The sequence below is a fragment of the Verrucomicrobiia bacterium genome (genome assembly GCA_035629175.1).
GTDB lineage: Bacteria > Verrucomicrobiota > Verrucomicrobiia > Limisphaerales > DASXHY01 > DASXHY01.
The window spans coordinates 1-84,826 of sequence record DASPIL010000048.1; the positions used below are offsets into that span (position 1 = coordinate 1).

Annotated in this window: 78 protein-coding genes; 31 read left to right on the forward strand and 47 right to left on the reverse strand. The window is 57.8% G+C overall.

The window, feature by feature from the left end; translation table 11 throughout:
* Positions 1-99 precede the first annotated feature (99 nt).
* The 16 genes from VEH04_08120 to VEH04_08195 all read right to left on the reverse strand — a co-directional run bounded on the left by VEH04_08120 (position 100) and on the right by VEH04_08195 (position 17,829).
* Complete coding sequence (locus VEH04_08120; GenBank protein HYG22731.1) at positions 100-291, reverse strand: hypothetical protein; 192 nt, start codon at positions 289-291, stop codon at positions 100-102.
* The gene (locus VEH04_08125; protein ID HYG22732.1) at positions 291-695 is read right to left on the reverse strand and encodes a hypothetical protein; all 405 of its coding nucleotides are present in this window, start codon (positions 693-695) and stop codon (positions 291-293) included. The genes VEH04_08120 and VEH04_08125 overlap by 1 nt, the downstream gene beginning before the upstream one ends.
* Entirely contained in the window at positions 692-1,069 is a 378-nt protein-coding gene (locus VEH04_08130; GenBank protein HYG22733.1) for a hypothetical protein, read from the reverse strand. Before VEH04_08130 ends, VEH04_08125 begins: the two co-directional genes overlap by 4 nt.
* 13 nt (positions 1,070-1,082) lie before the next feature.
* Entirely contained in the window at positions 1,083-3,374 is a 2,292-nt protein-coding gene (locus VEH04_08135; GenBank protein ID HYG22734.1) for a head maturation protease, ClpP-related, read from the reverse strand.
* On the reverse strand, positions 3,371-4,858 hold the full coding sequence (locus tag VEH04_08140; protein HYG22735.1) for a phage portal protein: 1,488 nt from the start codon (positions 4,856-4,858) through the stop codon (positions 3,371-3,373). Before VEH04_08140 ends, VEH04_08135 begins: the two co-directional genes overlap by 4 nt.
* A complete protein-coding gene (locus tag VEH04_08145; protein ID HYG22736.1) occupies positions 4,855-5,286 on the reverse strand; it encodes a hypothetical protein in 432 nt (143 codons plus the stop codon). Before VEH04_08145 ends, VEH04_08140 begins: the two co-directional genes overlap by 4 nt.
* Before the next feature lie 323 nt (positions 5,287-5,609).
* A complete protein-coding gene (locus VEH04_08150; protein ID HYG22737.1) occupies positions 5,610-7,463 on the reverse strand; it encodes a phage terminase large subunit family protein in 1,854 nt (617 codons plus the stop codon).
* Between the two features lie 160 nt (positions 7,464-7,623).
* A complete protein-coding gene (locus VEH04_08155) occupies positions 7,624-8,010 on the reverse strand; it encodes a hypothetical protein (protein HYG22738.1) in 387 nt (128 codons plus the stop codon).
* Entirely contained in the window at positions 8,000-8,617 is a 618-nt protein-coding gene (locus tag VEH04_08160; protein ID HYG22739.1) for a hypothetical protein, read from the reverse strand. Before VEH04_08160 ends, VEH04_08155 begins: the two co-directional genes overlap by 11 nt.
* 388 nt (positions 8,618-9,005) lie before the next feature.
* Entirely contained in the window at positions 9,006-11,114 is a 2,109-nt protein-coding gene (locus VEH04_08165) for an AAA family ATPase (protein HYG22740.1), read from the reverse strand.
* Positions 11,080-11,502 (reverse strand): VRR-NUC domain-containing protein, encoded by a 423-nt coding sequence (locus VEH04_08170; protein HYG22741.1) that lies wholly within the window; start codon positions 11,500-11,502, stop codon positions 11,080-11,082. The genes VEH04_08165 and VEH04_08170 overlap by 35 nt, the downstream gene beginning before the upstream one ends.
* On the reverse strand, positions 11,499-13,094 hold the full coding sequence (locus tag VEH04_08175; GenBank protein ID HYG22742.1) for a DEAD/DEAH box helicase: 1,596 nt from the start codon (positions 13,092-13,094) through the stop codon (positions 11,499-11,501). The genes VEH04_08170 and VEH04_08175 overlap by 4 nt, the downstream gene beginning before the upstream one ends.
* Positions 13,091-14,674 (reverse strand): DNA cytosine methyltransferase, encoded by a 1,584-nt coding sequence (locus VEH04_08180; protein HYG22743.1) that lies wholly within the window; start codon positions 14,672-14,674, stop codon positions 13,091-13,093. The genes VEH04_08175 and VEH04_08180 overlap by 4 nt, the downstream gene beginning before the upstream one ends.
* Complete coding sequence (locus VEH04_08185) at positions 14,671-15,096, reverse strand: helix-turn-helix domain-containing protein (GenBank protein ID HYG22744.1); 426 nt, start codon at positions 15,094-15,096, stop codon at positions 14,671-14,673. The genes VEH04_08180 and VEH04_08185 overlap by 4 nt, the downstream gene beginning before the upstream one ends.
* Position 15,097: 1 nt before the next feature.
* Positions 15,098-15,304 carry a hypothetical protein gene (locus VEH04_08190; GenBank protein ID HYG22745.1) on the reverse strand — a complete coding sequence of 69 codons (207 nt, stop codon included), beginning with the start codon at positions 15,302-15,304 and terminating at the stop codon, positions 15,098-15,100.
* Positions 15,301-17,829, reverse strand: coding sequence for a DNA methyltransferase (locus tag VEH04_08195; protein HYG22746.1), 2,529 nt, complete (start codon positions 17,827-17,829; stop codon positions 15,301-15,303). The genes VEH04_08190 and VEH04_08195 overlap by 4 nt, the downstream gene beginning before the upstream one ends.
* Positions 17,830-17,915: 86 nt before the next feature.
* Between VEH04_08195 and VEH04_08200 the strand changes: the two genes are divergently transcribed.
* On the forward strand, positions 17,916-18,146 hold the full coding sequence (locus VEH04_08200; protein HYG22747.1) for a hypothetical protein: 231 nt from the start codon (positions 17,916-17,918) through the stop codon (positions 18,144-18,146).
* Positions 18,147-18,201: 55 nt separating this feature from the next.
* Here VEH04_08200 and VEH04_08205 read toward each other — a convergent pair whose 3' ends face one another.
* The 11 genes from VEH04_08205 to VEH04_08255 form a co-directional block, all read right to left on the reverse strand.
* Positions 18,202-18,696 carry a hypothetical protein gene (locus VEH04_08205; protein ID HYG22748.1) on the reverse strand — a complete coding sequence of 165 codons (495 nt, stop codon included), beginning with the start codon at positions 18,694-18,696 and terminating at the stop codon, positions 18,202-18,204.
* 12 nt (positions 18,697-18,708) lie between these two features.
* Positions 18,709-19,767 (reverse strand): hypothetical protein, encoded by a 1,059-nt coding sequence (locus tag VEH04_08210; protein ID HYG22749.1) that lies wholly within the window; start codon positions 19,765-19,767, stop codon positions 18,709-18,711.
* On the reverse strand, positions 19,764-20,594 hold the full coding sequence (locus VEH04_08215) for a hypothetical protein (GenBank protein ID HYG22750.1): 831 nt from the start codon (positions 20,592-20,594) through the stop codon (positions 19,764-19,766). The genes VEH04_08210 and VEH04_08215 overlap by 4 nt, the downstream gene beginning before the upstream one ends.
* Positions 20,591-21,457, reverse strand: a complete 867-nt coding sequence (locus tag VEH04_08220; protein HYG22751.1) for a hypothetical protein — start codon at positions 21,455-21,457, stop codon at positions 20,591-20,593. Before VEH04_08220 ends, VEH04_08215 begins: the two co-directional genes overlap by 4 nt.
* A 55-nt stretch (positions 21,458-21,512) precedes the next feature.
* Positions 21,513-21,731 (reverse strand): hypothetical protein, encoded by a 219-nt coding sequence (locus VEH04_08225; protein ID HYG22752.1) that lies wholly within the window; start codon positions 21,729-21,731, stop codon positions 21,513-21,515.
* Positions 21,721-22,728, reverse strand: coding sequence for a radical SAM protein (locus tag VEH04_08230; GenBank protein ID HYG22753.1), 1,008 nt, complete (start codon positions 22,726-22,728; stop codon positions 21,721-21,723). The genes VEH04_08225 and VEH04_08230 overlap by 11 nt, the downstream gene beginning before the upstream one ends.
* Entirely contained in the window at positions 22,718-23,029 is a 312-nt protein-coding gene (locus VEH04_08235; GenBank protein ID HYG22754.1) for a hypothetical protein, read from the reverse strand. The genes VEH04_08230 and VEH04_08235 overlap by 11 nt, the downstream gene beginning before the upstream one ends.
* The gene (locus VEH04_08240; protein HYG22755.1) at positions 23,019-23,222 is read right to left on the reverse strand and encodes a hypothetical protein; all 204 of its coding nucleotides are present in this window, start codon (positions 23,220-23,222) and stop codon (positions 23,019-23,021) included. The genes VEH04_08235 and VEH04_08240 overlap by 11 nt, the downstream gene beginning before the upstream one ends.
* Positions 23,219-23,428: a hypothetical protein gene (locus tag VEH04_08245; GenBank protein ID HYG22756.1), complete on the reverse strand. Its 210-nt coding sequence runs from the start codon at positions 23,426-23,428 to the stop codon at positions 23,219-23,221. Before VEH04_08245 ends, VEH04_08240 begins: the two co-directional genes overlap by 4 nt.
* Positions 23,429-23,675: 247 nt before the next feature.
* On the reverse strand, positions 23,676-23,993 hold the full coding sequence (locus tag VEH04_08250; protein HYG22757.1) for a hypothetical protein: 318 nt from the start codon (positions 23,991-23,993) through the stop codon (positions 23,676-23,678).
* A 55-nt stretch (positions 23,994-24,048) separates the two neighbouring features.
* Positions 24,049-24,282, reverse strand: coding sequence for a hypothetical protein (locus VEH04_08255; GenBank protein HYG22758.1), 234 nt, complete (start codon positions 24,280-24,282; stop codon positions 24,049-24,051).
* Between the two features lie 656 nt (positions 24,283-24,938).
* Here VEH04_08255 and VEH04_08260 point away from each other — a divergent pair.
* On the forward strand, positions 24,939-25,463 hold the full coding sequence (locus VEH04_08260) for a hypothetical protein (GenBank protein ID HYG22759.1): 525 nt from the start codon (positions 24,939-24,941) through the stop codon (positions 25,461-25,463).
* Entirely contained in the window at positions 25,460-26,131 is a 672-nt protein-coding gene (locus tag VEH04_08265; protein ID HYG22760.1) for a hypothetical protein, read from the forward strand. The genes VEH04_08260 and VEH04_08265 overlap by 4 nt, the downstream gene beginning before the upstream one ends.
* A 122-nt stretch (positions 26,132-26,253) precedes the next feature.
* Here VEH04_08265 and VEH04_08270 read toward each other — a convergent pair whose 3' ends face one another.
* A complete protein-coding gene (locus tag VEH04_08270; protein ID HYG22761.1) occupies positions 26,254-27,069 on the reverse strand; it encodes an adenylyltransferase/cytidyltransferase family protein in 816 nt (271 codons plus the stop codon).
* On the reverse strand, positions 27,066-27,857 hold the full coding sequence (locus VEH04_08275) for a hypothetical protein (protein ID HYG22762.1): 792 nt from the start codon (positions 27,855-27,857) through the stop codon (positions 27,066-27,068). The genes VEH04_08270 and VEH04_08275 overlap by 4 nt, the downstream gene beginning before the upstream one ends.
* Before the next feature lie 266 nt (positions 27,858-28,123).
* Between VEH04_08275 and purH the strand changes: the two genes are divergently transcribed.
* The gene (gene purH / locus VEH04_08280; GenBank protein HYG22763.1) at positions 28,124-29,680 is read left to right on the forward strand and encodes a bifunctional phosphoribosylaminoimidazolecarboxamide formyltransferase/IMP cyclohydrolase; all 1,557 of its coding nucleotides are present in this window, start codon (positions 28,124-28,126) and stop codon (positions 29,678-29,680) included.
* A 19-nt stretch (positions 29,681-29,699) separates the two neighbouring features.
* Here purH and VEH04_08285 read toward each other — a convergent pair whose 3' ends face one another.
* The 11 genes from VEH04_08285 to VEH04_08335 all read right to left on the reverse strand — a co-directional run bounded on the left by VEH04_08285 (position 29,700) and on the right by VEH04_08335 (position 39,551).
* On the reverse strand, positions 29,700-30,089 hold the full coding sequence (locus tag VEH04_08285; protein ID HYG22764.1) for an FHA domain-containing protein: 390 nt from the start codon (positions 30,087-30,089) through the stop codon (positions 29,700-29,702).
* Positions 30,089-30,700: a polysaccharide biosynthesis/export family protein gene (locus tag VEH04_08290; GenBank protein HYG22765.1), complete on the reverse strand. Its 612-nt coding sequence runs from the start codon at positions 30,698-30,700 to the stop codon at positions 30,089-30,091. The genes VEH04_08285 and VEH04_08290 overlap by 1 nt, the downstream gene beginning before the upstream one ends.
* A gap of 30 nt (positions 30,701-30,730) precedes the next feature.
* Entirely contained in the window at positions 30,731-32,890 is a 2,160-nt protein-coding gene (locus tag VEH04_08295) for a polysaccharide biosynthesis tyrosine autokinase (GenBank protein HYG22766.1), read from the reverse strand.
* 62 nt (positions 32,891-32,952) lie between these two features.
* A complete protein-coding gene (locus VEH04_08300) occupies positions 32,953-34,191 on the reverse strand; it encodes an outer membrane beta-barrel protein (protein ID HYG22767.1) in 1,239 nt (412 codons plus the stop codon).
* Between the two features lie 264 nt (positions 34,192-34,455).
* Complete coding sequence (locus VEH04_08305) at positions 34,456-35,217, reverse strand: LysM peptidoglycan-binding domain-containing protein (protein HYG22768.1); 762 nt, start codon at positions 35,215-35,217, stop codon at positions 34,456-34,458.
* A 57-nt stretch (positions 35,218-35,274) separates the two neighbouring features.
* Entirely contained in the window at positions 35,275-36,048 is a 774-nt protein-coding gene (locus tag VEH04_08310; protein HYG22769.1) for a hypothetical protein, read from the reverse strand.
* Between the two features lie 142 nt (positions 36,049-36,190).
* The gene (locus VEH04_08315; GenBank protein HYG22770.1) at positions 36,191-36,637 is read right to left on the reverse strand and encodes a hypothetical protein; all 447 of its coding nucleotides are present in this window, start codon (positions 36,635-36,637) and stop codon (positions 36,191-36,193) included.
* Positions 36,638-36,688: 51 nt separating this feature from the next.
* A complete protein-coding gene (locus VEH04_08320) occupies positions 36,689-37,579 on the reverse strand; it encodes a bifunctional 5,10-methylenetetrahydrofolate dehydrogenase/5,10-methenyltetrahydrofolate cyclohydrolase (protein HYG22771.1) in 891 nt (296 codons plus the stop codon).
* Complete coding sequence (locus tag VEH04_08325) at positions 37,579-38,586, reverse strand: SH3 domain-containing protein (GenBank protein HYG22772.1); 1,008 nt, start codon at positions 38,584-38,586, stop codon at positions 37,579-37,581. Before VEH04_08325 ends, VEH04_08320 begins: the two co-directional genes overlap by 1 nt.
* Before the next feature lie 9 nt (positions 38,587-38,595).
* Positions 38,596-39,300, reverse strand: coding sequence for a pseudouridine synthase (locus VEH04_08330; protein ID HYG22773.1), 705 nt, complete (start codon positions 39,298-39,300; stop codon positions 38,596-38,598).
* Between the two features lie 95 nt (positions 39,301-39,395).
* Entirely contained in the window at positions 39,396-39,551 is a 156-nt protein-coding gene (locus VEH04_08335) for a small basic protein (GenBank protein ID HYG22774.1), read from the reverse strand.
* 216 nt (positions 39,552-39,767) lie between these two features.
* Here VEH04_08335 and VEH04_08340 point away from each other — a divergent pair, with 216 nt between their 5' ends.
* From VEH04_08340 to VEH04_08380, 9 genes are all read left to right on the forward strand, one after another.
* Positions 39,768-40,757: a hypothetical protein gene (locus VEH04_08340; protein ID HYG22775.1), complete on the forward strand. Its 990-nt coding sequence runs from the start codon at positions 39,768-39,770 to the stop codon at positions 40,755-40,757.
* Between the two features lie 28 nt (positions 40,758-40,785).
* Positions 40,786-41,382, forward strand: a complete 597-nt coding sequence (locus VEH04_08345) for a MotA/TolQ/ExbB proton channel family protein (GenBank protein ID HYG22776.1) — start codon at positions 40,786-40,788, stop codon at positions 41,380-41,382.
* A 2-nt stretch (positions 41,383-41,384) separates the two neighbouring features.
* On the forward strand, positions 41,385-41,810 hold the full coding sequence (locus tag VEH04_08350; GenBank protein ID HYG22777.1) for a biopolymer transporter ExbD: 426 nt from the start codon (positions 41,385-41,387) through the stop codon (positions 41,808-41,810).
* Between the two features lie 82 nt (positions 41,811-41,892).
* Positions 41,893-42,831: an energy-coupling factor ABC transporter permease gene (locus VEH04_08355; GenBank protein HYG22778.1), complete on the forward strand. Its 939-nt coding sequence runs from the start codon at positions 41,893-41,895 to the stop codon at positions 42,829-42,831.
* Positions 42,828-43,442 carry an energy-coupling factor transporter transmembrane component T gene (locus tag VEH04_08360; GenBank protein HYG22779.1) on the forward strand — a complete coding sequence of 205 codons (615 nt, stop codon included), beginning with the start codon at positions 42,828-42,830 and terminating at the stop codon, positions 43,440-43,442. The genes VEH04_08355 and VEH04_08360 overlap by 4 nt, the downstream gene beginning before the upstream one ends.
* A complete protein-coding gene (locus VEH04_08365; protein ID HYG22780.1) occupies positions 43,433-44,188 on the forward strand; it encodes an ATP-binding cassette domain-containing protein in 756 nt (251 codons plus the stop codon). The genes VEH04_08360 and VEH04_08365 overlap by 10 nt, the downstream gene beginning before the upstream one ends.
* Before the next feature lie 65 nt (positions 44,189-44,253).
* Entirely contained in the window at positions 44,254-45,282 is a 1,029-nt protein-coding gene (locus VEH04_08370; protein HYG22781.1) for an exosortase/archaeosortase family protein, read from the forward strand.
* Positions 45,279-46,016 (forward strand): hypothetical protein, encoded by a 738-nt coding sequence (locus tag VEH04_08375; GenBank protein HYG22782.1) that lies wholly within the window; start codon positions 45,279-45,281, stop codon positions 46,014-46,016. The genes VEH04_08370 and VEH04_08375 overlap by 4 nt, the downstream gene beginning before the upstream one ends.
* A 65-nt stretch (positions 46,017-46,081) precedes the next feature.
* Positions 46,082-47,473 (forward strand): sugar transferase, encoded by a 1,392-nt coding sequence (locus VEH04_08380; GenBank protein HYG22783.1) that lies wholly within the window; start codon positions 46,082-46,084, stop codon positions 47,471-47,473.
* Between the two features lie 20 nt (positions 47,474-47,493).
* Here VEH04_08380 and VEH04_08385 read toward each other — a convergent pair whose 3' ends face one another.
* Positions 47,494-49,575: a PAS domain S-box protein gene (locus tag VEH04_08385; protein HYG22784.1), complete on the reverse strand. Its 2,082-nt coding sequence runs from the start codon at positions 49,573-49,575 to the stop codon at positions 47,494-47,496.
* A gap of 205 nt (positions 49,576-49,780) precedes the next feature.
* On the opposite strand from VEH04_08385, the gene tyrS reads away from it, so the two are divergent.
* The gene (tyrS, locus tag VEH04_08390; GenBank protein ID HYG22785.1) at positions 49,781-51,058 is read left to right on the forward strand and encodes a tyrosine--tRNA ligase; all 1,278 of its coding nucleotides are present in this window, start codon (positions 49,781-49,783) and stop codon (positions 51,056-51,058) included.
* A 26-nt stretch (positions 51,059-51,084) separates the two neighbouring features.
* Here tyrS and VEH04_08395 read toward each other — a convergent pair whose 3' ends face one another.
* Positions 51,085-52,341, reverse strand: a complete 1,257-nt coding sequence (locus VEH04_08395) for an oligogalacturonate lyase family protein (GenBank protein HYG22786.1) — start codon at positions 52,339-52,341, stop codon at positions 51,085-51,087.
* A 220-nt stretch (positions 52,342-52,561) separates the two neighbouring features.
* Here VEH04_08395 and VEH04_08400 point away from each other — a divergent pair, with 220 nt between their 5' ends.
* The gene (locus VEH04_08400) at positions 52,562-53,698 is read left to right on the forward strand and encodes a glycoside hydrolase family 88 protein (GenBank protein ID HYG22787.1); all 1,137 of its coding nucleotides are present in this window, start codon (positions 52,562-52,564) and stop codon (positions 53,696-53,698) included.
* 10 nt (positions 53,699-53,708) lie between these two features.
* Here the strand turns inward: VEH04_08400 and VEH04_08405 are convergent, their stop codons facing one another.
* A complete protein-coding gene (locus tag VEH04_08405; protein ID HYG22788.1) occupies positions 53,709-53,906 on the reverse strand; it encodes a hypothetical protein in 198 nt (65 codons plus the stop codon).
* Between the two features lie 275 nt (positions 53,907-54,181).
* On the opposite strand from VEH04_08405, the gene VEH04_08410 reads away from it, so the two are divergent.
* The 16 genes from VEH04_08410 to VEH04_08485 all read left to right on the forward strand — a co-directional run bounded on the left by VEH04_08410 (position 54,182) and on the right by VEH04_08485 (position 69,656).
* Positions 54,182-54,721, forward strand: coding sequence for a TraR/DksA C4-type zinc finger protein (locus VEH04_08410; protein HYG22789.1), 540 nt, complete (start codon positions 54,182-54,184; stop codon positions 54,719-54,721).
* A 63-nt stretch (positions 54,722-54,784) separates the two neighbouring features.
* Positions 54,785-55,285: a DUF1003 domain-containing protein gene (locus tag VEH04_08415; GenBank protein ID HYG22790.1), complete on the forward strand. Its 501-nt coding sequence runs from the start codon at positions 54,785-54,787 to the stop codon at positions 55,283-55,285.
* A 201-nt stretch (positions 55,286-55,486) separates the two neighbouring features.
* Positions 55,487-56,047, forward strand: a complete 561-nt coding sequence (locus VEH04_08420) for a hypothetical protein (GenBank protein ID HYG22791.1) — start codon at positions 55,487-55,489, stop codon at positions 56,045-56,047.
* A gap of 67 nt (positions 56,048-56,114) precedes the next feature.
* Positions 56,115-57,872, forward strand: a complete 1,758-nt coding sequence (locus VEH04_08425; GenBank protein HYG22792.1) for a GspE/PulE family protein — start codon at positions 56,115-56,117, stop codon at positions 57,870-57,872.
* Between the two features lie 3 nt (positions 57,873-57,875).
* Positions 57,876-59,135: a type II secretion system F family protein gene (locus VEH04_08430; GenBank protein ID HYG22793.1), complete on the forward strand. Its 1,260-nt coding sequence runs from the start codon at positions 57,876-57,878 to the stop codon at positions 59,133-59,135.
* 16 nt (positions 59,136-59,151) lie between these two features.
* Entirely contained in the window at positions 59,152-59,598 is a 447-nt protein-coding gene (gene gspG / locus VEH04_08435) for a type II secretion system major pseudopilin GspG (protein HYG22794.1), read from the forward strand.
* A 5-nt stretch (positions 59,599-59,603) separates the two neighbouring features.
* On the forward strand, positions 59,604-60,173 hold the full coding sequence (locus VEH04_08440; GenBank protein ID HYG22795.1) for a GspH/FimT family pseudopilin: 570 nt from the start codon (positions 59,604-59,606) through the stop codon (positions 60,171-60,173).
* Complete coding sequence (locus tag VEH04_08445) at positions 60,148-60,588, forward strand: type II secretion system protein (GenBank protein ID HYG22796.1); 441 nt, start codon at positions 60,148-60,150, stop codon at positions 60,586-60,588. Before VEH04_08440 ends, VEH04_08445 begins: the two co-directional genes overlap by 26 nt.
* Positions 60,585-61,301, forward strand: coding sequence for a GspJ family type II secretion system protein (locus VEH04_08450; GenBank protein HYG22797.1), 717 nt, complete (start codon positions 60,585-60,587; stop codon positions 61,299-61,301). The genes VEH04_08445 and VEH04_08450 overlap by 4 nt, the downstream gene beginning before the upstream one ends.
* On the forward strand, positions 61,298-62,665 hold the full coding sequence (locus tag VEH04_08455) for a hypothetical protein (GenBank protein HYG22798.1): 1,368 nt from the start codon (positions 61,298-61,300) through the stop codon (positions 62,663-62,665). The genes VEH04_08450 and VEH04_08455 overlap by 4 nt, the downstream gene beginning before the upstream one ends.
* A gap of 31 nt (positions 62,666-62,696) precedes the next feature.
* Positions 62,697-64,148, forward strand: coding sequence for a hypothetical protein (locus VEH04_08460; protein HYG22799.1), 1,452 nt, complete (start codon positions 62,697-62,699; stop codon positions 64,146-64,148).
* Positions 64,135-64,668, forward strand: coding sequence for a hypothetical protein (locus tag VEH04_08465; GenBank protein ID HYG22800.1), 534 nt, complete (start codon positions 64,135-64,137; stop codon positions 64,666-64,668). Before VEH04_08460 ends, VEH04_08465 begins: the two co-directional genes overlap by 14 nt.
* A complete protein-coding gene (locus VEH04_08470; protein HYG22801.1) occupies positions 64,665-65,564 on the forward strand; it encodes a hypothetical protein in 900 nt (299 codons plus the stop codon). The genes VEH04_08465 and VEH04_08470 overlap by 4 nt, the downstream gene beginning before the upstream one ends.
* A gap of 4 nt (positions 65,565-65,568) precedes the next feature.
* Complete coding sequence (locus tag VEH04_08475) at positions 65,569-66,882, forward strand: secretin N-terminal domain-containing protein (GenBank protein ID HYG22802.1); 1,314 nt, start codon at positions 65,569-65,571, stop codon at positions 66,880-66,882.
* A 31-nt stretch (positions 66,883-66,913) separates the two neighbouring features.
* On the forward strand, positions 66,914-68,101 hold the full coding sequence (locus VEH04_08480; GenBank protein HYG22803.1) for a hypothetical protein: 1,188 nt from the start codon (positions 66,914-66,916) through the stop codon (positions 68,099-68,101).
* Between the two features lie 16 nt (positions 68,102-68,117).
* On the forward strand, positions 68,118-69,656 hold the full coding sequence (locus tag VEH04_08485) for an ATP-binding protein (protein HYG22804.1): 1,539 nt from the start codon (positions 68,118-68,120) through the stop codon (positions 69,654-69,656).
* Positions 69,657-69,728: 72 nt separating this feature from the next.
* Here VEH04_08485 and VEH04_08490 read toward each other — a convergent pair whose 3' ends face one another.
* The 4 genes from VEH04_08490 to VEH04_08505 all read right to left on the reverse strand — a co-directional run bounded on the left by VEH04_08490 (position 69,729) and on the right by VEH04_08505 (position 84,748).
* Entirely contained in the window at positions 69,729-71,150 is a 1,422-nt protein-coding gene (locus VEH04_08490; protein HYG22805.1) for an ISKra4 family transposase, read from the reverse strand.
* 108 nt (positions 71,151-71,258) lie between these two features.
* A complete protein-coding gene (locus VEH04_08495; protein HYG22806.1) occupies positions 71,259-74,864 on the reverse strand; it encodes a hypothetical protein in 3,606 nt (1,201 codons plus the stop codon).
* Between the two features lies 1 nt (position 74,865).
* Positions 74,866-78,462, reverse strand: coding sequence for a hypothetical protein (locus VEH04_08500; protein HYG22807.1), 3,597 nt, complete (start codon positions 78,460-78,462; stop codon positions 74,866-74,868).
* A gap of 7 nt (positions 78,463-78,469) precedes the next feature.
* Entirely contained in the window at positions 78,470-84,748 is a 6,279-nt protein-coding gene (locus VEH04_08505; GenBank protein HYG22808.1) for a LamG domain-containing protein, read from the reverse strand.
* Positions 84,749-84,826: the final 78 nt, after the last annotated feature.

The following is an 84,826-nucleotide window of genomic DNA, read 5'->3' on the forward strand; positions in this document are numbered from 1 at the left end:
CCTACGGCTCCAGGGACTCCGTTCCACCGAAGGGGGTGGTTTCGAAAGGGTTGAAAGATGACACAGAGATGAAAACAAAACCGGCAGGCACAGTGATTTCTAATTGTCACTGAAGTGAAGAATAATTGTCATTGAACATCCCATTCTGGTTCCGACCATCTTGGGATCGTTGGTAACCTCCTGAGCATAGCCGCCGACCTCGATTGCACCGGGTTGCAGTGTCATCAGGTCATTGTGGCCAACGGCGAGGACGTCGGCGGCTTGCTCGTCGATGGAGGACGCGACAGACATCAGATGCCAGGCTTGTTGCTGTAGCGAATCGTGTTGGTCGCGGCGATCGATCCGCCTACGGAGTAGTGGTCTAGCCGCAAGTAACCCAACCCGCCCACATTGAGATTTGTCACTGCTGCGCGACCCGGAGTAGTGGACGTATCGAACGTGATAACGAACGTGTTCGTTGTGAAGTTGGATCCATCCACCGAGGTTCCGAACCGTGCGACAATGTTTGTCGCAGAGCTCAACCATTGGATCGTGACGTTGCTCTGATTGCCGACATACAAGACCTGGTTTGTCACCGGCCCACCCGAACCGCCTGCCACGTTCTGAACGGTCAACATCTTCGCGTCATACGCATTCGCCGTCAGCGCCATCGCACTCACGGCCAGAATGCCCGGCATTGATTTCAATTTCTTCACTTCTTGCCTTTCTTTTTGTTTGGGGTTTCAGGGCCGGAGTTTTCCGGTTGAGATTGCTTTTCCTTGGCTTCCTTGGCCTGAGCTTCGGCATCAGCCTTCGCTTTAGCTTCCGCTTCTTCGGCGGACTTCACGCGCGCTTCGGCTTGTGCCACGGTGATAAAACGAAGCGTTTTCTTCGCGGGAACTTCTTCGAGCAACGATACGCTTTCGAACTCGTTATTGGTCCGGCTCCGGGCGAGTGTTTTGAACTTATCGATCTGAACGGTCGGCTTCACGTCGCGGCCGCAGATGAGTTCGTCTTTGCCGGTCTTTCGACTTCTACCGATGAGAATAAATGAGCGCATTGGAAAGAAGCCGGGTGTTTGGCTGTCCACCCGGCACAGGGGGTTAACCGTTGGTGATGCGCTTCGCGGCAGCGGCTTCTCCGGCATTGAAGCCGTAGTTCACCTCCACGATTTCGCGCTCCTCATCCTGGTCAGCATCGCCCCAATAGCGATATTCGAACGCGACGCCGGTGGTTGGATCGACAACAACATCGTAGCTGACCAACTGCCGACGAACGCCAGGCCCGGGCGCAATGGGTGATGTGGCGACCAGAGCAGCAGATGGCAGGACCGCCAAGCCAACGAGGTTCTCAGAGTTGTTCGGGAACCGTGGGCTGTGATAGATATCGAAACGATCGACCCGGCCCGTCGAGCCTTCACGCAGCGTCGATTCACTTCCGGACTTGTCGGCGTTCTTCAGGGATGGATCCTTTTTCAGGTTCGTGTGATAGCTCGTCAGCAAGACCAACGACCGACTTGTGTCCGGCCAGTCTGAATCGTCACAGCTTCCGCCGATGTCGATTACATCATCGGAGTCGAAAGCGTCGGCCTGCTCCAGCTTCACTGTTGCGCCGTAGGTCGCGAGCGTGAACACGCCGAGAACGTCCAGCCAGACATCCAGCGCCAACTGCTCTGCCTTAAGCTCCATCAACCGCATCGTGTTGAAGTAAGGCTGGCGAGAAAGCAGGTGACTGTAGAAGTTGAACGGCTGGTATTTACGTTTGTTGATCGTCACGTCCTTGTCGAGCGTGCTGGTGCTGGTGTCGAACTGGTATCCTGTCCCATCGGAGAAGTCCTTGCTCGTCGTGGTAAACAACGGGTAGTAGGGCACCGCGATCTTGTTGGTTCCCTCGAGCGGGACATTGTTGAATCGCGTGCTGAAGATGCTCAGCGGAAGAATCCGGCGCTTGAAGGCGCGCATTCCGTCCGAAAGGATGACATTGCGCTGCAGGTCCGAGCTGATGGTGTTTGCGGCGAGTGCTTCCCTGATCTTGTTGCGGTTTTTCGTGATCATTGCGTTGATCGCGACCGCATTCTTCTGCATCGCTTTGACATCCGGATCATTGCCGGCGAGCAGTGAAAGGATCGGCTTCCGCATCTGCGCCAATCCAGCTTCGATGTCCTTCACGCTGGCGCTTTCCTCTGAGATTTCGATCGCGACAGGTTCTGCTGGCTCCGGACGGACGGGGTTCTGCCCGAGCGCCGCGAGAACCGCGCTGTCCTTCACTTCTCCAGACTCAGACAAAATCGCTGGAAGGGCCTTTTCCGCCTGCGCCTGGGTGATTTTGTTTGCAGCCACAAGCGCAGCCAGTTGCTTGTCAGCTTCGGCGCGCTTATTCACCTTCGCCATCTCAGCGTTGATTCCCTTCTGAATCTCGGCAGTGATGTCGATTGTGGTAGCCGGAGCTGCCGCGGCAGGTGCCGCCGGAGCCGAGGCCTGAGGTTTGCCTTTTCCGATCATCGTGACCAACTGCTCGTCGGTCAGGCTGTCGTTCGTTTCAACGCCCCACGATTTCAGCAGGGCGAGCATTTGGTTTCGGTTCATAACTATGTCTGTTTTTTTGTTTGCCCCGCCTTTAGGGGCGGAATTCGGATCAGCCGCAGCGGCAGGCAGGTGTTTGGTTTGTCCAGCGGCAGCAAGAATGAGAGAACGGCACGCGAGCGGGATGCGCTTGAAGGCCTTAGCCTCCATGCCGGAAAAATCGAGAGCGTCGAGAGCCGCAGATTCGTCGTTGACCTCGTCAGCGAGCCCCCACTCAACAGCCTCTTCGCCCGTCAGCCAGGTTTCCTCCTTCATCGCAGAGCGGATCTGCTTGTCGGTTCGCTTGGTGCGCTCGGTGTAGGCTGCGACAAGAACGTCGCCATGCTTTTCGAGCATGTCCGCCGACTTGTTGATCAGCTCGGCATACTTGCGCATGTCATCCGCGTCGCCAGAGCACCCCTCAACCCAGCTCCACGGATTGTGAATCATCCAAAGGGCAGACTTCGGAGAGATGACCTTTGCGGCCGCGAGAGGGAAATAGGAGGCGATCGAAAGCGCATAGCCGTCGATTCTGCAGGTGACGTCGCCTTTTCGCCGGGAGATGGCGTTGAAAATGGCGAGTCCTTCGTTGACCGATCCTCCCTGGCTGTTGATTCCGACGTTAACCCTTGTTCCCACGGGGACTTTATTGAGAGCATCCGTGAAGTCCTTTCCGGTAATACCGTCGTCCGACCAAAACGAGCGCCCAATTGGCCCGTGGATCAGAATCTCAGCGTCCTTGTCATCTGTCGCCGCGTTGAAAACGACCGAATACTTTCCGGCTGAAGATTTCACTCCGGCGGCATCGGCAAAAATGGGAAAATTCGTCTTCATGCGGGCTGCAAATCCTCCTGGCGCTGCTTTTCGGTCTCTGCGGCCATCTGCGCCTTCATCGACTCAGCGATTGCGCGACGAATGCGATCAGGCGTAAGCCCGTATTTCTTGGCCGTGATGTCGATGACCTGCTCTTCGCGTCCGCGCTGGTCGATTTGCTTCCGCCAGCTCTGGTTGCGCGGCAGATAGATGTCCTTCAGCGTCGTCGCACCTGATTCCAGCTCGGCAATCATCGCCGCGGAGTTCCGGCCGACGTCCACGTTCGGCGCGCGCGGCGGCAAAACTTCGATTCGGGTCCAGTCGAACGGTGCATCGGCAACGCGCACGTCGGAGAATCGTGCGGTGCCCATCGCGAACAGGTAAACTTCGAACGAAGCGCGAGCGAACGTCGCGAAACGCGAACGGAAATAGTTCGTTGCAAGATCGAGCTCGGAACGCGCAACTGTGCCTTGCAGTGACCACGGGAAAACCAGAAGCTTCGAGACTCCTACGCCGGCGCAAATCAGCGAGGCCATGTAATCCCACAGCCACTGTGTTGCCGCCGACGGGCTTTCGTTCTTCAACTGCAAAATCTTCTCGCCAGATTTGACGGCAACACTCTTCGGACCGAGCACGCGCTTGATGAACTCGTAACGCTGGCTGTCGATGGAATCGGTCGGCGCCGTTTGTGTCGGAAGAAATCTGTTTTGCCGAGCCTGCTGCGGACTGAAAGAGCCCGTCGCGTTTTCCCAGATGTTCGTGATCTGCGCGTTGTCCTTCGCCTTCTGCATTTCGAACATGCAGAGGTCGTTCCAGTCGTGCAGGAGATTCATCACCGGCGTCAGCTTCGGAAGCCCTCGGTATTGATTTGGTGCCGATGGCTCGAAGAGGTGAATCACCTCATTCGCCGTGCGTTCGGTGAATCTCTCATCGTCGAAACCTTCCTGAATGAAGTAGCTTATCGGCCGGCCGCGCTTGTCGATGCGCACACCGTCAATGATCGTGCTGCCTTCCTGGTCGTAAAGGTCGGGAGGCGTTGCAACGCGATGGGCCGAGATGCCTTGCAGCCGAGGACGTCCGCGTTCACCGGTCTTCAGGAGGAAAAATTCGCCATCGAAGAACTCGCGCCAGCACGCGGTTGTCATCAATCCGCCGTATCCGAACTTCGAATTGAGATCGGCGACTTGTGACCACTCGTCGAGCCAGTCGGACGCGCGAAGGTTCCAATCCTCGTCAGAACTCTCAGGCGAAACTGTCGGACCAAAGGCACCGACAGTGAATTCGGTGTAAACCTCCGCGATGCGGTTCGCCAGGGCATCGTTCTTCTCGAACCATCGAGACTTACGAACCAGCTCCATGCGCGTGCATTGATCCGCGTCGATGTGCGCGTCTTGAACGAACCCGGGAAGGAACGTTCGGCGAGGATTGTAACGGAGACCGGCTTCGTATCGCGCGAAGGTCCACATCGCGCGCATGAAACCGAAAGCTTTCGAGAGCGGGTTCATCGGTAGCACCCCGCTTCGCTGTAATCGTGTTGGATCTCCGTGATCTCGATCAGGTGATCCATCATCCAGACAAACAGGTTCGCGTCGGTCGCCGCGGTAGGAGTTCCGGCGGTGTCTGAGCCGTTCAGCTCTGTTGCCGCTGGATCGAGGCTTTCGGAAACGCAGTATTCGAGAAACCGCTTCGATGAATCGTAGAGGTCAACAAGTTCACGCCACGCAGCGCGAACGTCTTCAGGGGATGGAGCGTGGGCTCCTGGTTTAGCGAACTTCGTAGTCCGCCCGTTCATCGACACGAGCTCGATCGCGCCACCGGCCACAGCTTTGCGAGCCGTGGTTTCGTTTGCGCGGAGTTGAGTGCGAAGATCTGGGGAAGTTGAGTTCGCGACTTTCGCCGCGTCCCAGGCATCCTCCAGAAAACTGCGCTTCAAACTCGTGCTTATCGCCACACATACACTCTGCTTTGCAAGTGGGATGTTTGCCTACTGACACGTTTGTGTCATGACACGTTCGTGTCATGGTACTCACAGCCTCTTCCAGCGAAGCACGGCGCGAATTCTCGACGTCACTCCTAGCCTCGAAAATATTGTTCGAAAGTGGTTTCCGATGGTCTCTTCCGAGATGCCTAAAGTAGATGCGATTTCCTTGTCGGTTTTGCCTACAGAAACAAGGGTCATAATCTGTCCCTGGCGCTTAGACAGGCGAGGCTTTTTGTATGGCATTTGGTTCGAGTGGTTCGGGATTTAACCCGGCATCAATCCCGATGAGGCCGGCCATTTCCATCAACATCGCGATGTAACATTCGCAGACGAAAAGATCGTTTCGCTCTTTGAGTTGCACCCAGGCGCGCTCGAGTCTGCCGGTCCTTGTTCCGCTGTTCGCGGAGTTCTTCGGCCTCCAAGTGCTTTCGATAATCGTCGCTGACATCTCCGGGTGTCTCGAACGTCACCACTCCGGCGCCGCCTGATGACAACCACGCGAATCGATCTCGGATGGTGGGCTTGGAATAAAACCAGAACAGCGGCTCGCGATCGTCTCGGACGTGTTCACCGTTCCGGAGAACGTATTCAAACTTCGGCTGCGCGTTGAGCATTCCGTGCAGCGGCTTCTCGACGCTGAAGACTTTTTTGGAGTTGTCCGGATGCGGATAGAACACTGCGCCACCGCCTTTGATCGCGTTGAAGCCATGCTGCAAACAGAACTTGTAGACGTGCGTGGTGTCGTCGCCGGAATCCACCGCGACGCATTTCGGGTCGACGTTGTGCCGCTTCATCACGTCAGCCGCTTGCTCATCAGTCTCCAGTTTTCCTTCCCACACGAGCAGTGAGTGAATGTGTCCGGTCTGCTGATCCAGTGCGACGTCGCGAATAACTCCCCACCAGTGCGGCAACTCGCCGCGGAGCAATACGCCTTGCTGGCGATCGAGTGCTCCGAAACGCACGAGCCGATTCGGCAGTCCGTCGCGATCTTTATTTCGTTCGCTGAGAACAATCTTCTGGAAGAACGGTCGATCTTCGTCGCTCGCAAACCTGCACTCGCGTTCGCGCAGATACTTTTTCCACGGCTCAAGGTTGTTGTATTTCATCGCCTTGATCGCGGCATGCTTCTGCATGATCAAGTCGAGCCACGAGATGTAATCGATACTGACTGCCTCCAGCGTGTAACTCGCGATTCCCGCTGCGGCACCAGCGTTGCGTGGATTCCCGTAACGGCCGCTGAGGCTCAACTGTCGCCGTGTGAGCTTGTCGAGATCGTGCACGGTGTAACCACAAGGGAGTTGATGCCTGACCGTCGCTTGCAACCCGGCGTAATCGTAATCGTTTTCGCCGCGTCGATACTTGTCGCTGTCGTAACGCAGCCCGCCGAGGTGCGGCTCCTTGTCACTCCACTCGGTTCGCATCGTGTGATACAATCCGCAGCCCGGGCATTTCACTTCCCAGTGTTGCTGTGTGCCCTGTTCGAATTTCTGATGAAGCTCGGATTCTTTGCGACCGGCATTGCTGATGACCAAAATCGAGTGATCCCAAAATGCGGTCGTGCGTCCGAAGGCCTGATCGAGTCGCCCTGGCAACCAGCCTTCCTCATCGTGGCATTCCTCGTTGATCTGATACTTGATCGAATCCGATGCGACGTTGCGGTTGGTGAGAACGCCCTGCATCGTGAAGTTCGCGTGCGGGAACAGCACCTGGCCTTTGATCGCTTTGAACCGCTCCGCCGGCCAGCGCACCATCACCGGATCGCACGCGCGCAGGATCCGTTCGACTCGTTTGTTCCATCGCGCATCCGCCTGCTCATCGTTCTGCCAGTTGTATTGCACGTCGCCCGAACTCTTGGTTGCGAGCACGTAGCAGAGCCGCACTTCACCGACGACTGATCCACCCGATTGAATCGGCTTGACGAAGACCGTCTTGCGACGTTCTGGAAGGTCGGTGCTGTCGAGTGGTTCCTTGATCCAAGGCGTGATGTCTGGATCAAACGTCTTGGACATCGCGGATCCCGGCAGCTTCACGAACTGCTTTCCCCATTCGCAAATCGATCGAACCGACTTCCCTGGAATCGATCGGATGAACTGCTGAAGAACCCAGTTGAGTGGTGATGGGTTTGTCATTTGATTTTAGTCGCCCAGTGCGGACAGACGAGCTTGTGGTTTTGCCAATCCTCAAGGGCGTGCCTCAAAGCCGACCAGCGAGCAATAGGGGACCACCACTTGTTGGCCCTGGCAAAGTTGCGCTTGTGATTGAACAAGCAATGTTCCCGAGAGCAATTGATCATTTCGGCATCTCCGGTTTTTCCAGCGTGATGAGTTGCGGTTGAAGCGGGCCGTTGAACGTCAGCACCTGGTGCCAGAGCTTGCCCGTGAACAGTAGCTTGATGCGTCCGATCATCGTCAGCTTCCAGCAGCAGATGATCTTGCCCTCGGGGTCATTGCGGAACCGATACGCGGGAAGTGGTCGATACTCCGGTTGATCTTTCGCGATGACTACCGTCTGCTCTGGAAACTCAGTGAGCGTGAGGTGCTCTCGTTCGGTCGGCAACGCGATGATTCGTTTGTTGCGAAAACGGTTGCAGTGGTAGAGCCCCGGTTCGAGAAACCGCTTCCGGGTCGCGAACCAAAACGGTCCGATCAGGTGTCGCATCATTGCTTCAGTTTTCATTGGTGGTTCCTTCCGTCAGTTTTTGGAGTTGTGACCCGAGCGATTCCTTAAGCTTTTCAATTTCGCTGCGGGACAAAATTTGCAGCTTCACTTCGTCCATCCCTTTGCCGCGGGCCGGGAGTTCGGAAACGAACACGCGGTCGAGCTCGCTGAACAACGTCGACTGCGCTTTCGCGATTCCGTCGGCTACCGATCCGCGGTCGATGACTCGCTTCTCTTTCTCCGCGAGCTCAACGCGCTTGAGCAGCACGTCCAGCTTCTTGCTCTCCTCACCCCAGTTCACCGTTGAGTCGGTCATCATCGTGGTGAACAGCCAGGGCAGGAACTCAGTGAAGTAAACCCGGCCGTGTTTGAACGCCGGACAGCCGAGAGACTTCGCCTGTTTCAGCACCGCGATCGGCACCGAAGCCATCGCTGAGCACTGAGTCAGCGTATCGAAGATTGGCCACTCAAATTCCTGCGAACGTGGACGTCCGGCGTTCTCGCGCAAACCGCCTCTGGGACGTTCGATGGCTTCAACTTTCTCGCGGTCTTTTCGAGTCGGAGAAACCGTCTTGGTGGCCTTGCCGGGTTTGATTCCGGGCTTTTTTGGAGTTTTGGTTCTCATGGATTCCTTAAGCGCCTAGCGGCCCCTGCATCCCGCCAAAAAGTGTAAGAGATTCCTTACAGGGGATTCCCCTAGGCAGCAGTTGCCGATTTCGAATAAACGGCGGCGTTTTTTGCTGACCTGCCCGAAACTCGTTGCAAGCCCGGATGAGTCGCCGCAGCAATGAGCCAACTGTGCAAATGCGCGAGGCGGATTGCACCGGTGTATTGCAAAAGATTCGTGTGCAAAATAAATCCCCCCTCCTTAGAGGGGGATTTTGCACACATCTTTTTGCACACCGTGCAAAGTCCGTGATTTGCACACCAGTTTGCACACTTTGCACACCTTCTTCCTTATTCAGGTTCAAGCTGTCGATTAGATTTGTTGTAAGTGACATACAGGTTGAGACTTACGCGTTTTTTCCTTTGAAATAGGCATCCTCATGGCAGGTGAGCTTTTCGGACTCGAGCATGAGCTCTATAGCACTTCGGATTGTGCCATCTCCTACCCCGACCATCCTCTTGGGGCATTCCTTCGATCCTAGCCATGTCTTAAATCGCCTGACGCACTCCCTTAGACTTAAACCCTCACCTGTCGTAGGGAATCCAGCCAACAGGGTATGGCTGTTCATGCTGGCAATCTGCTGTGGCTTCGTTGCTTTTTTCTCCTTCGGCTCCTGTGGTTCGGGCTCGTCCGGTGGGAGCATCTGTTCCCATTTGATACCGAAGCTGGCATGGCGGAGCCAAATCGACGTTGTGAAGGTTTCGTCCGGGTTCTTGGCCCAGGCGCGCTTTCCGCGTTTTGCCATCTTTAGCTCGAATTCGGTCTCGGTGACCGGCTTGAGCATCATCACCGCCCGAGCCCAGTTCACCAACTCTGAGGACCCAAGGCCTGCGTATGCCCAATCGATGGCGTTCCAGCCGGCGGTCTCCCGGGCCGATTTCGGCTTGCCCGTATGATGAATCCCGATCATCACGACGCCGGTTGTCTCCAGCAGTGGATTGATCATCTCGCGCAGAAAGATCGTCACCTCTTTCTGATCGTTCACGCTGATCCCGGCAAACGAAAGCAGGGGGTCAATCCACACGATGTCAGGCTTGTCCTCTTCGATCATCCGTTGAAGCCGTTTGATGAATTCGGAGCCAACGGAACGCGTCTCGGTGCGAAACAAGATGTTTGAGTTGACCGTTTGAAAAGCCTCCTCGGCATCAAATTCGCTCAAACTGTGGGCCTTTGCGACGCCTTGAACCATCTCCGCCAGGTCGTATCGATCGTTCTCCGCCTGAACGACTAGGGATCGAAGAGGCTTGGCGCATTCAATGCCATACGCTGCAAACCCGAGCGCCCAAGCGATCGCAAATTCAAGGATCAGGGACGACTTTCCAATCCCCGACGGGCCGAGTAGCCAACCGGACTTTCCGCGGCACAGGTATCGGGTCGTTCGGCCGTCATGGAACCCGATGACGCAGTTCGGATCATTCGAGGTGTCTAGTGCCAGGAGGTCGCTGAACCTGATCGGAGGTGGCAGCCTGTCGTCGCTACTCTCTTTTGCCCACTCCGCAAACGAATCACAACCTACATTGAGTGCCAAGAGCTCCTGTCTGGCAGCGCCGCGTTCGCAGAACGGCAATCGCGAGAACCGCGACGGGTTCTTGTTCTTCTCATCCGGCTTATAGTCAGCGAAATGCGCGTAGAGCGCTTTGACGCGATCATCGAACTCGCGTCGGTCCTTCGCGTCGACCTTCACCCACGCGTGAATTGACTTTTTGCCAGAGCTGATGATTGCCGTGCAGGGAATACGCGATTGCAGGATGATGCTGTATTGTTCTTCGCGGCTAATCTCGTCGAACTCCAGCAGCGCGTGGCGGAATGCTGTGACGTCGGCATCCTTGGAGCCGCCGATTTTCATCGGGTTGACCGACACGAAGATTCCGTTTTTGTCTGACGTCTTGAGGAATCCGTTCGGGTTGCCTTTGTGCGCGTCGAGCTTGCGCAGCCATTCCTCGCGGGAAAGCGTCACGCCAGCGTCGCGTGGAATCTCTCGACCCTCGTCCCCGGTGCGAGCGATTGCGATCCTGATTCCCTCGGAAGGCTGAAACGCAGCCCGGAGAAACTGACGTGCTCCATCAGGCATCGGATCAGGAAGCTCGGCTGCGTCTGAGACTTCGTATCGTGGAGCCTTCTTGGCGGGTGTCGGGGCAGCGGTCGGTCTCGCAGTTGGCGGCGGGACGGCTCGCGACATCTTGTATCGCACCCCGTTCCGAATGAGCTTTCCACGTTTGGCGGGGTCAGCGCGTCGCTCCGCATCGGCCAGCTTGTGTTCAATCTCGCGCTCAGACCACGCTGGCGAACACCGCGCGGAATACTCAGCCATCAGCGGCCGCGCGTCAGACGGCGAGAGTGCAAATCCTTCGATCAGCGCCATCGCGACGGCGAACGTCTGATTGTGTCCACCATCGCCAGAGACAGCGGATGGTATTGCGTTAAGGTAACGTTGAGCTTGTTCGATGACGGTCATTGAGAGTGGTGAAGAATTCCTCGATTGAACGAACGACATGGACGGTATGACCGAGCTTCGCAGCCCACGCTTTGATCGCGAGCTGATCGGGCGACAGTTTTCCAGTTGCAGTTTTACACTCGATCAAAAGCACGCGACCTGAGTCGCACAGGATGATGAAATCCGGCTCTCCTGCTGTTCGATGCGTGCGCTCTGACATCGCGCCGTGGAACACAACCCATCCGCGGCGACGACACTCGCAGAATATTTGTTCGTGCAGTTCAGCCTCGCGTTTGATCTTTGGTGCGAACGCGATTTCAGGGCCGTCTTTGACCGGAACCTTGATGATTCGTGAATTGTGCCGGGCGACATCGGCATCAGACCAATTGGCGAAAGGATTGCGGCTCATATCATCTGTGGTTGCTTCTTGCGCTCCTTGAGAGCTTTGAAAAATCGTCCTGCCTGCGCGGCGGTGACGTTGTCGAAATCGGTGATGCCGACCTGAGCGGACAGGCCACGCATGCGCTTCATAAGGCCGATCGCCTTCGGGGCCGCAAGCCGCGGCCGAAGGTTCTTGAAGTGCAGGTCGAGCAGTTTTGTCGCGTGTCCAAAACACGTCACAGTTGAAGGATCAATCTTGGCTCGCTTGAGCAGCTTCTCTTGCGCAACGCTGACGGCGGCAGTTTCCCACCCCATCGTGGGCTCGTAGTCGGCGGCTTCGAATGCACCATGATCGATCGCAAACTCGGCGGCTGAAAACTCGAAATTATTGGACTTCTTGTTCCGCTGTTCTTCCAACCTCTTCCTAAGTGCGATCTCACGTTGGCCGACAGCGTCGTTTGATACTTCGATCAAATCGACTTGGAGTCCTTCAGCGATATCACCCGGAATCGCTCCGGTCTTTTGCATTGCAAGTTCGGTGATGATCTCGGCCTCGGCTTCAGTCTTTGCGACCAGGTGCGCCGGGCGGCAGACCATGTTTTTGCCTGACTGATACAGGAAGTCCAACAGCAGCAGGTCCTCCTTTCCGGGGCAGATGCGGGTCCCTCGTCCAACGCACTGCATATAGAGTGAGATGGACTTTGTGGGACGCAGCATGACAATGCAGTCGATGGACGGCTCGTCATAACCACGGGTCAGTAGCGCTGAGTTGCAAAGGATGTCGAATTCTCCACGAGCGAAGCGCTTCAGCTTTTCGTCCCGATCTTCCGATTCGCCGTCAATGTGCTCGGCGTTCAGTCCAAGGTCCTGACAGATCGAAACGAACTTCTGAGATGTCTTGATAAGAGGCAGGAACACCATTGTCTTGCGGAACATCGCGTGGTCGACGATTCCGCGGGCGACGGCCTCCAAGTAGGGCTCGATTGCTTCGTGCAACTGATTCTTGTCGTAGTCGGAGCCGTTCTCTGTCCGCGCCATTCCGACGTTCTTCAAGTCGATCGGGAGCGGCAGCATCTGAATCTTGATGCGCGACAGAAATCCCTGATTGATCAAATCCAGCAGCTTGATCTCGCACGCGACATTCTCATAGAAGCTGCCGAGCTCCTTCTGATCAGTCCGCCAGGGCGTAGCAGTAAAGCCACACGTGCGCGCATCGAAGTGCTTCAAGACCTTCTGCCAGATGTCTGAGACGGATTTGTCTGCCTCGTCGGCAATGACGAGTGAGAAGTGATTCTTGGACCAGTTGTCCAGTCGCCGAACCATGCTTTGCACCGTGGACACAACGACAGGCGCAGAGTGGGACGCCGAGAACTCAGCCTTTTCGGCGTCGCCGCGGATTCCAGATGTTCGCTCCAGCTTCTCCAGCGCTTGCCAGACGAGTTCGTTTTGATCGACAAGGATCAGCGTGCGCTGACTGCGCTGCCATTCGATCTTTGCCAGGTGCGAGAAGCAGACCGTCTTTCCGGATCCAGTGGGCGAAACAACCAGCTGGCGCGAGAACTCAGCCCAGCCTTTGTTTACGGCCTCGACGATCTGCTGTTGGTAGGGACGGAGGTTCATGACCGCTGCGTCAAGGCGGCTCGGACAAGCGCTTTTGCGAGGTTCTTTGGAACGGCGTTGCCGATCTGCTTTACGACCTGCGTAGTGTTGCCGGTGAACTTGTAGCCACGCGGGAAGCCTTGAGCGGCTGCAAGCTCGTGCGGTTTCAACATGCGAAAACGAATGTCGAGCAGGTATTTCTCGCCGTGAATTTCGACGGTCGGCATCACGAGTCCGAAGCGGTCTTTCGTGGTGACAGTTGGGAGCGGCTTATCGACGCTCTGTGCGTCCCCCTTGCCGTAGAAGGAAACCAGGCATGGCTGAACCAGCCTTATGCCGCGCGACGTCGTCGTGATTGTCCCGAGTGGTTCGTGAACGCTTTGGGGTGCAGCCCCGTTGAACTGGGGCACAATGAACGGCTGAACGAGTGAGATGGCGCCCGACGTTGCTACGGTTGGCAAGGGCTCAGATGCGGGACGTGGTTGTGCCCCCGATTGCTGGCCGATGACGAACGGCTCGCACAGTGCCCACTCGCCGCGATTCCCCGCCACGGTTGGCAGCGGGACATGCGTGCCGCGCACACGGCGACCGTCCCCGTTTATGTCACCTCCATTTCCGTGGGCGCACTGAATGAGGTAAGGCTCGCACAAACCGAGGTGACCACCGCCTGCCGTCAGCGCTGGCGCTGGCTTGTCCAAATCTTTCGCGTCGCAATTGCCACGTAGATGAACCAAGTAAGGCTCTGCTACCGCCATCGCTCCACCTTTCGCGGTGGTGATGGTTGGCAGCGGTAGATCAAAGCTTCGGACGCTGCCTTGATGCTCCATGTGGATCGTGAACGGCTTGAGGCCAAACCTCTCAAGCCCGATCATGATCCGGTTCAGTGTCTTGTCAGCGAGCGGCTTTTTGCGGCCGTAGATGGATTTGCCTTCAAGCTTCCAATCAATGATATCCCTGGCTGGCACCCATCGCTTCCTGGCGCCGAACATATCTTCGGTCGCAACTGGGGCGTGTGTCGGCTCTGGCCAGACGATCTTGCGACGACCGCGCACCGCGTAGACAAAAAGCCGTTTCCGTGTCGTTGGGTCGCCGTAGTCCGCAGCGCAGAGAACACGCCAGTCGACGCGATAGCCGAGCGACTCAAGGCAGCTCACCCAGGCTGAGAAGACTTCGCCCTTTTTCGTCTTGAGCGGCCGGCCGTCAGTCCCGATCGCGCCCCACGAAACAAACTCCTTCACGTTTTCGATCAGGATGATCGACGGCCGCAGAGCTTCAGCCCATCGAACGACACACCACGCGGTTGCGCGGGACTGATCATTGATTGGCTTTCCACCGCGAGCGATCGAGTGATGGGTGCATTCCGGTGAGGCCCAGAGGATGTCCAGCTCGCCTTCCCCGTAGAGATCGCGAGGGTTCAGCGCGTCGAGCGATGCGCAGAGATGGCGCGCGTCCGGATGGTTTTGCGTGTGCGTCGCTACGGCAACCTCCCAATGATTTATTGCGGTAAGGTCGCACTCGTGGCCGAGTTCCTGACAGGCTTCAACAAGGCCCGTGGACGTTCCACCAGCTCCGCAGAAAAGGTCGGCAGCTTTGAGTTTCATATCGCAGCAGGTGCCGACTTGATCTTGTTCCGCAAATGCTCCACGTCAGAGCGATCCCCAGCGCATGTCTCGCATCTATCGCTTACGGTTTGGATTGCATGAAGGACGGTTCCATGATCGCGATGGAATTGACGCCCAACCTCGCTGATGCTTTGGTTCGTGAATTCACAACTCAAAGCCATTGCAACCTGTCGAGCCCACGCGACTCTTGGCGTTCGGTTGCGGACATCAATCACGGTCACGGATAACCCGTAGTGATGCGCGACGAGCTTTTTGATCTCGTCGATTGGCTGCGGGTTGCTCGCCGGAGTGCGTCGCCTGAGCCATTTTGTGAGGGCGGCTTCATATCTCTCCGCTGCGGCGGTTAATTCCGCTGTCGCAACGCGGACAGACTCGATGGAGCGTGAGGCTGTGATGGTCATGCTAATAGCCTCTCCCTGTGTTCTTCGCGTTCTCGACGGCGGCGATTACTTCCCGCGCAACCAGCGTGACTTCTTGATCAAGAACCTTCAGCACGATTAGGTCGCGATCGTTCCAATGACTCTCGATTCGCACGTGCGGCAAGCTTTCGAGTTGCTCCCGAGACTGGCCGTGAGACTCGACGACTGTCAGCTCGCTGGATGTTTTCATGTTCCCACCACCTCCTGACCGGCGCGTTGAAGATCGAAGAGCGTCGGCATGCAGCGCTCAGCTTCAGCCTGCTCGCAGTAGCCAACACCGCAGCGCCAATACTCCGGTGAAAGCTCAATCCCCCAGCCGATGCGATGCAGGTGAACCGCGCAGTATGGCACCGTGAAGATTCCAGCGAACGGATCCAGAACGATCTCGCCCGGGTTGCTGTAGCGGTTGATCAGCCGGTTGACGATGTCCAGTTGCAGCGGGCAGACGTGGTTCTCTTCGTTGCGCTTCTGCTGCTCGCTGTTCAGACAGTTGATTCGGCTGATGTCGGTCCAGATTCCAGGGTGCAGAGATATCGGCGGAAACAGCATGAAGCTGGCAGGCAGGTAGTCACGCGCCTCCAAAGCGGCCGCAATATCGACATGCTCCTGCCAGTCGTAAACGTGATTCTTGGAATGCTCCTGCCAGAGCTTCCGCACATTATCCATCGGCATGTTGACGAGCAGTTCAGGGTCAGGAAGGCGGTTGCCGTTGGACTTCCAAAACCCGGCGGCATCGACCTGCCAATGCGCGCGGAGGTAGATATTTTTGTCCTTCGTGACGGGCAGGTCGGCGTAGGCGTTCGACAGATCGGTGTGAGGCTTCCGAAAGAGCAGAACGTACTCAGGCATGCCAACGCCCATCTTCGTGGAGTCTTTCGCGTTCTCGCTCCAACCGAGTCGGTAGGTCTGCGCGTTCTCGCGGACGACGTCGGTGTCGATCGTGATTCGACCGAGGAAGAAGAAGCCGTGCTTTTCAAAGCAATCCGCTGTCTTGTCACTGAAACGATCAACGGTCGGAACTCCAGTCCCATGCTGGCCACCGAAACGGATTCTGTCTTTGACGTGAATGCAGGCCAGACGCCCTGGCTTCAGCACGCGGAGCAGATGCGGCACAAGGAAGTCCATCTGCTTGAAGAAATCCGAGTTGTCAGGATTGTGGCCGAAGTCGTTGAAGTTCGGTGAATACTCATACTGGTTCCCGAACGGTATTGAAGTGACGATCTGATCAACCCGGTTGTCAGTCCATGTTTGCAGTTCGAGAACGCAGTCGTTGTGGATGGCTCGGAACTTTTCGCTGGCCGATTCGACGCGGTCGCAGCCGATTGAACGTTTGATTTCCATAGTTTTGAGGTCGAGGCGGAATTTGCGGAGAAGCTCGGACATCTTGGCAACCAGCTCGTTGTGCTGTGCCCATTTCTGTTTCAAGACTTCAACGACTGGGTCCTCGGACTCGGTGTAAATGAAGTGGATGTTGACCTGTCGCGGCTGCTGGAAGCGCTGAATCCGATGCACAGCCTGAATGACGTCGTTGAACTTGTAGCTCGCTCCAAGGAAGATGGCGTCGCAGCAATGCCGCTGGAGATTGCAGCCCGAGCCAGCAAGGACGGGCTTCGAGGCGAAGTGTTGAAAGTCGTCGGAGAATTCGCCGCGCGAGAACCGCAGGATGATTTCTTCTCGTTCGTCGAGGTCCTGCGAGCCGTAAACGGTTCTAACGGCCGGTACCAGTTGCTCGATTGCGCGTCGCTCGTCTTCGAGGTCGTGCCAGATGATCCAGTGCGCGTCACGATTCTGCGCGATGATTTCTTGCGCCTTCGCGAGTCGAGACACAATGCTGTCGCGCTTCACCTCGGCCAGCTCTTTTAGACCGCTGGACTTGTCGAGGAAGAGCGCGTGCTGTCCAGCGCGATCGACCATTGCCCAGGCTTTCTTGTGATCGACTGCGACCGAGTGCCAGTGAACTCGAAGCGGTGGAAGCTCGTAACCCTCATCGCTGTAACCGAGGTCCGAAGGCCGCTGCATGAACACAGCCCACGATGCGAGCCACGTCCAGAACTGTTCCTCCATGTGCGGGTGCAGGGTGAGGTCGCCAGCCTTTTTCGGGTTGCGTTTGAAGAACCTGGTAAGCGCCTGCCCGGTGTCCATCACTCCGAGAAAGCCGCCGTAATGGATCAGCTCTTTGTGGCGGTTTGGCGAAGGCGTCGCGGTGAAGACGAATCGATATGGAATCGCCGAGCCGATCTGGAGAAAGGTCTGATACGTCTTCGATCCGAAAGAACGCAGGACCGAAGACTCGTCCAAGCCCCAGCCGCAGAACCGGCCGTCGAGCGTGATCTTCCCATCTCGCACCGGCTCGTAATTGCAAATGACGACCCGCGTCTGCGCTGCGTCGATTTCCGCATCGGTCTGGCAGAAGGTCATTGCAACGTCCATGACCGGCCCGTCTTCGTGGATGAACTGATGCCGGACGCCGAGCGGGCACGTGATCAGGAACTTCTTTCCCGGGTTGGCTTCTACTGTCCACTTGGCGACCTGCAGGTGCGTGCGAGTCTTACCAAGACCGAAGGCCTTGAAGCATGCACGGCGACCTCCGCGGACCATCCATTCAGCGATATCCCGCTGATGCGGAAATAGCGACGGGTGCGCTTCGCTCGGAGGCGAGAAACCTTGATGCTGCGCGCGCGGCATCTTGGACAGAATGAAGTCTTGGTAGGTCATACCACGAAAAGCTTCTGCACCCGGATGAAAGCAAACCGCGCTGTTTTGGTGTTCCGCACCGTGTCGCCTGCAAGCAGTTTGGCTCTGTGGCACGCTTGCTCCTGAGATTCAAACGGGATCGGGAGCCCTTTTTCTTTCCGGAAGAATTCGATGCAAGGCTTCCGCGTGCGCAAATCGATTGCCGTCACAATCCAGGCTTCGACATCCTTGAGAACAGGCTCCGGAACGCGAGTTACATCGCATTCTTCAACGGCATGAGTTTCAATGTGCATAGTTTTGAAAGTTCGCTCGCGAGTCCCGGCGATGCGGCTGGCTAAAGATAACGAAGAGACTTTGCCTGTTGCATTTCCGGGTTGTTCGCGAGCGTAAGGGTCACCAAGGTTCCTCTTCGCTTTTGACCGGCTCCGAAAACGGGATTGGTGCGGGCGTGTTTCGTGGCAGCTTTTCCTTGTTCGTGATCCACGCGGCCACGTAGTTGAATCGCTTCTCCTTGTCCTGCGTGCCAGCCTTGTTTCGCACGCTGGCCCAGCCTCGCAGACCCTTCACCGTGGCTTCGGTGTATTCAATTTCCTCGCCGTCGGCCGGAACCTTCCCGTTCACGAGCATGTTCGCGCACTTGGTAAACACGGACAGCTTCCATTCGGTTGAGGGATGAAAAATGAACGTCTCCGTCCACTGGGCGGCTTTCTTCTCGAACGCCTTATCCCTGAAGAAGGCGACCTTGCATTCCATAGTCTCCGAGCCATTGGTTTTGTTTCCGGTGCTGAGCGCAAAGTCCACGGCGACAATCTCGAACGGATAATCGCCGTCGGGTAACATCTCAAACTGGGTGAACTCTGCTTTGGAATCGAATTTTACGGATGGCATAATAGGTTCTGGTTATTCGTTGTCGTCATCATGGTCCCCGCCTTTGGTTGCGGAGAGGGTAAGCGTGTCCTTGGTTCGTTGGATCAAGTCACCAAGCTTCTGCACTACCTTGCGCTTGGCAGATGCAATCGACTTCTCTTCAAGCTTAGCTTTGAAGAGCTGATCAAGCCCGAGTCGGTCAGGATACTTCTTAGACGTGTTCAGGCGGACCTCGCAGGCCTTCAGAAACTCGTCTGCGCTCAACCCGCTGGCTGCGAATGCTGCGGCGACATCGCTGACGAATTGCCGGCCAGATTTCGATTTGAGCTCGTATCCAGGGAGTTGAAGCCCTCTCTTGGTAGCAGCTTCCATGGCGTGGAACTCAACGGACTCGCCCCATTTCTTCAGCACCTTGCGCCAGAGCGTCAGAGCGAACGCCAGGTGCTCGGGATTGTCCATCATCTCGGATGGTCGCCATGTCGCAAGGTCGAGCAATCCCGGCTCTTGGTATCCATCAGCAACGATCGTGGCTGGCTTAGTAAGCGCAGGACAGATCAGGCGCTTGGCGCACCAACCGCAGTAGTCGCAAGGCTTCGGATGTGGGCTCTCAGCGTTTTCGAGAATCGGGTTAATGATCTTTTCGCAAGCCTCGGCATCGAATTGAAGAACCTCAGGCTTGCGAGTTGCGCCGAAAAGAAGATGCACTGTCACCACTCCGTCGGCGCAAAGCGAATAAGCATAGTCCGCCATCTGCGCGGTGTAATCGCGGTGCCGCCACTTGAAGTCGAAGATCGTGCGACCGTTTACAACATCCGGAGTTCCTTCAGCTTCCGAGAAATCTGGTCGTGTCCACTGGCGTTTTATCTCCCACTCGACGGGGTAACTGTCCGTGGTGTGTGCTCGGATATAATCTGCGGCCCAACGAACTGCCTGTTGACTCTCGTCGTCGAGCAACACGAGTTCTGAGTCGTCGCCGTGGTAGTAGAGTCGCAGAGCTGAGTGCCGATCGGTTCCATCCTCGGCGAATGTTGTTGATGAACCCTGAAATGATGGGCACTGCGCCACCATTGGTAGTGACGATGGCCGGATCATGAGCGCACCTCGGTCTTGGTTTCGGAGTAGATGCGAAGCCCCGGGCAACCGCGCATTCCCCCGCGGATCGCCTCGTTGATGGCGGCTGTGTTCGGCTCGATTCTGACGAGATCGCGGTTATCTCTTGCGAGCACCCAAATGTCTTCAACATCGAACTTCCAGACCTCCTTCGTGACGAGCCCGGAGACCTTTGCCGGCGCAGCAACTGTGCTTTGTGCTGCGCGGCGTTGCTCTTCCAGTTGAGCCAGTCGCAATCGTTCCGCCTCCGCCGCCGCTTCGGCTTCCCGCTTCCTCTCTGCAGCTTCGGCTGCCGCGGCAGCAGCAGTTGATTCCTCGGTCTCATCGAACGATGCTTCCGCCTTGTCGAGTTCCTGCTGACGTTTCAACTCGGCAGCTTCTGCTTCACGCCGAAGCCGTTCCTGTTCTTCCGCGGCCCTGCGTTTCTCAGCCTCGATTCTAACTAACTCCGCTTGCCGTGCGCTCTCAGCCGCCGCGGCGATGCGTCGCTGTTCAGCCTGGTATTCTGTGACCAATCGGTTGATGCGCGTTGCTTCGGCTTCGACCTGGGACACAAACTCCTTGGCTTTGGCATCGATCGCGCGGCCGAGGTCGAGGACCGGTGATTTGACTTCTGTTCGCGACTTCTCGACGCTCTTGACCAAGCCTTGCAAGGTGCGGAGATGGCCAACAGCTTCTTCGAGCGACCATTCGTCGGACACCACTGCTATCGACTTGGCCTCTGCTAGCAGGGCATCCCGCTTTGACAGGACATCCGGGGTCAGCTCGACCGAGACATCGGCCAGCTTTGATACGACAAGCGCTTTCACTTAGTCCCCTTGATGTGCTGAATGAATCCAGCCGGGTTCTTCATGATCTTCTTGGCGCGGTCTACCGATAGATCGCTCAGCCCGGTTTGAATCCAAGGCTGAGGGTGCCGAGCCTTAAGCCATGCGATCGCCGCCTCGATGTTTTCCTCTCCGATGGACTCAGCGATACCCTTGACACTTTCAGCTGTCAGTTTCCCGCGCTCCGTCAACGCAATGTCGTTAATCGAGAATGGCGCAGCAGCTTTGTTTACCACGGGATTTGTCGGCGCGTCCTGCGGGGGTTGTTGAGTCGGGGAAACGTCGATGACTGGCGCGGCTGGTTCCTGCTTGGCTTCAACCTTTTGCTTCTTTAGCAACGGTTCGCTAGAAGCTGCGGGTTGAATATCCTCATCACTGCTATCTCCGGCGTAAATCTCGGGTGCCAGCATGGCAACTCCATTGGAGATCGCCCTGGCGCGGAGCATGTTGGCTGGCGTCTTTTCCCAGTTCGACTTTGGCCGGATCAAACCCTGCGCCTTGGCCTCTTCGATCGTGAACTTCGACGTAATCGTGTTCCCTTCCAGCGCCAGTTCGAGAACGGCCTCCTTGCCATCCGTGCCGTCCTTGACCCATTTATGCTTTCCGCCCATTTGCCGAAATTCAGCGAGCGCAGCGAGAGCCTTTTTGGAGAGCTTGTTGTCGAGGATGTGATAAGTCCTCGCGATGACAGAAGGCGGTTTGCCCGTTGCGAGACACTCCATCGCAAGCACCTGTCCTTGCTCTACTTTCTCGCAGCCGAACATGCCTGACTTGGCAAGGAATTGGCCGATGCGTTCGATGGCTTCGACGGGATTGTTGATCTTTGAATACAGTTCGATTTCCATAGGGTGCTTTCTTTCGTGTTTTGCGGGTTTTACCTACCCGATGAGGGAAAATTTTTTAGTCAGCGAGAATCTTGTCGTGCTCCGAGGACAATTCTTCTGTTGTCATCGCGTGGAATTTGGTCGCGTTACTCAGCGTCCGACCGTGAATCGCAAGCAGCGTGTCGATAGTCATTCGACGGGCGTGATCCTCGATGCGCAAATATGGATCGCGGTCTCGAGCTGTGACTGGTAGCGCAGAGGTTGCGTGAACCGTTGTGCTTTGTTCAGTTTTCATCGTTCACCTCCGCGTTGAGGTTTTCCGGGCGATAGTTCGCAGCCTCCCATTGCTCCCACGTGAAGCGCTTATCGTAGGCGCCAATTAGCCAGCGCTGGAACCCGACAAGCTCAGGGGTGCGAACAAATGGCATTGGGTATGGCCGCGCTCCCCATTCCCGTAGCTTGCGCACCCGGTAAAGCCTGTCCTCCGAGGTCTCTCCAGGCCAAAAGCCAACGAGCATGTAAACCATGACGTGATCCGGCTTCACCCCGTATTTTTTAAGCCTGTCCAATCCCTCAAACAGCCTGGCTTCGTCTTTACGATTGTCCCAAGCGGTATAGATGCGCTTGGCCTTCATGTCGTCGGCCCGGTAATCGATGCTCGCGAGTGCTTCCGCTGCCTCATCTGTCAGGAACCGGGCATTGATACCCTGATTGAAACTGACCTTGAAACCGCCTTCGCGAATCTCCGCGATCCGATCGCGCCAGTGCGGTTGCCCAAAGAAGTCATTATCCAACAGAATCAACTCACGCGGCCACGGTTCGCCCCGCCAAATATCATGGATCGTGTTTTCCTCGCGCATCGCGCCTTCCTTGCGAGGAACCACGCAGAACGAACAGCGAAGCCGACATCCGCGTTGAGTAAACCCAATGCTTTGTCGGCAGTTCGGGTAAATCGAATAATCCTGCTTGGTTGTTGTGATCCCGTGCGCTTCCAGAGTAGAAGCCACATCAACACCAGTTCCGCCGACAACCGCATTCGGAAAATGCTCAATGAGTTTTGAGACGGATGGGCGGGACTTTTCGAAGATTGCGGAGCCGTAAACGTGGGTAGGCGCATCCCACAACTGGCGCTCAGGGTTTCCAGTCCATCGCAGTTCGACCGAATCCCCGCGCTGCTTGTGGTGTGCAGCGATCCGCATCGCCGCAATATTGGGTACCTTTCCGTCAAGTTGAAACACCAGGACGCGGGAAGGCGCACCGTTCCCGTTCTCCGTTGGCTTTTCAGTGGGCATTCACTACCTCCTTCAATCGCGAAACGCTGTCTGTGTATTTGCCGCTCCTCGGGTAAGCCGCGAGCAGCACACGACCGTCGCGCAAAGTCATCTCCAACCGCTTGCCGTTGAACGCTTCAAACAACTTGCATTCGAAGGCGCACCCCCGCCATTCATCACTCCCCATCAGGTGGACCCATATTTGACCGCTGCTTTCCGGCCGAACACAGAAGGAGGTAACTTTGTGCCTCACCATGATCTTTTTAACGCGCTGGAGGTAATGCGCATCGGTCGCGTTGAACGTTGTCTCTTTATTGTCCATTCGTCCCTCCTGTGATTCGCTCGATGAGCATCTTGCGTTCAGCAGCAGTGGGGTTGTTGAGAAGGTTGGAAAGGGCTGCGGCTAGCGTGCCGGTCGCAAATGCGTATTGATCTGATACGTCACCAAGCCCACGCTCCTTAGCTGTGGCTGTGGCCCATTCCATGACCTGCCCAGCAGTGATTGGATCATTCATCGTTTCGCTCCTTTCGCAGTTCCTTCAATGAATGTGCGCGGATGAATCCGCACCATCTTGCGACCGCGGATAATGACGCCTGGCAATTGCGCTTTGCGGGCCGTAAGCCAGTGCCGCTCGACCTGCTGCCATGTGCAGAACTGTTCCGGTGTAAGCATCGAATCCAAGTCGAAGCCGGTTGGCAGGCATCCGGGTTTCTGATTCATTCCGTGACCTTGATTTCCCCGCACTGAATGCAGGTGTGAAAGTTTGGGGAATCGCAGCGCCAGGTGTGATCGCATGGAGTTGAATCGCGGAGGTCTTCTGGTTCAGTGACCGTCTTCACGTCGACACGAAAACCATGCTCGTCTTGCGTTGCAATTGGAGCCTTGGTGATTCGCAGTCCGAAAAACAGACCTGCACATCCGCCGACCACTATGCCGAGCAAAAGCTGAATGATCGTAAACTTCGCGTTCACGCTTCCACCTCCGCCCACTCCTGCTTGCCCTTGCGAGCGACCTTCTTGCTGGCCTTCATCGCGTCCGAGCCGAAAGCAATCGCGCACAGGATCAGAATCAGCATCGTGCCGCCGTAATACTTCCGGCGGACTTCCTTGAGCTGCACCGCCAGCTCCGGGTGCTTCACCTCAGCACCGGCGAGCACGAGCTTGCGCACGAACTCACCAACACTCTTGCAACCTTCGCGAACGGCTGCTCGGCCCAGCTCGGAGCGTTCATCGAGCGGGATGTTGATCGATAGATTCGCGGTTCCGGTTCCGATGGCGTTGGTCATAGGCGGCAATCTTGTTAAGGGTTCCGACTTGTGCGGGTGTGCGGGTGTGCTTTACTCAGGCCGATTCGAACGCGGCATCCTTGGGAAGTGTGATTCCGTGCGATTTGATCATCGCCTTGGCGCGCTGATCGACTGCGTTCGAAATGAAATCCGTGACATTCTCATTATCGATGATCGAGGTGATGATCTGCGCCCGTCGGAGAGATACCGGGCGAATGGAGATCGTTCGTTTGCCTTCGCCTTCGCGGGAATCCGACTCCTTGTTAAGAACCTGTGTTTTGTTTCGCATACTCGTTTGTCTGTGTGCGAGTGTTATGGCATACACTTGCATGCAGTTGCAAGCATGAGAATGCATTTGCATGCAGTTTTCAGCCAACCTTATGGAGAAGATTCAGGACGATAAGAAGCCCGAAGGTTCAACGAGCCTTCGGGTGAATCGGGAGCTGTTTGCTCGAATTCAAGAAACAGGCGCGCGTTTGCACATGTCCGCAAATGCGTTTGGGGTTGCTGCAATCGAAGCAATCCTCGACTTGATCGATCAGGAGGAAAGCAACAGGGCTGTGCCGGACATCATTCGGATGCACGACACAGTCAAGGGGAGTAAGACGCCGTTTGGCCGCGGGGTGACTAATTCCACTTCAGCTTCCATGGCGGAACACGGCGCAAAGCTTGTCGCCGAGGTGGAGCGGCGAAAGCGCGCCGGTTCTTTTTCCGAATCACAACCTTCATCTTCAGCTGATGCTTCCAGCGGCCAAACATCTCCGACATCTCGAGACAATACTCGTCTGTCCAATCGGAAGACATCTCCTCCAAAACAGGTTCCAGAATGATTTTTGTTCCTTGGTTCTTAGGTCCTTGCAACTTCATACGCGAGGATGATCTCGCGGGAGGTAGGACTTTGGATGTCCAACCCTGCCTGAAACTTATTCACAGTGTTCACACTCAATGAAAGCGTTCGCACTTTTATCGATACTCCTTGCTGTCGCCGGATGCGCCATGATCCCAGAGATGCCGGGCTCCGTTTCTACGAACTTATCCAAGTTCGATGGCGCGAGCGAGATCAGCGTCTCTCCGGCGTGGGTGCAAACCAGTCGCTGGGTTGCAAGCATTCGCCTTGGTGCTTACCGCTCATCCAAAATGGAGCCTGGTGCCATTGTTATCAAAGCCGTCTATGAAGGAGTTGAATCAATAGAGCGTTTGCGCTTCAACATCGACGGCACTTTTGAAGAACTGAAGCCGCTCGACTCTTCCACAACCTACGAGGAAGACGACCGCAATCCAGGCCTTCTGTCTGTTCGCAGATTCCATGCGACCGACGATCTGATCAGACGGGCAGTCAATGCGACGAACACGATCGTGCGAATGGACTTTCGAGGAACATACCTCGACGGCGAATTCGGTCTCAACCAAGCGCATTTCGCCAAACCCGCGTTCAAGAAGTTCCTGACTGCATTGGAGAACCAGCCATGAATCCCCACGCACCGGAAGAATGGCGCAACGGTCCACCCAGCGAGAAGCAGATACGAAGGTTGCGCTGGTGGGGAACGAAGATGCAGCTTCAGATACCCGCCCCTCGAACCAAGGGCGAGGCGAGCGAGATCATTGATCAGTGGCTCAATGCGCGCCCTGATCTTGAAGATGAATGGCGCGAGGAGTCTGATCGATTGGAGCAAGTGGACTGGGACAGAAGAGAGGCAGAAGAAGCTGCGGAAGATGAGCGCCGTGACTTTGAACACCTTTGCGATGTGGTCGACGAGTGGCGGGATATCCACCCGTGCCCGCCGGTGTCTCAGGAACAAGTGAGGCGAGTGCTCGAAAGAGTAGGATCGCAGCCCAATTCGGAAGATCGTGGCAAATATATGGGTCGTTTCTTCGCTGAGCTGAAGCGACAGTTTCCTTCCCTGTTCACGCTTGAATCGGAAATGAAATACCACCAAGAGCAACTCGAAAACACCAAAGCCAATTTTCTGGAAATGGTTCGCGTGAAAGCGGCGAAGCGAGGGATCGAGATTAAAGATTGGGAACTGGTGTGGAGTGTTTTTAGACAATTTCCCCACCATCCAAACGAAGATTCATCTGAGATGGAACTTAGGTTTTTTGCCGCGATAAAACATGCAGAAGATCGCAAATCTCAATGAAAAAGTGGCAACAAACGTGGCAACAAAATCGACACCATTGAAAAACCCCAGCAAATCGAGACTTTCACGGTGCCTTGACACGGTAGGGGTCACAGGTTCGAAACCTGTATCGCGCACCATCTTCAAAATCCCCGCAAAATCGTACTGCTTCGCGGAGGCAAACCTGGAGCGGGAGCCCGCTTCAAAACCACGTATTCAATCCCCATCTTCTCGCAATACTCGCGTTTACCGCCCTTGTCCCCGTCCTCGTTAACTATGTAATAGTCGGGTTTGATCCGCCGAATCTCAGGGTCAGCATCCACCCAACCCGTTCCTGTCGTGACCAGCGCCTGCTTCACATAACGGATTGAGCCCACAACATATCGTCGCTCCTGCTCTGACAGCAACGGATGCCCCTCTCCCTTCAATAATCGCACGTTCGCGTCGCTGCCCAGGCAAAGATACAAATCCCCGAAGGCGGACGCCTCTTCCGTGAATCTGACATGGCCGGAATGAAACCAATCGTAGCAACCCGTGGCGATTGCCTTCTTGCGTCCTGGCGCCGAGGGCATGGGCGGCGGCTCGGGAAATCCCTTCAATTCGTCGCTCGAAAACACGCGATAGGTGATTCCCCTTTCCTTCGCGACCCCCGCGCGTTCCGGGCTCGCTGACGGCTCGTAATCGGCCCAAGAAACGGCATCGATCTCGGGCACGGTTTTCGCATCCGCGCTGTCGGGGAGGGCGAGCACCGACTGCACGTAACGAACTGCCTGGAGAAAGTAGCGACGCTCTGCGAAGGGGAACTTTGGCGCCTGCCCGTGGATCTTGTGAAAAACAACGTCAGACCACAATGCCACGGTAACGGGTCCGAGCTTCGCCGCCTCTTCCAGGAAACGGAGATCGCGCGCGCGGATGTCATCGAAGCCTCCGCAAACGATTACGGGTAATGCCGCATTCATGCTGAAGCCGTTCGTACGTTCACTTGAAAGGCGCCAGGAACAGGCCGATCTGACGCGACGATCAGGTAGCCGCCGCCGCATCCGGAGTACATCGCGCCTGGATATTCCCGCTGGTAAGCACCCAGCAACGCCAGGAGATCGACACGCAGCAAGGGATGCCGCACCACCCCGGGGAGCAACTTCTCCCAGCATTTCATATTCTCATTGAGGGACGCGCCGAGTGCCTTCACATCCTTCCGCACAATTGCGTCGAAGCATTGCCGCCCTGCCTCACCCAGCCGTGCGACCCATGGGGGCTTGAGGTTCTTAATCGCGAGCGGGTTGTATCCTTCGGGGCGGGGTTCGACAGGGAGAAGATGCAGCCTGGATTCCAGCCATCGAGCGACGGCGCGTGAGTTGCACGATTCGATGTGGGCAGGAAATATGCCCCCTTCGAAGTTGAAATCATAATCCAGCCGGTTGATGCCTGGATACAGAAGGCCGATCATATCCTGTGAACCGCTCGGTTCGGCTTTGCCATGGTTCTCAGCCTCGTAAAGCTCCCGGACGAGGTCCGCGCCAGGGCGTTTCGGCAACTTGCCCCCCCAAAGTTTCAGCGCAACAGCACGCGTTCCGCTTGCAATGCCTGAACGATCCATGGGGCGGAAATTCGGTTCAATCTGCACTACAACCATCGACCCAGGCGGCCGTGGGTTGTGCTGTGAAACAAACGGCTGATCGATCCAGCCGCCAGCGAGTTGCAGGCGGTTGGGAATCGACCCGAGCAAGCGGTTGAGAGGCGATTTCATCGGTTACCCGGCATCTGCGCAGCGTCCAATCCGGCACCAAGTGCCTCCTTGATGCCCTTCATTGTCGCGGTCGGAGTTGGTTGAACATTTCGGTCGCGGATCCGGTTTCATGCCGCCCGCGCAACTCGCGGCGGCCAAAATCGTAGTGCCCGTTCCTCATTACTCCAGCCTTTTCACCGCCCTGGGAACTTTCCCGGGCACATTGGTGGCATTCGCCGATTTGTCCATTGACTGGAGGTAATGTGCTGACGATGGTAACCGGCGCTATGGCAAAAATTGAACGCGCACTGCTTTCAGTTTCGGATAAAACCGGCCTTGTTCCGTTCGCTCAGGCTCTTTCAAACGCCGGCGTGGAACTGATCTCAACCGGCGGAACGGCCAAAGCATTGCGCGATGCAGGACTTCGAGTCAAAGACATCAGCGAGCATACCGGATTTCCGGAAATGCTTGATGGTCGTGTAAAGACCCTTCACCCCAAGGTTCATGGGGGATTGCTGTATATCCGCGGCAATGCGGCTCACGAAACCGCAGTAAGGGAGCATCAGATCGACGCAATAGACCTCGTCGTGGTGAACCTCTATCCGTTCGAACAGACCGTGGCGAAGCCAAACGTTTCCTTGCACGACGCGATTGAGAATATCGATATTGGCGGTCCCTCAATGCTTCGCAGCGCTGCGAAGAACCATGAGACGGTGACAGTCATTGTTGATCCAGCAGATTACGAGGAAGTCGCGCGGCAGATCGCTGCTTCTGGAGACACTTCGCTTGAATCACGTCGCCGATTGGCCACGAAGGTTTATTCGAGAACAGCGGCTTACGACGCGGCGATTGCAGCGCATCTTGAAAAGGCATTCTCCGATGGCTGTGGCAAACAGGCATTGCCGGCAGAGCTGACGTTATCGGCGCCGCTGGCGCAGACATTGCGCTACGGCGAGAATCCGCATCAGGAAGCGGCGTTGTATGGCGCGTTTTCGGATTACTTTCAGCAACTTCACGGCAAGGAGCTTTCCTACAACAACATTCTTGATCTGACAGCAGCCGCGCAATTGATCGCGGAATTTGAGAACGATCAACCCACTCTGGCGATCCTGAAGCACACCAATCCTTGCGGTGTCGGCCAGGGAACGAGCCTGCGCGATGCATGGGAGGCAGCCTTTGCGACCGACAAACAGGCTCCCTTCGGCGGGATTATTGCAGTCAACCACGCATTGAACGGTCCGTGCGCGGAAGCCATTGCGGAGATCTTCAGCGAAGTGATTGTCGCGCCGGAATTCACGCCAGAAGCGCTGGCGATCCTTCAGAAGAAAAAAAACCTGCGGTTACTGAGGATGTTGCGGTCAACGTCCTCGGGCCAATCGTGGGATATCCGAAGCGTGGGATGCGGTTCCTACCTTGTCCAGGGTCGCGACATCAAGTTGACCACGCGCGGAGATCTCAAGATTGTCACGAAACGCAAGCCGAGCGCCGACGAGTTGGATGCCATGTTGTTTGGGTGGCGGGTCGTAAAACATGTAAAATCGAATGCCATTGTGTATGTCACGGCGGCGCGGACGCTCGGAATCGGCGCGGGGCAGATGAGCCGGGTGGATGCCAGCCGCATCGCGGTTTGGAAAGCGCGTGAGGCTGCACTCTCATTGAAAAACAGCGTGGTTTGCAGCGACGCTTTCTTTCCGTTTGCTGATGGATTGATCGCCGCAGCGGAGGCCGGGGCCACCGCTGCGATTCAACCAGGAGGTTCTGTCCGGGACGCCGAGGTGATTGCCGCGGCCGACGAGCGGAACATGGCGATGGCATTTACAGGGCACCGGCACTTCCGCCATTGAACAGTGGCAGAGGTGCTAATCAGTCGATCAGGCTGTAGATCATCCAGAATTGTGCCGCAACAACCGCGGCCATTATCGCCCAAAAGAAACTCTCGCGCGAACTGAGGCTTTTCTGTGGAGCTTGGGCCAGCCAGAAACGCAATGACGCGGCTCCGAACTGAATGTGATCTCCATTTCGCAGGACCGAACGCTTCACAGCGTGTGAGTTCACGGTAATGAGAGCCTCTCCCTGGGGTTGGATGAGAAACCCTGCAGCGGGATCCAATTCAACGATGAAATGTTGATCCCAGACTCCGGGAGCATTGATCTGCACATCTGCATCATCAGCCCGTCCCACACGAAAAGGAAAACGGCGGGGTGACCACTTGGTTCCCGCCGTTGTGCCTGAGAGCGATTCCAGTTGAATCATCAGTAGAGACTGCGCCGGATGTAGATCTTGTCGCCTGGAAATACAGAAATATTGTGCTTCGGTTCGCGAATGGCGCGTTGATAATCGACCACCACCTGCTCCCCGTTTGGACGAATCAGCCGGACCTGGCTTTTCTTGGCGAATTCCGTAAACCCGCCCGCTGCGGAAATCGCACTCAGAATGTCAGTTTCACCGAGGTAGGTTTTTGGGCCCGGCGTTTTGACCTCCCCTTCGACGTAGTAGTAACGCAGCTCCGACTTCACCGTTATCGTCATGTTCTGGTAGAGCTTGTTATACTCCTTCTGCAGCTCCTGCTGAAGTTCGCCCGTGGTCTTGCCTAACGCCTTCACGGAGCCAATTTCCGGAGGGGTGATGGTGCCATCATCCTTCACCCGTTCCTCATGAGGCTTGCGTTCCGGGAGGCCAGGGCTGGAGAAGCTGATAATCACCAGGTCGCCGCGGTAGAACACATTGGCCGGCGGGCGCGGGTTCGATTCACCATCGCCGTCGTCGAACCTATGCCCCGCCGTGCCGCAGCCGCTGAGCAGAAGGCCAGAGGTCACAACGACCAATCCCAGACACAGCATCAAAAAGTTCCTGAGTAGTTTCATTTTCTTCCAGTGAAAAGCCCGCAAATCAAATCAATACTTGGGTTTGATATCCAGCTTTGATTTGTCCCCGCCATCGGCGGCCGCCACGGCGTCATCGTCCTCATCCTTAGAGTAGTATTCGTGGTAGTAACCGCTGTAGTAGTAGTAGCTTTCGTCCTGCGACATGTTGATGTTATTCAGCACGATTCCCAGCAGGTTGCCGCCAACCTTCTCGATCATCTGTTTCGCGCGGATGTTCATCGGCTGCGGATACCTGCGGTATTGGATGACCTGGAGGGTGATGTCCACTTCGCTTGCAAGAATCGAAGCGTCACTCACGCCCATGATCGGCGGGGAGTCAAAGAACACATAGTCGTAGCGCTGCTTCAGTTCGTGGATGAGATTCTTCATCTGAGCCGAACTCAGGACGCCCATCGAACTGCTCGGCAACTTGCCGCTCGCCATGAAGTCCAAGGTGGGCAAGTTGCTCGTTTGAATGACCTCCTCGAGCGTGTTTTGCTTGAGGAGATAATTGGTCAGACCAATGTTATTCGTCACGCGCATGATCTTGTGCAGCGTGGGACGCCGAAGGTCAGAATCAACCACTACGACGCGGGCGCCGTTCTGAGCGAAAACGGTGGCCAGGTTAAGGATCGTGGTCGACTTGCCTTCGCCGGCGCCTGCGCTCACCACCGCGATGGAGTTCAGTTTGTCATCCTTTCGGGAGAAAAGGAGGTTCGTTCTGAGCACTCGATAAGCTTCCGCATGCGGGCTATCCGCGCCTTCCTCCATCAGGAAGCCGACGTTCTGCGGAATGACGCCGAGCACGGGTGCCTGCAGCGTGCGTTCCACGTCATCGATCGTCTTCACGCTCGTGTCCAGATATTCAATGAAGAACGCGAGACCCACTCCAACGACCAGGCCGATTACAACACCCAGCGCGATGTTCAGGCCCTTCTTCGGCTTTACGGGATCGCGATTCTCAATCGCCCTGTCGGTGATCGTCACCATCGACGTGCGGGGAAGTCGATAGTCGGCGCTGCTGGATGCGATCTTCACGGACAGGATGTTGTTAAACTGCTCCAACTCGGAAAGGCGGCGCTTTGCAGCGTAGTAGGGACGGCTTTTTTCCACCAGGGCCAGGTATTCTGTCCGCGAGGTTTCGAGGCGATGGGCAAGCTCCTCGGCTGCGGCTTTGGCAGCATCCAGCCGGTTTTGCAGCCCAATCAAAATCCCGTCGACCGCGTCCGAGATGCTGCGCGCGATTGACTCAACATTCTCCTGCGCGTTCTTATAAAGCGGATGGTCGTCCTTGTAGATCGCCTTCATCGAGCGAAAGCTCTGGTCGGCGAGTTCATACTGGTTGAAGAGGCTGGCCAATCGCTGGTCGGGTTGGCCGAGCGCGATTTGGATGGCGTCCCTCAACTGCGATTTTTCGAGGCTCCGAAGATGACTGATTGCAGTCTCGCGCATGACGACCTCGTTCTTCAGCATGATCAATTGCGCCTGGATCTGCTTCTCGACGTCAGCCGAGATCGGCGGTGTCGGCATCGATTCCATCGGGTTCAGGTCGGTGATGCCGAACTTCGTGCGCAGCTGATCAACCTCCTGTTGTGCCGCTTCGGTTTTTCTGCGGTATTCCACCTGTTGCTCTTCCAAGGCTTTGATGCTGCTCGCGAGCTGTTCGAGACTTACCTCGAGGCGATGCTGCTTGTAGGTATCGACAATTTCGTTGGCAATCTGGGCGGCTTCATCGGGCTTGTCGCTGAAAACTTCCACTTCAATCAAGCTGGCGTTACGAACCGGAGTGAGGCGGATCGATTTCTTGAAAATCTCGAGGGTCTCGGAACGTTTGAGAGGTTGTCCGCTCGCGTACTTCTCGCCCCACTTTTCGTTCAACTTCAACTTGTCGATCACTCGTCCCAGGATCAACTCGGACTGGATGACTTCGAACTCGGTCTGGATGAAATAGGGATCGTAGCCTTTCTGGCTGTATTGCTCGAACGATCCAGCGTCAGGGCTGTCGTTCGTCACTTTCATCCTGGCCGTACCTGAAAACGTTTCTGGCAAGATGTAAGTGACGACCGTCGCCGTAATCACAACAAGGAGGAACACGGCAAGAATGACTGTTTTGCGAATGCGGATGATCCGCCAATAATCCAGGAAATGAAGCTTGGTTTCCTGCGGTGTAGAGCTCTTAGTTGAATCCATAAATTAAAAAAGGGGGGCGGATCGTTATGAACCCGGCCCCCCGCATAAACGTTCAGGGTAGATTAATACGTGGCGGTCACGCCCAAGTAAACCCTATTTCTATCAAATTCACGGCCATCAACGTCAGAGTCGAGCTTGTCGAATGAATAACCGACGTGAGTGGAGAGGAAGCGATTGATCTCGTATCGCAGGCTGGTATCGATGGAATAGAAATTATCTTTCCCACCATCAAGATCACCGTTTTGGAACTCAGAGTTTTGGTACTGGCCACCGAGATGCCAGAACAAACGTGCCGCCAGCCGATGGTCCAAGCCAACATAAAATGCGACTGACTGTGCATCCGTGACCAGGTCTGTTCCAGTCCCGATGACGTCTGTGGCCGTGCGATCATAAGAGACGCGGAGCATGACCTGGCTCTGCGGCGCATAGCTGTAGCTCAGAGTGACTTTGCCGTAAGGGCTGACTTCTGCATCGCTATCGTCAGGATCGTTGTAGTAGTCGTTGATACGAGCACCACCACGAACGGACCCGCTCAACTCAGGGGTGAAGCGGTGATCGGCTCCCAAGTAAATGTAATGTGAACGATTGTTACGATGCTCAGGCAACCCGCCACCTGCAAAAGCCTCGTCTTCCGTGTAGTCAATCATGCCGAACTGATAACCGACAATTCCGGTTGTGACGGGCCGGAGCAGAAGCCGGTTTTCGAACGTCACGTAGTGTTCAACGCGGTCGAGGACCAGCGAATTCTCCTGTGCCTCGTAATCGAACAATGCGTTGTTATACCCCAAAGTAATGCCGTAAACGGGGGTCAGGTCGGCTTCGAACAAAACGTCGGCAAAGTTGCGGATGTTGTCGCCCTCCACAGTTTGGAACCCTCCGAAACCGCTACCGGTTCGGAAAAGGTCAGCTTCCTGGCCGATGGCAAATGAATCCGACACCGAAATGCGATAGCGTTCCGAAAACGCGTGCGAAAGACCCAGATCGAACAGGTGTGTCTGCGCGATGTCGTCAAAAACTTCCGGCTCGTCCGCGTACCACTTCATTGAATACACGTATCCGAGGCTCAGGGTCGTCTGATCCATGGGAAGCACGAGGCGAACTGATGGCCTGGCTTCGATACCGAAGCTCTCGTGCTCATTATCAGCGGCCGTAAGAACGTTGTCGTCGTAGAAGCCACGCAACGTAGCGGATACGCTCCAGGGCTTGTCCGAACCGCCACCCAACGGCTCTTGAGCCGATACAGTCTGGAGAGCGGAGGCGCCGACGGCAGCCATTCCGATTGAGGCAACAATTTTCTTCATAGTTATTTAACTTTTTTCACCCAAGAGGCCAGTGCCAACCGTAAAACGGCAACTTTTTAGCCGAAACGCGCCGAAGCTGTCAACGGATTCTTCCGGCTCCCTCTCGCAGCATCAGATTGCTTTCCTTCCAATTTAAAAGACCTCACCCCATCCACACCCGGCTCGTAGCCTCATGCAGACCTCAGCCCCAACCTGGCTGAACAATTGACCAGCGACGCCAGCCGCCGTTCAAATTTCCCCCGGAGACTAGGAAGTTCTCCCCCTCTAGGGAAGAACAATAATTTGACCCGGCCGCATCCGTCGGGGATCAATTCCGGGGTTCGCCGCGGCTAACGCTCCCAACCTGACGCCATACCGCCGCGAAATAGACGCCATTGTGTCGCCGGACTGAACAGTGTGCGTGCGCCGCGACCCCGGAATCGGCCGGCTGATGAGTGGGGCCTGCCGGTTCGTAACGGCTGCAGGTTGTGGGGGAAGCGGCGTCACTTGTGGGGACTCCCTGCGGGTGGGAAGGGGTTGTGGCGCGACAATATTGGTCGCGGGCCGCGATGCTAAAAACAACCTGAACCTCTCGTTTTCTTCTTTGAGTCGTCGATTTTCGTCGAGCAGTTGCTCAAGCTGTTTTTGCATGCCAGGCGCGATAGGCAGCGGCCACACACTCTTGGCGAGGTCCTGCTTGCAATTCATAATGCGCTGCCGAATGACCTCCGCATTGTCCGAACCGGGCCGCAATTTCAGATAGCGTTCATAGTGATAAATCGCAGCCGCGGCATCATTTTCCTTGGTCTCGTAAAGCCAGCCGAGTTGCGAGTGCGCTTTGGAATTATGCGGATTGACTTCAAGGGCGCGATGGAACTCCTCGATCGCGCCGCGATAATCCAGGACATTGATCGCCTTCTTCCCAGCGAGAAAATGCGGCTCCTTCTCCTCGTCCAGTTCGCTCTGTCCCTGGGGAACGCAGCCGCTCATGCCCACAAGGAGCACAAAGGCGGTCATTGCGCGAAAAAGCCACACCGGGACAGTCATCGCGCCGACACTAAACGAACGCACATGACGGTGCAACACGACTTCGGACCGAACGCGTCAGGGGTTTGCCGACGGCGGACTAAACGGATTTTTCGGCTTGGCATCGCGCTCCACGCTGACTCCCTTCTTCTGAATGTCGAAGGGATTGGCCACGACGTCACTCGCAGGCGGTCGCGCGAGCAGCCCGCCAATGCAGTAAGCCCATCCCACGATCCAATGAATCACCTGCAGGACCAGGAACTCGACCAGAGAAATGACTCCAAAGCCGTAGGCGAATATACCAACGATCATCATCAAGGCACCCGGGATGAAGGAGGCGCTTGCCAGTTTCCAGCTCGATGCCCAACCCATTCGCCGGTCGCGGAGCAACGCTGCAATCCAAAGGGGAATTGAATACGCCAACGCGAGCATCCACCAGGTGGCAATCAAGCCAAACAGAACGGAACCGAACAAAATCCAGAGCAGCGGCGGGCGCCACGCACCCCACCACGGTTCCAGTGCTGTGCGGTTGAATTCGATCGTGTAGTCGTTCCGATAATGGAGAAATGCTGTGCCAAGCAGCGATCGAAAGTGTACATCGCGCCGCCCAAATTCCACCTGCACATGCGCCGGCACGCGTGCCAGGCCCGTGTGAAGAAGATCCAGGGAAAAGGCCAGCATGCGCGATTCAGCCAAAAAACGCGGCTCTGTTTCGGGCGAGTGCAGGATGCCGCCGCGTATTTGGCCGGTTTCCGGCAATCGATCGATCGCGCGCGACACGATCGGACACCACGCCGAGTTGACGAACCACACCACTGCCCATGCCGCCATGAGTGCCACGACAAACTGCATCAGGACTATGCGATTGCAGGATGCATCGGCAAAGGCTGCGACCCCACGGAACGTGAGGGGCTGGCAAGGCCCTCGATTTTTTAGCCACTCCCATTTCATGAACAGAGACGGGAACGTCAGCCGGGCGGCTGATTGGATTGGATTATTGGGCCGGCGGCGCGGGCTGCTGCTGTTCCGGCGCGCCCTGGCCCTGCTGCGGCGCGAGAATCAACGGCACCGGGTAGCGAAGCTTCATCACATCATCGACCAAAACTTCGACGTAATACGTTCCTGCCACCTTGAATTCAACCTGGCCAAAAACAGTGACGTTGGTTGCGTGCAGATTTGCGTCCTGCAACGCGAACTTCACCTCGCCCTTGCGCAGCACCGTGGTCTGGTCCGGTGCGATCAATCGAACGTTCTCCGTGAACTGCCCAAGACCAGCCGTCCATCGGTTGAACACGCTCAATTTGAGTGCAACCACAGGCAACTGGGGAACGCGAATGAAGTTGATCACCCCAATAAGGAAAAAATTCCCGGAAATCTCCTGTCGAATTTCTTCGCACAGGAGTGAACATTGGAGGTCAGGTAAAATGCGGGTGGGTTGCATGATTGTGTAGGGTTAAGCGATTTTCGAAATGAAACGTTTATTATCGGTGTCCTAGGCGTTTGAACTTCTCTCCGCAGCAGAAACAGTATTCTGCATCAGCATGGCAATGGTCATCGGCCCAACGCCGCCCGGATTGGGCGTGATCCTGCCCGCTATGGGCTGGACCGCGGCGAAGTCGACGTCGCCCACCAGTCGTGAGCCGGATTTCGAAGCCGGGTCCGGAATTCGATTCACCCCCACATCAATAACAACAGCGCCCGGTTTCACCATATCCGCCTTCACGAATTCAGCGACGCCAATGGCCGCGATCAGGATATCCGCGTGGCGGCAATGCGCGGCGACGTTGCGGCTTGCGGAATGGCACACCGTGACCGTTGCATTGGCGCCTTTCTCCTTCTGGATCAACATCGCAGCCATCGGTTTCCCGACAATGTTGCCGCGTCCCAGGACGACCACCTCGGCACCCCGTGTCTCAACCGCCGAACGAACCAGCAACTCGCGAATCCCCGCGGGCGTGCAGGGATGAAAACCGTCGGGATCTCCGAGCATCAACTTTCCGACGTTGATCGGATTGAAGCCGTCGACGTCCTTGTGGGGGGCAACAGTTGAATAAATAACGGTTTCGCGAATCTGTTTTGGCAAAGGCGCCTGAACCAGAATGCCATGGAGCCTGGGGTCACTGTTCAATCGATTGATCAGCGTCAGCAGATCGCTTTCGGTGGTGTTCTCCGCAAGCACGTGGGTTTCGGAAAAGATGCCGAGCTCCGCACAGGCTTTCTCCTTGCGGCCAACGTAAACCTTCGAAGCGGCGTCCTCCCCAACTCGCACAAACGCCAGGCCAGGCTGGATACCATGCGACTTAAGGTTGGCGACTCGTTGAGCCAATTCGCCCTGGATCCTGGCCGCGATCGCTTTTCCGTCGATAAGATTGTCGAGCGCCATTATTCCAGCACCCGGATCTGCTGAATCGTGAGAACCGGAGTGTTCTTCCAGCGTTCGTCCAAACCTTCCTCGCCGGTTACGAGGATGCGCAACCCCTTATAGCGCCGGAGATCCAGATTGGGCGAGCTCGTGAAGAGATAATTGATCGCACGGTAAGTCTCGGTGCTGACCAGTTCGAAATCCGTGGGAGCCTGGATGCTCAACGTGCTGCGAACAATTCCTTCGCGCTGAACGATTCGCGGCGGCAATGCTTCCTCAACAGCCGCGGTTTCTTCCGATTGCGTTGCCGGCTCAGCTTGTGCGACTTCGGTTGACTCGGCGTTCGCGGACGGCTGGTCCGATGCGGTCGCGACCGGCGGCGTCTCGGTGACGTTGGCCAGCGTTGTTGGAGCAGGGTCTTCCGGCAAGGTGGTGGCGACCTGCGGCGTGCTGTCCTGTCTCAAATATTGTGCAGCAACAAAAGCGAACGCGTTGTCAGGGGCGTTGATTTGAATCCAATCGCCGCGGGTCTGCAATTCCTGCAGGGAATCGCCTCTCACAAGCGTTCCCAGAACGCTGTAATTCTCGCCGGGTCCGCCGCGAAGGTTCAGCCGATTGGCTTTTACCGTCATGCTGCTCCGATCCACAAATCCGGAATGGACCCAGACCGCAATGGAATCCGGAAGCGCGATCTTTGCCCAGGCCGAAGGCTCGTCGGGCTTCGAATTGCGCAGGGTCACCTCCTCAATCACGGTGACAGGCTCGCCATTCGTCAATTTTCCAATAACCTCGCCGATCAGCCCTGCGCGGCCGCGGACATTCACGCGGTTGGCAACAACCGTTGCCTGCCCGGGAACCAGAGGTTCGGAGCGAAGGGTGGAACCAGGAGAGGTGCGCGACGCGGGAGGAGGGCTGGACATTGCGGGCGCAGCGACATTGGGGCTGCCGTTGGTGCCGCTCAGAAGCGCTGGTTGATCGGCCAGAACACTCACTGAAAACATTGCCGCGACAAACGTCCACACTTTCATGTTCATATCTCAGCCCAGTAGAGATTTAATCTCCGCATCTGTCAATGTTCGCCATTTTCCCGGTTTCAACTCACCCAGCTTGATCCGTCCGACCTGAACGCGTTGCAGGCGTTTCACAGCTCTGCTCTGCGATTCGAAGAGCCTGCGCACCTCGCGGTTCTTCCCTTCGGCGAGCTCGAGTTCCACGGTGCTGCGCGTGGAGTTTGCGGTGATGACATGCGCGCGTTCCGCCTTGAGACGCTCGCCCTGGTGGAACACACCGCGCGTGAATTTCTGAACCATCTCCCCATCAACCTTTCCTTCCACCATCGCGACGTACTTCTTCCGAACCCCGTAGCGGGGATGCGTCAGGCGCAACGCGAAATCACCGTCATTAGTGAGAAAGAGAAGACCTTCCGTGTCGTAGTCGAGGCGGCCCACCGTGTAAACGTTGCTCCACTCCTTGGGCAGGAACTCGTAAACCGTGGGGTGTCCGTGCTCGTCTTTCCGGGAGCAGACGCAGCCGCGCGGCTTGTGCAAGGCGACATACAGCTTCTTGCGGATGCGCACCAACTCGCCGTCCACCGTCACCTTATCGTGCAGGGGATCCACCTTGGAGCCCAGGAGCCGCACGGGTTGGCCATTCACCTGGACGCGTCCTCCCGTGATCATCTGCTCGCTGGCGCGGCGTGAAGCCACTCCTGCGTCTGCGAGAAATTTTTGGAGCCGAACCATCGTGAACAGGCCGTTAAAAAGCAGAAGGTCAGGGCGAAGCAATCCGCTCCACGCCTGACGCTTGAAAACGAACACCCGGTCTGCCGGGCAGGACTCTAGGCCTCGGGTTTGGTCTTGCGGAGGCCGGTGATCCGGTCGCCCTCTTTCCATTGCCCTCGTTTCTTGAGCAATTCAGTGCGCTCAAAACGTTTCAGAACGTTCCGCTTGCCACCCAGGGTGGAAGCCGCGCGCAGACTACGATGCTGTGACATAAATCTAAATGCGTTAAGTTTTACCCGCTCTCCAATGAAAAGCGGACGCTGCATATACCACGGCGGCGGCCCGAAAGCCAACCGTTATTTTCGTTTGGAAGCGTCTCCCAACGGATTCACACGCTGAACGGCACGATGATCGAATGTTGCGTGTCGCGCGTTCACGTCCCAGTCCCGTATTGCTCCATCCGTCCTGCTGCGGCATTGTAGGGTCGCATGGCTCCCCGCAGAGTCCCCGACGCATCGTTGCGCCCGGATCAGCCCGAATTTTCGAGGCTGTTCTGGGCTCTTTTGATTTCGATCGTGGTTCATGCTCTAGCCTTCGGGGGCTACAAGGCGGGACAGCGATATGGATTGTGGAACGTCGCGCGTCTGCCTCAATGGATGCAACGGGTGATCACGGCGGCGGCGGTCGAACCACCGAAACAGCCCGAGGCGCGCGAAGTGCCGTTGATGTTTGTCGATGTGAATCCGCAACTGGCCACCGCCGAACCGCCCAAGGACGCGCAATTCTATTCCAATGCGAATTCACAGGCCGCCAATCGTGAAGCTGACCAGGAAGCAGCAGTCCCCAAAATCACAGGAACCCAGACCGACATGGTGAAGGCGGAGGATGTCGAACGATCGCCGCTGGACCGTTTGCAACCAAACATTCAGCGTGCGGCAACCGAGCAGGAACCCGAGCAGGCGCGGCGCAGCACGCCGATTCAGCAGGGAGACATCGCCATTGCGCGGCCTGAAGCTGAACTGCGCGACAGCGACGGCACCGCAGAGCGCGCGCGGCCGCGAACGGTGCGCGAAGCCATGCTGCGGCAAAATCGAAATCAACTGGCCGGTCAGCGCATGAAGCAGGAAGGCGGCGTGCGGCGCCACACCGACTTCACCTCGCTCGACGCCAAGCAAACGTCGTTCGGCGACTACGACGCGGCCTTTATCGCCGCGGTCGAAAGCCGCTGGTTCGCGTTGCTCGAGAACAATCCCACCCTGAATTATCGGAATGGGCGCGTTGTTCTTCGCTTTCGGCTGTCTTACGACGGGCGCATCACCGCGATGGAAGTCGTGGAGAACAACGTCGGCGAAACCTTGGGCCTGATCTGCCAGAAAGCGATCCTGGATCCCGCGCCGTTCGAGCGGTGGCCCCGCGAGATGCGCTTGATGATGCAAAAGGAATTTCGCGAAATTCAGTTCGCTTTCTATTACTACTGACGAAACGCAAAGCACCCTTTTAAGAATCATGGAACTGGCTGTTTACATTCTGCTCATAGCGACGTCTGTCGTCGGTCTGGCGTTCATCGTTGAACGTGGGATCGCCCTGCGCTGGAACAAGGTCGTTCCCCCCGCGGTAGCTGCCGCTGTGGAATCCTGCCAGGCCCCGGAAGACGTTCCGATGCTCAAGCGTGTCTGCCAGCAGCACGATTCACCGCTGAGCCGTTTGTTGCTCGTCGCCGCGCAACATCTGGACTGGCCCAAGGCGGAAAGTGTCGATGCACTGCAAACCCGCGCACGGCGCGAAATCGTCAAGCTGGAACGCGGACTGGTCGTGCTGGAAGTCATTGTCGGCATCGCTCCACTCCTCGGCCTGGTCGGCACGATTCTCGGCATGATGACGGTGTTTGGGGATGTCGGGCAGGCTGGTCTCAATGATGCCGCGCGGCTGGCGCATGGGATTGCCGTCATCCTGCACGCAACGCTCATCGGCCTCTTGATCGCAATTCCTGCTTTGGTTTTCTGGAGCTACTACACCAAGAAAATCGAAATCCTCGCCGTCGAGATGGAAACGCTCTGTGACGAATTCGTCCGCCGCCAATACCGTGAAGTAATGGGAAAGTAGCGATGCACTTTTACGTTCGCAAACGCAGGGGGGCGCCAGCGGTTATCATCGTAGCGCTGATCGATGTATTGATCGTGATGCTGATCTTCCTCATGGTCACAACCACCTTCAAGCAGCAGCCCGCGCTGAAGCTGGCCTTGCCTGAATCGTCCCAGGCGCAGAAGGAAGGCGCGAGCGAAACGGCGCCGCTCATGGTGAGCATCGATGCGAAGGGCGCCTTGCGTTGGGGTTTGGACAGCACACCGGTCACGGAAACGCGGCTCAAGGAGGAGTTGGTCAAAGCCGTGGCAACAAATCCGGATCAGCGCCTGGCGTTGAGCGCCGATCAAGCGGCGCCGTTTGGCCAGATCGTAAAGGTGATGGATGCTGCGAAGGAAGCAAACGTGAAGATCGTGAGCGCATTTACGCGTGAGTCGGGAAAGCAGTAGGACTTTGAGCAAACCGCCTTGCCGTCATTGCTGTCGAGTGTTACGGTCGCGCGCACCTGATAACCTGAACGGCTGAGGGTCCATGCACATTCCCGATGGTTTTATAGATGGCAAGACGGCAGGCGTCACAACGGCGCTTGCGGTCGTCGGCGTAGGAATTGCCCTGCGGCAATTGAAACGAACTTTGCCGCCGCGCAAGGCTCCGCTGTTGGGACTCTCCGCTGCCTTTCTGTTCGCCGCCCAAATGGTGAACTTCCCCGTCGCTGCTGGCACCTCCGGGCACTTGATCGGAGGCATCCTGGTCGCCGCATTGCTCGGTCCCGCGGCCGGAGCCGTGGTGGTAACAGCCGTGTTGATCGTCCAATGTTTCCTGTTTGCCGACGGTGGCGTGCTGGCTCTTGGAGCCAATGTTTTCAACATGGCAATCCTGGGGGCAGGCGGCGGATTTGTCGTGTTGCGCGGCCTCCAGCGATTGTTACCCGGCCAGGCCGGCGCAATCACGGCCGTGGCGTTTGCCGCGTGGTGCTCCGTCGTTTTCGCGGCGGCGGGCTGCGCCGGGCAACTGGCCTGGTCAGATACGGTGCATTGGCGTGCGGCATTCCCGGCAATGACCGTGACGCATATGATCATTGGGATTGGTGAAGGTTTGATCAGTGCCCTGGTTGTGTGGTTCGTGAGGAGGACCCGGCCGGAGATGATCCTTCAAGATTCGCAACCCGCTCCGCTGCGCGAAGTTTTGATTTTCGGTTCCCTGGCGACGATCGGACTCGTCGTGTTTGTGGCTCCGTTCGCCAGCCCTTTGCCTGACGGCCTGGAACGCGTCGCCCTGCAACTTGGATTTGAACATCGTGCAACAGCGTTCGCGGCTCCGATTCCCGATTATGAAATGCCGGGAATGTCGTGGGCGGTTGGTGCAACGGCATTGGCCGGAGTCATTGGCGCATTCCTCGTCTTCGCAATGGCCTGGGCGTTGGGACGGGTTCTCGTTCCCTCCGCCGCAGCGTCCGAGCGAACAAAATGAGCGCCAGGCTCCTGACGCATCATCACGGAATTCCGCGCAGCCCCATTCACCGCGCTCCAGTTGGATGGAAACTGCTGGCTGGCCTTGCCGTCATCACCACGACTGTCCTGGTGCCACCGCATTGGACAGGGTGGTATGCAACCGCGGGAACGCTTCTCGTGCTTGCCATTGCCATCAGCAGGCTGCCATTGCTCTTTCTTTTGAAGCGTCTCCTGTTGTTGTCTCCCTTTGTCTTGGGCGTCGCGCTGGTCAACGCTTGGGAACCCACGGGACGGATGCGCTGGGAAATCCTGGCGTTACGCAGCGTGATTTGTTTGGTCACGGTCATTCTCATCGCCAACACGACGCCATTCAGCCGAACCCTGCAGGTGCTTCGCACGGTCCGTGTGCCAGAACTGCTCGTGACAACGATCGCCCTGATGCATCGGTACCTGTTCGTCCTCGCCGAGGAAGCCGAACGCATGCGCCGCGCGCGCTCAAGCCGGACCTTCACAGCGAGCCGCCGATTTCAATGGAAAACCTTGTCAACTGTGCTGGGCCAGTTGTTCATCCGCGCATCGGAACGGGCTGAACGCATCTACGACGCCATGTGCGCCCGAGGATGGAAATAATCCCCGTCATCCAGGTTTCAGATCTCCGGTACCGTTATCACGATGGCACTGAGGCGTTGCGGGGGATTGGCTTCGATGTGCAACCGGGCGAATGTGTCGCGCTTCTGGGGCCCAATGGATCGGGCAAGTCCACGCTCCTGCTTCATTTGAACGGCATACTCCCGGAAAAGGCCGCGTCACACGAATCGATCCGCATGTTTGGGCAGACGCTGAATCCCGACAATGTCTGGCAGGTCCGACGGCGCGTGGGATTGCTGTTCCAGGATCCCGATGACCAATTATTTTGCCAGACGGTGGAGGAGGACGTGGCTTTTGGCCCGCAGCAACTCGGACTGACCCCGGAGCAGGTGTCGCAACGCGTGGTGACGTCGCTGGAACAGGTGCACCTGTCTGGTTTTGAACAGCGAGCCACCCATCACCTTAGCCATGGGGAAAAACGACGGGTCTGCCTGGCGGGGGTGCTCGCCTGTGAACCGGAACTGCTGGTTTTGGACGAACCGACGAGCGACCTTGATCCCCGGGGACGTCGCGAGTTCAAGGCTCTGTTGCGGCAGATTCCAGCGACCAAGCTGATTGCAACGCATGACCTGGAGCTCGCCGTGGAACTGTGCAGCCGCGCGATTGTGCTCGATCGGGGCGAAATCGTTGCCGATGGACCAACGCGGGAGCTCCTCAACGACGAGGCCCTGATGCTCGCTCACGGCCTCGAGCGGCCCCATATTTTACGGCACGTGCATCCGCATTAATCACAGCCGATTTTGTTTGAGCAAGATGCGCCGCTTCTGTATCCAATAGCCTGCATTAATATCGCATGGAACAGCCGACCACCCTCAGCCCGGTAATATCTGCCCCCGCAGGGCATCCCATTGCCGCCGAACCATCTCTTGAGAAATCGAATGTCGGCATTCTCGATGAGTTCCAGAACGAGTTGGTGATCTTCTGGCGGCAGCTGCCGAACAAGGCCTTCTTCTTTTTGATCCTCGGGGCGTGGCTTGCCTTGTTCCAGTTTCGCGGGAGTTCCGTGCTCGGATACATCCACAGTTCATCGTTGTTTGCATGGATGCTGGAGGCTTACAACTCTCCCAACACGGCGGCCGATGACAAGATTGGCAACCTGATCCCGTTTTTGGTGCTGGGGATCATGTATTGGAAGCGCAAGGAACTGCTCGCCACGGGTCCGCGGATCTGGTGGCCCGCCATTTTCATCCTGGCTTTCGCCGTCCTCATACACATCGTCGGTTTCATCATCCAGGAACCGCGCGTCTCGATTATTGCGCTGTTTACTGGAATCTACGGGCTGACTGGCCTTGCGTGGGGCTGGCGCTGGATGTTGAAGAGTTTCTTCCCGTTCTTTCTGTTTGTGTTTTCGATTCCGCTGGGCAATCACGCGGACATCATCACGACGCGGCTCCAGTTGCTGGTCTGCTGGCTGGTGGAACTCGTGTCACACAACATTTTCGGCATCGGAGTGATTCGCCGCGGCGCCCTGCTCTTTGACCCCGCCGGGCAATATCAATACGAGGTCGCGGCGGCGTGCAGCGGCATTCGCAGTCTGTTCAGCATTTTCCTGCTGGCGACCGCGTATGGATTCCTGAACTTCAAGGCGCTCTGGAAGCGGCTCCTGATGATGGGATTGGCGTTCCCGTTTGCTGTCATTGGCAACCTCGTTCGCATGTTGTTCATCATCCTCGCTGCGGCGATTTTTGGGCAGAAGGGCGGCGATTACGTGCATGATGATGCGCTGTTCAGCCTCGTTCCGTACATCCCGGCGATCCTTGGACTGCTCTGGGTTGGAGGCTGGCTGGAAAAGCACGAGCGAAAGAAAGCAGAACGGCCATGAAGACTGGAAAAATCGTTGTTGGCATTTTGGTTGTTGGATTGATCGCAACGGCGGGCTTCAGCCTTAACTGGCTCAAGACACAACAACGGCTCGGAACACCTGGAGTTGTCGCAAAACCGACTGACCATCCAGTCATCATGGAAATCGCGTTTCCTTCCGATCTTCCAGGCTTCACGTCTTCAAATCTTCCCCAGAGCGAGGTCGTTCTTGGATATCTGCCCAAGGACACCAGCTACGCACAACGAGTTTACTGGGCGGAGGATGGATTTGCGGTGACCGCGAACATCATTCTTCAGGGCACCGACCGGTCCAGCATCCACAAGGCAGATTATTGCCTGGCTGGCCAGGGATTTCAGACGGTTAAAAAGGAAACTGTCATGGTGACCATTCCGGGGCCAGTGCCTTACGAGATGCCCATTGCTAAATGGACGATCAAGGGATCGCTGCCCGGTTCCGATGGCCAGAAGCGTGAAGTGTACGGGGTTTACTCTTTTTGGTTCGTGGCTGACGGCGAGCAAACTGTCGACAACACACAACGAATTCTCTGGTTCTATCGCGACCTGCTCACGCGGCGCGTGCTCCAGCGCTGGGCCTATGTCAGCTATCAGGCGTTTTGCCATCCCGGCCAGGAGGATCTCGTTTTTGATCGGATGAAGGAATTGATCGTGGCGTCGGTGCCGCAGTTCCAGGTTCCCCTGGCATCGCAAGGCAGCGCCCTGGCAGCACGCGATTGAAGCGGCAGCCATTGATCCCCATCGCGCCTTTTTGTTACATCTGATCACGACTTTGAGCCACTGATATGCTGAGACGCGATCGACAGGTGCGAATGCAGGTTCACCAACTGGTGGACGCATGCATCTTTGCGTTCAGCTTCTGGATCACCTACCACGTCCGCGCGCATCCACTCGTGGTGGAGCAGTTCCAGTTGGTTAGCATTCCCGCATTTAAGGATTTCGCATGGCTTCTGGTCGTGATCATTCCCGCTGCACCTCTTGTGCTTGAAGCGCAGGGTTTCTATGACCGGCCGATCGCGTGTTCCCGGCTGCAGACGATGTGGTCGCTTTTCAAGAGCTGCATCATCATGGGTATCGGGCTGATTCTCCTGCTGTTCCTCGGCAAAGCAGCGTTTTCACGAATCGCCGCCGTCTGGTTCGGCATCACGTGTTTTGTGCTCATGATCCTGAAAGAGGAGATTCTGCGCGTGGTTTATTACAGCCAGATCGCCAGGGCGCAGCGGAAACGCTATTTCGTTCTGGTCGGCACCGAAGATGAAACCGCCAAGATGCGTCAGGAACTGCGCGGCAAGGCCGCAGAAGACATCGCAGTACTGGCGGAGCTGAACCTCAACGATACCCCCATCGAAAAGTTGTCCGGCCTGCTGCACGAGCATTCCGTGAATGGCGTGATCATCAACGCAAAACATTCGTACTTCGAACAGATCGAGGCCGCCATTCGGGCCTGCGAACTGGAAGGAGTGGAGGCATGGCTTGTCGCGGACTTCTTCAAAACACAAATTTCGCGGACAACATTCGACGACTTTTTCGGGCGCCCGATCATGGTGTTTCGCACAACGCCGGAAGCCTCGTGGCAGAGCGTTTCCAAGCAGCTCATCGACTTTTTTGGCGCGGTCATTTTGCTTCTGTTGACGTCGTGGCTTCTGGCCGCAGTCGCGCTCGCGATACGGCTGACGTCTCCCGGTCCAATCCTTTTCCGGCAGCAACGGTCAGGACTGAACGGCCGGCCGTTCACAATCTACAAATTTCGGACCATGGTGACGGACGCCGAACAGCGCAAGCATGAGCTCGCGGCGATGAATGAGATGTCTGGGCCCGTCTTTAAGATGACGCACGACCCTCGCATCACGCCGGTTGGACGCATCCTTCGCAAGTTCAGCATCGATGAACTCCCGCAGTTGTTTAATATCATCCGCGGCGAAATGAGCCTTGTTGGGCCGCGTCCGCTGCCGGTTGATGAAGTAAAGCGCTTCAACGACTTCGCGCATCGGCGCCGCCTGAGCGTCAAGCCGGGCCTGACGTGCCTGTGGCAGATCAGCGGCCGCAACCAGGTGACCGACTTCAACGACTGGGTGCGGCTCGACCTTGAGTACATCGACAACTGGTCGATCTGGCTCGACCTCCGCATTCTCTTCCGGACGGTGCCCGTCGTTATCGCAGGAACAGGCGCCAAGTAGTTCGTCGCGTCGGAACGCGATCAAACTGGTTTGTTGCCGGCCACGGATGCCGCAGTGGGATCGCTCAACGGAGTCGGCGGATTGCTTTTCCGTGAAATTGGGATGCGCAGGGTGAAGCACGCCCCCTGACCGAGGCCATCGCTATGCGCCGCCACGTCCCCGCCGAGTTCACGCGCAGCCAGCGCCGAACTGTGCAATCCAAAACCGTGGCCGTCCTTCTTGGTCGTGAATCCGTATTCAAAAAGGCGCTTGAAATGCTCGGCATCGATTCCGACTCCGTTATCCGTGACGGAGAGAGCCACGAAGCCGTTCGACGAGACGGCGCGCACCACGAGCTTCTTGCCCGTGCGCTCCACCGCTCTCAATGCGTGTTTCGCATTCCGAACGAAGTTTACGAGAATCTGCAGAACCTTGTTTTTCTCGACCCAGACCTTCGGCAGGTCGGGGCTGTAATCCCGGACAACTTCAATGCCGTGACGGGACAGGGACCCCAGGTGGAACCGGAGCGAATCCTCCAAAATTGCCAATGGATCCATCTGTTCGATCATGCTCCCCGGACTGGCATAGGTTTGCTGCATGCAAACGATCTCTTTGATGTGATCCACGCTCCCGCGAAATTGCTTCAATTCCAGGAGAATCGCAGCGCGTTGCGCGGTGAGGCTGCGGGCGAGCTGATCCAGGTATCCCGGCAACAGCTTGCCTTTTGGATCGTTCGTCAAATACGCGGAAAGATCGCCTGAATGCTCGGTCAGGAGCGCGGCTGCTTTCGCGAGGCCAGTGCCGGGTAATTGATTCACTTCGCTTTCGATCAAGGCCGCCGACACGTTCATGCTGTTGATGACGTTCTTCACATTGTGCAGAACCCCTGTTGCGACCTCGGCGATTCCAGCCTCGCGCGATGCTTTGAGCAATTCCTTGTGAACACGCTCCAACTCACCCTCTGCCTGCTTGCGATCGGTGACGTCCAGCGCCGTTCCAACCCTTCCCGTCACATTCCCATCTGCTGAACGCAGCACTGCCGCGCGGGAATGCACCCATCGTATTTGTCCGTCCGAGCCGACAAAACGATATTCACATTCGAAGTCAGAGCCCTCGCGGCAACTGCGCGCTATGGTTTCCTGAACCCGCGCTCGGTCATTCGGGTGGATGCTTTGCATCCAGAGACTTGCGGTGGCCGATTCCGACTCGCTGCCCGTGAAGCGGCGGCAATAGGGATTGCTGTAAAGGATTGTTCCCTTTCCGTCGGTGAGAAACACGCCAACGGGCGCTGAATCGCTGAGCGTGCGGAATCGGGCTTCGCTGCCACGCAGTCGTTCGTGGGCAGCGGAAAGTTCCAGTGCTGAAGCCCGGAGTTCTTCGTTGGCCCGCTTGAGGTCCGAGGTGCGTTCCGCGACATGGCGTTCCAGTTCTTCGCGGGTGTTTTCGAGCGCCGTCAACCTGCCCCGCGCTTCAATCTCGCGAAGCAGCCCGCGGCTGACAAATGCCGCGATCGCGGCGGCCAGGCTGGTGCCGATCGCGACAAGGGAGATCAACTGGCCGCGGACCGTGATAAACTGGCCTTCAATTTCGTCCGTGATCGCCATGACCTCGCTTCCCTGAAAGGCACGGAAGGCTTCCCACGCAGCGTGGTAATCATTCAAGAGCGGCAGTACCTGTGAAATCATTCTGCCTCGCGCTTCCTCGTTGCGACCTCCCTCCATCATTATTCGCGTGGCCTCCCGGTATGCCGCCACGTAGGCGGCCCGCCGTTTTTCAACCGCATCAAGTAGTTGTTGTTCCGCAGCCGTTTCAGCGGTTTCAGTGGCACGCGACAGAAGAGCGGAGATGCGTGCGCTGTTTGATTCCCTTTGCTTGAGCAGAGCTTCGATTTGCGCTGAATCGTCGATTAGAAGGATGGTGAGCGTGATGCGGTTGTTTGCGGACGAAAGCTGCAGGGCGTCAATTGACAATTCAGCATGCTCCCAGCGTTGGGAAACAATCTTGTTCAGCTCATGCCGCATGCCGCTCATTCGGGCAAGACCCAGCCACCCGACCGCCACCAGCACAAGCATCAGCCCGATAAACGCGACGCAGAGTTTCAGGACGATTCGCTTTGGATCCATAAGGTTACGGTGGCGACGCACGGTCGGCGCACCAGCCGTTATCGGACGTTATCGGCGGTTCCGTTGTGAAACTTTTTGGCCTTCGCTACACCGATCTTGTCCTTCTCAAGCCACGGCGACCGGCGAATCACGCCAAAAACCTGCTTGGGACGGACGGGCTCCGGGATTGGCAACGGCCACTGCCGTGCTTAGGCTGGGCGCTCTCATGAGCATTCTTGAAGAATTGCAATGGCGCGGGCTGGTGGCGGATTGCACAGATGCCGCCGAGTTGGCAAAGAAGACCTCGGCGCCTGTCACCCTCTACTGCGGCTTCGATCCCACCGCCGACAGCCTGCACGTCGGCCATCTGGTGCCGCTGCTCGGGTTGCGACGTTTTCAGAATGCAGGCCACTTTCCCATCGCAGTGGCAGGCGGCGCGACGGGAAGCATCGGCGATCCCAGTGGCAAATCCGCCGAGCGCCAGCTCCTCACGAAGGAACAGATTCGTGCGAACGTGGAATCTGTCCGCCCGCAACTCGCTCGCCTCCTCGATTTCGAAACCACGGTCAACCCTGCGAAACTCGTTGATAATGCAGACTGGACCGCGGGGATGAGCTACCTGGACTTTCTTCGCGACATTGGAAAACACTTCTCCGTAAACCAGATGGTGGGGAAGGAAAGCGTGCGCGCACGCATGGAGGATCGGGAAACCGGCATCAGCTACACGGAATTCAGCTACATGCTCCTGCAGGCATTCGATTTTTATGTGCTTTGCCGCGACCACAATTGCGAACTGCAAATCGGCGGCAGCGATCAATGGGGAAACATCACCGCAGGGATTGATCTCGTTCGCAAAAAGCTCGGCCGACAGGGATATGGCCTGACGCTGCCGCTGATCACGAAGGCCGACGGCACGAAATTCGGCAAGACTGAATCCGGCGCGATCTGGCTGAATCGAAACAAGACCAGCGTCTACCGGTTTTACCAGTTCTGGATCAACGCAGACGATCGCGACGTGGTGCGTTATCTGAAGTTTTTCACATTCCTGCCGCAGGAGGAAATCGCGGACCTTGAGGCGAAGCATGCGCAGAATCCCGGGACACGCGAAGCTCACAAGGCCCTTGCCAAGGCCGCAACCAACCTCATCCACGGCGAGTCCGCAACCGCGGAAGCTGTGCGGGCGAGCGAGATCCTCTTCGGCGGAAATCTCGACGGGGTCACGGAAAACACGTTCAACGAAATCGTTGGCGAAGTTCCCACACGGGATCTGGAAAAGAACAAGCTCGATGGCGCGGGGCTCCCGCTGGTCGAACTGCTTGTAGTTTCCGGCCTGTGCGGCTCAAAAGGTCAGGCCCGCAAGGATATCGAAGGCGGCGGCGTGAACATCAACAACGTGCGCGAAACGAATTTCCAGCGCGCCGTCACGTCGAACGACCTTCTGTTCGGCAAGCACGTCCTGCTGCGCAAAGGCCGCAAGAACTACGTGGTTCTTAGCGCCCGCTGAAACGACTTGCCACAAACCCGTATTGATCAGCGCCCGGCTTTCGCCACTTCGACGATGAATGAGTGCGATGCGCCGAACAGGTTCGCGCGAAAAGCAATCCACTTTCCGTCCGGCGTGAACTGCACGTTCGGTTCCAGCGCGTAATTGTGATTTTTCATGTTTACCAACCGCTCGGATCGGAACACGCCGGTTTGGATCAGCTTCCGATCTTCGCTTAATGGGCCATTGGGAATGGCCGTCATTTCCGGGCGAAACAGGTAAATCCATTTTCCGTCCTGCGCCTTCGCAACTGATCCTTCGTGTCCGCCGTCACCCGCGAACAGTTTTCCATCAGGTGAAATGTTGTAGTGCACTGACCATTCATCGCGCTGCAACTGATACCATGTCCGCGCGCCCGTCTCGATTTCATAACCCGCCAGCCAAAACACCTGGCCTCTCGGCGTTTGCAGGTCGTACCAGATGGTTTTACCATCGGCACTGAAGAATTCATGCCCCGCAATCTCCATCTGCATGGTGCGCGGGTGAATGGCTTTCAAGCCCGTGCCATCCGCCCGGATGGTCCAAAGCCGGTCAAGCAGGTGCCATGGCCCTTCATGGCAGAACAGGATCAATTGCGGATCCATCGGTGACATTTGAACGTGGTTCAACCAGTCGGTTGAAGAATGGAATGTTCGGCTTGCGCCATCACTCACATTCATTACAAACATCTGCATCGGCAAACGCGCGCGCAGGCGGCGCAGCATCCATGTCCCCTTGCCTTCGTCCGGGCGGCGGAACATCGCGTCCCGTTCGGCATCCGATTGCGGCGGGCGTTCGACGAAGCTCCCCGCCAGCAATGTCTCATCTGCATTGATGGCCAGCATGGAGCCGCGGCCGGTTCCCGGCACATTGCCAACCCGGCGGGTGATTTTCGTATCAAGGTGCGTGCAGTATACCGTTGCGGCATCACCTTCCCGTTTTACATAAAACACCTGGCGGGTCTTGCGGCCCACAATGATGCCGCTCTGGTTCGTCGAAAACCTTGTGTCAGGCACCACCAACGCGATTTCCCGGTTCTGCAGGTTAACGGTGGAAATTCCGCCAGGCGTGGTCATCACCATCTTGTCGCCGCTCGCGGTGAACGCGTTCTGATGAAAATAAAGGCTTTCGCTTCCCGGTTCAGTGGACAGCCGCACCACCCGGTGCCCGGTGTCTCGATCGATCCATTCGCGGGGCGGCTCTTCCGCAGCGTTGACAACAGGGACCAGCAAACAACAAGCGATGGAAACGAAACGAAGTCGCATAAATTTTTGAAGCGGGGCTGAACAGCGTGACGCCGGGTGCGGGCAAAAGGTGTCAGCAAATCGGCTCGACAATCATCCCCAAAAATGGCGAGTGCTGACTAGGGGATTTTCCATAGACAGAAAAGTCCCGGCCGTTATTGTTCCCGCACCCGCTGCCTGGAAATGCGCGACAAAATCGCGACTCTCCGGCGCGACATTTCCACATCAACGCGAGCGAATCATGAAAACAACACGCCGTGCCGGGCTGGCGATCGGATCAACACTTCTCTGCGTCCTCACAGGCCTCGGCTGTGCCACAGGAACCGGGAAGCCGGAAGCATTTCAGCAGTGGCCCGCTGGAGCCGCGCCGGCCGAAGTTGGCAGGCGTATCGCCGAGAATTTCGCCGCCCGAAAATTTGATTTCGAGACCAATCCACGCCGCCAGTATGTCATCTATCCCGAGGTGTGCGCGTGGTACGGTTCCTTGACAACCACCAAGCTCAGCGGCGCCGATGAGTTGCGTCAAACCTTCATCCGGAAATTCGATCGCTTCCTCAATGAGGACGCAAATCGCATCTCCCCAAGTGCGCATGTTGATTATCGAGTTTTCGGCGCGGTCCCGCTGGAACTTTACCTTCAGACCGGGGACAAAAAATACCTGAACATTGGCAAACCCCTCGCTGACAAGCAGTGGGAGAACCCCACGCCCGACGGGGTCACGGCTGAGGCGCGGTATTGGGTCGATGACATTTACATGATCTCCGCGGTGCAGGTTCAGGCGTATCGGGCGACAAAGGATCCCGTGTATCTGGATCGCGCTGCGCTGACAGCGGCGACGTATCTCGATAAACTCCAGCAACCCAACGGGCTGTTCTTCCATGCTGAAGATTCTCCATTCTATTGGGCTCGCGGAAATGGCTGGTACGCGGCCGGAATGGCCGAATTGCTGAGCGAGCTGCCTTCAAGCCATCCCCGGCACGCCCGCATCGTGCAGGGATTCCGCACCATGATGGCGTCCCTGCTCAAGTATCAAAGCAAGGAAGGCTTGTGGCGCCAAATCATCGATCGCGAGGAATCGTGGCTGGAGACATCGGGCACGGGCATGTTCGCGTTTGCAATGGTGACGGGCGTCAAACGCGGTTTCCTGGATGAGAACACTTACGGCCCCGCGGCTCGGAGAGCGTGGCTGGCGCTGGTGGATCGGCTCGATGAAAACGCGAATGTAAAAGACGTCTGCATCGGGACAGACAAGGCTTTCAAGGTGGTGGGTGAAGATAAGGACGCCCAGCTCAAGTTTTATCTCGAACGGGGGCGGCGCACTGGAGATCTGCACGGGCAGGCTCCGATGCTGTGGACCGCGTCAGCGTTGCTGCGTTGAGCGCTGAGCGCTAACGCAATCCGCTGCCACTCTTGGTGCCCGAATCAATTCCTGTCTGCGTGGCGGTGTCGCTTCCGACACCCAACCCAGTCGTTCCGTGCACGCGAATGGAATCGTGTGTCTCTGCGGGGGCATCTGCGCCGCCCTGGAATGTGGAGCAACCGGTAAGGGAGAGAAGCACTGCAGTGATAAGTGCGAAGGTTTTCATGGTCTTTGTTTCCGTTCTAGTTTGAGCTGGGACTGTTCCGGCAGTCACTCCCGGAACAGTCCCTACGCTCAACCGGCTTCCCCCTTTTCCCAAGCCGATCTTCCCCACCCCATATAGACCTCTTCGTAACGCCATCAATCTATCGCTGGCGGATTTTGCGGCCATGGGGAAAAAGAAGTAAAACGCACGAAAGAACTACTGCGGGTGAACACCCCGGGGAAATCGCCCCAAGAGCGGCATCATTGCTTTGGGGCACACCTGTGCCAGTCTTCTCTATGCGAACGAAACTGACGAAACAAACCGTTCGAAAGCGCGCCCCGCGCCGGAAGCGCGCCGCAACGGCGGATATCCTCGGTAGCGGTCCGCCCGAGGACAGACCAATCCCGGCCAGGTGGAAACGCCATTACCAGCGGCTTTTGCAGGTTCGCGCCTACCTGACGTCGCGGCAGGACGACCTCGTGAAAGACGCGAAGGAAGATCAGAGCAGCTTCAGCCTCCATATGGCGGACGCCGCCACAGACAGCTTTGATCGCGACTTTGCGCTAAGCCGCGCCTCGTCGGAACAGGAGGCGTTATATGAGATCGATGAAGCCATTGATCGCATCCGGGAGCGCACCTACGGCATTTGCGAGTTGACTGGGAAACCGATCGACGAAGCGAGGCTCGAGGCAATTCCCTGGACCCGCTTTTCATTGGAAGCTGAGGAAATACTCGAACGTGAAGGTCGCGTTCAGCGCGCTCACCTGGCACCCAGGGCAGCCGTGCCCCGGCATTCAGGCGACGAACGCGGGCCTTCGGAAAAAGAATCGGAGTGATCCTTGCAGGAAACTCGAGGAACTTCAGAGGCGCGCCGACTGCGTGGCGACAATCTGCAGACCATGCGGGTTGTCGAACGCAATATTCGCGCGTTGCTCGACCACAGAAAAGTCGAAGAGAAATCGCGTTCCCTGGAATCGCGCTGCGCGGACTGCATCACGCAATTCGCCGGCAGCATGAAGTTCGTTTACATCCACCTTGTGGTTTTCGGCCTTTGGATATTCGTGAACCTAGGATGGATACCGTTCATCCCGCGCTTCGATCCAACATTTGTGGCCTTGGCGATGGTGGCGTCCGTTGAGGCCATCTTCCTTTCGACCTTTGTGTTGATCACCCAGAATCGCATGGCCGAGATGGCGGACCGCCGCGCCGACCTGGACCTGCAGGTGAGTTTGCTTTCGGAGCATGAAATCACCCGCATGATTACCCTGTTGCGGGCTGTCGCGGATCGATTGGGAGTCAAAGAGGCGGCCAACCCTGAATTAAACGAACTCGAGCAGGACGTGCATCCCGAGCGCGTTCTCGACACGATCCAGGAACACACTAACCGCCGATCCCGCTGAGCCCTGCCGCGCCCCGGCCGCGCAATTTCTGCGCTGCAGGATACTGAAACTGAGCAGGCGTTGCGCGATCCCTCCGTTTCCGAGGGCGAAAAGGCCCAAAATGCCGATTGGCACGACGGCTGCATTGAAGACCAGGCTCGCCGGCGCGATGTTCCGGCGAAAACCAAAACCCAGAACACATAGAACACAGGAGTGGCAATAATGAAACTGAGCAAAGCTTTATCAATCGCCGCGATGGCCCTGACCATCGCGACGACCGGCGCGATCGCGCAGAATGAAGGCGGCAATCAGGGAAATCGCCAGCGCCAGGGCGGAGGAAACGGTGGTGGTGGTGGTGGATTCGGAGGCGGCAACTTTGATCCCGCCGAGTTCCAGCAACGCCGGCTCGAACGCCTGCGCGAAAGCATGGGTGCAAGCGATGACGGCGAATGGAAGGTGATCCAGGAACGCGCCCAAAAGGTTTGGGAAGCGCAGTTGAGCGTCGGCGCGATGCGGATTCGCGGCGGCGGCCGCGGCGGTGGTGGCGGCGGCGGCGGATTTGGCGGCGGACGCGGGAATTTCCAACCCAGTCCAGAGGCCGAAGCCCTGCGCAATGCCATCGACAACAATGCGCCCACCGAACAATTGAAGGCAGCGCTCCAAAAATATCGCGACGCCCGCAAAAGCCGCGAAGCTGCACTGGAGAAAGCCCAGGCTGATCTCAAGCAGATCCTCTCGGTGAAACAGGAAGCCGTTGCCGTGAGCCAGGGATTGCTGGATTGATCCGTTCGTGCATCAATCACCACTCTGAAGTTTTGCGGCGGCTTCCGGGCCGCCGCATCCCATTTAAATGAGCCCCGTTGCCAATCAGGAACCCGCCTTGAATGCCTTGCTCGATCGCATGGTCGCAGCACGACAACTATCGTCCAGCGACGCAGAGTTGCTGGCCGGGCAAAGCCAGGGAGCGACCCTCAAAACCGAAGAGGATGTCCTGCGCTGGCTGGCAGCGGAATACGGACTGGATTTCACGACTCTCGATGACGTGGAACCCGACCGGCAATTGCTCTCACTTTTCCCCGCTCGAATTCTTCTCAAAGAGGAGCTGCTGCCGCTCCAGCGCATCGATGGCACGGTTCACATCGCCACCAGCCGGTTGTTCGCCACGCAGGGCTTGGATGCGTTGAAGTCGCTTACCGGCCTCAACCTGAAACCCGTGCTCGCATCGAGCGAAGTCATTCAGCGCGAAATGAAGAAGCGCCTGGGTGTGGGCGCTGACACCATCGGCACACTGGGCGAAGAGAAGGGATTTGAGGTTGTCGATGAAGGCGCCGACGAAACTGATCTCGACAACGCCGCCGAGGATGCTTCGATCATTCGGTTCGTCAACCAAGTGCTGAAGGATGCGATCGAGTTGCGCGCGTCAGACATTCACCTCGAGCCGTTTGAAGATGAATTTCGCATTCGTTACCGTATCGACGGCGTCCTCCAGGAAGTTCCCGTTCCCGCCCAATTGAAGCGATTCCAGCCGGCCATCGTGTCGCGCGTCAAAATTCTCAGTCATCTCAATATCGCCGAAAAGCGGCTGCCGCAGGACGGCCGCATCAAGATTCGCGTGGAAGACGCGGAGGTGGATATTCGCGTGTCCGTGATCCCGATGTTGCACGGCGAGGCTGTCGTCATGCGCTTGTTGCGTCAGAACTCCACGCTGCGGGGTTTGAAGGAAATCGGCATGGACAAGCGGGAACTCGACTCGTTCCAGCACGTTCTTCAGTTGCCGCACGGGATCATCCTGGTCACAGGCCCAACCGGCAGCGGCAAGACGTCGACGCTTTACACGGCGCTGAACGAGATCAACGACGCCGATCGCAAGATCATCACGATCGAAGATCCCGTGGAATACCAACTGAAGGGCGTGAACCAGATCCAGGTTTCCGAAAAGGCGGGGCTGACCTTTGCGCGCGGATTGCGATCCATTCTGCGGCACGATCCCGACGTCATTCTGGTGGGTGAAATCCGAGACCAGGAAACCGCACAGATTGCAGTGCAGGCGTCGCTGACGGGCCATCTTGTGTTCTCCACGCTGCATACCAATGACGCTCCGGGAGCTGTGACGCGCCTCGTCGACATGGGTGTCGAACCTTATCTTGTCGCATCCTCGCTGGAAGCCGTGCTGGCGCAGCGCCTGGTGCGCGTTTTGTGCCGCCACTGCAAGCAGCCCGACACGTCAGCAACATCGCGCGCACTGAAGGCGCAGCTGGGAATTCCTGAAGACACGACCATTTACCGGTCTGTCGGATGCCGCGAATGCCGCAACACGGGGTTCTTCGGCCGCCACGCCATTTTCGAATGGATGGATATCGACAACGCCATTCGGCAGATGGTGCTGCAAAGTGGGTCGACGGACCAGATTCGCGAGGCAGCCCGAAAGCTGGGAATGAAAACCCTGGCTGAAGACGGCTGGCGCCTGGTGCGACTCGGCGTAACCACGGTTGAAGAAGTGTTGAGCGTGACCACCGCGAAGGAAGTCGCGCGCACCACGCACAACGATTCCATGGATTCAGCGGCTGAGGCGGCGAACCCCGCCACCCTGGCCCTTGACAGGAAGTAAACCATGCCTGTCTTTCAATACAGGGCAGTTCGCGCGAATGGCGGCATGACGGAAGGGCAGCTTGAAGCCTCGGGGCGCCACGATGCGTTCAGGCAGATTGAAATCCTCGGGCTGCGGCCTGTCAGCCTGGCCGAGAAGAACGGCACACCCGCTAAAACAAACGGCCAGTCCGCCCCAGCGAAGTCCGCAGACGCCGGCGCGCTCTCGCTGAATTTCCAATCGAAAAAGGTCAGCGCCAAGGATCTCGAGAATTTCACGCGCCTGCTTTCGAGCCTGCTCGCCGCGGGTGTTCCCCTCAGCCGCGCCCTCGTCATTCTTTACCGCGAATCCTCCAACCCGATGGTGTCCGCCAAGTGGAAGGAAATTCACGATCGCGTTGTGGACGGCATGTCGCTCGCCGATGCCATGGCGAAGTCGCCGGAAACGTTTCCACGGGTTTATACCGCAATGGTGCAGGCGGGGGAGACGGGCGGGTTCCTTGACCTCGTGCTGTCGCAGATTTCGGATTTCCAGGCGCGCGAGAAGGACCTGAAGTCCAAGGTCATGACGGCCATGCTGTATCCGATGATCCTGCTGGTCCTCGCGTTGGGAGTGCTGGTTTTCCTGATGGTGTTTTTCATTCCGCGATTTCAGAAAATATTCGCTGGCTTTGGCGGGGACCTTCCCTTGATCACGCAGGTAATCGTCGGCACCAGCCACGTCATTCGATCCTACGGATTGTTCGTGGCGTTTGGCGTGGTGCTGCTGGCCTTGCTGTTGCGGAACTGGTTCACCTCGGAAACCGGACGGCGTGTCTGGGAAGGCGTGATGCTGCGCTCGCCGATCGTTGGGCCGCTGGCGGCTCGATTTGCGATGGCCCGCTTCTGCCGCATGCTTGGGACGTTGCTGGGAGCCGGGGTCCCGCTCGTTCAGGCGCTGAATGTCGCGCGCAAATCGATTGGAAACCAGATTCTCGTCGATGCCGTTTCACGCGCGATTGAGCGCGTCCAGGAAGGCGGACGGCTCGGCGAAAGCCTGGCGGAATGCCGCGGCCTGTTTCCCGGTTCCGTGTTGGAGATGATTTCTGTCGCGGAGGAGAGCGGGCGGCTCGATGTGGAGCTTGTGCGCATTGCGAACGTCACGGAGGGCGATTTGGATCGCCAATTAAAAACAGCGGTGGCCTTTGCCGAACCGGCCATGTTGTTTCTGATCGCGGGTTTCATCGGAACGATTTTTATCGGCATGTTGCTGCCGATCTTTTCGCTTCAGGATCACATCAAATAACGCAAACAAAACGGATATGAAATTAATCACTCAACGCATCAGGAGCCGCAGCGCCTCTGCAGCATTCACTCTGATCGAGCTGCTGCTCGTGCTCGCAATCCTTGGAATTCTCGCTGCGATTGTTGTGCCCAAAATGGCGGGGCGAACCCAGGACGCGCAACTCCGCGCAGCTGCGACACAAATCTCTGTGTTCAAGACGTCGCTCAGCACGTTCGAGCTCGATAATGGTTATTATCCCCGCGGCCAGAACGGCCTGCAGGATTTGATTCAACGGCCGCGCGATGCCCAGAATTGGAAGGGGCCCTACCTCGACACCGATGTCCTGCCGAAGGATCCGTGGGGCCACGATTACGTTTACACGTCGCCCGGCCGCTACAATACGACAGGATACGACATTTCCTCCAATGGGCCCGATGGGCAGCCCGGGACGGATGACGACATCACAAGCTGGACGAAGAGGTAGTCTCGATGACGACGCTTCAATTTGAACGCATTCGCAGCGCTCACGGGACGTCCTTGGTAGGGCGAACCGCTGGCCGTCGCGCCGCGTTCACGTTGATTGAACTAATCCTCATTCTGGCATTGCTGGCAATCGTTACGTCCCTCGCAGCGCCTTCCCTGTCGAAATTCTTTCGTGGTCGCGCGTTGAGTTCCGAAGCGCGGCAACTGCTGTCGCTAACGCACGCCGGACAGAGCCGCGCGATTTCGGAAGGATTTCCCGTTCTCCTCTGGATCGACAGCCAGGCGGGCGAGTACGGCTTGCAACTGGAAGATGCCTCAAAGGCTGCAGGTTCAATTGAACCCGATCCCAAGGCGGAGTCCTTTTCGCACGATTCGAGCCTGAAGCTTGAAGCGATGGACGCGGCGCCGATCTCGCTGAACGGCCGGAGCGTCGCGGCAATTCGGTTTCTGCCGGACGGCACTGCCGACGAGGCGAGCCCCACGCAAGTGCGCATCATGTCGGCCACGGGCGAGACACTCTGGCTGATGCAATACACAAACCGTCTGGGATATGAGATTCGCGCAGGCCAATTTTAAGCGGGCGCGCGCGCCATTCCCGATGCGGAAACGCCAATCGGCGTTCACGCTGGCAGAGGTCCTCGCGGCCATGCTGTTCATGGCGATTGTCATTCCCGTTGCGGTGGAGGCCTATCGCGTCGCGAGTCTCGCGGGCGAGGTGAGCGTGCGCAAATCCGAAGCCACGCGCGTCGCGGACCGTGTATTGAACGAAACCATCGTGATGACGAACTGGTTGCAATCAGCGTTGAGCGGGACCGTGATCGAAAACGGATTGGAATATCGCTGGAACATCAAAAATGAAAACTGGCCCGTCGATTCGGTGATGCGCCTTCTCATTGCAGAGGTGGAATTCAATGCGGGCGGGCGGCCATACAATGTCCGCCTCAATACGCTCGCGAACGCACCGGGGCTCGGAGGAATGGCCCTCCCATGAACTGGGTTCGCGATCACCACAGCAGCGCCACAAACCCGCGCCGATCCAACGGGTTCACGCTGATTGAACTGCTCCTGGGAATTGCCATCATGGCCACGGTCATTGTTGCGATCAACGCAGTGTTCTTTACCACGCAACGCCTTCGTGAGAGGACGATCAGCGCCGTCGAGGAGTCGCTGCCAATTCAACAAACCATGGCCACAATGCGGCGCGATTTGCAGGGAATCGTGCCTCCCACTGCCGGCGGCCTGATCACGGGAACCTTCAAAGCCGGCAACGTGACGAGCCTTGGGGTCAGCATGCCAGTCGATATCGAATTCAACACGACCACGGGAATTGTCCGCGATGACCAACCGTGGAGCGAAGTTCAGAAAGTCAGCTACGGATTGCGGATGGGCGGTAATCGGCAAGTACCGGGAAGCGACCTTTACCGGACTATTACGCGGAACCTGCTTGCGACAATTACTCCCCAACCCGAAGAGCAATGGCTGCTCAGCGGCGTCGAAAGCCTTCAGTTTTCCTGTTATGACGGACAGCAATGGCGGGATTTCTGGGATACTTCCGTCATGGACACCAACCTGCCCAGCGCCATTCGAATGCGGATCACGCTCGCCAGCCACGATGGGCAGTCGGACCCGCGCCAGTTGGAAATGGTGGTGCCGATTTCATCACAGGTGCGAAGCAACCAGGTAGCGGCAGGAAGCACCCAATGAATTTGCCGCTCTGTCCATTATTGGCGCGCCGCCCGCATACCAGCAGGGGTTCGGTGCTTGTCATCGTCTTGATGATCACAATCGGGATGATCAGCATTTCAATCTACTTTGCGAATTCGATGTCGCTTGAAATGCGCGCCGCGGACAATCGTTCGTCCGGCTTTGCGGCCGAGCAGGCCATCGAAGGCGGCGCCCGCTACGTCGCCATGATTCTCGGGGTTTATGGCACCAACGGGATTTTTCCCGAGGTCGGCGAGTATGCCGCTGAGGCGGTGTCGCTCGGATTGTCGCTGGTGCCGGAGGAGAATGCGCATTTCTGGCTGGTGGGTCGCAACAACGGCACAACCATCAGCACGGAGCCGCACTTCGCCCTCGCGGACGAATGCGCCAAACTGGACCTGAACGCTCCCTGGCTTACGGCAGAAATGCTGGTGTCCAACGTGCCGAACATGACTTACGAATTTGCGGAAGCGATCATCGATTGGCGGAGCACCAACGATGTGAATGGGTCTTCGCTGAATTACAGCCAGAACGGTTACCTGCCCAAGCATGCGCCGTTCGAAACAGTAGGCGAACTGCGCCTTCTTTATGGTGCGCTGCCGCAATGGCTGAAAGGCGAGGACCTGAACCAGAACGGAATCCTGGATGCCAACGAAGAAGACTTGAACGGCAATGGCGTGGCGGATCCGGGCTGGACCGAGTACTTCACGGTCCATAGTTACCAGCCCAACACGCGTCCTGACGGATCGGCGCTCACCAACGTCAATAACGCAGCCCAGTTGGTCGCCTTGCTCGAGATGCGCCTCGGAGTCTCGCGTGCCCGCGAAATTACGAATGCAGTGGGAGCCCTCGGACAGGACGGCACGGTCCCGCCTGTTGCCAGCCTCCTGCAGTTCTATACGCGCAGCCGCATGAACGCGGACGAGTTTGCGATGGTTTATGATGATCTTACGGCCAGCACCAACGACTTTACGATCGGGCGGGTCAACGTAAACACCGCGCCCGTCAGCGTGCTCGCCTGCTTGCCTGGAATGAACTATGACACCGCCCTACAGCTGGTGAATTTCCGGGAATCCACGCTCGTGGATTATCGAACCTTCGCGTGGGTGGTTGACGCATTGGGTTCAGGCAACAGCAGCCTGCAGGCTCTCGCACAGGGCGATTACATCACGGCCCGCACCTACCAGGTGAGTGCGGATATTGCAGCGCTCGGCCCGTTCGGTCGTGGTTATCGTCGCGTTCGCGTCGTGTTCGATACAAGCGAAGGATTCCCAAAGGTGATTTATCGCCAGGATCTCAGCCGGCTGGGATGGGCATTGGGCCGCGAGGTGCGGCAAACCTGGGTCACGCGAAACACACGATGAGCAAATTCGAACTTCAACGCACCGAGCCCTGATGAACAAAGTCATTGCAGTCAATTTCCTGAAACGGAAGACGCCGTCCAGCGTGCTGGGTCTTTCGATCGATGGCAGCCGCCTGGAAGGTGTCGTCCTGCGGCGCCATAATGGATCGTTGCAGGTGTTGCAGCGGTTTTCCGCCACGCTGGCGCTCGATCCGATGACTGCGGAGACGGAACTCGCCGGGCGCGAAATCTTGAATCACCTGCAAGCCGCCAACGTTCGCGAAAGGCATTGCGTCGTTGCATTGCCCTTGCGGTGGGCGCTTGCAGCACATACCGAGATTCCGAAAATTCCGGAGGCCGACATTGCCGACTTTCTCGAGCTTGAATTGGAGCGTGGTTTCCCAACCGACGTCGCGACCCTGCAACTCTCCACCTCGCGAATCAACTCGGCGTCGGGACAGCAGCACGCAACGTTCATAGGCATCCCGCGCGTCCAGGTGGAGCGCCTGGAATTAGTGTTGCGCAACGCCCGACTGCGCCCGGTCAGCTTTTCCTTCGGCCTGACCGCTCTCCATGCGGGAATGGCGGCCGACGCTGGCGTGCTCGCGCTGTCGATTGAGGAAACCCACGTGGGCCTCCTGGTAGCCGCGGGCGGCGGAGTCGCAGCCTTGCGGGCGCTCGAAAGCACCCTCGATGATGGCAACGGCGGACGCGTGCTGCACGGCGACCTGATCGGACGCGAGGCGCGCATCACGCTCGGACAGTTGCCGGCTGACTTGCGTGAATCCGTAAAAGCCATCCGGGTTTACGGCCCGCGCGACCTCGCCCGCCGGTTGGCAGATGACCTTCGTCCGCGCTTCGAACCCGCGGGACTCAAAGTGGAAGCCATCGCTGTGTATCCGCCGGATCAATTCGGCCGCACGCTGCCTGCCGACACCGCCGTGGGGAGCGCGTTCAACCTGGCGGCCCTTTACCTGACGCGGCGCACGTCAGGCTTCGAATTCCTTCCGCCCAAGGTATCGGCATGGCAGAGGGTTACTTCGAAATACGCGCCCGGCCGGCTGCGCAAGCTGGCTGCCGTTGCGGCGCTGCTGCTGTTCGGAATTGCGGGAGCTTTCGGATACCAGGAATGGCGCCTCAGTTCGTTGCGTGGACAATGGCAGGCCATCGAACCGAAAGTCCGTTCGCTGGAAAGCATGACCGCCAAGATCAGCCAGTATCGGCCGTGGTTCGACGAGAACTTCCGCTGCCTCACCATCATCCGACAGCTAACCTCGGCGTTTCCGGAGGACGGAAGCGTCACCGCGCGAACCTTGGAGATTCGCGACATGAACCAGGTGAACTGCTCGGGCAATGCGGAGAATTATGCGGCGCTGATTCGCACGGTTCACCACCTGGGAACCAACAGCGGTGTGAGCGATCTCGTTCCCCAGACGCGCGGCAAGTCGCCCGTGCAATTCTCTTTTGAATACCGTGTCAACTCACCCCTGAATGAAAACCGATAATCGCCAAAAACTGCTGATCGTGGCTGTCGGAGTGATGGCGGCGCTGCTCATCGGCGACAAGCTGCTCTACGGCCCGGGTGTAAAGCTCTGGCAATCGCGGCAGCGTGAGATCAGCCGCCTGCAGACACAGATCACCGAAGGATCCGCATTGATCCGGCGCGAGGAGATCGTTCGCGAACGATGGGAATCAATGCGGACAAACACGCTGCCGAACAACCCGTCCTTCGCGCAGGAGCAATTACTGAAGACCCTGCAGGATTGGGCACAGGAAAGCGGCGCAAGCCTTTCGGGCCTGACGCCCCAGTGGAAGAACGATTCCGAACAATTCAAGACCCTCGTCTGCCGGATTAACGGCGAAGGCACTCTCTGGGCGCTTGCACGGTTTATTTACAATATCGAGAAAGGCCCGCTTGGATTGAAGCTCGATTCAGTGGACATTACGTCCCGGGACAACACAGGTCGCAACCTCTCGCTTGGAGCGCAGGTCAGCGCCCTGGTGCTGACCCCTCAACAACCATGACGCGGATCCTTCACAACGCACGACTCGCTGCATCCAGCCTGATCCTGATCGCGGCAACGTCGCCCGTCCTTGCGGCCCAGAACGCGCCTGCAACGCAGGGCCGCCGCACCGATTTTTCGGCTTTCCAGATCATCAACAACCGCAACATTTTTGACCCGAACCGCCGCGCTCGCGAACAGGTGCGCGCAACGCCGCGTCCTCCGCAGATTGTGGATACCTTTTCGCTCGTCGGGACGATGAGCTATTCCAACCAGTTGCTCGCGTTCTTCGACGGCTCGGGATCGGACTATCGAAAAGCGTTAAGAACCGGGGATCGCATTGCCACTTTCACTGTGACTGAGATCCAACAGGGCACAGTGAAACTGGAATCGGGCACCAACGACGTGTCGCTTCGCATCGGCATGCAAATGCGCCGCATGCAGGACGGCTCGTGGAATCCCGCGGAACCGAGCTATGGCACCGTCAGCTCCTATTCGGGGAACCGCCTGCGGGACGTTGGGGACGGGCGGAGCTTTGGGTCGCTTCGAACCGGCGGACCCGCTTCATCAGGAGGGGGCTCTGCCGCGGAAAGCAGCCCCGCCCCTGACCTGAGCAACCTGGATCCGAACGATCCTGTGGCGCGGCTGATGTTGCGGCGATTGCAGGAGGAGGGTGGAGCACCGGTACGCCAAGCCAGCGGCCTTCCGCAGGTGCCGGGAGGGATGATGCCGCCATCGGAGCTGAACCCGACTCAAGCCACACCTCAAGACGACACGCCCGCCCCTGGCCTGGCACCGGCTGGCGAAAGGATGTTGCCGAATCAGGAAACCAACGAGCCTGAGGAGGCATCTTCCCAAGGGGGCGTCGGAGAGCCGGCCCGGGCGGTTAACAGCCAGGATGGACAATTCAGGAACTGATATCATGAAGACAAAAGCATTGGTTATTGGCGTGCGCATGATCGCGCTGGCCGCGATTGTTAGCACCACCACCGTCATGCATGTGGCTGCGCAGGAGGAACGCGCATCAACCCCGGCCCGAACCGCCGGCGGCGCAATTGAAAGTGCCACTCAAGTTGCGGAGGCGCCCAGCGCGCCCGCCGCAAACACCTCGGCAGCGGAAACAGAGCCGCCGCAGGGGATCGTGAGCACGAACGGCGGATTGAAACTGAACTTCCGCAATGCGCCCATCGAACTCGTGCTGAACCACCTGAGCGAAGCTGCGGGATTCATCATCGAATACGACACCCGCGTGAGTGGAACCGTGAATGTCATCAGCGGCCAGCCAATGACCCGCGACGAAGCCGTCGACCTTTTGAATTCGGTCTTGAATCGCAATGGCTATGCAGCGGTGCGAAGCGGCAATCGCACGTTGAAGATCATGGACAAGAGCACAGCGATGCTGAGCAACCCGGTCCGTGTTGGCAACACGCCCGAGTCCATTCCGAACAACGACGAAATGGTCACCCAGATCATTCCGATCCGCTACGTCGAGGCAGCCCAACTCGTCAGTGACATTTCGCCTTTCGTATCATCCAACGCGCGGATCATCGCGAACCAGGCCGGGAATTCCATCGTGATCACTGACACGCAGGCGAACATTCGTCACCTAGTGGAAATCATTTCGGCAATTGATTCCAGCGCCGAGGATGTCACCGAGGTGAAGGTTTTCCGGTTGCGCCACGCGGATCCCACTGAAATGGCAACACTGCTCTCGGGATTGTTTCCCGATCAGACGGGAACAGCGCAGGCACCGATTCGGTTTGGGAATCGCGGCGGACGTGGTGGTGGGGGTGGTGGGTTCGCAGGCTTTGCAGCCGCATTTGGCGGCGGAGGAGGAGGTCGCGGCAATCAGGCCGGTGGCGCCAATCCGCAGTCCGACCGCATCCGCAAGCGAAATCAAGTTCTTGCTGTTGCTGATGCCCGCACCTCGACAGTCGTCGTGACGGCTACCAAGGATCTGATGGAGCAGATCACCGAAATGGTGGATCAGCTCGATCAACCAGGCAAAGCCCAGCGCATGCAGGTCTTCCGCATCAACAACGCCGATCCGAATGAGGTCCTCTCGGTGCTCCAGGACACGGTTGGAACTACAACGGCTCGCAACGCACGCAACAGCCAGAACAGTCCATTCCAGCAACGGATTCAGCAGAATCTCAACAACCAGAACAACCAGGGCTTCGGCACCGGCACCGGCCGGGGAGGCGGCGGCGGTAATCTTGGCGGGAGTCTGCGGTAATTCTCACCGCCCACTCGGTAAACTTAACACTATGAATCGACCCTCAACTCTGCGCTGCCTTGCCGGCTTCTTCGCTTGCTGCCTCGCCACGTTCACTGTTCACGCTCAAGGCCAGGGTGGCTTTGGCGGGTTTGGCGGCTTCGGTGGAGGCGGCCAGGGCGGCAACCAGGCCAATCGCGCCCGGGCCGCCGGCCAGTACACCCCAAACAACCAGGTCGGCGCCGCTCAGGTGTCGATCGATGATTCCGGAAATCTCGTTGTCATCGGCGACGAAAGCACGATCGAACAAATCCGGCAGGTCCTCGCTGATCTCGACGTTCCGCGGCCGCAGGTTCTTATCAAGGTGGTATTCCTTGAGGTGCAACATACCGAAGGCCGTGACATCGGAATCGAAGGCGCGTATGGCAAGAACATCGGCAATGGAATGACGAACAATCTCGCGACGGTCTTCGGCGCGAATGGGCTGAACAGCATTGTCACGAACGTTTTCCCGGTCGGCCCCGGCCAGGCGGTTCCAGCGCTTGGGTCGCAAACACCCGGCGCCGGCGTTTACCAGATCCTCGGCAGCGACTTCCAGGCAACGCTTCGCGCCATCGCACAGGCGGGCAAGGCACAGTTGCTTTCGCGGCCCTCAATTCTCGCCCGCGACCGCCAGCCTGCCACAATTCAAATCGGCCAGAATGTTCCATTGATCACGAGCGTCAACTTCACTGCACTCGGTGCCCAGCAGAATGGCGTCTCCTATACCTCGATTGGAATCATCCTGCGGGTCACCCCATACATCACCTCGGACGGCATGGTCCAGATGATCATTTCCCCCGAAACATCCCAGCTCAACCCGAACGTGTCGGTGCCCATTTCTGCGGGCGTCAACGCGCCCGCGATCGATATCCGCCGCGCCGACACAGTTGCGATCACGCCCAACGGGCAGACTGTCGTCATCGGCGGATTGATGGCCAGCGACAAGGCGTCGAATGAAAGCAAGGTGCCGTTTCTTGGCGATATTCCAATCCTCGGAAATCTCTTCAAACGCAAAACCACAGCTGGCACCAAGACGGAACTCCTGATCTTCCTGACCCCGCACATTGTGGAGGCTCCAGGCCAGCTTGCTGCCCTGAGCACCCGCGAACAGGGAAAACATCCGCTCATCAACAAGTCGATTTCCGAAGAGGAATTGGATCGTTTCCTGGAGCGCGTCCCCGTGAAGAAGACTCCATAGGGACCCCTCTCCAGCCATGCATCATCCCCGCCGCAACCTGCTCGTTTACGCTCTGCTCTTTGCGTTCTGGACGATTGTCATCGTTTGGCAGATCACGGAGCACCGGCGAGTCAAGCAGGTCGCGCAAACCGGGCTCGAGAGCCGGGCACGGGAAGTGGCGGATACTCTCGGGGCATTCATCCGCGGCCTCCAATATCGCGCAGTGGTTCTGTCCGACCGGCTGGAACCCGTGTTGAAGGAACTCGTCAATGACCGAACCAACCGCCTTACGCGTTCCACCGAAATCGTATGGATTGCGCTGCTCAACGCCGCGAACGAGCCGTTGGCTGCAGCGGGCAAGCCGACCATCGAATTAAATCGGGACACCGTCCTGCCGGTCAGCGGCCTTTGGAGTCAACGAGCGGTGACAATGGAATTCGCGGTGGCCGGGGTGCCGGTGACACACGAAGGAACCAACGCCGCACCCACCGTCGTGGTCCCTCCTTTTCGTGATCTCACAAACAACCCGCCTCCCGACGGTTTTCGCGGCGGCCGCGGACGTCGCGAAGGACGATCCGATTCGGATTCCGATGACCAGCGCAGTGGTGACAAGGAACGAACGGAAACACGTCGAGACCAGGAAGGACCGCGTGAACGGCCGCCCCGCCGTCCGTTCTGGGCGCGCGGCCTGAACGAAGCGGAATACCAGGCAGCAATTCAGCGCCGCGAATTGCACGGCCTCATTATCGCTATTTCCACTGATAGCTACCTGGAACTGATTCACTACGATCGAGTCATGCGGGCGATCATTGTGTTTTTCTCCGGCATCTCGGTATTGGGCGCGGCTTTGACCTGGCGGAATCTTTTCAAGTCTTCCGAACTGCAGGTGCGCCTGGTCAGGGCCAGCGAGATGAACACGCACCTCAAGGAGATGAATCTCGCCGCAGCAGGGCTGGCCCATGAAACGCGCAACCCGCTCAATATCATCCGCGGCATGGCGCAGATGATTTCAAAACAGCAGGACGTTTCCACCGACACGCGGGAACGTTCCCGCGCGATCATCGACGAAACGGACAAGGTGACCGCGCAACTTAACGAGTTCATCAATTACTCCCGTCCTCGGGAAGTGCGCCGAACACCCGTTGCCCTGCAGTCGGTCCAACAGGAAGTCGCGCGCGCGCTGAACTACGATATCGAGGAAAAAAGCATCCGGCTCGAAGTGAAGGGGGAGCCGCTGACAATCGAAGCGGACGAGCAGATGCTGCGACAGGTGTTGTTTAATCTCGTCTTGAATGCAGTCCAGGCGCTGGGCAACGGCGGGCAGATCGAGATCAGCTCACAAAGACAAGGAGGTTCGGAGGCGAGCCTCGAAGTGCGCGACAATGGACCCGGTGTTCCGCCAGAGCGCCGCAGCGAAATCTTCAAGCCATACTTCACAACGCATCAGAAGGGAACGGGCCTTGGCCTCGCCATTGTGCAGCAGATTGTCCTGGCGCACGGATGGGAGATTGAATGCCTCGCGAACGAGCCCCAAGGCGCCGTTTTCAGAATTCGCCACTTGAGGCTGGTGAGTTAGTTCGCGCGCTTGGACGCGGAGCTGGGAAGTGCGCAAGCCAATTTTCGCAAGTGGCTTATCTTTGGGCGCATCTCAGTTTCTGGAAAGGTCAGGTGGGGCGGAATGAGGGAACAGGGATGCCCATCTGCGATTGCGCCAAAATGTTTCCAAGCACATCAGTGCTTCATCTCCCTCACGGGTCCAGAACTGCCCGGGACGTTTGAATCGACATTGGTATTGCCGGCACGTCGATTCTATCGCGCCGCTGCCCAGCGGTTCGCCCCGTTTGCCGCCCTCACGGTAACGCATCCGATCCAGATTGGATCCAAAGTAATTGATCTCCTTTTCCACTTTGTCCCGATCGCTGCCGCTCAGGTTCTGCAACTCCCTTTCCAAATTCGAGATAACTCTCTGGGCGCGGTCACGCTCCAGATCGCGTAACAGCGGCTTGATCCATGCCTGCGCCTTCTCTGGCTCATCCGCATACAACGTTTGCGCCACTGTCCAGAGGTGTTGCTTGGCATGAAATAGATCCAGCCGCTGCACGGCGCCTTCAAAGCGATCTTCCACCAGGTTCCAGATCCAAATGGCTCCATCGGCAATCACCACCACGCGCGCTGCCTGTCCAAGACCGTGCCGCATCGCTTCGGCCCACAGTTGCGTTTTCAATGCATCGATACCCATTCGCGTCATCACCGTGCCACGGCTGCAAATGACCGCCCGCTCACCTTTGGTGATCCGGTCCTCCAGGCGAAAGCACGTCGCTGCATATACCCAATGCCATCTTTCCGGCTTCTGTCCGGCCCGGGTCCTTTGCTCCGTCTGGCCCCACTCATCCCGTTCCCGGATGTTCCAGGCGTCAATCTCTATGACGAGGGTAAAGGGTTTGCCGTCCTCGGTACCACGCACCTTCTGAGCCGTTCCAAGGGCGGTCTGCATCGCAGCATCGAGTTGATCGCGCAGGTCTTGGGCGCGTTTTCCCTGCCGGGCAGCCTCCCGGTGCAGTGTGGCTGGCGGCAATTCCACTCCGGTCAGCCGTTCCATGACGGCGCTTGCTTCGGCGATCGGCATCTTGCTGCCCACCAGCGCCGCCATTTCCTGCACGGAAGGAGAGGCGCTACCACCCTCGGCGATGCCGAGCAGATCGTCGGCGGGAAAACGCCACTCCTCACATTTGCGGCACCAGCCGCGGCTGCGCTGGATGGTAATGGGACCAAAGCGCGTTTGAATGGTGCGTTTGTGACCATGTGTGAGGCGGGTCAGTTTGGCTTTGCAGACCGGACAGAGAGGCGGTGCCGTGTCGACTTTCTTCTGCGCAACCTCTTCGGCGACGGTGCGCTCCAAATCACGCGTTCTGCGTGCGATTTCTTCCTCGATGTGGCCCAACGTGTGGCCCTGGTCATCGATGCTCCGGTCCAGGCCGGCGACAAGGCGTTTTTGCCAATCCAATAACGGCTGGCCAAACGCCTTCAAACTGCTGTCGGGAGGAACCGATTTCACACAGCAGTTGCTCATGTCCATCGCCTATATCACAAACCTTCCCAATCAGCTCCTCAAAAAATGAGATGCGCCCCTTATCTTTCACACAGAAACAGGCTGAAGCCCGCGCTTCTGTTCAATGCCTCACCACTTCAGCCTGTAGTACTCCGCGGCATTCGTGCGTACATTTCTCCGCACTTCAAACACTCCGTTCGTGATGGCGTAAGGGCCCGGCAACGGACGCCACACCGCGTTCGGGGCGAGGTTCGTTGCAACCTCAACGGCGAAGCCTGCGTAGGCGAGCGGCCAGTTCAGCACGCTCTGGCTGCCCGCAGATTGCAATGAAAGCTGGGGTTGTGCTGGCGTCAGAATCATCACGCCGGAATAACGCAGCCGAAAATACCTGGTGTGAGCCAGGGAGGAACGCGGTTCGCGATATTCGTAATAACCGCCATTCAAAAAGTAGGGGCCGGTTAACGCGGTCCAGCTCGCGTTGTGCAGGTTGGTGGTATACTCCAGCGTGAATCCTTCGAAATCGGTGCTCCAATAAACTACTGCCGCGTTCGGCTCCAGCCGGATGAATAACCCTGAATTCGCAACGGGCTGCGGAACCTGCGCGACCACGATGGAACCCGCAAAGTCGATTGGATCCCCTGGCGACGTTGGCAACAGGCGCGGCAGGCAGTGACACGCTTCGCCATTCGCTGCCAACGGAATGACCCACAAGCCATTAGTGCCGCCGATCCGTCCCGAACCAACGAGGCAGGTTGCGTCGGGTTTCCAAATTGCCCCTCTTGGGAATCCATCCCCCGGCGCCGATAGCGCTGTGATTTGCCGCAGATTGCTGCCGTCGCCATTGACGATCCAAAGGTTCGTCCCACGATTTTCGATCGTGCTGAATTCACCATCTGCGATCAGGAGACTCCCGCCATCCGGCGACCATGCAGGCCAGCGCCAACCGCGAACCGGCAGCGGCAACAGAGTGGGCGCGCTCCAATTGGGCGGTGTCGTGTGAATCCCCGGCGGACCGTTTGGCCCCAGCACGTGATAGGCGAGGCGATCGTTGGCGGGATTGGCTACAGGCGCGTCAGCAAAACAGTCGGTGGGAAACGGCACGGAACTCACGTTCCCGCCCAGCGACCGTGTCCAAATGCTGCAGCCATAATCAAACACAACGTCTGATTGCGAACGGCGCCAGTCAAACCCAACGATCGATGCATTCGCGTTTGTGAAGAACGGCGTTTCTATTCCAGTCTGAAGATCACGAAGCCAGAGATCACCGCGCAGGAAAACCATTCTGCGGCCGTCATCACTGACGCGCGGCTTGTGACCCCGCGTAACAAAGGTTTCTCCGCTTCCATCCAAATTAATCGCCCAGATGGATCCATGCAGAACGTTTGTGTCGACATGCCCATACTGCAGGTGATCGACCTCCCAATCGCCACTTCCAGGCATCGAGATCGTGATGCTTGAAATGCCGCCGGAATTTACGATCCCGAAAAACCGGTCTTCGCCCTGGCTTGCACCCGTTTGAAAATCTCCCAATCCAAAACCCGAATGTGTTCCCAACGAGGCGCCGTTCGCATCCAATGCCGTGAAAGTCACATTCCCGTTTCCAAATACTCCTGAACCCTGTCCTACGTCTGTCCAGACAATGCCCGCGTGCGTCGGCAGCCGTCCGCCTAGCGCCTGCCGATTAAACGTAATCGTGAGCGTCGTCTGGCCGGCTGAGTAGTAGGACCGTCCGCCCGGGTCCGAAGAATCGGCACCCACACCTGAGACGATCCATCCGCCACTTGCCGAGGCGCCGGGCACATTGAACGCAGAGTCCTCAAAGTTCTCGAGGTGCAGGTAGGTGAAGCCCGGTCCGCTGAACGGCCCTTGATTAAACGACAGGTACGGCGATGGACCCTGAAAACCCGAGAGTTGAGCCAGCGATGAACGACGGCTGTAAAACACCGTGCCGCTTGCCGAGATTTGCAGGAAATTCGTACTCAGCACGGGCGGCGTGTTGGTCCCTGATTCGCCATCAAGATCAATCAACGGCTCGGCTGGAGGATTGGTGCTTCCCAGGTCGTAACTTGCGAGCTGAATTGTGCTCCGCTCCCCTGACAGGTTCTGGCCGTAATACTCAATCGCAGCATCGTTGGTGAGAGCAAACGGCGCGGTGTAATTCTGCCAGCCGTTCAAATTGATCCGATAAAAGACCTCATCCGCCGCGTTATGCTTTCCAAACGAGATTTGAACCGGCGGACCATAGCTGCCAGGCGGCGGAGAAATCGTGATTACGGACGGCACGACGGTTCGCGGTGGCGCGTACCCGAAAAACGAAATGTCGGGTCGATACTGATTGGCCAGGACGTACCCGGTGCCCGCCGGTGGGGCGCCAAAGTTGTTGGTGGCCGGATTTCCAAGCCCTGTTGCAGTGCCGGTGTCGGCCTCGACACGCACCGACAGCGAACCCGGGAAGCCAATAACTCCACTGCTCCAAACCGGGGCGGCGAGTGATCCAATCATGTTCGCGGCACTCGATAGAAACGGTTCAGCCTGAAACAGCCAAACGTTCCCGCGCGTTGAGCTTGTCGTGATGGATGGCAACGGCGTCGTCGCTTGTGCCACATAGTTCGTTCCCACGCGCGAAAACACCTGGGCCGAAACCGAGCTCACAGAATTGGAATTGCGGGAGAGGACTGCAAATCGGCCCGTGCCAAGCCCGACCACTGCATTCACATTCGTCGCGGTGCCGCTGCCAAACTGGTAGACCGTTTCCAGCAGGCCGCCTGCGCTCGGGCGCATGCCCGCGACCCCGTTCCCGAATTTCACCACCGCCATGCTGTTCGTGGCTTCCTCCACGATGAAAATCTGCTGAACGGCGGATGGAAACGCGCTGGCGGTGCCTGGCCCAAATTGGAAACCGCCAGGCGACGCAACAATTGAATGAACCATCACGTTGGACTGGCCCGGAACGAAAAACAGCACGCGCGGGTGGGGTTCGTTGTGGAAGGTGCCATACACGAATTCGCTTCCCGCCGGGAGATTGGATCGCACCAGCACGGGAGCAGCCGTATTCGTAAAGGCGTAAGCGACGAACGTGTCATTGCTGCCCCGGCGCATCGCTGCCACAAGCGAGATATCGCCTGGGCTCCGCCGAAACAGCCGTCCCGAATCCAGAAAACCTTCCGCCGCAATCTGGTCACTGAACGTTGCGATCCCATCAGCCAGAAACGCGAAGAGATCCAGCAGCATGATGCCAGGGTCATGAGATCCGGCCGAGAGCCAATCGCGATCATCGGCCAGTCCATAAGGCGAATCGAGCGCAACGAGAAGCGTGGTTCCGGGATGGGACGGGCTCATGCTTGTGACAATCCCGACCGTGTTTGAAACGGTCATGAGCTGCACGCGGTTCAGCGTCGGGGATGTGACCGCGATCGCTTCCCGGTTGGTTGCAGTAAACCGGCCAATCGCGAGTGCCCCCACCGATTCCACCCCGCTGGCAATGGGCCCCGACCATGTCAGCACACCGGCTCCAGAATGATGTCCGACTCGGACGTTGCCCGTAGCCTTGTCGAGAACGAGCACGTCCGCCAGGCCATCGCCATTGAGATCACCTGAAGCGTGAAACTCATCCGCCGTTTCATACACCAACGGAGCCGCAGACAGCGGCGGCAAGAACAGTGCGACCAATGCAGCGGCGAAACAAAGCGACAGCCGCGGGGCATCAAGGCGCCAGTTATAGTTCAGGGTTTTCACGTCAGTTCCCATTCAATGGATTGAGCGGGAGTTCAATCTCGCCGGCGGGAATGATCTCCTGCACTTCACGCTGGCGATCGAACCGCACGACGAAATACGCGTAGCGCGCCCCAGCCAGCACGGGCTGCTGATCGCGCACGTACAACAGATAATACGAATGGTCGTTATACGTCTCGCCCCGCAGCACAAACAACCTGTCCGGAATGATCACCGTGCGCCCACCCGAAATGCTGATCCATGGAATCCGCTCAATCATCGGGGAAACCTGCACGACATCTCCCGACACTCTGGGGAACAGCGCATTGGTTACTTGCTGCCTGTAAATGACAAGCGGGAGCAATGGCTCGTTTGCACGCGATGCGTCGCGCGACTTGCTTCGGAACAGGCCCATGTGGGGATCGGGATTGAGAATGGAATTCGCACCGTTGTAGAAGATGAAGTTGGTTGTGCCAATATTCGGCGTAGGGTTCAGGCTGTTGTCGATGCGTCCAATCCGAATTCCAACCGGCCGAAGTTTGTCTTCGTGCGCCCCTTGAAAATCAAGAAACGCCGTCGCGGCGACCCGCGGCCAGAAATCAGGGCTCTCGCCGGGTTCGAGAACATCAAAGTCCTGCGCGGGCGGAAGCGGCCGCTGCGGCCACGGCACGGTTGCGAGCACCACGGGCGGAGTCCATGTGAACCGCCAGACTTCTGACGTTGCGCTGTCCAGCACCTTTCCCTGCTCGTCGACGGGCGCCACAGAAATGTCATAGGGAAGATTCGGCAGCACGGTCGCGGTGATCGTGAACTGCGGCCCCGGCCCGAAGGCCGCTCCAATCAGCGGGGTAAGATGCGCCTCGGTGAACGAGATGTACTTGAGCTGCCCCGCGAGCAGTCCTGCAAACGCGCTGGCCGCCTTGTAGGCTGCGTAAGGCTTGAGGCTGGCGCTGATCAATCCGCTGCTGGTCCCGGCCGAGGGCTGGTCAGCTCGCGCCACTTTGAACTGGAAACGCGACACCCCCGCTGTCGGACAGAACCAGTTCAACACAACCTGCGGATTGGTGACATTGCCGATGGGTTGCGGCTCGGCCAGTACCGGCCTCGGAATTTTTCCGGGCTTCACATTCTTGCAACCAATGAACGACAAGGGACTGCCATTTCCATGCTGATCCAGAAGCTGCACGAAATAGCATAAGCGTGCCGCGCTCGGTGGCATGGCTTCATCCTTCGCTTCAATGATTTTTCCCAGGTTGGCAGGGTCATACAACGCCGCGCCCTGCGCGAAGAGGGTTAACGGCCCCTCGTCAACGCGCCGATACACGCGATACTCAGCAGTGCGCAACGTCAGCCGGAAGCGTATCCGCAGGATCGCGGTCGGCTGTGAATCCGCGGCAGCCGATATGTGTTCCGGGCAATCGCCCGCGTCCGGCAGATTCACCACGCACGCTCGAAATGGAGGCACCGGTCCCACAAGACACGCAGGATACGAAACCCAGTAAACGCCGTCCGGCTCAGGCGTCACCACCGCAACATCGGTCCATGTATTTCCATTTAGCGCCTGGATCAGCGCGGTTGGGTTGCCGCCGAAGTTGAACCGCATCGCGACCATCCCGCTGGCATCTGGCACAACGCTGCTGGCAGGCAGGCATTGTGTCTGCCGCCCATTGAATGCCACGTACAGGGGATCCGCTGAGTTCAACACCGTCGATAAAAGCTGGCCCGCATAGAAGATGACTTCGCGCTGCTGGTTTGCGGGGAAGGGATAGCTCACCACAGCCATCGCCTCGCGCGAAACGCTGTCATAGGCGGTGCCTGCGACACAGCCGATCTGGATCGTCCGCGTCTGGCTCGAGATCAGCGCAGGCGAATCGTAGTCCCACTGCAGTGTGTCGCTGTCGGGCGGGAAATAGAGCGGTCCAATGGTGCGCTCCTCAAAATTCACGATGTTGGTGATGTTGAACATCACCCATGCGATCCCCCGGTCGCGCCGCACACAGGTCAGCCTGAGGCGAATGGTTTGGGTTTCGCCAATGCTGCTGTTCGTCCCGAAACCCTGGAAGTCGACGACGGGAGTGCCGCAACTGCCAACGACGGTTCCCGTGGTCGCAGGCGGACCTTCGCGCTGCCGCAACACCCCCCATGCGGGGCCGGCGTGTGGCGACAGCAACGGATCACATGCAGCAATGCTTGCCGCACGGACCGTATACCAGCTGTTGCTCAGACCGGGGGCGGTAAACGCGCCAGGCGTGTTGTCGAGCAACGCGTTCTGCATCGTTCCCGCCGCATGGGTAACCACAGCAATGCGGTTGCTGAACGGGCGGGATTCGTTGGTGAACATCGCGGACGGATTGATCCATCGATAAACCCAATACTGATGCACCTGATCCGCGGCGTTTGTGTTCTGCTGCCACAAGACCCGCAATCGCGGCAGGTTCGTCGATCCGGGAATGACCGCGTTCTCCACGCGCACATCCGTGGCAGGACCCGGAGGAATTCTACGGCACGCCCGCGCGAGTCCCGCCGGTGAAACAAAACCGGGCCGCCCGAGCAGATCGCGCGCAGTCACGAAGTAATAGAACTCCTGCCCATCAGTGAACGTGCTGCTCGTGCTCCGTCCATCGTCCGAGAAAAAATAGGTCACGCGATCGCTGGGATCATCGGCATGACCCGGCCCGCTGCCTGTTCCGTAATCCGTGGTGGTTACCACACTGCCGCGATTCGCCCGCGCGAAGTTGGGATTGCTCAAGAGCTGAGCAGATGCAGGCGGTGTGAGATGAAAATTAGCCGCTTCCGCCGCAGCACGTGGAATGCGCCAGACATCAAAGCCAGAGTTCAACACCGACAATCGACGCAGCTCTGGCGGCGTGCCCCAGCGCAGGCGCACACGAAGGTGATCGCTCGGATCATTGGTGATCACCTGGAACGGGCGGCCCGGCGCGGGAAGCACGACGACGGCTCCAGGCGTAACTGTGACACGTCCCGCGACATCGCCTGCTGCGCCGGTCACAGGATCCAATTCACGCAGCTCGTAGGTTGTCGTCGACGCAATCACTTCCGTGAACGCACGACCCAGCACAAGCTGCATTCCAGGATTGCCCGTTCCCAGCAGGTGAAGCGCCTCATCGAGATCCGCGTCTGTGGCTGCCGCCGCGGTCGCGGTCGCGATCTTTTGCGCCGGAGTTTGGTTGGTTATTCCTGGAACATCGCGCAGCAGGAATCCAAGCGCGTCATTCAAAGTCGAAAGATTCTGCCCGAGCGCAACGGATTGATTCAGGAGGTTGTTGATTGCCGGAGCTGCAGTCTGCCGCGCCATGATCCCGCGCAAAGTGAAAGTCCCGGCAGCCGCCGGGTTTCCGGCTTTTCCGTAAACTGCAAATCGCTTGCCGCGGGCGGCGACTCCATCCACAGCATCCAGCACGATGTAGCTGCGTTCCTGCCCGGCGCTGTTGATGGTTGTGCCGGCGGTGTACAGGAGATTTGAAAGCGGCGTTTGCGCTGATCCGTTCAACACGCACACGATCGAAAGGAGAAGGGCGGAGAACCAATGAACCAGCCCCGGAAAATTGACCCTTGAGGCCATCCACTGTCGCACTGCATTCGGTTTTCGGATCGCGTTCATCGCACGGTTAGAAATCCACTTCGTAATCAATGCCGCCATCGCCGATCGTGCCGGTCACGGTCAGAGACTTGCATGCCTTGAGACAGACAGGGCACCAGCCAATTTTTCCGCACAGGCGCGCTTCACCCTGCAGCGTCAACCGTCCGATGCTGTCGAGCCGGAACGCCGTCGCCCATTCGGCCGACGCGCTGATGATGCAGATCAGGTCCACGTTCACCGTGATTTTCTGGCGGCCACCGATGCTGCCAAGCGCGGGACCACCCTGGTAATACAACGCGCTCGTCACATTGGCCCCGATATCCAGCAGGCAGCTGGATGTTCCAAAGAGGATCTCGGACAATGATAACCCTCCGCCGAACTGCAGATAGATCCCGCTGAAGTCGGAGATCGCGACGATCAAGACCTTGGGCGCCTCGGGATCGATGAACACAAGCGGATCGATGGAACAGGACTTTCCCGCAAAAATGCCGGCCGTAAAATCAACGGGTATTCCAAGGATCACCACCGTGGCGCCCGCCTTTGCGGCGAAGTAATTTTCCAATTGGCCAATCGCAAGCGACGCGCCGAAATCGTTCAGACTGACTCCCTTGAACCCGACCTTCCCCTTCACTTCGAGCGATCCGCCCACACCCAGCACAGCCCCGCTTTGCAATGTCCATCGCGCCTCGATGCTCAGGGTCAACGGGGTCCCGCCACTCACGCCGAGCCAGTCGAGCGGAATATCCTTCGCCCCCAGCGTCACTTCCGCCGCCGGAGCGCCCGAGGGAATGCAGCTCAGTGCAGTCGATTGCGAATTGAGTTCCTTGATGTCCATGTAAGCCATGAACTTCATCGAGTCGGGCATGTTCATCTCGATCTCGGAATCGAGATGAATCTTTCGGAGCGAGTCGCCCTCAAACGTGGGCGCGCCCCGAATTTTTGCCGACAACAGTGAGCCGCTCAACAGGCCGCCGCCCTTCATGTTCTGGAACAATCCATCCGTCGCGCCGGCGATTTGCGAACTGAGCCCATCACGGATCGATCGGTTGACCTGGTCAAAGAGGACGTCCATCAACTGGTCGAGGAGGAAATTCTTGTCGTAAAGAAACTGACGCAGTGTCGTTTGGTAATCCGAAGACACCTGTGAACTGAGAAACGCAACCACGAGTCGTTCACGAATTTCCCGCCTGGCGCGCGCAGGATCAGCGATGAAGTAATCGCCGGCCGGCCCGACAACCGCTGCGAGATGATTCGAGAGCGTAGCCGCGGCAAGCTGCGTGTAGCTGCCAAGAGTGGCAGCCGTGTGGTTGGCCCGATTCAGCGCCTCGGCAAAATCATTGTCGGCTGCGAGCCCGCCGACCTGCATTCGGACCTGATTGAACTCGTTCCGGAGTTGTCGCAGTTCGCCTTCAACCTTGGCGAGCGTCGGTTCCAGGTCGCTCAAAAGGCCGTTCACCAGGGAATCCGCCAAACCTGCCGCAAAGCCGAGAACGGGGCCCTGATCGGCCGCGAGTTTTTGAATGATCGCGCGCACGACATGACGTTTGCCCCCGCTGTCCTTCTCCAGAACGCGAATGAACAACCCGAGCGTGTCATCTGCATCCTGCAGCGCGCGGTTGAGCTGGCCGAAAATGGAATTCGCCTGCCCGATCGTTCCGTTCAGGTCACGCACTGCATTCTGCAGGCCGTTGCTGCTCGCGGTCACAATGGCAGGAGCCTTCGCGAGAAGGTTTGCTTTGCTAACGGCCAGCTCGGCAGAAAGGGCATTGTAAAGGCTGTTTACAACGGGATCGAGCGCGGGTTCGAGCACAGGGCGGAAGAAACCCTCCGAATTCTCGCGCAGCGCATTTTGCAGGCTCCGAAATCCAGAGGTCAGCCCCGCAGTATTCAATGCCGAACCGAGCTGGGCGCGAATCGCGTTCGACACGGAATTTAACGGCCCATTAAGTTCGTTTAACGCGTCGTTTGCAAAATCCAGGACTTTGATGCGCGGAAGCTGGAGGTTGAGATCCTGCGCGAAATCAAGGTCGACCTTTCCGGGAGTCAGCTCCTTCAGACGGCTGTCGACATCGATGACTGGCAATACAACGGGCGAATCGACAAAGCTGGAAAACTGCCGCAAGACGGGATTCCAGGTGAGCGGATAATCGAACAAGGCAACATCGATCCAATTGCGTTGCGCGCGCGGCCGGAAACTTTCGTCGGGTGAATTCCGATACGCAGCCACTGCCCCGCCAGGCCACGCATCGTGCTGCGGATCGAACCCGGGCGTGTTGAAGTAATCCTGCGTGCCGCTGCGCCATCCGCGATTCGCGGTGATGCCTTCCTCCGATGGCCATCCGCCCATGATGGAGATTTGCGAGTTCGTCGGACTCGTCGGCGTGACGTGCAGATGCACCTTGGTATCGCGGAAGAACGGCACGCGGATGCGACCCACGAGGCTGTAGAAGCCAGCCTCCGGCCGCCCGGATGTTTCCCAATTGTTGAAGTATCCGGCCGCTGCAGTGGTGAGCGGATAGGTGCTGCCGCCAGGGCCCTGCAGGTGGAGCTGCGCAGGAACAGGGAACCGCGAATCCACCCCTTCCACACCCGTCGCCAGCGTCGTCAGATTGCCATTATTCTTGAACCCGAGCGCCGTGTGAAACGCCTGCGGGATGAACGGCAGTTTGGTTTCCACTCCCAGCACCAGATACCGCTCCGTCAGGCTGCATGCATTGCCGGCCCGCGGTTTGAATTGCAGGCTGAGAGGCTTGATCGCGGTGTTCCAATAAACCATCTGCTTCGCCGGAATGTTCGCGGGAAGGCGCGCCGAATCCAGGTTGCCGCGGCAGAGAAACTTCATTCTCTCAAATTCCACCGGAAAATTGGAAGGATGCGGCAGGGAAATGACTCCGTCCGTCCTGGACTCCCAATTCTCGCTGTCCAGATACGACAGCCGATAACTCGTGAAGCTGAAGGCGTATCCGTAAAGGGTCATCGTGGACGGAAACGTCGCCGATTCATGAATGCCGCTCACTCCGCCGAATCGCGCATAGTACTTGGACCGGGGCGTCAGCGGGTAAGAACCGGTGTCCTGTCCTGCAATGAAGCTGCGGCCCTGCGCGGGTGCGCGGAAATTCAATCCAGCGTAGTTGCCGAAACCGCTGGCGTAAGCAGGTGTCCCCGGACGCTCGACATAATTGAGGTTCGTTGCATTACCCCAGCCTGAGAAGAGCAGCGCCCCGGGACGCTGGACTGCGGGCAACACCGTTTGGTCGCCTCGCAGGAACGTCCCGGCAATGTGATAGGCGCCTTGCTGGACATCAGAAGTGCGCTGGGCGTAAGTGGCGCTCCCAATGAAACCCCACGTCAGGTTGGTTGGCGGAATCGATCCATACGCGAGCAGCCCGCCGTCCTGTGTGAATGTGAACTCAGGCAGCCCAAAATGTCCCGGCGGACCCGTGAAATTCAGCACCTGCAAGCCAATTGTCGGAAACACAGAGCATCCCGCCTCGGGCGAGCAATCGCGCGCATACGGAATTGGCGCAGGTCCCGCGAGCAGCACGTAACTCGAGGCCGTGTCGATTAAATCGTTCGTGACAACCAGCGCGCCGTCAATCATCGGGAGATGTCCGGCAATGTTGCGATTGAGATACGGAAAGTGCGGCCGATACTCGTTCTCCTGCAAGTCGACCTGCAGGGTCACCAGAGCGGCGCCGTGGGGGCCGGGTCGGACGAGCAGCGGAGCGCCAGGAACGGCAACCGCATTGCGGTAATAACCGTCATTCGAAACGCGATCGCCCGCCAGCGGCTCCACCAGGACACCGCGCAGATCGCTGAGCTGGCGATCCTCCTGCTGGCGAACGAACTGAACCGACTCCGCTTGCGCGACATGGAATTCGCCCTGCGGAATGCGCCATTCCACCTGCGTTGCACCGAACAGCAGCGGCTTGGTTTCCTCGGAAAACCAGAGCAAATCCGTGTTGTAGGAAGCTGCGGTGAAGAAAATCGATGCAACTGTGGGAACAAGGCTGCCGGTCAGGACAATATTGGTTCGGGTGGCGAACGGAAAATGCACGCGGCTATTCGTCGTCGTCTGCATCCCAAACCCCGTTGGAAACCACGCTTCAATGCGGCCCGCAGTGGCGCCCCCCGAATGCAGCTGCAATCCCGGCAAACGATAACGCACGCCAGCCGTTTCAAAGAACTGCTCGGCCGATGCAAGATTGAACGCGCCGCTGACGTTGGTCGCAGTGCCATTCACCCCAAGGTCAACAAGAAACGCCGGACCACCAAAACGAACGGCTGGCGCAAGGACCAGGTACCCGCCGTTCGCGGAAATCTGAATGGAAAGGCGCTGATGCGTCGGTGGAAAGGCCGCCGCCAGCGAAGGCGGCACCGCGAGGTTGGTGAAGATGCTGTCAACAGGCCCATGCATGAGATGACCATTGAAGTGCAGCAAACGCGTTGGTTGCGTTGTGTCGGACCCATCGACCACAAATGCGCTCCCATTCGCGTTGTGAGATAGCGTCACCACCGCTTCATACAGCAGGTTCACGGAATCGAGCTGAACTCCTGGCTGTGGCAACAGTGACATGACGCTGGATTGCGCGAGAACTCCAGCGCTCAACGGCTGCGGCGCCGAAGCGTTATAGGCCGGCATTAACGCACCCACAGCCGAGCTCGCGGGTTGAATCTCGATGGGCGCACCCGTGCCGGCAACCCGTAACGCAGCTTGCAGCCGATTCGTCACAAGTTGATCCGCCGGCGCCGAGGCGAAGTCGTGGAATCTCCGGATCAACCCGCGGGCGTTGACGGTGAATGCGTTCTGGGAAGGAGCGGTGCTGATGGCAAATTGCCGGGCGAATGTCGGAACGCCGGGAGACGCAATCAGGTGCGTTGAACCGTCTCCAAGGTAAGCCGTTGACCCAACCCACGCCGGACTGTTTACAAGGGTTGCATGATGGAGATTCGCTGACGCATCAACAGTCGTCGTGCCAGCGCCTTCGTCCATGTGCCAGCAGGCTGCCAGTCCCGCTTCGTTCCCAACGAGCGGACGATTACGGCCCAACTGGATTTCACTGGCAGACAGCGCACGACTCCAGATTGCCACTTCGTCAATGGCGCCAGTGAAGTGGATTGCGGAAATATCGTAACGCCCGATTTGGAAGGGTTGTGTCGATGTTGTCGCGCCAGGAGTGCCGGCCCATGCGCTCGATCCCACGAGTATTCCATCCAGGTAAATCCGGCCGCCTGGAGGATCCACGACAAGCGCGACGTGATGCCATCCGCCGTCCGCGACGCTCGGCGCGGTGTGCACGTCGAGTGCAGAATCGGCAGGGGTTCGATAATAGAACGCGCGCACGCGGCCACTTTGGATTCCGATCGCCCATCCGTTCCCCGTGGCGTCGGCATACTTGCTCAGCACGCCAACGAAAACCGGGGTCGCATTCGTGGTTCGAAACCAGGCTTGCGCAGTGAGCGGATAGGAATTCAACGCCGCGGAATGCGGCACTTGCACGAAACCGCTCACGCCATTGAAGCGGATGGCATTGGTCGCAATCGTTCGCAGCGCGAGCGCCGCATAGGACGGAGGCCGTGAAACTCCATTCAACGCAACCCCGTGATGAGAGTTGGTTGCAGAATTATTGACTGCGCTGCCGGCCGTTTCGTCGGCGCGCCAGCATCCCACCAATCCATCTTCCGAACCCTGCAGCACGCGATGCTTGAGGTAATTCACCTCGCCGCTTGTCAGCGCGCGATTCCAAAGCGTGACCTCATCAAGTTCCCCTTCGAAACTGTTGGGATAGTTGTGATACCGGCCAAACTGGAGGGGCTCGGTTCCCGTCGGCGGGCCGGGCACTCCAGTCCATCCGACGGTGACGCGAAGATTGCCGTCCACGTAGATCGAACCCGAAACAGGGGAAATTACGAAGGCGATGTGATGCCATTGGCCATCGGCAATAAACCCGCCATCCACCCCGAACGGATTGCTGAGAACCCCATTGGCTCCGCCGCGCAGGTACCAGGCATAGAGATTTCCGTTACGGATGTTGAGTGAATAGCCGTTGAACGAAGCATCGAAGTATTTTGTGATCACGCCATCCACGAGGTTCGTCACGCGCGCCGTTTTGATCCAGGCGGTGATCGTGAGCGGGAAGGCGTTCAATGCCGGACTGTGCGGAACGCTGACGTAGTCATTCGTGCCCGTGAAGCGCAGCGATGTACCCGAGGCAGGTTGAGCCCCGGAGATCCAGGTAAATGCAAACGCTGCGACAAAAGCAGTCGCTGTCGAAAACCGGCGGCAAACTAAAAGGAATGCGCTCAATCGCAGCGAGTGGGTGGAAAGCTTCTACATCCAAGCATCAGCACAGGTAAAGGAAATAATCAGTCCACCTGCTCTTTT

What these genes read in the sequence shown, in the direction of transcription:
- VEH04_08150 (HYG22737.1), bottom strand. Translation starts at nt 7,463, where the DNA reads ATGACAAACCCATCACCACTCAACTGGGTTCTTCAGCAGTTCATCCGA.
- VEH04_08350 (HYG22777.1), top strand. Translation starts at nt 41,385, where the DNA reads ATGCACTTTTACGTTCGCAAACGCAGGGGGGCGCCAGCGGTTATCATC.
- VEH04_08415 (HYG22790.1), top strand. Translation starts at nt 54,785, where the DNA reads ATGCGGGTTGTCGAACGCAATATTCGCGCGTTGCTCGACCACAGAAAA.
- VEH04_08140 (HYG22735.1), bottom strand. Translation starts at nt 4,858, where the DNA reads ATGAACCCGCTCTCGAAAGCTTTCGGTTTCATGCGCGCGATGTGGACC.
- VEH04_08245 (HYG22756.1), bottom strand. Translation starts at nt 23,428, where the DNA reads ATGAATCAGAAACCCGGATGCCTGCCAACCGGCTTCGACTTGGATTCG.
- VEH04_08405 (HYG22788.1), bottom strand. Translation starts at nt 53,906, where the DNA reads ATGAAAACCTTCGCACTTATCACTGCAGTGCTTCTCTCCCTTACCGGT.
- VEH04_08330 (HYG22773.1), bottom strand. Translation starts at nt 39,300, where the DNA reads ATGGTTCGGCTCCAAAAATTTCTCGCAGACGCAGGAGTGGCTTCACGC.
- VEH04_08155 (HYG22738.1), bottom strand. Translation starts at nt 8,010, where the DNA reads ATGAAAACTGAAGCAATGATGCGACACCTGATCGGACCGTTTTGGTTC.
- VEH04_08300 (HYG22767.1), bottom strand. Translation starts at nt 34,191, where the DNA reads ATGAAGAAAATTGTTGCCTCAATCGGAATGGCTGCCGTCGGCGCCTCC.
- VEH04_08460 (HYG22799.1), top strand. Translation starts at nt 62,697, where the DNA reads ATGAACAAAGTCATTGCAGTCAATTTCCTGAAACGGAAGACGCCGTCC.
- VEH04_08305 (HYG22768.1), bottom strand. Translation starts at nt 35,217, where the DNA reads ATGACTGTCCCGGTGTGGCTTTTTCGCGCAATGACCGCCTTTGTGCTC.
- VEH04_08410 (HYG22789.1), top strand. Translation starts at nt 54,182, where the DNA reads ATGCGAACGAAACTGACGAAACAAACCGTTCGAAAGCGCGCCCCGCGC.
- VEH04_08270 (HYG22761.1), bottom strand. Translation starts at nt 27,069, where the DNA reads ATGAATGCGGCATTACCCGTAATCGTTTGCGGAGGCTTCGATGACATC.
- VEH04_08440 (HYG22795.1), top strand. Translation starts at nt 59,604, where the DNA reads ATGACGACGCTTCAATTTGAACGCATTCGCAGCGCTCACGGGACGTCC.
- VEH04_08190 (HYG22745.1), bottom strand. Translation starts at nt 15,304, where the DNA reads ATGAAAACATCCAGCGAGCTGACAGTCGTCGAGTCTCACGGCCAGTCT.
- VEH04_08295 (HYG22766.1), bottom strand. Translation starts at nt 32,890, where the DNA reads ATGGATTCAACTAAGAGCTCTACACCGCAGGAAACCAAGCTTCATTTC.
- VEH04_08220 (HYG22751.1), bottom strand. Translation starts at nt 21,457, where the DNA reads ATGGAAATCGAACTGTATTCAAAGATCAACAATCCCGTCGAAGCCATC.
- VEH04_08265 (HYG22760.1), top strand. Translation starts at nt 25,460, where the DNA reads ATGAATCCCCACGCACCGGAAGAATGGCGCAACGGTCCACCCAGCGAG.
- VEH04_08380 (HYG22783.1), top strand. Translation starts at nt 46,082, where the DNA reads ATGCTGAGACGCGATCGACAGGTGCGAATGCAGGTTCACCAACTGGTG.
- VEH04_08165 (HYG22740.1), bottom strand. Translation starts at nt 11,114, where the DNA reads ATGACCGTCATCGAACAAGCTCAACGTTACCTTAACGCAATACCATCC.
- tyrS (HYG22785.1), top strand. Translation starts at nt 49,781, where the DNA reads ATGAGCATTCTTGAAGAATTGCAATGGCGCGGGCTGGTGGCGGATTGC.
- VEH04_08210 (HYG22749.1), bottom strand. Translation starts at nt 19,767, where the DNA reads ATGATCCGGCCATCGTCACTACCAATGGTGGCGCAGTGCCCATCATTT.
- VEH04_08310 (HYG22769.1), bottom strand. Translation starts at nt 36,048, where the DNA reads ATGCAGTTTGTCGTGGCACTCATGGCGGCATGGGCAGTGGTGTGGTTC.
- VEH04_08430 (HYG22793.1), top strand. Translation starts at nt 57,876, where the DNA reads ATGCCTGTCTTTCAATACAGGGCAGTTCGCGCGAATGGCGGCATGACG.
- VEH04_08335 (HYG22774.1), bottom strand. Translation starts at nt 39,551, where the DNA reads ATGTCACAGCATCGTAGTCTGCGCGCGGCTTCCACCCTGGGTGGCAAG.
- VEH04_08205 (HYG22748.1), bottom strand. Translation starts at nt 18,696, where the DNA reads ATGCCATCCGTAAAATTCGATTCCAAAGCAGAGTTCACCCAGTTTGAG.
- VEH04_08260 (HYG22759.1), top strand. Translation starts at nt 24,939, where the DNA reads ATGAAAGCGTTCGCACTTTTATCGATACTCCTTGCTGTCGCCGGATGC.
- VEH04_08370 (HYG22781.1), top strand. Translation starts at nt 44,254, where the DNA reads ATGGAACAGCCGACCACCCTCAGCCCGGTAATATCTGCCCCCGCAGGG.
- VEH04_08195 (HYG22746.1), bottom strand. Translation starts at nt 17,829, where the DNA reads ATGACCTACCAAGACTTCATTCTGTCCAAGATGCCGCGCGCGCAGCAT.
- VEH04_08345 (HYG22776.1), top strand. Translation starts at nt 40,786, where the DNA reads ATGGAACTGGCTGTTTACATTCTGCTCATAGCGACGTCTGTCGTCGGT.
- VEH04_08225 (HYG22752.1), bottom strand. Translation starts at nt 21,731, where the DNA reads ATGAAAACTGAACAAAGCACAACGGTTCACGCAACCTCTGCGCTACCA.
- gspG (HYG22794.1), top strand. Translation starts at nt 59,152, where the DNA reads ATGAAATTAATCACTCAACGCATCAGGAGCCGCAGCGCCTCTGCAGCA.
- VEH04_08395 (HYG22786.1), bottom strand. Translation starts at nt 52,341, where the DNA reads ATGCGACTTCGTTTCGTTTCCATCGCTTGTTGTTTGCTGGTCCCTGTT.
- VEH04_08235 (HYG22754.1), bottom strand. Translation starts at nt 23,029, where the DNA reads ATGGACAATAAAGAGACAACGTTCAACGCGACCGATGCGCATTACCTC.
- VEH04_08355 (HYG22778.1), top strand. Translation starts at nt 41,893, where the DNA reads ATGCACATTCCCGATGGTTTTATAGATGGCAAGACGGCAGGCGTCACA.
- VEH04_08135 (HYG22734.1), bottom strand. Translation starts at nt 3,374, where the DNA reads ATGAAGACGAATTTTCCCATTTTTGCCGATGCCGCCGGAGTGAAATCT.
- VEH04_08315 (HYG22770.1), bottom strand. Translation starts at nt 36,637, where the DNA reads ATGCAACCCACCCGCATTTTACCTGACCTCCAATGTTCACTCCTGTGC.
- VEH04_08375 (HYG22782.1), top strand. Translation starts at nt 45,279, where the DNA reads ATGAAGACTGGAAAAATCGTTGTTGGCATTTTGGTTGTTGGATTGATC.
- VEH04_08500 (HYG22807.1), bottom strand. Translation starts at nt 78,462, where the DNA reads ATGAACGCGATCCGAAAACCGAATGCAGTGCGACAGTGGATGGCCTCA.
- VEH04_08450 (HYG22797.1), top strand. Translation starts at nt 60,585, where the DNA reads ATGAACTGGGTTCGCGATCACCACAGCAGCGCCACAAACCCGCGCCGA.
- VEH04_08170 (HYG22741.1), bottom strand. Translation starts at nt 11,502, where the DNA reads ATGAGCCGCAATCCTTTCGCCAATTGGTCTGATGCCGATGTCGCCCGG.
- VEH04_08385 (HYG22784.1), bottom strand. Translation starts at nt 49,575, where the DNA reads ATGGATCCAAAGCGAATCGTCCTGAAACTCTGCGTCGCGTTTATCGGG.
- VEH04_08175 (HYG22742.1), bottom strand. Translation starts at nt 13,094, where the DNA reads ATGAACCTCCGTCCCTACCAACAGCAGATCGTCGAGGCCGTAAACAAA.
- VEH04_08485 (HYG22804.1), top strand. Translation starts at nt 68,118, where the DNA reads ATGCATCATCCCCGCCGCAACCTGCTCGTTTACGCTCTGCTCTTTGCG.
- VEH04_08275 (HYG22762.1), bottom strand. Translation starts at nt 27,857, where the DNA reads ATGAAATCGCCTCTCAACCGCTTGCTCGGGTCGATTCCCAACCGCCTG.
- VEH04_08240 (HYG22755.1), bottom strand. Translation starts at nt 23,222, where the DNA reads ATGAATGATCCAATCACTGCTGGGCAGGTCATGGAATGGGCCACAGCC.
- purH (HYG22763.1), top strand. Translation starts at nt 28,124, where the DNA reads ATGGCAAAAATTGAACGCGCACTGCTTTCAGTTTCGGATAAAACCGGC.
- VEH04_08185 (HYG22744.1), bottom strand. Translation starts at nt 15,096, where the DNA reads ATGACCATCACAGCCTCACGCTCCATCGAGTCTGTCCGCGTTGCGACA.
- VEH04_08340 (HYG22775.1), top strand. Translation starts at nt 39,768, where the DNA reads ATGGCTCCCCGCAGAGTCCCCGACGCATCGTTGCGCCCGGATCAGCCC.
- VEH04_08490 (HYG22805.1), bottom strand. Translation starts at nt 71,150, where the DNA reads ATGAGCAACTGCTGTGTGAAATCGGTTCCTCCCGACAGCAGTTTGAAG.
- VEH04_08445 (HYG22796.1), top strand. Translation starts at nt 60,148, where the DNA reads ATGAGATTCGCGCAGGCCAATTTTAAGCGGGCGCGCGCGCCATTCCCG.
- VEH04_08475 (HYG22802.1), top strand. Translation starts at nt 65,569, where the DNA reads ATGAAGACAAAAGCATTGGTTATTGGCGTGCGCATGATCGCGCTGGCC.
- VEH04_08465 (HYG22800.1), top strand. Translation starts at nt 64,135, where the DNA reads ATGAAAACCGATAATCGCCAAAAACTGCTGATCGTGGCTGTCGGAGTG.
- VEH04_08365 (HYG22780.1), top strand. Translation starts at nt 43,433, where the DNA reads ATGGAAATAATCCCCGTCATCCAGGTTTCAGATCTCCGGTACCGTTAT.
- VEH04_08480 (HYG22803.1), top strand. Translation starts at nt 66,914, where the DNA reads ATGAATCGACCCTCAACTCTGCGCTGCCTTGCCGGCTTCTTCGCTTGC.
- VEH04_08230 (HYG22753.1), bottom strand. Translation starts at nt 22,728, where the DNA reads ATGCCCACTGAAAAGCCAACGGAGAACGGGAACGGTGCGCCTTCCCGC.
- VEH04_08325 (HYG22772.1), bottom strand. Translation starts at nt 38,586, where the DNA reads ATGAAAGTGTGGACGTTTGTCGCGGCAATGTTTTCAGTGAGTGTTCTG.
- VEH04_08285 (HYG22764.1), bottom strand. Translation starts at nt 30,089, where the DNA reads ATGATTCAACTGGAATCGCTCTCAGGCACAACGGCGGGAACCAAGTGG.
- VEH04_08160 (HYG22739.1), bottom strand. Translation starts at nt 8,617, where the DNA reads ATGAGAACCAAAACTCCAAAAAAGCCCGGAATCAAACCCGGCAAGGCC.
- VEH04_08250 (HYG22757.1), bottom strand. Translation starts at nt 23,993, where the DNA reads ATGACCAACGCCATCGGAACCGGAACCGCGAATCTATCGATCAACATC.
- VEH04_08290 (HYG22765.1), bottom strand. Translation starts at nt 30,700, where the DNA reads ATGAAACTACTCAGGAACTTTTTGATGCTGTGTCTGGGATTGGTCGTT.
- VEH04_08320 (HYG22771.1), bottom strand. Translation starts at nt 37,579, where the DNA reads ATGGCGCTCGACAATCTTATCGACGGAAAAGCGATCGCGGCCAGGATC.
- VEH04_08180 (HYG22743.1), bottom strand. Translation starts at nt 14,674, where the DNA reads ATGAAACTCAAAGCTGCCGACCTTTTCTGCGGAGCTGGTGGAACGTCC.
- VEH04_08425 (HYG22792.1), top strand. Translation starts at nt 56,115, where the DNA reads ATGAGCCCCGTTGCCAATCAGGAACCCGCCTTGAATGCCTTGCTCGAT.
- VEH04_08120 (HYG22731.1), bottom strand. Translation starts at nt 291, where the DNA reads ATGTCTGTCGCGTCCTCCATCGACGAGCAAGCCGCCGACGTCCTCGCC.
- VEH04_08420 (HYG22791.1), top strand. Translation starts at nt 55,487, where the DNA reads ATGAAACTGAGCAAAGCTTTATCAATCGCCGCGATGGCCCTGACCATC.
- VEH04_08400 (HYG22787.1), top strand. Translation starts at nt 52,562, where the DNA reads ATGAAAACAACACGCCGTGCCGGGCTGGCGATCGGATCAACACTTCTC.
- VEH04_08455 (HYG22798.1), top strand. Translation starts at nt 61,298, where the DNA reads ATGAATTTGCCGCTCTGTCCATTATTGGCGCGCCGCCCGCATACCAGC.
- VEH04_08255 (HYG22758.1), bottom strand. Translation starts at nt 24,282, where the DNA reads ATGCGAAACAAAACACAGGTTCTTAACAAGGAGTCGGATTCCCGCGAA.
- VEH04_08360 (HYG22779.1), top strand. Translation starts at nt 42,828, where the DNA reads ATGAGCGCCAGGCTCCTGACGCATCATCACGGAATTCCGCGCAGCCCC.
- VEH04_08470 (HYG22801.1), top strand. Translation starts at nt 64,665, where the DNA reads ATGACGCGGATCCTTCACAACGCACGACTCGCTGCATCCAGCCTGATC.